The sequence below is a fragment of the Paracoccaceae bacterium genome (assembly GCA_019454225.1).
GTDB lineage: Bacteria > Pseudomonadota > Alphaproteobacteria > Rhodobacterales > Rhodobacteraceae.
In genome coordinates this window covers 3,704,148-3,817,077 of sequence record CP075370.1, presented here as the reverse complement: position 1 = coordinate 3,817,077, position 112,930 = coordinate 3,704,148, and the positions used below count along the sequence as shown (strand labels likewise).

The window sequence follows — 112,930 nt, the reverse complement described above, 5'->3', positions numbered from 1 at the left end:
GCGGCGCTGACCGTCCTGGCGCCGCAGGAGGCGCCGATGGACTGGGCCGCAACGCAGAACAACCTCGGTCTTGCCCTGCGGGGGCTGGGTGCACTGACGAACGACCACGGCGCCCTGTCGGACGCCGCGCAGGCCTATAGCGCCAGCCTTGCCCAAGGCACCCGCGACGCTACCCCCTTTCTCTGGGCGCGGACGCAATGGAACCTGGCCAATCTTGCTCTGGCCCGCCACGCGCTTGGCGCCGGCCCGGCCGATCTGTCGGCCGCCCGTGACCATCTGGCGGCGGCGCGGGCGGTCTTTGCCGCGGAACCGGGGTCGCACGCGCTTGCCGAATGCGACCGGCTGGCGGCCGCGCTTGACCGCGCGGGGGGGGAAGGGGCGGCGGGCTAGGCGGGTGCCCCCCGATTCGCCGTTGCAGGTTAACAGGGCGGTGCGCGCGCCCTGTCGGGACGGATGCCATACGCGCGCGGGACGGATGCAGGACGGATGCGGGATGGCCGCTGCCCGCCATGCCCCCCGATTAATCCAGCGTGCGCAAGGGCTTGCAAGCCCCGCCACCGCCCCGCCTTGCACCTGCGCCCCGGCAGGCTAGACAGTCGGTCACCGGCCCCGCAACGGGGCGGGTCACGGACGGGCGCGACCGGCGCCGCAGGGGGGGCGGGCATGCAGGACAAGGGCAGCGGCACGGCCGCCCCGCAGGGCCGCTTCACCGAAGGCAATCTTTTCAGGCACATAGCGGTGATGTCGCTGACATCGTCGGTGGGGCTGATGGCGATCTTCGCGGTCGATTTCGTGGACATGGTCTTCATCTCCTGGCTCGGCCAGGCCGAGCTTGCCGCGGCCGTGGGCTATGCCGGGGCGATCCTGTTCTTCACCACCTCGGTCGGCATCGGCATGTCGATCGCCGCCGGCGCCCTCGTCTCCCGCGCCGCCGGCGCCCGCGACCCCGCCCTCGCCCGCCACCGCGCCAGCACCGCCCTGTTCCACGGTCTCTGGTTCGGCGCCATCTTCGCCGCTGCCGTGTGGCTGGGGTTGGGGCCGCTGGTGCGGTTGCTGGGGGCTACGGGCGCGACCGAGGCCCATGCAATCCACTACCTGTCGATCATCGTGCCCTCTCAGCCGCTACTGATGGTGGGCATGATCGGCGGGGCGATCCTGCGCGCGCATGGCGATGCCCGCCGCGCGATGCTGGCCACGATCCTTGGCGGGCTGGTCAACGCGGTGCTCGACCCGATCCTGATCTTCGGGCTGGGGCTGGACCTGACCGGCGCCGCCCTCGCCTCGGTCGCGGCGCGGGTGACCATCGCCGCCACCGCCCTCCGCCCCATCCTGCGCCACCACGGCGGGTTTGACCGGCCGACGGCGGCGGGCCTTGCCGCCGACCTGCGGCCGGTCTTTGCCATCGCCGGCCCGGCCATCCTGACCCAGGTCGCAACCCCCTTCGGCCAGGCCTGGGTGACCCGCGCGATGGCCGCCTTCGGCGAGGCGGCGGTGGCGGGCATGGCGATTGCCGGGCGTCTGACCCCGCTGGCCTTCGGCGTGATCTTTGCCCTGTCCGGTGCGGTCGGCCCGGTGATCGGCCAGAACATCGGCGCCGGGCGCATGGACCGGGTGCGCGAGGCCTTTGCCGCCGCGCTGTGGTTCACCGCCCTCGTGGTGGCCGTCGCCGCAGCCGTGCTGTTCGCCCTGCGGGCCCCGATCGCAGACCTGTTCCGGGCCGAGGGACTGACCCGGGACCTTGTCTACCTGTTCTGCGGCCCCCTGGCGCTTCTGTTCTTCTTCAACGGGGCGATCTTCGTGGCCAATGCCGCCTGCAACAACCTTGGCCGCCCGTTCCAGTCGACACTGGTGAACTGGGGGCGGCATACCATCGGCACCGTGCCGCTGGTCATCGCGGGCGGGATGTGGCTGGGCGCCTCCGGCGTGCTGATCGGGCAGGGCGTCGGCGGCGTGATCTTTGCCGCGATCGCGGTCTGGCAGGCCCGCCGCGCGATGCGCTAGCCGATGATCCGCGCGGCCGTTCCCGCCAGGCCCTCGTCCACCGCCGCGCGTTCCTGCGCCGTCAGCACGCGGGCGCGGCGATAGCGCGGCTCGGCCCGGTCGTTCAGCACCTGCGCGTCCCAGCCGTCGGTTTCCGCGAAGAACCGCGCAACCCCCTCGGCCCCGAACGCCTGCATGTATCCCTGCACGATGCAATCGACATAGCTGAGCAGGATCGGATGCGCCGCCGCGGGCGCGGATACCCCCGCTTCGGGCACGACATAGAGATGGCAGGCCACCGGCCCGGCCGCGGTGTCCGCCGTGACCGTCACGCGGTCATAGGCCAGTTGCCGCAGGTCGAGCGCGGCCCAGTCGCCATCCGGCACCTCGGCGAGCAGCCCCAGCGTCACGCCCTCGGCCGGCCGCATCGTCAGATAGGCCACGCGCCGCGCCACCGTATGCACCCAGACCCGGCGCCAGCCGATCAGTTGCGCCGGTTCCATCCGGGTCATGCCATGCGTCGTGCGGTTCACCAGCGAGGCGAAGCAGAACAGCCGTTCCGTCATGCGGTTTTCCCTTGGCGGTGCCGCGTGCCATTGTCCCCCCTTGCCAGCCGCCACGCGCAGCGGCTAGACCTTGGGCGTCAGGATCGGGAGAATCCGGCGCGCGCGCAAGCCGTTGCGTGTCTGCCGGTGCCGAAGGAGCAACCGCCCCGGTAAACTCTCAGGCACAAGGGACCGGACCGGACACAGAAACTCTGGAGAGACCCCGGACAGTCCGGGGCGCCGAAGGGATAACGATCTCAGGCGCCGCATCCGCGGCAGGGACAGAGGGGGCATCAGACGGGCGGGCGCGGGCCTGCCGTGAAGGATGCTGCCGGACGACCGGCCGGGGGAATGATGGACGAACTGCTGCACACGCCGCTTCACGACCTGCACGTCGCGCAGGGGGCCAGGATGGTGCCCTTCGCGGGTCATGCGATGCCGGTGCAATACGCGCCCGGCGTGCTGCGGGAACACCTGCACACCCGGACGGCGGCCGGGCTTTTCGACGTGAGCCACATGGGCCAGGTGATCCTGCGGCCGCGGGCCGGAATGGCCGCACTCTGCGCCGCGTTCGAGGCGATGATGCCGGTCGATGTGGCGGGCCTTGCCGTGGGTCGGCAGCGCTATGGCCTGTTCACCGATGCGACCGGCGGCATCCTGGACGACCTGATGTTTGCCAACCGGGGCGATCACCTGTTCGTGGTGGTCAACGCGGCCTGCAAGGCGGCCGACATCGCCCACATGCAGGCGCATCTGTCCGACGCGGCCGAGGTCGTGCCGGTGACCGACCGTGCCCTGATCGCGGTGCAGGGCCCGGCCGCCGAGGCCGCGATGGCCCGCCATGTGCCCGGTGTGGGGGGCATGCGTTTCATGGATGTGGCGGTCCTTGCATCGGCCTTCGGCGACCTGTGGATCTCGCGGTCGGGCTATACCGGCGAGGACGGGTTCGAGGTGTCGGTGCCTGTGGCCCATGCCGTTGCCCTGGCCGAGGCGCTGCTGGCCGAACCCGAGGTCGCGCCCATCGGGTTGGGCGCACGCGACAGCCTGCGGCTGGAGGCCGGGATGTGCCTCTATGGCCATGACATCGACACCACCACCTCGCCCGTCGAGGCGGGGCTGGCCTGGGCGATCCAGAAGGTCCGCCGGGCGGGCGGCGCGCGGGCGGGCGGGTTCCCCGGGGCCGCGCGCATCCTGCATGAACTGGCCGAGGGTCCCGAGCGGCTGCGCGTCGGGCTGGCCCCCGAGGGCCGCGCGCCGATGCGCGAGGGCACGGCGATCTTTGCCACGGACGGCACGCCGGTCGGCGCCGTCACCTCGGGCGGGTTCTCGCCGTCGCTCGACCGGCCCGTTGCCATGGGCTATGTCGCCGCCGCCTATGCCGCCACCGGAACGCCGCTGACCGGCGAGGTGCGGGGCAGGCGGCTGCCGCTGGCCGTCACCGATCTTCCCTTCCGACCCTCCACCTACAAGCGCTGAGGACGCGACATGAAGTATACCAAGGAACATGAATGGCTGCGGGTCGAGGGCGACCTTGTGGTGGTGGGCATCACCGAACATGCCGCGACGCAACTGGGTGACGTGGTTTTCGTGGAACTGCCCGAAGTCGAGACGATGGTGGCCGAGGGCGACGAGGTCTGCGTGATCGAAAGCGTCAAGGCGGCGTCGGACATCCTGGCCCCGGTCGATGGCGAGATCGTCGAGGTGAACGCCAAGCTGGTGGACAACCCGGGCCTGGTGAACGCCGATCCGACGGGCGCGGCCTGGTTCTTCAAGATGGCGGTCGAGGACCTGTCGGTGCTCGACGACCTGATGGACGAGGACGAGTACGCCGACTATGTCGCCTGACCGACCAGCGGCCCGGGGGCGCACCGATGTTGCGGAACGCCTGATCCCGGCGCCGCGGGACCGGCTGTTCTCGTGCTGGACCGATCCCGCGATGCTGGTCCACTGGCTGCCGCCGCGGGGCATGTCGGGGCGGGTCGAACTGTTCGATCCGCGCCCGGGCCGGCCCTTCCGCATCGTGCTGACGCATGACGACCCGGCCGTGCGCGGCAAGTCTGGCGGTGCCAGCGATGTGGTGGCCGGGCAGTTCGTGACGGTCGATCCGCCCGCGCACCTTGCCTTTGTCAGCCGTTTCCGAAGCGATGATCCGCAGTTCCAGGGCGAGATGCGGATGGACTGGCAATTCGAGCCCCGGCCCGGCGGCACGCTGGTGCGCATCGTCGCCACGGGCGTGCCGCCCGGCATCTCCGCCCAGGATCATGCGGCGGGCATGGGATCGTCCCTTGCCCAACTGGCCGCGCTTGTCGAATGACCGCGAAGGAGCCGACGCGATGACCTTCACCCCCACCGACTACAACCCCTACGATTTTGCAAACCGCCGCCACATCGGCCCTTCGCCGGCCGAGATGGAGACGATGCTGGATGCCGTGGGCGTGCCCGACCTCGATGCGCTGATCGACGAGACGGTGCCCGCCTCGATCCGGCAATCCACGCCGCTGTCCTGGGCGCCGCTGGCCGAGCACGAGCTTCTGGCGCGGATGCGCGCGGTGGCGGCGCGGAACCGGGTGATGACCAGCCTGATCGGGCAGGGCTACCACGGCACCGTCACCCCGCCTGCCATCCAGCGGAACATCCTGGAGAATCCGGCCTGGTACACGGCCTATACCCCGTATCAGCCCGAGATCGCGCAGGGGCGGCTCGAGGCGCTTCTGAACTATCAGACGATGGTTGCCGATCTGACCGGCCTGCCGGTCGCCAATGCCTCGCTCCTGGACGAGGCGACGGCGGCGGCCGAGGCGATGACCATGGCCGAGCGCAGCGCGAAATCGAAGGCGCGCGCCTTCTTCGTCGACCGGTTCTGCCATCCCCAGACTATCGAGGTCATCCGCACCCGCGCGCTGCCCCTGGGCATCGAGATCATCGAGGACATGGTCGGAAACCTTGATCCGTCAAAGGTCTTCGGCGCGATCTTCCAGTATCCGGGCAGCTATGGCCATGTCACCGACTTCACCGCCCTGATCGCCAAGGTCCATGCCGCCAAGGGTATCGCCATCGTCGCGACCGACCTTCTGGCGCTGTGCCTGATCAAGGAACCCGGGGCGATGGGCGCCGACATCGCCATCGGATCGTCGCAGCGCTTCGGCGTGCCGATGGGGTATGGCGGGCCGCATGCCGCCTTCATGGCCTGCCGCGACGACCTCAAGCGCGCCATGCCGGGGCGGATCGTCGGGGTGTCGATCGACGCGCGCGGCAACAAGGCCTACCGGCTGTCGCTGCAGACCCGCGAACAGCACATCCGGCGCGAGAAGGCCACGTCGAATGTCTGCACCGCGCAGGCGTTGCTGGCGGTAATGGCCAGTTTCTACGCGGTTTTTCACGGTCCGAAGGGCCTGCGCGCGATCGCCGAGCGGGTGCATTTCCTGACCAACCGGCTGGCCCGGGCGCTGAAGGCGGCGGGGGCCAAGGTATCGCCCAAGGCGTTCTTCGACACGATCACGGTCGAGGTGGGGGTGGGGCAGGCGGGCATCCTGGCCGCCGCCCGGCAGGAGGGCCTGAACTTCCGCAAGATCGGTACGGATCGCGTGGGGATCAGCCTGGACGAGACGACCGACGAGGCGGTTCTGGTGCGGGTGCTGCGCGCCTTCGGCATCGAGGGCGTGCCGCCGCACCGCGCAACCCTCGGATTTCCCGAGTCAATGTTGCGCGAGACCAGCTATCTGACGCATCCGGTCTTTCACATGAACCGGGCGGAATCCGAGATGATGCGCTACATGCGGCGCCTGTCGGACCGTGACCTTGCCCTGGACCGGGCGATGATCCCGCTGGGGTCCTGCACGATGAAGCTGAACGCGGCGGCGGAAATGATGCCGATCACCTGGCCCGAGTTCGGGTCGCTGCATCCCTTCGTTCCGGCCGACCAGGCGGCGGGATACCACGAAGCGATTGATGATCTTGCAAAAAAGCTGTGCGAGATCACCGGCTACGATGCCTTTTCGATGCAGCCGAACTCGGGTGCGCAGGGGGAATATGCGGGCCTTCTGACGATTGCCGCCTATCACCGGGGGCGGGGCGAGGGGCACCGCGACGTCTGCCTGATCCCGACCTCGGCCCATGGCACCAACCCCGCCTCGGCGCAGATGGCGGGGATGAAGGTGGTCGTGGTCAAGACGGCGCCCAACGGCGATGTGGATGTCGAGGATTTCCGCGCCAAGGCCGCGGCTGCCGGGGGCAACCTGGCGGCCTGCATGATCACCTATCCGTCCACCCATGGTGTGTTCGAGGAGACGGTCCGCGAGATATGCCGCATCACCCATGATCACGGCGGGCAGGTCTATCTGGACGGGGCGAACATGAACGCCCTGGTCGGGTTGGTGAAGCCGGGCGAGATCGGGTCGGATGTGAGCCACCTGAACCTGCACAAGACCTTTGCCATTCCGCATGGCGGGGGCGGGCCGGGGATGGGGCCGATCGGGGTGAAGGCGCATCTGGCGCCCTTCCTGCCCGGTCATCCGCAGACCGGAGGCCAGGGAACGGTCAGTGCCGCGCCCTTCGGATCGGCCTCTATCCTGCTGATTTCATGGGCCTACTGCCTGATGATGGGGGGGCCGGGGCTGGCGCAGGCGACGCGTGTCGCGATCCTGAACGCGAATTACATCGCGGCGCGACTGCGCGGGGCCTATCCGATCCTGTTCATGGGCAACAAGGGCCGGGTGGCGCATGAGTGCATCCTGGACACGCGGCCCTTTGCCGAGGCGGGCGTGACCGTCGACGACATTGCCAAGCGCCTGATCGACAACGGATTCCATGCGCCGACGATGAGCTGGCCGGTGGCCGGGACGCTGATGGTGGAACCCACCGAGAGCGAGACCAAGGCCGAGATCGACCGGTTCGTCACCGCGCTGCTGGCAATCCGCGAGGAGATCGCGGCCGTCGAACGGGGCGAGATCGCCGCCGACCGCAGCCCCTTGCGGCATGCGCCCCACACGGTCGAAGATCTGGTGGCGGACTGGACGCGCGACTATCCGCGCGAACAGGGCTGCTTCCCGCCCGGGGCCTTCCGCGTCGACAAGTACTGGCCCCCGGTGGGGCGGGTGGACAATGTGTATGGCGACCGGAATCTGGTCTGTATCTGCCCGCCGGTCGAAAGTTACGCGGAAGCCGCTGAATAGGCTTGGCTTTCCAGGGTTAACGCAAGGTTGACGGTCTGGCGCGCGTCTGGCGCGCGTCTGGCCTGCGTCTGGCCGCCGCGGCCTTGAACCCGGCCCTGCCGCACATCACATTCGCGACGGGGAATGTGATGGAGGGCGAGATGACCGGGACGGTGCGGCTGACCTGCGCGGCCTGCGGGCAGGGCAACCGGGTGGCGCTGGCGCGGCTGGAGGGCGGGCCGAAATGCGGCGCCTGCGGGGCGGGGCTGGCCGACGGGCAGGTGCGCCCGCTGGATGCGGCCACGCATGACCGCGTGGTGGCGGGCGACGGTCTGCCGGTGCTGGTGGACTATTGGGCGCCCTGGTGCGGCCCCTGCCGCATGATGGCGCCCGAGTTCGCCAGGGCTGCCGCCGCGCTGGCGCCCGGTGTCCGGCTGATGAAGCTGAACACCGAGGATCATCCCGAGGTTGGCGCCCGGGCGGGCATCCGGGGCATCCCGGCGCTGATCCTTTATGACGGCGGGCGCGAGGTGGCGCGGCTGGCCGGGGCACGGCCCGCGGCCGAGATCGTGGCCTTCGCCCGCAGCCGCACGGCGGCCCCGGCGCGGGGGTGACGGCCCGGGTGCGAAGGCGGGCATCCGGCGGGCGGGTTCCCGCGCGGGACCGCTTGACTTCGCCCCGCGCCGATGCCAAACCCCGCCGCCAGTGGGGCAGTAGCTCAGTTGGGAGAGCGCGTCGTTCGCAATGACGAGGTCAGGGGTTCGATCCCCCTCTGCTCCACCAGACCCTCCCGGACAAGCTGAGATGATGCGGAACCCCGCGTGACACTGCCGTTCGATCTGTCCTGGCCCGCCGCGCTGTGGCTGCTGGCGGTGTGCGGGGGGGCGGGGTTCGTTCGGGGGTATTCGGGGTTCGGCTTTGCGGCGCTGGTGGTGACCGGCGGCGCGCTTGTGACCGACCCGCTGCATCTGGTGCCGGTGGTGATCCTGGCCGATCTGGCGCTGACGGTGCAGCAGGCGCGGGGCATCCGGGCGGATGTGGACTGGCGCCGCGTCGGGTGGCTGTTCGCGGGCTGCCTGCTGGGCGTTCCGGTATCGGTCTGGGCCCTGGCGCAGGTGGGGACCGACGCGGCGCGGGCGGCGATTTCGGTCTATGTGCTGGCGATGTGCGGGCTGCTGGCGCTGGGCTGGCGGGTGCGGCCCGGCGGCATGGGGCCGCATGTCGCGGTGGGGCTGGTGTCGGGGCTGGCCAACGGGGCCGCGGTGGGGGGGCTGCCGGTCGCGGCCTGGTTCGCCGCGCAGGGCGTGCCGGCGGCGACCTTCCGCGCGACGCTGATCGCCTATTTCACGGCGCTCGACCTCTGGTCGCTGCCGGTCATGGCACAGGCCGGGATGGTGGGCGTGGGCACGGCCTGGGCGGTGCTGCTGCTGTTTCCGGCGATGAGCCTGGGGGTTTGGGCCGGGGGGCGGCGGTTCCTGTCGACCCCGCCCGCCGAGTTCCGGCGGTTCGCCATCCTGCTGCTTGCGGTGCTGGCGGTGGCGGGGCTGGCGCGGTCGGCGATCTGACGGCGGGGCGGTTCCGCCCTCTGGTCAGTCGGCGCGCGGCGGGGCAGAGTGGCCGCGACCGGGCGTTGCGGGAGGACGTGGTGACAGGCCAGCCATCGGAGGTGCGCAAGACCACCTGCTACATGTGCGCCTGCCGCTGCGGGATCGACGTGCATCTGTCGGGCGGCCGCGTCACCCATATCGAGGGCAACCGCGACCATCCGGTGAACCGGGGCGTGCTGTGCGCCAAGGGTGCGGCGGGGTTGATGCAGGTGACATCGCCCGCGCGGCTGCGCGCGCCGCTGCGGCGGGTGGGGCCGCGCGGATCGGGGCAGTTCGAGGAGATCGGCTGGGACGAGGCGCTGGAGCTTGCGGCGGGCTGGCTGCGGCCGCTGCGCGAGACGGCGCCCGAGCGCTTCGCCTTTTTCACCGGCCGCGACCAGAGCCAGAGCTTCACCGGATGGTGGGCGCAGCAATACGGGACGCCCAACTGGGCGGCGCATGGCGGGTTCTGTTCGGTCAACATGGCGGTGGCCGGGATCATGACCGTGGGTTCGGCGTTTTGGGAGTTCGGGGCGCCCGACTGGGACCGGGCCGAGATCTTCCTGCTGTTCGGGGTGGCCGAGGACCACGATTCGAACCCGATCAAGATCGGCATCGGGAAGCTGAAGGCGCGCGGGGTGCGGGTGGTGGGGGTGAACCCGATCCGCACCGGATACAATGCCGTCGCCGACGACTGGTATCCGATCACGCCGGGCACCGACGGGCTTTTCGTGCTGGCCCTGGTGCATTGCCTGCTGGAGGCGGGCAAGGTGGACCTGGAGTTTCTGGCGCGGTTCACCAATGCGCCGCATCTGGTGGGGCCGGACGGGCTGATCCTGAAGAACGCGGAAAGCCAGCCCTTCGTGATCGACCGGCGCAGCGGCGCGCCCGCCCCCTGGGACGGGCCGGGGGTGGAGCCCGATCTGGGCGCGGTCTGGGACGGGTGCCGGACGGTGTTCGCCCATCTGGCCGAACGCTACCTGACGCCCGACCACGCGCCCGAGGCCGTGGCGGCGCGCTGCGGGATCCCGGCGGCGCGTATCCGGGCCCTGGCGGCGGAACTGGCGCGCGTGGCCTTTGACATGCCGGTGGTGATCGAGACGCCGTGGCAGGACTTCCGGGGCGATGCCCATCCGCGGATGGTGGGGCGTCCGGTGGCGATCCACGCGATGCGGGGCATCTCGGCGCATGCCAACGGGTTCCAGACGGCGCGGGCGATCCACCTGCTGCAGGCGCTGCTGGGCGCGGTCGAGACGCCGGGTTCCTGGCGGATGGAGCCGCCCTATCCCAAGCCGCTGGAGGCGCATCCGACGCCGCATGCCGTGGCGGTGCCGGGCCGTCCGCTGGCGGGGCCGCACCTGGGTTTTCCGCGTGGACCGGACCAGCTGGCCGTCGATGCCGCGGGCCGGCCGCTGCGGATCGACAAGGCGTTTTCCTGGGAGAACCCGTTTTCCGCCCATGGCCTGATGCACATGGTGATTTCCAACGCGCATGCGGGCGATCCCTACCCGATCGACACGCTGATGCTCTACATGGCCAACATGGCGTGGAATTCGTCGATGAACACCGCGCAGGTCATGGCGATGCTGACCGACCGGGGTGACGACGGCGAATACCGCATCCCGCGGATCATCGTGGCGGATGCCTATGCCTCGGAGATGGTGGCCTATGCCGATCTGGTGCTGCCCGACACGACCTATCTGGAACGGCACGACTGCATCAGCATGCTGGACCGCCCGATCTCGGAACCTGATGCGGCGGCGGATGCGATCCGCTGGCCGGTGCTGGAGCCCGAGCGGCCGGGGCCGCACGGGGTGCGGGCGTTCCAGTCGGTGCTGCTGGATCTGGGGGTGCGGCTGGGCCTGCCGGGGATGACCGACGTGCAGGGCGGCGCGGTGTGGCGCGACTATGCGGACTACATGCAGCGCCATGAACGGCGGCCCGGTGTCGGCCCGCTGATCGGGTTCCGGGGCGCGGATGGCAGCGCCACCGGACGCGGGGCGCCGAACCCCGGGCAGATCGCCGCCTATGTCGAGAATGGCGGATTCTTCCAGGCGCATGTGCCGGAAGGGGCGCGTTTCTTCAAGCCGTGGAACATGGCCTATCAGGACTGGGCTGTGGAGATGTCGATTTTCGACAGCCCGCAACCCTGCCTGATCACCCTCTGGTCCGATCCGCTGCGGCGGTTCCAGATGGCCGCCGAGGGGACGGGATGGCACCAGCCGCCCGACCACCTGCGCCCGCAGCTGAAGCGCGCGATGGACCCGCTGCCCCTGTGGTATCCGGCGGGCGGAGAGGATGCCGCCTATCCGCTGCATGCGCTGACGCAGCGGCCGATGGCGATGTATCATTCCTGGGGGTCGCAGAACGCCTGGCTGCGCCAGATCCACGGTCACAACGTGCTGTATCTGCCGACGAGGGTCTGGCAGGCGCAGGGATTTGCCGAGGGTGACATGGCGCGCGTCACATCTGCCACGGGCGAGATCGTGGTGCCGGTCGCGCACATGGCCGCGCTGAACGAGAACACGGTCTGGACCTGGAACGCCATCGGCAAGCGGGCGGGCGCCTGGGCGCTTTCGCCCGGTGCGCCGGAGGCGACACGGGGATTCCTGCTGAACCACCTGATCCACGAACTGCTGCCGGCCCGGGGCGACGGGCTGCGATGGGCGAACTCCGACCCGGTGACCGGGCAGGCGGCCTGGTTCGACCTGCGCGTAAGGGTCGAGCGGGTGGCGCCCGGCACGCCGCGGGCGCCGGACATTCCGGCGCAGCGGGCGGTGCCGGTTGCGGGTGGCGGTCGGCAGGACAGCCCGGCCGCGATCGCGGCGGCACGGGCCGGAGGTGGCGCATGACCTGTCTGCCCGCAGACACCCCGCGCAAGCTGGGCCTGGTGATCGACCTTGACACCTGCGTGGGCTGCCACGCCTGCGTGACCGCCTGCAAGGGCTGGAACGACCGGGTGCCGGATGGCGGCGGCGGTCTTTCGGATCAGGACCCCTATGGCGCGGACCCGTCGGGCACCTTCCTGAACCGGGTGCATTCCTATCAGATCACCCCGCCCGAGGGACCCGCGCAGATCGTGAACATGCCCCGGTCCTGCCTGCATTGCGAGGATGCGCCCTGCGTCACGGTCTGCCCGACCGGGGCCAGCTACAAGCGGGCCGACGACGGGATCGTGCTGGTGAACGAGGATGCCTGCATCGGCTGCGGGCTTTGCGCCTGGGCCTGCCCCTATGGCGCGCGCGAACTGGACGCGGGCCATGGCGTGATGAAGAAATGCACGCTCTGCGCCGACCGCATCCATGACGAGACCCTGCCCGAGGCCGACCGCATCCCGGCCTGCGTGCGCACCTGCCCGACCGGCGCGCGGCATTTCGGCGATCTGGCGGACCCCGGCAGCGCGGTGTCGCGGCTGGTGGCCGAACGCGGCGGATTCGGCCTGATGCCCGACCTCGGCACGCGGCCGGTCAACCGCTACCTGCCGCCGCGCCCCAAGGACCGGCCGATGCAGGCGCCGCCGCTGGCGCCGCTGCCGGATGTGCAGGCGACGGGAATCGCGGGCTGGCTCGACCGGTTGCTGGGGCGTCTCTGACATGCACCCCGCACCATCGGTCATCGTGTTCACCGTGCTGTCGGGGCTGGGCTTCGGCTTTCTGGCGCTGCTGGGGCTGGGTGTGCCGCGCGTCGCGGGCGCGACCGCCTTTGTGGCCTGGGGGCTGGGCTACGGGCTGGCGGTGGCCGGGCTTGTCGCCTCGACCTTCCATCTGGGCCAGCCGCGCCGGGCGTTGCTGGCGTTTACCCAGTGGCGCAGTTCCTGGCTGTCGCGCGAGGCCTGGGCCAGCCTGTCCGCGCTGGCCTGGCTGGCGCCGGTGGCGCTGTCCGACTGGCTGGGCTTTGGCTGGCCGGGCTGGTGGGCCTGGATCGGCGCGGCGCTGTGCGTGCTGGCGGTGGTGGCGACGGGGATGATCTATGCCCAGATCCGGGCGGTGCCGCGCTGGCACCATCCGGTGACGCCGGCGCTGTTCCTGGGGTTCGCGGCCACGGGCGGGTCGATCCTGGCGGGCCTGCCCTCGGCGCCGGCGCTTTGCGCCGCGCTGGCGGCGCTGCTGGTTCTTGCCTTCCGCGAGGGTGATGCGGCCTTTGGCCGGGCGGGGCAGACCATGGGCACGGCAACCGGGCTGGGCGGCATCGGCCGGGTCGACGTGTTCGAGCAGCCGCATACCGGCGGCAACTATCTGATGCGCGAGATGATCCATGTCGTCGGGCGACGCCATGCCGCGCGGCTGCGGGTGATCGCTGTGGGCGGGGCGGCGGTGGCGCCCGCCGTCGTGCTGCTGGTGGTGCCGGGATGGCCGGGGCAGGCGGTGGCGATCGTGCTGCATGTCGCGGGGGCGTTTGCCGCGCGCTGGCTGTTCTTTGCCGAGGCCGAGCATGTGGTGGGCCTGTACTACGGGCGGCGCTAGGCTGGCTTGATCCGTGTCAATGCGGGCCGGGCCGGGTTGCGGCAGGGTCGGGCGGGCAATGACGGAGGAACGGCATGACCCGCCTGTTGATGGTGATCTATTCGATGGCCTCGGTGACGCTGGCCGGTTCGCTGGTGGTGGTGGCGCTGGCCACCGGGCATGACACGCTGCAACCCATCCTGGTGGCGGCGATCCTGGGCTTCGTGGTGGCGCTGCCGGTGTCCTGGCTGGTCGCGCGGCGTCTGGGCTGAAGGTTCAGGACAGGAACACGCGCAGCGTTTCCTCGAATTCCCGGGGCTTGTCGGCATGCAGCCAGTGGCCCGCGCCGGGAATCCTGGCAAAGCGCGCGGCGGGAAACAGGGCACGGATCGCCGGGCGGTCATCGGGGCGGACGTAGCTGCTTTCGGCGCCGGACAGGAACAGCACCGGGCCGTCGAAACGGCCGTCGACGGCATCGGGCCAGCCGACGATCCGGGGCATCTCTGCCGCCAGCACGTCGAGGTTCAGCCGCCAGCGGGGCGGGTCGGACTTGAGATCCAGCGATTGCAGGAAGAAGGCGCGCAGGGCCGCGTCGGGCGTGGTCAGCGCGAGGCGCCGGTCGGCCTCGGCCCGCGATGACAGGCCGCCCAGGTCAAGGCTGCGCATCGCGTCGATGTGGCGCGTCTGGTCATGGGTATAGGCGACCGGCGCGATATCTGCCACGACCATCCGCCGCACCAGATCGGGGCGGGTCAGCGCCAGCATCATCGCGGCCTTGCCGCCCATGGAATGCCCGACCACATCCACCGGCCCGCCCTGCGCGGCGATCACCTCGGCCAGATCGGCGGCCATCTCGGGGTAGCCCTGTGTCGGCAGCCAGGGGCTTTCGCCGTGGTTGCGCTGATCCACGGTGATCACGCTGCGGTCCTGCCCCAGGCGGCGCGCGATGGCCCCCCAGTTGCGGGCCGAGCCGAAAAGCCCGTGGACGATCAGGATCGGCGGCGACGCGGGCGCGGGGTCGGGGCCGAAGCGGTGTGTGGTCAGCATGCCACCCCTTTACCGCGCGCATCGCGCTGCGGCCAGAGCCGTTGCGGCCACCGGCGGCGGGGCCTAGGGTGCGTGCCGGATGCAAGGGGTTCGGGCCGGATGGGCGCGATTGCGATACAGCAGATGGCGGACCGCGTGGCCGCCTTGATGGATGAGCGCATGGGGCTGGGCGGGCAGGGCCTTGCCGCCAAGCTGAAGCGGGGCGGGCGCCGCCTGCCCCGCCGGGTGCGCGATGCCGTGGCACGGCTGGCCGAGGCGGCCGAGATGGCGCAGAACCCCAAGCTGCTGCTGCAGATCGACGAGGAGCGCGTGGCGCAGGACTATGACCTGGCGCTGAAGCACCTGATGGGGATCAGCGCCTGGGACCGCCGCATCGGGTTCCTGGGGCGGCTGGTGGTGGCGGTGCTGGTCGCGGTGATCGCGTCAGGCGCGCTGCTGGTGGCCGTCATGTCCTGGCGCGGTCTGCTGTAGGGCGCTGCCCGCCGGGCAGGGCCTGCGGGAACAGCGCCGACCGGCTGACCAGGGTCACGGTGGCGAAGGCCACATAAAGCAGCAGGTACCACGACCCGAACTTGGCCGCGCTGACCCACTGGCCCGGCATCTGCCCGGAATAAAGCCATGTGCCCGTGGCCGTGCCCACGTTCTCGGCCACCCACAGCGCCGCGGCCGACAGGCAGGCCGCAACCGGCAGCGGCATCCAGCGATCCGTCACCGAGATCCGGAACCAGATCCGGGTGCGGGCGTAGAGGATCACCGTCGCCGCGAACAGCGCCAGCCGGATGTCCGGCAGGAAGTGGTGGGCGAAGAAATTGACATAGATCGCCACCGCAAGGGCAAGCGTCAGCGGCAGCGGCGGGAACGGGGCAAAGCGCATGTCGAAGATGCGGATCACCCGCACCATGTAGCTGCCGACGGCCGCATACATGAACCCCGAGAACAGCGGAACGCCCATCAGCTTGAACAGGCCGGGTTCGGGATAGGCCCAGGATCCGGCGGACACCTTGAACCATTCCATCGCGGTGCCGGTCAGGTGGAACAGCAGGATCACCCGCGCCTCTTCCCAGGTCTCCAGCCGCAGGCGCAGGAACAGGGCCTGTGTGGCCAGTGCGATCAGGAACAGCGCGTCATAGCGGTGCAGCGCCCAGCCCGGATGCCAGACCAGTTTCGTGGCGATGATGGCCGCCAGAAGCACGCCGCCGAACAGGCAGGCCCAGCCCTGTTTCAGCACGAACATCGCAAGGTCGGCCGCCCAGGCCGGCAGCGCGCGGCGTGCCCGGTCGCCCATCCGCCGTTCAAGGCTGCGGGTGTCGCGCGGAAGGGTCATCGGCGGGGGTCTGGCGCGCGCATGCGACAGTGCTAGCGCCGATGGCCGGGGGCTGGCAACGGCCATGCGGTGCCATCCGCAGGGTGCCGCCGGACCGGGCATCCCGCCCGCCGCCCGGGCAGGGGCCGGGGCCCGGCCAGGGCCCGCCGCCCGGCACACGCGGCTGTGAAGCGCGGCCCGGCTGACGGCGGGCCCGGGCGTGCTAGCCTTCCTGCCGACAAGGGGAGGGTTCCATGATCCGTGCTGTCCTGACTGCCGCCGCCCTTGCCCTGCTGCCCGCAGGCCCCGCCGCGGCGCAGGACCGCATCCCGTCGCACTGCATCGCCCTCGCCCAGGGGCCGGAAACCCGGGTGCCCGCGGCCTTTGGCGCGCCGCTTGAGGCCGATACGGTGCGGCTGCGGTATCTGGACCATGCCAGTTTCCTGATCGAGACAGCGGGCGGGCTGACGGCGGTGACCGACTATACCGGCTATGTCGGCCGCAACCCGCTGGTGCCCGACATCGTGACCATGAACAACGCCCACAGCACGCATTGGACGCCCTATCCCGACCCCGGAATCCGCCATGTGCTGCGTGGCTGGGGCGATGGCGAGGGGCCGGCCGAGCACCGGCTGGACCTGGGCGAGATGCTGGTGCGCAACGTGCCGACGGACGTGCGCGGCTGGGGCGAGGGCATGGTGCGCGCCGATGGCAACTCGATCTTCATCTTCGAGGTTGCGGGCCTGTGCATCGGGCATCTGGGGCACCTGCACCACATTCCCGACGATGCGCAGTTCGCCGCCGTGGGGCGGCTGGACGTGGTGATGGTACCGGTCGACGGCGGCTATACGCTGGACCTGCCGTCGATGGTGCAGGTGGTCCAGCGGTTCCGGTCGTCGGTGGTGGTGCCGATGCACTGGTTCTCGGAGGCGTCGCTGGAGCGGTTCCTGCAGCGGATGGAGGCCGAGTTCGACGTGGTGCGGCTTGACCAGCCGGACATCGAGCTTGGCCTGCGCAAGCTGCCGTCGCGCCCCACGATCCTGGCGCTGCAACCGGCCTGGCTGGACGACTGACCCTTGGCCCCGGCCCGTGTTCGGGGCCATATGGCATCCCGATGCAACGAGGATGCCCATGGCCGCCCCCGCCAGCCCCGAATTCCTGTCTGCCCTGGCCGCGCGCCTGCCGCCCGGGACGCTGCGTTCGCCCGAACCCCGCCATCTGTCCGAGCCGCGCGGGCGCTGGCAGGGGCAGGGCGCCGCGGTGGCCTGCCCCGCCGGCGTCGCCGAGGTGGCGGCGATCCTGGCGGCGGCGCATGCCGTCGGGGTGGGGGTGGTGCCCTGGGGCGGGGGCACCGGCCTGGTGGGCGGGCAGGTGGCCCCGGACGGTCCGGTGCCGCTGATCCTGTCGACCGAGCGGATGGCGGCAATCCGGGCGGTCCATCCGGCGGAGAACGTGATCCTTGCCGAGGCGGGCGCGACGCTGGCCGCCGTGCAGGCGGCGGCCGAGGCCGCGGGCCGGATCTATCCGCTGTCGCTGGCCTCCGAGGGGACGGCGACGGTGGGCGGAACGCTGGCGACCAATGCCGGCGGCACCGGCGTGCTGCGCTATGGCAATGCGCGCGACCTGTGCCTGGGGATCGAGGCGGTGATGGCGGATGGCACGGTGTGGCACGGGTTGCGGCGCCTGCGGAAGGACAACACCGGCTATGACCTGCGGAACCTGCTGATCGGTTCCGAGGGGACGCTGGCGGTGATCACCGCGGCAAGCCTGCGGATGTTCCCGCCCCCGGCGGGGCGGGCGGTGGCGATGATCGCGGTTCCCTCGCCCGCCGCCGCGCTGCGCCTGCTGCATCTGGCGGGGGAGCGGCTGCCGGGGCTGGTGTCGGCTTTCGAGCTGATCGCGCGGGCGGGGTTCGACTTTCTGGCCGAGACCATGCCGGGCCTGCGCGCGCCGTTCGACGTGGCGCCGGAATGGACGGTGCTGCTGGAACTGGGCCTGCCCGCCGGGATGGACCCGGTCGAGACGATGGGGATGCTGCACGCCGATGCCGAGGAGCAGGGGCTGGCGGGCGCGGCGGTGATGGCGATGTCCGAGGCGCAGGCCGACCACCTGTGGCAGCTGCGCGAGTCGATCCCCGAGGCGAACCGCCGCATCGGCGCGGTGTCGAGCCACGACATCGCGCTGCCGCTGTCCGAGGTGCCGGGCTTCATCGAGTCGGCGGGGGCGGCCCTTGCCGCGATCGCGCCCTTCAGGATCAACTGTTTCGGCCACCTGGGCGACGGCAACCTGCATTACAACATCTTCCCCCCCGGCGGCGGCGCGCGGGCCGCTCATGACGGGCAGCGGGGACGGGTGGCGCGGCTGGTGCATGACATGGTGCATGCGCGCGGCGGGTCGGTCAGCGCGGAGCACGGCATCGGGCGGATGAAGGTGGACGACCTTGAACGCTATGGCGATCCGGTCAAGCTGGCGGCGATGCGGGCGGTCAAGGCGGCGCTTGACCCGCGCGGGATCCTGAACCCCGGCGCGGTCCTGAAGGGCTGAGCGTCAGGCGCGGCGCAGCCGGGGCGGGGTGGTGGCCTGCGCGAAATCACCCAGCACCCGCCCCGCGCCATGGATCTCGGCCAGGCGCAGCAGGCCGAAGCGGACATGGGCGAGATCGCGGTAGGACCGCAGGAACGCGGTGTTCAGCGCCGCCCCGGTCACCGCTCCCAGAACCGGCACCGCCTGTGCGGCCAGCTTCCGTGTCAGCACGGCGGCCAGCCCGGGGGCCAGGGTGGCGATCAGCTTGTGCATCGCGGGGCCGGTCAGCGTCAGGCGGGCACCGATCAGGGCGGTGTTGATCCCGTCATCGCTGGCCAGCGGGCTGCCCTGAGCCATGACGCGCAGCGCCTCGGCACGGATGCCGGGATCGTCGGGGTCGAATCCCAGGGCCGCGGCCTCGCGCAGAATGGCGTGCAGGATCAAGGTGATGGTCAGCGGCAGCTCGGCAATCGCGGTGGCGATGCCGCCGGCGCCGCCGGCCGCCCCGGTCAGCGCCGCCAGGACCGGGGCGCCCGCAGGGCCGGTGCGGGGGGCGTGGCGGCCGAGTTGCGCGACCATGACGGCGCGGGACAGCGCGGCCAGCGTCGCGGTCTCGATACGGTCGCGCCAGACCGGCGGCAGGTTGGACAGCTGATCCTCGACCTGTCCGCCCAGCCGGTTCATCAGTGCCATCACCGGGCCGTTCGCGCGCCGGTAGCGCGCGGCAAGGCGCGCGATCTCGGGGGCGGGATCGGGGCGCGCGGCGGGCAGGGCAGTGGCGGCGGGCGTGTCCATGTCAAGGATATGGGGGCGCCGCGCCGTGGTGCAAGCGGGTCAGGCGCGGGCCTTTTCCACCGGTCCGCGCACCCCGTTCCAGGCGCCGGGGCGCAGCGCAAGGCCCAGCACGCGGTCGGGGTTGGTGGGCGGCGGCATCACAACATCTGGCAGTTTGACAAAGCCGAACCGCCCGTAATAGGGGGCGTCGCCCACCAGCATCACCCGTTCCCAGCCCAGCCTGCGCGCCTCGGCCAGGCTTTCAAGGATCAGCAGCCCCCCCAGACCCTCGCCCTGCCGGGTGGGGTGGACGGCCACCGGCCCGAGCAGCAGGACATCCTGCCCGCCGACCTCGGCCGGCCAGTAGCGGATGGCGGCGGCGAGGGTGCCGGTGTCGTCGCGCAGGGTCAGGCAGAGGGGGGCCACGGTGGCCACGCCGTCGCGCAGCCGGTAGGACGACAGCGCGGTGCGGCCGGGGGCGAAGCAGAGGTCGTAGAGCGCCTCGACCTCCCACCAGTCGTCCTCGGTTTCCTCTTCCAGCTGGTACACTTGGCGGGCCTGCGGCGTTGCGGAGGGGTGTCGGGGGCGCGGGTAGCACGGGGCGGGGGCGGGGGCAAACGGGCTGCGCGAACTGCCGCGCAAGGGATTGCGGGCGCTGGATTAATTCCGCCGGATGCGGGCTGGAGCCGGTATGGCGGGCGTCCCGCCGGCGTCTGGCTTGCGTATGGCATCCGTCCCGACAGGGCGCGCGCAGCGGGCCGTCAACCTGCAACGCGAATCGGGGCAGGCTGCGCCGGAACCGCCCCGCCCCGGCGTTCCGCCGCGGGGTCGGCGAGGGATGCGGCCGCGTTCCGGAGGGTCAGGGCGATGCCGGGGCCGACCCGGGCCGGAACCCCGCGAGGGTCGTGCCGGATGCGTGCCGGGTTGCCACGCCTGCGGGCACGGACGCCGCGCCGGGGACAGGGCGGCGGGTCGGCCCGACACGCCGACCCGGCCCACGCGGGGCCGGGCGGTCCCTGCGGGGGCAGGGGCCGGGCAGGCGGCGGGTTTTGGCGCAGCCGGACAGACCGCGCTGGGGAACCGCCGCAGGCCTGTTACGCTGGCGCCGTAGCAGCATGACATCCGCCGAGTCGCGCCGGGCGCGGCAGGCCCCCAGCCCGCAGGAGATGCCGATGACCCTTGCCCTGACCCGCCGCCGCCTTCTGACCTCGGCCGCCGCCGCCGGGGGCCTTGTGATGCTGCATCCCTTCGCGGCGCGCGCTGCCGCCGGGCAGTCACATCTGCGCATCCTGGCCACAACCGACCTGCATTGCCACGTGCATCCCTATGACTATTACGCCGACAAGCCCAACGACACGATGGGCCTGGCGCGCACCGCCGACCTGATCGCGCAGATCCGGGCCGAGGCGGGCAACGTGATCACCGTGGACAACGGCGACTATCTGCAGGGCAACCCGATGGGCGACTACATCGCCTACAAGCGCGGCATGGCCGAAGGCGACCTGCATCCGGTGATCGCGGGCATGAACGCGGTGGGATATGACGCGGGGACGCTGGGGAACCACGAGTTCAACTATGGCGTCGATTTCCTGGACCGGGTGAACGCGCGGGCCGAGTTTCCGGTGGTCTGCGCGAATTTCGCGCGGGCGCTGGGCGCCACCCCGCGCGAGGACCGGCTGTACCTGCCGCCCTATGTCATCCTGGAGCGCGAGCTGACGGATGGCGCGGGGGCGCGGCATCCGGTGCGGATCGGGGTGATCGGCTTCGTGCCGCCGCAGGTCATGCTGTGGGACCGTTCGCATCTGGAAGGCCGGTTCGCGGTGCGCGGCATCCTGGAGGCGGCACGCGCCTGGGTGCCGCAGATGCGCGAGGACGGCGCGGATGTGGTGGTGGCGCTGTCGCATTCGGGGATCGATGCGGGCCCGGCCGAGGAGATGATGGAGAACGCCGCGCTGCACCTTGCCGGGGTCGAGAGGATCGACGCGGTGGTGACGGGGCACCACCACCGGGTCTGGCCGTCGAAGGACTTCGCGGGCGAGGGCATCGACATGGAAAAGGGCACGCTGATGGGCAAGCCCGCGACGATGCCGGGGTTCTGGGGATCGCATATGGGGCTGATCGACCTGATGCTGGAGAAGGACGGCGCGGGCTGGCGGATCACCGCCGCCGAAAGCAGCGCGCGCCCGATCTTCCAGAGGCAGGAGGACCGGTCGATCAAGGCGCTGGCCACGGATTTCGCCCCGGCCATCGCCGCCACCGCCGCCGTGCATGACGAGACGCTGGCCTATGTGCGGGCCGAGGTGGGGCAGACCTCGGCCCCGCTCTACAGCTATTTCGCGCTGGTGGCCGATGACCCGTCGGTGCAGATCGTCAGCCTTGCGCAGGTCTGGTACACCGCCGCGCTGCTGAAGGGGACCCCGCACGAGGGGCTGCCCATCCTGTCGGCGGCGGCGCCGTTCAAGGCGGGCGGGCGCGGCGGGCCGGATTATTACACCGACGTGCCGGCGGGACCGATTGCCATCAAGAACGTGGCGGACCTGTATCTTTACCCCAACACGCTGCAGGCGGTGCGGATCAGCGGGGCGCAGCTGAAGGACTGGCTGGAGCGGTCGGCGGGCATCTTCAACCGGATCGAGCCGGGGGTGGCGGACCAGATCCTGCTGAACCCGGCGTTCCCGTCCTACAATTTCGACGTGATCGACGGCGTGACCTATCGGATCGACGTGACGCAGCCGTCGAAATACGACGCCGAGGGCGGGCTGGCGGATGCGGCGGCGAGCCGCATCGTGGACCTGACCTGGAACGGTGCGCCGGTCGATCCGGCGGCCGAGTTCGTGGTGGCGTCGAACAACTACCGGGCGGGCGGTGGCGGAAGGTTCCCGGGCGCGGACGGATCGACCGTGATCCTGCGCGCGCCCGATACCAACCGCGATGCGCTGGTGCGCTATATCGTCGATCAGGGCACGATCGCGCCGGCCGCCGATGCCAACTGGGGCTTTGCGCCGGCGGGCGGGGCGACGGTGCTGTTCGACACCGGGCCCAAGGCGGCGGCCTGGCTGCCCGAAGTGCAGGCACGCGGGCTGAAGATCGAGGCGGCAGGCGAGGGCGAGGGCGGGTTCGCGCGGTTCCGCATCACCCTGTAACGCGCGCGGCTGTTGAAGCGCGGGCCGGGGCCGCCTAATCTGCCCCGGCTGCGCAACCGGAGGGCCGCGATGCAGACCATGATCGGGGTGATCGGCGGCTCGGGTCTTTACGACATCGCGGGGCTGGAAGGCGCGTCCTGGGTAGAGGTGGACACGCCCTGGGGCAAACCCTCGGACGAGGTGCTGGTGGGCCGGATCGCGGGGGTGCCGATGGCGTTCCTGCCGCGCCACGGGCGGGGCCATGTGCATGCGCCGACCTCGGTGCCCTATCGGGCCAATATCGACGCGCTGAAGCGGATGGGCTGCACCGACGTGCTGTCGGTCTCGGCCGTGGGCAGCCTGCGCGAGGACTATGCGCCGGGCGATTTCGTGCTGGTCGACCAGTACATCGACCGGACCTTCGCACGCGAGAAATCGTTCTTCGGGCCGGGCTGCGTGGCGCATGTGAGCGTGGCGCATCCGACCTGCCCGCGCCTGTCCGACGCCTGCGCGGCAGCGGCCCCGGCGGGGGTGCGGCTGCACCGGGGGGCAACCTATCTGGCGATGGAGGGGCCGCAGTTTTCGACGCTGGCCGAAAGCCGCCTGTACCGGCAGTGGGGGGCCGACGTGATCGGCATGACCGGAATGCCCGAGGCAAAGCTCGCCCGCGAGGCCGAGCTTTGCTATGCCTGCGTGGCGATGGTGACCGACTATGACTGCTGGCACGACAGCCACGGCGCGGTGGATGTGGCGCAGGTGATCGCGGTGCTGGGGGCCAATGCCGCCGCGGCGCGGGGGCTGGTCGCGGCCCTGCCCGGGGTGCTGGGGGCCGACCGGGTGCCCTGCCCGCATGGCTGCGACCGCGCGCTGGACCATGCGGTGATGACCGCGCCCGCGGCGCGCGATCCGGCGGTTCTGGCGCGGCTGGATGCGGTGGCGGGGCGCGTGCTGTGAGGGCGCGCGGGTTTGTGGCGCTGATGCTTGCGCTGGTGCTGGGGGCGGTGCCGCCGGCATGGGCCGAGACGCTGGTGCGACTGGACCAGCAGGTTTCGGACACCGATTTCCACCGTGCGGTGGCCTGCGCGGCATCGCCGGGGGGCAAGTGCCGCGACCCGTGGGTGGCCTGGGGGCGGCGCACGCGGATGGACCTGCGGGTGGCCCTGATGCCGCCCGATCCGGGCTATCCCGCGGCCATCGGCCGTATCGTCGAGACGTCGGTGGACGCCGCGATTGCCGAGATCAACGGCACTGGGGCGGGGCTGCGGCTGCGGCGGGTCGCGCCGGGCGAGCGGCCGCATATCCGCATCATGCGCAGCCGGTTGCGCGAGGGCGAGCGCACGCGCGATGTGCCGGGCTTCCCCGACGGGATCGCCATCGGGGTGGGGCAGTTCCAGATCTGGTGGAACGGCGACCGGGTGCTGGAGCGCGCGGCGATCCTGATCTCGTCCGACATCCGGGCGGGAGAGGTCCGGTCGGTGGTGCTGGAGGAGATCGTGCAGAGCCTGGGCCTGTGGCATGACGTGGAGGGCGCCGGATATTCGGAGCTGTCCATCTTCGACGACAATTCGAATGGCGTGACCTGGCTTCGGGGGCAGGACCGCGCGATCCTGCGGCTGCACTATCCGCCGCGCTGACCCTGCAAGGAACCCAAGGCCGTGACCAGGACCGTCAAGGACTATATCCGCACCATCGTGGATTTCCCGCATGAGGGAATCCTGTTCCGCGATGTCACGACGCTGTTCGCCGACCCGCGCGGGTTCCGGATGGCGGTGGATCAGCTGCTGGCCCCCTATGCCGGGCGGCGCATCGACAAGGTGGCGGGGCTGGAGGCGCGCGGATTCATCCTGGGCGGGGCGGTCGCGCACCAGCTGAGCTGCGGTTTCGTGCCGATCCGCAAGAAGGGGAAGCTGCCGGGTGCCACGATCTCGCAGGGCTATACGCTGGAATATGGCGAGGCGGTGATGGAGGTGCATGCCGATGCGATGGCGCCGGGCGAGACGGTGCTGCTGGTCGATGACCTGCTGGCCACCGGCGGCACGGCCGAGGCGGGCATCAACCTGATCGAGCGGCTGGGCGCGCAGGTGACGGGATGCGCCTTTGTCGTGGACCTGCCCGACCTGGGCGGGCGCAAGCGGCTGGCCGGGCTGGGCATGGAGGTGCATGCGCTGTGCGCCTTCGAGGGGCTCTAGGCGAAAAGGGTTAAGCGGTGTTCACCAGTTGGTAAGGGAATCACCCTAAGCCTGAGCGGGCCGGGCAACCGGCGTGCTGCTTGCAAAAGCACGTGACCCACCCAACCCCAGCCCCGCCGGTTCACCCCGGCGGGGTTTCTGCCGGGCGGAGGTCAGGCCCCCACGTCCGGACCGGCGCAGATCAGCGGCCCATCGCTTTCGGCCACCACCGACAGTTCGGCGCCCTGCGGATCGCCGGTGAAGCGCGCGGTCAGCCCGCCTGCCCGCTGGTGGAACAGCCAGCATTGCGGCGTCGGATCATAGGTGTAGACGAAGCAGATCTCGGGGCCCTGGGGATACCATGTGCCCTCGCGGCATTCGTCGCCGCGGAATGCCCAGAGCACGCGGCGCCCCGGGCGGTATTCCTCGATCCCGTAGATCTCGCCGCCCAGGGCATAGGTCAGGGTGCGGCCGGTGGTCAGCGCCTCGAACTGCTCGGCGGTCAGGGGGGCGTCGGCGGCGCCCGATGCCGCCGGGGCGAGTGTCAGGGCAAGGGCGAGGGCCGTCAGGCTGCGGCGCATGGAGGTCTCCGTCGCGGGTCGGTCAGGGGTGTCGCCACCCTGCCAAGACCGGGGCGGGTGCGCCAGTCACGCCTTTGTCAGCCCCGCCAGCGCGCCACATGCGGCGCCATCATCCGCCGCCAGACCGGCGGGACAAGCGCCACGACGCAGCAGACCGGCAGGGCATGGGGCAGGCGCGGCGCATCGTCCGGCCCGGGCAGGCGCAGCGCGGGGAAGGGGCGGGCGGGATGGGCGTGGTGATCGGAATGGCGGGGCGCGTTCAGCATCATTGCCCCGGTGAACCAGTGCGGCGCGTTCCAGGAATGCCGGTCGCCGACCGGTTCGAGGCGCCCGTCCGGGCCTGCCCGGCGCTGCAATCCGTAGTGCTGGACATAGTCGGACAGCAGAAGCTGGCTTTGCGCATGCAGGGCAAGGCCGGCCCAGGCGGCCAGCCCCCAGCCCCCCGCCAGCAGGACCGCGAGCCCCGCCGCCGCCGCCGTGCCCGCAAGATACCAGGCGTAGGGGTGCAGGCCGCGCGGGCGCGCGGCCTCGGCCCGGCGACCCTCGCGGAACGATCCGGCCCAGGCGCGCAGGAAGAACCGGTAATAGCCCTCGCCGGGGCGCGCGGTGTTCGGGTCGGCCCGGCTGGCGGCGTGGCGATGGTGGACCAGGCGATGCGCGCTGGCATGGTGGCCGAAGCCGAGGCTGGCATAGACCGCGGCGCCGAGCCGGAACAGCCGCCGGTCGCCCCGGTGGATCAACTCATGCGCCGCCGGATTCGCGACCTGGCCGAACCACAGGCCGAAGGCCGCGAACAGCGTCGCGCGTTCCCATCCGGCCAGCCCGCTGGCGCCCGCCACGGCATGAACCGCCAGCGGAAGTGCCAGCAGGTGAAGCAGGCCGATGGCGACAAGCAGCGGGTCCGCGGCGGGAAACTCGGACCCCTCGGGGGCGTCGGGCAGCACCCAGGGAACGAACCGGTCCATCGCCGCCGCGAACAGGGTGATCCATGCCAGACCGGCCACGGCCCAGGCCCCGCCCGCCATGGCGCCCATCGCCATCAGGCCAAGCGGCAGCAGCGCGGCGGCGGCGAAAAGCGCCATGGCGGGGACCGGGAAGGGGGGGCGCGGGGCGGGCGTGTCGGACATGCGGGGGGTATAGCACGGCGGCGGGGCATGGGGCAGGGCGCAGGCGCGCGACAATCGCGCGCTGCCGGTGCCGGGCGGGAACCGGCGGGCCGACCGGTGGCCGGACGCGGTTTCCAGCGGCGTGGCGATGGCATAGCCTGCCGCCTGCCGCCCGACCGGAGCCGCCGATGCCCCTTGCCGCCCTTGCCGCCGCCGTCCTTGCCGCCCTCTACCAGATCCGCTTTGCCGGGTCGGAGGCGAGCGGGGCGCTGCGGTCGGTCGTCAAGACGCTGGCCGTGGCGCTGCTGGCGCTGGCCGCCTGGTGGGGCGGGGCGGTCTGGACGGTGACGCTGGGCCTTGCGCTGGGGGCGCTGGGGGATCTGGCGCTGTCGCGGCCCGGTGAGCGGTGGTTCCTGGCGGGCATGGCGGCCTTTACGGCGGGGCATCTGGCCTATGTCGTGGCCTTTGCCGGGGTGGCGGCGGGTGGCGGCCTGCCGCTGCCGCCGGTCCCGCCCGCGCTTGCGCTGGTCATCCTGGCGCTGTCCACCGAGGTCTGGCTGGCGCCGCGCGCCGGGGCGCTGCGCTGGCCGGTGCGCGGCTATGTGGTGGTGATCGTGCTGATGGGCCTGGCGGCCATGGTGCTGCCGGAGGTGCCGGGCAGGGGCTGGCTGATGGCCGGGGCTGCGTCCTTCATCCTGTCGGACGTGATCCTTTCGCTGCAGATCTTCGTGCTGACCGGTGCTGCGGCGCGGCGGGCGGCGGGGCTGGCGCTGTGGCCGCCCTACTGGGGCGGGCAGGCGATGATCCTTGCCGGGGCGCTGGCGGCGGGTGGCGCGGGCGCATTCATCGGGCGCTGAACCCTTCCCCTTGCGCCGCCCAGGAGTTAGGTGAAGGGGGAACCGGCCCCGGGGGCAAGCATGTCGTTCTTCAAGAAACTCCGCGACCGGATGTTCCGGTCTTCCGACAAGATCGCGGGCGGGCTGGATGCGCTGGTGGCGGAAGCCCCGGCGCCGCAGGCCGGGGCGACGAAACCGGCGGCGCCGAAGGCGGGGCTGATCGACCGCCTGATCGGACGGGCCGAGGCGGACGAGCCGCGCCGCCTGCTGGACGATGCGATGCTGGAAAGCCTGGAAGAGCTGCTGATCGAGGCGGACATGGGCGTGGACACCGCATTGCGCGTGACGGCGAACATCGCGCAGGGCCGGATGGGGCGGCGCGTCACCGCGGGCGAGTTGCGCCAGGCCCTGGCCGATGAGATCGCGCGGATCATGGAACCGGTGGCGCGGCCGCTGCCGATCTATCCCCGGCGTCCGCAGGTGGTGCTGGTGGTGGGGGTGAACGGGTCGGGCAAGACCACGACCATCGGCAAGCTGGCCAGCCAGTTCCGGGCCGCCGGGAAATCGGTGGTGATCGCGGCGGGCGACACGTTCCGCGCGGCGGCGGTGGAGCAGCTGCAGGTCTGGGGACAGCGGGCCGGCGTTCCGGTGCTGACCGCGCCCGAGGGGTCGGACCCGGCCAGCCTGGCCTTCGATGCCATGACCCGGGCCGAGGCGACGGGTGCCGACCTTCTGCTGATCGACACGGCGGGGCGGTTGCAGAACCGCGCCGACCTGATGGAGGAACTGGCCAAGATCGTGCGTGTCATCCGCAAGAAGGACCCCGACGCGCCGCACAACACCCTTCTGGTGCTGGATGCGACGACCGGCCAGAACGCGCTGAGCCAGGTGGAGATCTTCCGCAAGCTGGCGGATGTGTCGGGGCTGGTGATGACCAAGCTGGACGGCACCGCCAAGGGCGGCGTGCTGGTGGCGCTGGCCGACCGGTTCGGCCTGCCGATCCACGCGATCGGGGTGGGCGAGCAGATCGACGACCTTGCCCCCTTCGATCCGGCCGATTTCGCCCGGGCGCTGGTGGGGCTGGACGGGTGATGCGCGGCAGCCGCCATGGCAGCGGCGCGGCGCGGCCGGGGCCTGCGGCGTGACCGACTGGCTGATCTCGATCGAGGGGACGCCCGAGGGCGCGCGGCTTGCGCTGGCGCTGGCGCTGATGTCGGCCTGCGCGCATGCGGTGTTCGGAGCGTTGCAGAAGGGGCGGCATGACCCCTGGATCACCCGGGGGTCGATCGACATCTGGATCGCGGTCTACGCCGCGCCGGTGGCGCTGTTCCTGGTGCCCTGGCCGCAGGGGTTCGAATGGCTGGTGCTGGCAGGCTGCCTGGCGATCCACTTTGCCTACAAGCTGACCATGGCGCTGGCCTATGAGCGCGCGGCCTTCACCGTGGTCTATCCGGTGGTGCGCGGGACCGGACCGCTGGCCACGCTGGCCTTTGCGGCGGTGTTCCTGTCGGAGCGCTATGGCGCGCTGCAATGGGCGGGGGTGGCGGTGCTGTCGGCGTCGATCCTGGCGCTGGCGGCGGTGAACCTGCGCGGCGTCACGGTGGGCCGCGGGCCGATCCGCGCGGGGCTGGCCTGGGCGCTGGCGGGCGGCCTGCTGGTGGCGCTGTACACGACCTACGATGCCTGGGGCATCCGGCTGACACCCGATCCGTTCACCTTCCTTGCGTGGTTCTTCCTGATCACGGCGCTGGACTTTCCGATCCTCTGTGCCTGGCGCCTGTGGCGGGGGATCGGGCCCGCGCTGCCCGCGCCCGGCCCGCTTCTGATGCGGGGGGCGATCGGGGGGCTGGTGGCCTTTGTGTCCTTCGGGGGGGTGATGCTGGCGACGCGGCTGGGCAAGGTGGGCGAGGTTGCGGCGCTGCGCGAAACCTCTACCTTGTTCGCGGCGCTGATCGGCTGGGTGGTTCTGGGCGAGAAGGTGGGCCCGGTGCGGGCGATGCTGATGGCCGGCGTGGCAGCGGGCGCGGTGATGGTGCAGGCGGGATAGGCGACGATGGAAAAGAAAATCAGCCCGGGTCTGAAGATGGCGCTGGAACTGGGGCCGATTGCCGCGTTCTTCGCGGGCTACCTGATGCTGCGCGACACCACGTTCACCGTGGCGGGCACCGACTATGACGGGTTCATCGCGGTCACGGCCGCGTTCATCCCGCTGATGGTGCTGACCACCGGCATCCTGTGGCGGCTGACCGGCAAGCTGTCGAAGATGCAGGTGGCGACGGTGGTGCTGGTCGTGCTGTTCGGCGGGCTGTCGGTCTGGCTGAATGACGACCGGTTCTTCAAGATGAAGCCCACGATGATCTATCTGCTGTTCGCGGGCATCCTGGGCTTCGGGCTGCTGCGCGGGCAGTCCTATCTGCGGCTGGTGATGGAAGAGGCGCTGCCGATGCAGCCCGAGGGCTGGATGATCCTGACGCGGCGCCTTGCCGCCTTTTTTGCCGGGCTGGCCCTGGCGAACGAGGCGGTCTGGCGGCTGATGTCGACCGATGCATGGGTGAACTTCAAGACCTTCGGGCTGACCGCCGCGCTGTTCCTGTTCTTCATCGCGCAGGGCGGCCTGTTCAAGCGCTACGGGATCGAGACGGACGAGCCGAAGGGCTGACGGCGCCCCCCTTGTGCCCCGGCGGCGGCCCGCATAAAGACACGCCCGACTTCGGGGACGTGCGGGGGGAACCATGCCGCTTCTGGTGATGAAATTCGGCGGCACCTCGGTGGCCGACCTGTCCCGCATCCGGAACGCCGCCCAGAAGGTGAAGCGCGAGGTCGAGCGCGGCTATGACGTGATCGTCATCGTCAGCGCCATGTCGGGCAAGACGAACGAACTGGTCGGCTGGGTGGAACAGACGTCGCCGCTGTTCGACGCGCGGGAATACGATGCGGTCGTGTCCTCGGGCGAGAACGTGACGGCCGGTCTGATGGCCCTGACGCTGCAGGAAATGGACGTGCCCGCGCGGTCGTGGCAGGGCTGGCAGGTGCCGATCCTGACCACCTCGGCGCATTCCGCCGCGCGGTTCATCGACATCCCGCGCGCCAACATCGACGCGAAATTCGCCGAGGGGTTCAAGGTGGCGGTGGTCGCCGGGTTCCAGGGCGTCAGCCCGGAGGGCCGCATCACCACGCTGGGCCGTGGCGGCAGCGATACCACGGCGGTGGCCTTTGCCGCCGCCTTCGCGGCGGAACGCTGCGACATCTATACCGATGTCGATGGCGTCTATACCACCGACCCGCGCATCAGCCCCAAGGCGCGCAAGCTGGAGAAGATCGCCTTCGAGGAAATGCTGGAACTGGCCTCGCTGGGGGCCAAGGTGCTGCAGACCCGGTCGGTCGAACTGGCGATGCGCTACAAGGTGCGGCTGCGCGTGCTGTCGTCGTTCGAGGACACCGACGACAACTCCGGAACCCTGGTCTGCGACGAGGAGGACATCATGGAATCGAAGGTCGTATCGGGCGTGGCCTATAGCCGCGACGAGGCGAAGATGACCCTGGTCACGGTCGAGGACCGGCCGGGCGTGGCGGCGGCGATCTTCGGGCCGCTGGCCGATGCGGGTGTGAACGTGGACATGATCGTCCAGAACATCAGCGAAAAGAACTATGGCACCCATACCGGCGCGGTGACCGACATGACCTTCTCGGTCCCGGTCAACCAGGTGGCGCGGGCGCAGAAGGCGATGGAGGAGGCGCGCGCCGCCGGGCGCATCGCCTATGACGATCTGGTGGTCGATACCGATGTGGCCAAGGTGTCGGTGGTGGGTATCGGCATGCGCAGCCAGGTGGGCGTGGCGGCGCGGATGTTTTCGGCCCTCGCGGCCGAGAACGTGAACATCAAGGTCATCGCCACGTCCGAGATCAAGATTTCGGTGCTGATCGACCGGAAATACATGGAACTGGCGGTGCAGGCGCTGCACGACGCGTTCGACCTGGACAAGGCCTAGGGGCCGGGCTCCGCCTGGTCCTCGCGCCGCCCGCCCCCCTCGCGGTCGCGCACATACTGGCGGGCGCCGGGCACGGGCGGCAGCCATGACTCGCGCCGGATGGTCCACAGTTCATAGGTCGGCCGGAACGCATCGGGCGCGTCGAAGGCCCCGAGGTTCACGCCGATCTCGTCGTCGAAATGCGCATAGACGGGCGATCCGCAACGCGGGCAGAAGTGCCGCCCGGAGTAGTCGGCCGTCTGGCCCGTGACCGTCACGGCCTCTTGCGGGAAGATGGCCGAGGCATGGAACAGCGCGCCGTGGTTCTTGCGGCAGTCGAGGCAATGGCAAAGCCCGACGCGATAGGGGCGGCCGCGGGTGACAAGGCGGACCGCGCCGCAAAGACAGCCGCCGGTGGTTTCGTCCATGCCCCCGCCCCCTCCCGATGCCCCTTCCCGATCGCATGCGGCAGCCTATCGACCCGCGCGCCCTGCGTCCATGGCGCGGGTGCGGGCCCCGCCCGCCGGTCGCCCGAACCTGCCGGCCGGTCGTGGCGCCATCCGCGCCGCGCCGCCGGGTGCTGCCCCGATTTTCGGCAGACTGCCCCCATTGGCCTGCCCGCGCGCGCGTCGCCCCTCGCCAAGAACCCGCCGCTTTCCTATAGAGGTGCAAACGAGGGAGCGGCGGACCGCGATGCCGGAACGGACCGAAAGCGAAAGCCGCAAGCTGTTGCGCCGTCTGCGCGACAGTCTGGCGCTGCCCGGCAAGGGGCAGGACCGGCTGGACCGCATCGTCCGGCTGATCGCGGATTCGATGGGCACCGAGGTGTGTTCGATCTACCTGTTCCGCGACCCCGAGACGCTGGAACTGTGCGCGACGCAGGGCTTGAAGAAGGAAGCCGTCCACCAGACCCGGATGCGGCTGGGCGAGGGGCTGGTGGGCCGGGTCGCCCGCAGCGCGGCACCGGTGAACACTGCCGACGCACCCGCCGAAAAGGGCTTCCGCTTCATGCCCGAGACGGGCGAGGAAATCTATTCCAGCTTTCTGGGTGTGCCGATCCAGCGGGTCGGAGAGCGGCTGGGGGTTCTGGTCGTCCAGTCGAAGGAGGCGCGCACCTATTCGGACGACGAGGTCTATGCCATCGAGGTCGTGGCGATGGTGCTGGCCGAGATGACCGAGCTTGGCGCCTTTGCGGGCGACGAGGGCGGCATGAAGGCGCTGCACCGCCAGCCGGTGATGTTCCGCGGCACCGTCGGGCAGGAGGGCAGCGCCGAAGGCCGCGTGTGGCTGCACGAACCGCGCGTGGTGGTCACGAACCCCGTGGCCGACGACCCGCTGACCGAGATCGAGCGCATCCGCGAGGCGGTCGGGCAGCTGCGCGTGTCGGTCGATGACCTTCTGTCGGTCGAGAGCCTGGACAAGGACCAGAAGCAGGTCCTGGAAGCCTATCGCATGTTCGCCAATTCGCGCGGATGGCTGCGCCGGATGGAAGAGGACATCGCGCTTGGCCTGTCGGCCGAGGCGGCGGTGGAAAAGGAACAGTCGGCCACCCGCGCGCGGCTGGAACAGGTGCCCGATGCCTATCTGCGCGACCGCCTTCACGATCTGGACGACCTGTCGAACCGCCTGCTGCGGATCCTGACCGGGCAGGGCCAGAACACCGGGGCCGAGATGCCCGACGATCCGGTGCTGGTGGCACGCAACATCGGGCCCGCGGAACTGCTGGAATACGGACGCAAGCTGCGCGGCGTGGTGCTGCAGGAAGGATCGGTCGGCAGCCATGCGGCGATCGTGGCGCGGGCCCTGGCGATTCCGCTGGTGATCCACGCCGACCGCATCACGCAGGAGGCGCTGAACGGCGACGCGATCCTGGTGGACGGCGACCAGGGGATCGTGCACCTGCGCCCCGAGGATACGGTGGCCAATGCCTTCCGCGACAAGATGGCGATGCAGGCCGAGGCGCAGAAGCGCTATGCGGGCCTGCGCGACCTGCCCGCCACCGCACGCTGCGGCACCACGGTGGCGCTGCACATGAACGCGGGGCTGATGGCCGACCTGCCCAGTCTGGAGGGGTCGGGCGCCGAGGGCGTCGGGCTGTTCCGCACCGAGTTGCAGTTCCTGGTGCGCAGCCAGATGCCGAAGCGCGACGAGCTTGCCCGGCTCTATGCCCGGGTGATGGATGCGGCGCGCGGGCGCCGGGTGGCGTTCCGAACGCTGGACATCGGGTCGGACAAGGTGCTGCCCTACATGAAGCCGCAGGATGAACCCAACCCCGCGATGGGCTGGCGCGCGATCCGTGTGGGTCTGGACAAGCCCGGTGTCCTGCGGATGCAGGCGCAGGCGCTGATCCGCGCGGCGGCCGGGCGGCCCCTGGCCATCATGTTCCCCTTCGTCACCGAACAGGCCGAGTTCACGGCGGCGCGGGGGCATGTGATGGCCCAGCTTGACCGCGAGGTGCGCATGGGCACGCCGGCGCCCGCCCGGCTGGACATCGGCGCGATGCTGGAGACCCCGAGCCTCGCCTATGCCCCGCGCGCCTTCTTCCAGATGGCCGATTTCGTGTCGGTGGGCGGCAACGACCTGAAGCAGTTCTTCTTTGCCGCCGACCGCGAGAACGAGCGCGTGCGCCGCCGCTATGACGTGCTGAACGCGTCGTTCCTGACGTTCCTTGAAACCGTCGTCGCCCGCTGCGCCGAGGCGGGCACGCCGCTGTCGTTCTGCGGCGAGGATGCGGGGCGGCCGGTCGAGGCCGCGTGCTTCGCCGCCATCGGGTTCCGCACGCTGTCGATGCGGCCCGCCTCGATCGGGCCGGTCAAGGCGCTGCTGCGCCGGATCAGCCTGGCCGACCTGCGCAGCGCCATCGTCGAGGCCCGCGCGGCGGGCGCAGAAAGCGTCCGCAGCGCGGTGATGGACTATCTGTCGGGCGTGCCGGGCTGACGCCCGGAGGGGTCACGCGCGATCGCCCGGAGGGGTCACGCGCGATTGAGCGCACCGCGCAGCGCCGCGATGTCATCCTGCGTGATGCCGTGGCCGGCGCCATGGTGGACGCGGGTTTCCACCCGGGCGCCCATCGCCGACAGGGTGGCCGCGCTGTCCTGCACGCGTTTCAGGGGGATGTGCGGATCGCGTTCGTGCACCGACATCCAGACCCGCGCGCCATCGCGTCTGCCGGGATAGGCCAGCACCTTGTCGGCATGGTCATGGAGCGCGGGCAGCGGCGGGCCGGTGTCGGCGGTGCCGACCAGCCCGCCGGAAAGTCCGAACACCCCCGCCAGTCCCTGACCCGACCGCGCGAAGCTTTCCAGTGCCAGGCAGGCCCCCTGCGAGAACCCCAGAAGCCACAGCCGGTCGCGGGCGATCCCCTCGGCCTCCAGCCGGTCGAGGGCCGTGGCGACGGCCGCGATCCCCCGCGCCAGGAACGGCTCCATCTGCGCGGCGGGCGCGAGGAACGAACTGGGCCACCAGCTGTTGCCCTGCGCCTCGGGGGCGATGGCGGCGATGTCGGGCAGGCCCGCGTGGTCCAGCAGCGACAGGATATCGGCGCCCGACCCGCCGCGGCCGTGCAACATCACGACCCCAGCGGTGGCGCGGGCGGCCGGGGCGCCCGCGCGGATCATGCGGGCACCCGCAGGTCGGGCAGGACGCGCTCGATCCGGGCGCGGGCCGCCTCGTATTTCGGGGGCAGCATCAAGCCCTTTCCCAGCCTGTCCACAGGTTCGTCCACGGCGAATCCCGGCGGGTCCGTGGCAATTTCGAACAGAACGCCCCCCGGCTCGCGGAAGTAGATCGCGTTGAAGTACTGCCGGTCGATGACCGGTGTGGTGGGGTGTCCGGCCGTGGCTAGGCGGTCCTGCCAGCCGTGCTGCTCGTCCTGCGTGCGGGCGCGGAAGGCGATGTGGTGGATCGTTCCGGCGCCCGGACGCCCGGCCGCGGCGGCATCGCGGCGGATCACGTCGATCACCCGCGCCTCGGCGTCGCCGGGGGCCGCCAGACGGATGCGTTCGGTGCCGTCGCGGGTTTCGCTGCCCGCGACCTGATAGCCCATCACATCGGTCAGAAGGCGGATCGTCGGGTCGGGGTTGCGTTCCCACAGCGTCACGGAATGGAAGCCGTGGGTGTCGGGGGCACCGGCCGTCTCGACCAGTTCCACAGGCAGGCCGTCAGGCGCGGTCAGCGTGATCACGCGGTCCCCGAACCGTTCCGACGGACCTGCGAAATCGACCGCGCGCAGCGCGAGATCCTCCATCAGCGCATCGAACCCGTCCTTCGGCACCGCATAGGCCACGGCCGAGGCCATGCCCGGCCCCGCCCGCCCCGGCCCCGCGTCGGCGAAGGGAAAGAACGTCAGGATCGTGCCGGGGCGGCCGGTGCGGTCGCCGTAGTACAGGTGATAGGTGTCGGGCGCGTCGAAGTTCACGGTCTTCTTCACCAGGCGCTGACGCAGCGTGCCGGTGTAGAAATCGACGTTGTCCTGCGCGCTGCCGGATATGGCGGTGACGTGGTGCAGGCCGGGAATGGCGGTCATGGCATGTCTCCCTTCAGGGTGGGCGCGATCGCCCGTTGCGATGCAAGATGGGGAACGGATGACGCCGTGTCACCCCGCACAGCCGCGCCATCTTGGTGCGCCAGTGAACAGCGGGCGGAATGTGGCGCAGGGGCGAACCTGTCAGTGGCGGCGGCCGGCCGCGCCGTCCCGGCAGCGCCGGCCGGTGTCGGGCTTGACTTCGGCGGGGCCGCGCGGTGTATCGGCGCGGTTACGCCCAACGCGCCCCGCGCCCCGGAAAGGTCCGCCCATGCACGCCTATCGCAGCCACACCTGCGCCGCCCTGAACACATCGCATGTGGGGCAGGAGGTCAGGCTGTCCGGCTGGGTTCACCGCGTGCGCGATCACGGCGGGGTGCTGTTCATCGACCTGCGCGACCACTACGGCATCACCCAGGTGCTGGCCGACAGCGACAGCCCGGCCTTTGCCGCGCTGGAAACGGTGCGGGCCGAATGGGTGATCCGGGTCGATGGCCGGGTCAAGGCGCGTGACGCGGCGCTGGTGAACCCGAAGATTCCGACCGGCGAGATCGAGGTCTATGTCACCGGGATGGCGGTGCTGGGGGCCGCCGACGAGCTGCCGATGCCGGTGTTCGGCGAGGTCGACTATCCCGAGGAGACGCGGCTGACCTATCGCTTCCTCGACCTGCGCCGCGAAAAGCTGCATGCCAACATGATGCTGCGGTCGAACGTGGTGCGGTCGATCCGCAACCGCATGTGGGACCAGGGCTTTACCGAATTCCAGACGCCGATCATCACCGCGTCCTCGCCCGAGGGCGCGCGCGACTTCCTTGTCCCCTCGCGCCTGCATCCGGGCAAGTTCTATGCCCTGCCGCAGGCCCCGCAGCAGTTCAAGCAATTGATCATGGTCGCGGGGTTCGACCGCTATTTCCAGATCGCGCCCTGTTTCCGCGATGAGGACCCCCGCGCCGACCGCAGCCCCACCGATTTCTACCAGCTTGACGTCGAGATGTCCTTTGTCGAGCAGGAGGATGTCTTTGCCGCCGTGCAGCCGGTGATCCAGGGCCTGTTCGAGGAGTTCGGCGGCGGCCGCACCGTGCATTCTGACTGGCCGCGCATCGCCTATCGCGACGCGCTGAAATGGTATGGGTCGGACAAGCCCGACCTGCGCAACCCGATCCGGATGCAGGACGTGTCGGACCACTTCCGCGGCTCGGGCTTTGCGATCTTCGCGAAACTGCTGGAGCAGGAAGGCAACGAGGTCCGCGCCATCCCCGCCCCCACCGGCGGCAGCCGCAAGTTCGCCGACCGGATGAACGCCTTTGCCCAGAAGGAAGGGCTGCCGGGGATGGGCTATATCTTCTGGCGCCAGGCCGAGGACGGGTCGGGCACCGAGGCCGCTGGCCCCATCGCAAAAGCCCTCGGTCCCGAACGCACTGAAGCAATCCGCCAGCAACTCGGCCTCGGCCTCGGGGACGCGGCCTTTTTCCTCGGCGGCAAGCCCGAGGTGTTCGAGCCCGTGGCGGGCCGGGCGCGCAACGAGATCGGCCGCGAACTGGGGCTGTCGGAAACCGATACCTTCCGCTTTGCCTGGATCGTCGATTTCCCGATGTATGAAAAGACCGACGAGGGAGGGATCGACTTTTCGCACAACCCCTTCTCGATGCCGCAGGGCGGGCTTGACGCGCTGATGGGCGACCCGCTGAAGGTGCATGCCTACCAGTATGACCTTGCCTGCAACGGATACGAGTTGATCAGTGGCGGCATCCGCAACCACAAGCCCGAGATCATGTTCAAGGCGTTCGAACTTGCCGGATACCCGGCGTCCGAGGTCGAGAAGCGGTTCGGCGGCATGGTCAAGGCCTTCCGCTACGGCGCGCCCCCGCACGGCGGCTGCGCCATGGGGATCGACCGCGCCGTGATGCTGCTGGCCGATGAGGCGAACATCCGCGAGGTCATCATGTTCCCGATGAACCAGCGGGCCGAGGACCTGCTGATGGGCGCGCCCAGCGAGCCCACCAACGAACAGCTGCGTGACCTGCGGCTGCGGGTTGTGCCCAAGGACGCCTGAGCGGGCGTCTGCCCACCGGGCGACGGAAACCCGCGCATTGCGCGTAAAGGTGAGGTGCGGGGGGCGGCGGGCACATGCTAGCCTGCCCCCGCCGCAACCCTTGGAACCCGGACGCCGCCATGCTGACACGCCGCGACATCGCCGCCCTGCGCTTCGGAACCGGATTGCCGCTGCCGCCGGATGCGGCCGACGATCCGGGGGCCATGCTGGCACTGCTGGCCGGCCCCGATGCCACCGCCACCGCCATACCTGCCCCCCGGGGCCCCGAGGTCTTTCCGGCCATCGTCGCCACCTTCGCGGCGCGCCGCGCCCGGCGCGACGCGATCCGGGCCGGAACGCCCGAGGGTGACGAACTGCGCGAAACGGCCGCCGTGGTGCGCGGCCTGGCGATCCGGGCGGCGCGGGCGCGGATGGCGCGCGCGCTCGACGCGACCGACGGTTTCCGCGAACGGCTGGTCCGGTTCTGGGCGGACCACTTTACCGTGCGCCCGCGCGTCGGCCCCGACCAGCCGCTGCCCGGCGTGCTGATCGAGGATGCGATCCGCCCCAACCTGACCGGACGCTTCGCCGACCTTCTGACGGCGGTGACCATGCATCCCGCGATGCTCAGCTACCTCGACCAGGTGGGGTCGATGGGGCCGAACTCGCCCATGGGCAAGCAGCGCAAGCGCGGCCTGAACGAGAACCTGGCGCGCGAACTGATCGAACTGCACACGCTGGGCGTGGGTGCGGCCTACACGCAGGCCGACATCCGCCAACTGGCCGAGCTGCTGACCGGGCTGGGGGTCGACAGCGAAACGGGCACCGTGTTCCGCCGCAACTGGGCCGAACCCGGACCCGAGACGGTGCTGGGCAAGACCTATGGCGACAACGGGATCGAGCCGATCCGCGACGTCCTGAACGATCTGGCCCTGCACCCCGAGACGGCGGCGCATATCGGCCGCAAGCTGGCCGTGCATTTCGTGTCGGACACGCCCGACCCGGGGATCGCCGCGACGATCGGGCGGGCCTTTGCCGATACCGGCGGTGATCTGATGGCGGTCTATGGCGCGCTTCTGGATCATCCGGCGGCCTGGGCCCCGGAACTGGGCAAGACGCGCCAGCCCTACGACCTGGTTCTGGCCAGCCTGCGCGTGCTGGGCGTCACCGGCGCCCAGGTTCTGGAGATGCCGGAAAAGACCTTCCGCCACCACCTTCTGTCGCCGATGTCGGCGATGGGCCAGCCGTGGCAGAGGCCGCGCGGCCCCGATGGCTGGCCCGAGGAGGCCGAAGCCTGGATCACCCCGCAGCTTCTGGCGGCCCGTATCGCCTTTGCCATGGAAACCCCGCGAAAGCTGGTGCCCGACCTGCCCGAACCGGTGGTGCTGGCGCGGACGGCGCTGGGGCCGCTGGCGGACGGCCGGTTGCTCTGGGCGGTGGAGCGGGCCGAGACACGACCCGAAGCGGTGGGGCTGGTGCTGGCCTCGCCGATGTTCAACCGGCGTTAAGGGGCAAGGACGATGGCAATGGATCGGCGAGCTTTCCTGCGGGGCCTGGGTGCGATGGGCTGTTCGGCGGCGGCGTTTCCGCTGCTGAACACGATGACGCTGGCGGCGGGGCGGGGCCTTCCCGGCGACCACCGGCTGGTGGTGGTGATCCTGCGCGGTGCGATGGACGGGCTCGATCTGCTGCAGCCGCTGGGCGATGCGGACTTTGCCCGGCTGCGGCCCAACCTGGGCACCGGCGAGGGGGCGATCCCGCTGACCAACCGGTTCGCCCTGCACCGCAGCATGGACGGGCTGATGCCGCTGTGGCAGGCGGGCCAGCTTGGCTTTGTGCATGCCACATCCACCCCCTATCGCGACAAGCGCAGCCATTTCGACGGGCAGGACCTGCTTGAGGCGGGGCTTGACCCGAACCTGCCGGGCGCCGGACTGGCCGAAGCCACGGCAGCCGGGCTGCGGCGCGAGGGGTGGCTGAACCGCATGCTTCAGGCGGTGCCCGGCCTGCAGGGCGAAACCGCGATCGCCGTGGGTCGCGAGGCGCTGCCGCTGCTGGCCGGTCGCGCGCCGACGCTCAGCTGGATGCCCGACCAGAAGCTGCCGCTCAGCGCGCAGGGCAAGCTGCTGCTGGAACACCTCTATCATGACGATCCGCTGTTCCGCGACGCGGCGGCCGATGCCGTGATGCTGGTGGATGAAACCGCGCTTGCCGCCGCCGACGAGGACGACGACACCGGCATGATCGGCGGCATGATGGCCCCGCCGGTCGAGGCCCCTGCGGTGCGTCTGGCCGATATCGACGCGCTGGTCGATTTCGCCGCGCAGCGCCTGCGGGCCGACACGCGCATCGCCGCGCTGTCGCTGGGCGGCTGGGATACGCACCGCGCGCAGGCGGGTGCGGTGCAGGCCCCGATGCTGCGGCTTCAGCGCATCGTGCTGCGGCTGCGCGAAAGGCTGGGCGATCCGGTCTGGGGGCGCACGCTGTTCGTCGCGATGACCGAGTTCGGGCGCACCGTGGCCGAGAATGGCTCGCGCGGGACCGACCACGGGACCGGCGGCGCGATGGTGCTGGCGGGCGGCGCATTGCGCGGCGGGCAGGTGTTCGGCCGCTGGCCGGGCCTGGCCGAGGCCGATCTCTATGACCGGCGCGACCTGATGCCGACCTCGGACGTCCGGGCCTGGGCCGCCTGGGCGATGCGCGGCATGTTCGGCTTTGACCGTGCGCTGCTGGAAGGAACGGTGTTCCCCGGTCTCGACATGGGATCGTCCGATCCGGGGCTTCTGCTCTGATCGGAACGCTTGCCGCCGACCCGGCTTCGTGGCACCGCTGACCCGTCGGGAACGGAGGGTGCGGGATGGCGGGCGATCTGTCGGGGTGGCGGCCACCGCCGGGGCCGGGGCGTCCGGTGCTCGCGGGGCGGCATGTGCGGCTGGAACCGCTGGATCCGTCCCGGCATGGCGCCGATCTCATCGCCGCGATGGCGGCTGCGCCCGAGGTGTTCGGCTATCTGCCCTATGGCCCCTTTCCCGACGCGGCCGCGCATCGCGCCTGGCTGGAGCAGGCGGCGCAGCGTGACGACGTGGTGTTCCTGTCGCTCGTTCCGACGGGCGGCGGGGCGGCGGGCCTTGCCTCCTACCTGCGGATCGACCCGGCGGCGGGCTCGATCGAGGTCGGTCACATCTGCCTGACCCCCGCCTTGCAGCGCAGCCCGGCGGCGACCGAGGCGATGGTGCTGATGATGGGGCATGCCTTCGCGCTCGGCTACCGCCGCTACGAATGGAAATGCGACGCGGCCAACCTGCCGTCGCGGCGTGCCGCGCAGCGTCTGGGGTTCTCGTTCGAGGGCGTGTTCCGGCAGGCGGCCGTGGTCAAGGGGCGCAACCGCGACACCGCCTGGTACGCGGTGATCGACGGCGAGTGGCCAGCCCTTCGCGTGGCCTTCGACCGGTGGCTGGATGCCGACAACTTCGATTCCGCCGGACGGCAGCGTCAGGCCCTGTCGGACCTGACGCGCCCCTTGCTGGCGGCGCGCGATCCGGTCCTGCCGGGCTGACCGCCCCGGATCAGCCCAGCGTCAGCGGCCCCCCGGTGCCGTGCCGCAACCGGGCCGTCACTGCGTGCTGCAGGTCGCCCAGGGCACCGTGCCCGGCCTGGGCCGCACGCTGCGCCAGGGCGGCCAGCGCCGCATCGCCCGCCGACCGCGCCACGCCCGCCACGAACCCGGCAAGGTATCGCCGCTCGCCCTCAGCCGGACCCTGCGACAGCCGCCGCGCGGCGGCGCGCAGGTCGTCACGCAGCGCCAGCGGGTCGGGCATCGGCCGGTCGTCGCGCGCGGGGGCGCCCAGCGTCGCCAGCGGCAGCAGCCAGGCGCGGTCGGGCAGGCAGCCGCAGACCGCGCGCAGGAAGGCCGCCATCCCCGCGACCGGCTTGGGCAGGCAGGCCGCCGCCCCCGCCGCCATGGCCGCGTCCTCGATCCCCGCCGCGCCGCCCGACACGATCACCGGCGGCGCGCGGCGGTCCGCCGCGATCTCGGCCGCCAGCACCAGCCCGTCCCCGTCGGGCAGGCCGGGGTCGATGATCACCACATCGGGCCGATAGACCCGCAGGTGGCGCCGGGCGTCGGCGATGGTCTCGGCCCGGCGCAGCCGCCCGCCCGCCCGCTGCGCCATCAGCCGCAGCGCATCGCAGGCATAGCGGCTGTCCTCGACCGCCAGCAGGGTCAGGCCCGCCAGCGGCAGGCTGGACGACGGTCGGGCGATGGCGTCGCGCGGGGCAGGGCAGGGCGATTCGGGCATCTGTAACCCCTGTGCTGTCGGATCAGGCCGACAGTGGGCCCGCGAATCCCTGATATTGCGTTAACGCCGCGTCCCTGCGGCGGTGCGCCCTCTTGCGGCGGCGGCGTTCCCGCGCCATCTGGCGCCATGACCGGACGGAGGATCGCGATGATCGGACGACTGAACCACGTGGCCATCGCCGTGCCCGACCTTGCGGCCGCCACCGCGCAGTACCGCGACACGCTGGGGGCCCGCGTCGGCGCGCCGCAGGACGAACCCGACCATGGCGTGACCGTGGTGTTCATCGAACTGCCCAACACCAAGATCGAACTGCTGCACCCGCTGGGCGATGACTCGCCCATCGCGTCCTTCCTGCAGAAGAATCCGTCGGGCGGCATCCACCACATCTGCTATGAGGTCGATGACATCCTGGCGGCCCGCGACCGGCTGAAGGCGCAGGGCGCGCGGGTGCTGGGGTCGGGCGAGCCGAAGATCGGCGCCCATGGCAAGCCGGTGCTGTTCCTGCACCCCAAGGATTTCAACGGCTGCCTGGTGGAGCTTGAACAGGCATGACGATCACCGCCGCGCTCGTGCTCTTTGCCGTCACCTGGTTCATGGTGTTCTTCGTTGTCCTGCCGCTGCGCCTGACGACGCAGGGCGATCTGGGAAAGGTCGTTCCCGGCACCCCCCCGGCCGCGCCCGCGGGGTTCGTGGTGAAACGCAAGGCCTGGCTGACGACCCTTGTCGCGCTGGCGATCTGGGTCGTGCTCTGCGGCATCATCATGTCGGGCGTGATCACCGTGCGCGACATCGACTTTTTCGGCCGCATGGGCTGACCGCGCGGCATCCGCTCAGCGCGGTGCCGCGTTCAGCCGGTGGAACAGATGCGTGAACGTCGCGGCGCCCAGGACCGGGATCGCCAGGTTGACCAGCGGAATTGACAGCGGCGCGGCCATCAGCGTTCCGGCCAGCCAGATCGTCAGCGGATGGCGCGCGCGCAGCTCTCTTGCACCTGCCCGCCCCAGGCGCCGCATCGCCACCATGGTGAAATACTCGCGCCCCAGCAGGAACCCGTTCAGCGCCCAGAACGCCACCGGGATCAGCGGGCCCGCAAAGACATAGGCCAGCACCGCCACCGCGTTCACGGCGACAAGCAGCGCGAAGAAATTCGCGCTGTCCACCAGAACGTCACCCCATGGCAGGCGCGGCACCGGCGGCAGGTGCGGGTAGTGCCGCGCCTCGACCGCCTCGACCACATCGTCGAGGAACAGGCCGGTAAAGGCCGATGCGACCGGAACCATCAGGAAGACGGACAACCCGATCATGAACAGGAACGATCCCAGCGTCAGCAGGGTGTCGATCCCGCCGACCGGTCCGACCAGCGGAATGTCCACCGTCTCGCCCACCAGCGACTCCAGCAGCCACAGGAACGCGGCGTAGACACCCGTCAGCAGCGCAAGCGCCAGAAGCACGCCCAGCAACAGCACGCGGCGGAACCGGCGGTCGCCGATCTGACCGAGTGCGCGCAGGAAGTCGACCAGGATGCCCATCCGCTCAGCCGCCCGCCTCGTCGTCGGCCCAGGTCACGACCCGCGCCAGATCGGGGCGCGGACGGTCGGGCGGCGTCAGCGTGATCGTGCCCATGTGCACGAAACCCGCGACCCATTCCCGGGGACCGGCGCCAAGCGCCCCCTCGACGAACCCCCGGTCATAGGCCGGCCAGCCGGTGATCCAGGCCGCGCCGAAACCGGCCGCATGGGCCGCGTTCACCAGCCCAAGGCACAGCGCGCCCGCCGACAGCGTCTGTTCGATCCCGGGGATCTTCGGCGAGTCCACCGGGCTGGACAGCACCGCCACGCAGGCGGCCGACCGCGCGAACTGTCCGCGCCCCTTGTCGATATCCTCGGGCGACAGGCCGCGCGCCGCGCCCCGGTCGGCCGCCGCCGCCGCCCAGGCATCCAGCGTCGGCCGCCCCGCCACGACCAGCCGCCAGGGTTCCAGCTTGCCATGGTCGGGCACCCGCAGCGCCGCCGTCAGGATTGCCCGCATGGCTGCCCGGTCGGGCCCCGGCGCGGCCAGCGTCTTGGCCGGATGCGACATGCGGGCGGAAAGGAAGGCAAGGGCTGCGGGATCCTCGGGCATCGGACGGTCCTTTTCTGGGGGCGCGGTGCAGGGATGGCGGCGGCAGGCCACGGGGTCAAGTGCCCCGTTCATGCGCCATCCGCCCGCAGGGGCAGCGGCGCCGCCAGTACCATGGCCAGCGCGGGGGGCGGCAGGTCGGCCGCCAGCGACACCTCGGCCACCCGGTCCTGGCCCCGTACCAGCCCCCGGGCGCGGCGCGCATCCGGAAAGCGCGCGGCCTCGGTCGCCGGTATCCACAGCCAGTCGCCGCGTGGCGCGGGCCGTCGCGCGGCGTTGCCGCTGTTGATCGGCGACAGGAACAGGCGCGGACCGTGCAGCCGGAACAGCCGCTCCACCGACAGCCGCAGGGTCGCGGTCGGCTGGCCGTGGCTGGCCCGGAACGCATCGCCCCGGCCCGGCGGCCAGAAGAACAGCCGCCGGTCCAGCCGGTCGGCCCAGTCGGCCAGCGTCAGGCCGGGGTCCAGGAAGGTCTGCGCCGCCCCCGCCAGCAGCGGCGCCTGCGTGGTCAGCCGCACCCGCATCCCGGGACCAAGGCGCAGGTCCATCGCGCCCGCCCGCAAGCGGATGGTGGCAGGGTCGGTATCGGCGATCCCGGCCAGCGTGACCGGCCGCAGCAACCCGTGCGCCCGGATCGCGGGCAGGTTCACCGCCGGGGTGACATGCGTCACCTCGGGCCCCGTCAATGCCAGCAGGTCGGCCAGGCTCATCCCCCGCCCCCCGCCGACAGCAGCATCCCGACCCCCGCCCCGATCAGGACCAGGCCGGCCACCATGCGCGCGGTCAGGTGCTGCCCCATCGCCGCCCGCCCCCAGATCGCCGCCAGCGCCACCTCGACCAGCGCCAGCGTCCGCACCTCGGCCGCCGTGGCCAGCGCGAAGGCCGAGAACCAGGCAAAGGATGCCCCGGCGCCCAGCGCGCCCGCGGCCAGCGATCCGCGCCAGACCCGCAGCGACCCGCCCAGTGCGGCAGGCCGGAACACCGCCAGCCACAGGCCCAGCGCGACCGACTGGAACGCCAGCGCCAGCACCAGCACCACCGAGGCCCGCACGAAGAATGCGCCCGAGGGCAGCGCCAGCACCGCCTCGCGAAAGCCGATGGCGGCCAGCCCGAACAGCGCCGCCGCCCCGATCGCCGCCGCCATCGCCGGGGCCGATCCCGCCCGTGCGGGCAGCGCCGCGCCAAGGCTCGCCACGGCCACCCCGGCCCAGGCAAGCGGCGACAGGGTCTGACCCAGCCCGGCACCCGCCAGCGCGACCAGAGCCGGTTCGGTCTTGATCCAGCCGGTTGCCTGCGCAAAGCCGCGCAGCCGCATGGCGGCCAGCATCAGCGCGGTCGCCCCGATCTGTGCCATCCCGCCCAGCATCGCCCAGGCCAGCGCGGCCTGTCCCGGCCGGGGCAGCGGATGCCCCAGCGCGATCACGCCCAGCGCCAGCACCGCGAATGGCAGGCCATAGAGGAACCGGACCTGCGTGGCCCCCAGCGTGCCCAGCGTCGCGGTCAGCCCGGCCTGAGTCGCGTTCCGCGCCGTCTGGAGCATGGCCGCGATCAGCGTGGCCAGTACCCAGACCATCGTGTCAGGCCCCCCGGACCACCGCGATCATGCGCGCGACATTGTCGGGGTCGGCGTCGGGCGTGATCCCGTGGCCGAGGTTGAAGATATGCGGCCCGCCCGAGAACGCCCGCACCACGCGGCGCGTCTCGCGGTCCAGCGCCTCGCCGCCCTCGACCATGTGCCCGGGGGCCAGGTTGCCCTGCACGCAGCCGTCCGGCTGCACATGTTCCGCCGCCCATTCCGGCGTGACCGAATTGTCCAGCGCCACGCAATCGGCGCCGGTGGCGCGGGCAAAGCCCACATATCCCTGACCCGCCTCGCGCGGGAAGGCGATGATCGGCAGGCCGGGGTGGCGCGCCTTCAGCGCGGCGATGATCCGGCGGGCGGGTTCCAGCGCGAAGTCGGTGAAATCCTGTCCTTTCAGGCTTCCGGCCCAGCTGTCGAACAGCTTCACCACCTCGGCCCCCGCCTGCACCTGCGCCGACAGGTATTCCACCGTCGCCGCCTCGATCCGGTCCAGCACCGCCACGAAGGTCGCGCGATCCTCGGCCTTCAGCCTGTGCGCCGCTGCCTGGTCGGGCGATCCGCGCCCCCCGATCATGTAGGTGGCCACCGTCCACGGCATGCCCGCGAACCCGATCAGGGTGGTCTCGCGCGGCAAGGCGCGCGCCAGGATGCGCACGGTTTCATAGACCGGCGCCAGCGTGTCGTGAATGGCATCGGCGGGCCGCAACGCCGCGACCTCGGCGGGGGTCGTCGTGGTCTGCATCCGGGGGCCTTCACCCTCGGCGAACCACAGTTTCGGACCCAGCGCCTGTCCGATCAGCAGGATGTCGGCAAACAGGATCGCCGCATCGAACCCGTAGCGTCGGATCGGTTGCAGCGTGACCTCGGCCGCCAGTTCGGAATTGTAGCACAGCGACAGGAAGTCCCCCGCCTGCGCCCGCGTTGCCCGGTACTCGGGCAGGTAGCGCCCCGCCTGCCGCATCATCCAGATGGGCGGTGTCGGCAGGCGCTCGCCCCTCAGGGCGCGCAGGATCGTCTTGTCGGTCATGTGGCCCCCCGCCTGTGCTGCCCCCGGTTCGTCCCTTCCCGGTGGCGCCTTGTCAAGGCTTGCGGCGCCGCAGCCGTTCAGCGGTCGGTGGAATAGGCAAAGGAATCCTGCTGCTGTTGCCAAAGTCTGCGCAGCACCTTCGCCTCGTCGGCAAAACCCGCGTCGAGGTAGGCGCAATCGTGGATGCGGTCGGTGCGGAAATGCCGGAACCCAGCGCGCAGCTCGCACCAGGCCGCAAGCATCACGCACTCCAGATGATAGACCAGCGCCACCGGCCGCACGGTCCGCATCGTCTCGGCCTCGTCCGACGCCACATAGCGCAGGCGCAGCTTCTGCGCCGCCCGGATCGCGCCGCGCAGCTGCGCGATGGATACACAGCCCTTCGCCGGATCGTCGCGCGGCGCGCCCCACGGCGCCACATGCAGCCAGTCGGACGGGCCGTGCAGTGCCTCGATCTTGTCGCGCACCCGCTGCGCGGCATGTTGCAGCGAACTGTCGCCGGTGCGCGCCAGCATCGCCAGGCCGACCCGCAGCGCCTCGATTTCCTCGCCATCGAAATTCAGCGGCGGCAGGTCATAGCCGCGCCGCATCAGGTATCCCAGCCCCGCCTCGCCCTCGATCGGCACCTTGCGCGCCTGCAGCATGGCAATGTCGCGATAGATCGTCCGGCCGGACACCTCCAGTTGCGCGGCAAGCGCCTGCGCGGTCACCGGGCGCGACGCGGCGCGCAGGATCTGGATCAGTTCGAACAACCGGCCTGAACGGTCCATGGCGTCTGTCCCCGCACGTAATGCTGACACCCTAGCCTGTCCTGCTGACACCGCCCTGTCAGCAGCCTTGTGGTCTGACCGGCCTTCCGCAACGGGGGAACAGCGATGACCTGGTGGGACCATGCCGTGATGATGCGCCTTCGCCTCGGGCCCTGGGCCGGGCCGGTGGCCCTGCGGCACCACGAGCAGGAGGCGGCCGACATCGCCGCCGCGCGGGCGGCGGATGACGCGGCTGCCGCCGCTGCCCGCATGTCCCGGACCGCAAGGCCCGATGACGGCTGCGGCGCCTGACGCCGCCGCGTGCCGTCCGCGGCCCGGTCGGCAGACAGTTGTCAGCCCCGCCTGACACCGCTAATCCTGCGGGTCATGACGCATCCGCTTCCCTCTCCCGCCGCCCCCCTGCGCATCGGAACCCGTGGCTCGCCGCTTGCCCTGTGGCAGGCGCATGAGGTGCGGCGCTGCCTGATGGCCGCCCACGACCTGCCCGAAGACGCCTTTGCCATCGTCGTGATCAAGGTCACCGGCGACGCCATCCAGGACCGCGCGCTCAAGGACATCGGCGGCAAGGGCCTGTTCACCCGGGAAATCGAGGACGCGCTGCTCGACGGCGGCATCGACATCGCCGTGCATTCGATGAAGGACATGCCGACGGCCCAGCCATCCGGCCTGCTGCTCGACTGCTACCTGCCGCGCGCCGATGTGCGCGACGGTTTCGTGTCGCCGGTCGCGGGCGGCATCGCGGATCTGCCGCAGGGCGCCACGGTGGGGTCGTCCAGCCTGCGCCGGCGGGCGCAGCTTCGCCTGCGTCGCCCCGACCTTCGGCTTGTCGAGTTTCGCGGCAACGTGCAGACCCGGCTCAGGAAACTCGACGAGGGCGTGGCGGCGGCCACCTTCCTTGCCATGGCGGGCCTGACCCGGCTGGGCATGGCACATGTCGCCCGTTCCGCCATCGCGCCCGAGGACATGCTGCCCGCCGTCGCGCAGGGTGCCATCGGCGTCGAACGGCGGCAGGCCGATACCCGCACCGCCGCCCTGCTGGAGCCCATCCACGACCGTGACACCGGGCTGCGGCTGGCCGCCGAGCGGGCGTTCCTCGCGCGGCTGGACGGGTCCTGCGAAACCCCCATCGCCGGGCTCGCGGTGCTGGAGGACGGCGCGCTCTGGCTGCGGGGCGAGGTGCTGCGCCCCGACGGCTCGGCCTCGGTCGCGGGCGCCGCACGCGCCCCTGCCGCCGATGGCGCGGCAGCGGGCGACGATCTCGCGCGACGACTGCTGGCCGAGGCGGGCCCGGGCTTCTTCGATCCGCGCTGATCCGCCGATCTTCCGTCCGTGATTTGCGGAACCGTCGCAATTCCGTCATGTTCCTGTCATGTCGGATTTCGTTTCCCCGCACGGCAAGGGGGCGTCCGCGTCGCATGCTGCGGGCATTCCGCCCGATACGCTCGATGCCGTCCTGTCGACCCTGCCCGACCTCCGCGTGCAGCGGATCGACCTGCCGGGGCTCGGGCGGTTCTGGCTCAAGCGTGCGGAAACGCTGTCGCTGCGGCTGCGGCTGCAGAAGGGCAACCCGCATCGCGCGCTCGAGGCCGAGCGTCGCGGCCTCCACATCCTCGGTGATCTTGGCCTGCCGGTCCCCGAACTGGCCGCCGAGGGCGATGACTTCCTGCTGATCCCCGATTGCGGCCCCAACCTGCTGCACGTCCTGCACGACAACCGCCTGTCCGACGATGATCGCGTGGCGGCCTTCGCGGCGGCGGGCAGGGCGCTGGGCAGGCTGCATCGCGCGGGCTTCGCGCATGGCCGCCCGGCGCTGCGCGACATCTGCTGGGATGGCCGGACCGCGCGGCTGATCGACCTCGAACGCTTCCGCAGGCGGCGCCGGGTGCCGCGCCTTGCGATGGCGGCGGATGTGGTGATGTTCGTCCAGAGCTGGTTCACCGCCGTGCCCGGGCTGCGCGCCGAACCGCGCGCGTTCCTGTCGGCCTATGCCCGCGTTTCCGGCGCCGACGCACTGGAGCGGGCGCGGCGGCTGGCCCGCGCCCTCGGCCGGGTTGCGCCGCTGGCGCGATGGCTGCACCGGCGGCGCCCGCGGTCGCGCGAACTTGCCGCCGCCGTGCTGACCCTCGGATGGCTGGGCGGCGACGTGCCCCTGCCCTGACCCTCGGCACCCCGCCCGTCAGGGCAGCACCTTGCCCGGGTTCATCCGCCCCTGCGGGTCAAGCGCCGCCTTGACCGCCCGCATCACCTCGATGGCCACGGGGTTCTTGCGCCGCGCCATCGACGGCTTCTTCGACAGCCCGACGCCATGTTCGGCCGAGAACGATCCGCCGCGTGCCGCCACCTCGTCCTCGACCGCCGCCACCACCGCGTCATGCAGCGCGGCATCCGCCCGCGCCGGGAAGACGGTATAGTGGATGTTGCCGTCCCCCAGATGGGCGATCGCCAGATCCTCGGCCCCCGGATCCAGCGCCGCGATCCGCGCGGGCATCGCCGCAAGGAAATCCGCCACCGCCTCCAGCGGCAGGGCGATGTCGGTGTCGATGGCGGGCTTGCGGGCAAAGGTCACCTCGGCGGCCAGTTCCCGCACCTGCCACATCGCGCGCCGCTGCGCCTCGGACCGTGCCACAACGGCATCGGCGATCAGCCCTTCCTCGGCCATCTGGCCCAGCACGGTCTCCATCAGCGTGGCCAGCGGCATTCCGCCATCCGGGCCCGCCACCGCGTCCCCGGCCACGGTCGATGCGATCTCGGCCAGGATGGTGACCGGCGGCATCGGGGCAAAGGGCAGGCGGATGTCGGGGCGGGCCGCCGCGAACCGCCGGGCATAGGCGGCCGACATGTATTCGAACGCCTCGATCCGGCCCCCTGTCGCGGCCTGCAGCCGGTTCAGCAGCGTCAGCGCATCGGCCAGCCGGTCCATCGCCACCATCGCCGTGGCATGGGCGCAGGGCGCGGGCACCAGCCGCATCGCGGCGGCGGTGATCACGCCCAGCGTCCCCTCGGCCCCGATGAACAGGTCGCGCAGGTCATAGCCCGCGTTGTCCTTGTGCAGTTCCGCCATCAGGTCCAGCACCCGCCCGTCCGCAAGCACCACCTCCAGCCCGAGGCACAGCGCCCGTGTCGACCCGTAGCGCAGCACGTTCGATCCGCCCGCGTTGGTCGACAGCGCGCCCCCCAGCGTGGCCGACCCCCGCGCCCCGAACCACAAGGGAAAATACAGGCCCTCCGCCGACGTCGCGTCGTGCAGTGTCGACAGGATCGTGCCCGCCTCGGCCACCACGACGCGCGCCGCGGGCTTCAGCGCCCGGATGCGGTTCATCCGGTCGAGCGACAGCATCAGCCCGCCCCGCGTCATGCAGCCGCCGACCAGCCCGGTGCGTCCGCCCGCGGGCACCACCGGCACCCCGTGCCGTGCCGCGATGCGCAGCGTCTCGGACACCTCGGCCGTCGATGCGGGCCGCGCCACCGCCACGGGTTCGGCCGTGTATTTGCCCGTCCAGTCGCCGCCATATGCGGCCATGTCGGCGCCCGTGCGCAGACCCTGCGGACCAAGGGCAGCCATCAGATCATCGGCCAGCGACATGCGGGGTGCTCCTCTGCGTTCGGCATCGCATCTGATGCCAGAGGCGCGGCGGGGGCAAGCCGTCAGCCGGGCGCCGCCCGCGCCAGCAGGTCAAGCACCCGCGGGCCGAACGCCGCGACGATCCGCGCAACCCCCTCGGCATTCGGATGGATGCCGTCGCCCTGCATGAACCCCGCCGCCGCCGCGGGGTCGCCGCCGCCCTCCATCAGCGGTTCGAAGAAGCTGCCGATCAGGTCTGCGCCATGCTCTGCCGCCAGATCGGGATAGATCGAGTCAAAGGCTGTCTTGTAGTCCTGCCCATAGTTCCCCGGCGCCTGCATCCCGACCAGCAGCACCGGCAGCCCGCGCGCCGCCGCCCCGTCCATGATCGCGGCAAGGTTCGCGCGGCTGGCCGCCGGGTCAATGCCCCGCAGCAGGTCGTTGCCCCCCAGCGCCACGATCATCGCATCCACCTCGGGCGTCAGCGTCCAGTCCAGCCGCGCCCGCCCGCCCGCCGTGGTGTCGCCCGACACGCCCGCGTTCACCACCACCACATCGGCGCCCTGCGCGGCCAGCCAGCGCTGCAACTGCGGCACGAACCCGTCATCGGGCGGCAGGCCATAGCCCTGCGTCAGGCTGTCGCCCAGCGCCACCAGCGTAAGCGTCTCTGCCCCCGCATCGCCCGGAACCGCAGAAAACGCCGCAAGCGCGAAACTGAACGACACAGTGCAGTTGCGCATCCCGCGCAATGCCCCATATCCGGGAAAACCCCAGCGACAGGCGGACATGATGGCGGACCCGATCCTTTCCCTGAACGACGCGCGCCTGACGCTGATGGGCAATGCCGGGCCGGTGGACATCCTGCGCGGCATCACGCTGGATGTGGCGCGCGGCGAAACGCTGGGGCTGGTGGGGCCTTCGGGTTCGGGCAAATCCTCGCTCCTGATGCTGATGGGCGGTCTGGAACGCGCCACGGGTGGGGCGGTCACCGCGCTGGGCCACGACCTGACCGCTTTGGACGAGGACGGGCTGGCACGGTTCCGCCGGGCGAATATGGGGGTGGTGTTCCAGTCTTTCCACCTGATCCCGACGATGACGGCACTGGAAAACGTCGCGGTGCCGCTGGAACTGGCGGGCGCCCGCGACGCCTTCGACCGGGCCGAGGCGGAACTGCGCGCGGTGGGCCTCGGCGCCCGGCTCGATCACTATCCCGGGCAGATGTCGGGCGGCGAACAGCAGCGCGTGGCCCTGGCCCGCGCCGCGGCCCCCCGGCCCGCCATCCTGCTGGCCGACGAACCCACGGGCAATCTCGACGGCGCGAACGGACAGGCGATCATGGACCTGCTCTTCGGCCTGCGCGACCGGCACGGCGCCACGCTGGTCCTGGTGACCCATGCCCCCGAGCTTGCCGCGCGCTGCGACCGCGTCGTGCGGCTGGCCGATGGCCGCATCGTGGGACAGGATCGCAAGGCGCGCGCGACCGAGGCGGCGGAATGACCGTCGCGGTCGCCTGGCGCATCGCCCGCCGCGAACTGCGCGGCGGCCTGCGGGGGTTCCGCGTGTTCCTGGCCTGCCTCGCGCTTGGTGTGGCCGCCATTGCCGCCGTGGGCATGGTCCGCGCCGCCATCGAGGCCGGCCTGCGCGACCAGGGCGCGGTGATCCTCGGCGGCGATGCGCAGATGGAATTCACCTACCGCTATGCCGACGCCGACGAACGTGCCTGGATGGACGCGAACTTCGCCGCGGTCTCCGAGATCGTCGATTTCCGCTCGATGGCCGTCTCGGGCCCCGACGGCGCCGAAGAGCGGGGCCTGACGCAGGTCAAGGCGGTCGATGACGGCTGGCCCCTGCTGGGCGAGGCCAGGATGGACCCGCCGATGACCGTGGCACAGGCCCTCGCCCCGCAGGATGGCCTGCCCGGCGCCGCAATGGACCGCGTGCTGGCCGACCGCATGGGCCTCGCCCCGGGCGACCGCTTCCGCCTCGGCCTCGGCACCTTCCGCCTGTCCGCGATCCTCGTCGGCGAACCCGACAGCGCCGCGGGCGGCTTCGGCCTTGGCCCCCGCACGCTGGTGCGCGCCGCCGATCTGGAAGGTTCGGGCCTGATCGGCCCCGGTTCGCTCTATGAAACGAAGTATCGCCTGCTGCTGCGTCCCGGCGACGATCTTGACCGCCTGCGCGAACAGGCCCGCGCAGCCTTCGACGGCAAGGGGATGCGCTGGTCCGACAGCCGCCGCGCCGCCCCCGGCGTCGAACGCTTCGTCGACCGGATGGGCGCCTTCCTGGTTCTCGTGGGCCTTGCCGGTCTTGCCGTGGGCGGGGTGGGCGTCTCTGCCGCCGTGCGCGCCTATCTCGAAGGCAAGATCGCCACCATCGCCACGCTCAAGACACTGGGCGCCGAGGGCCGCACGATCTTTGCCGTCTACCTGATGCAGGTGGGCGTGCTGACCTGTCTCGGCGTGGCCGCCGGGCTGGTGCTGGGGGCGGGCGTGCCGATGCTGCTGGCGCCGGTGCTCACCGCCGTGCTGCCGCTGCCCGTCGTCTTTGCCGTCTACCCCGCACCGCTGGCCGAGGCGGCGTTCTACGGCGTGCTGACCGCCCTCATCTTCACCCTCTGGCCGCTTGCCCGCAGCGAGAAGGTGCGCGCCGCGGCCCTGTACCGGGGCGGCGACAGCGGGCAGGGGCGGCCCCGTGCGGTGCATCTGGCGGTGCTGGCCGGTCTGGTCGCGGTCCTGGTCGGCGGCGCCGCCATCCTGTCCGGCGTGCCCGACCTGGCGCTCTGGTCGGCGGCGGGCATCATGGGCGCCCTGGGCATCCTGATGCTGGCCGCGCTTCTGCTGCGCCGCCTCGCGCGCCGCGCCGCGCGGTCCCGTGCGGTGCGCGGGCGCACCGGCCTGCGGCTTGCGCTGTCGGCGATCGGCGGCCCGCGGGACGAGGCGGCCTCGGTCATCCTGTCGCTCGGTCTCGGCCTGTCGGTGCTGGCGGCCGTCGGCCAGATCGACGCGAACCTGCGCGCCGCCATCGACCGCGACCTGCCGGAACGCGCCCCCTCGTATTTCTTCGTCGACATCCAGCCCGACCAGATCGACGGCTTCCGTGACCGGCTGGCGCGCGATCCCGCCGTGTCGAACGTCGAAAGCGCGCCGATGCTGCGCGGCATCATCACCCGGATCAACGGGCAGGATGCGCGCAGCGTGGCCGGCGACCACTGGGTGCTGCGCGGCGACCGGGGCGTGACCTATGCCGACCGGCCGCCGCCCAACACCACGGTCACCGCCGGGGCCTGGTGGCCCGAAGGCCATGACGGCCCGCCGCAGGTCAGCTTTGCCGCCGAGGAAGCGGCCGAGATCGGGCTCAGGCTGGGCGACCGGATCACCGTCAACATCCTCGGACGCGACATCGAGGCCCAGGTCACGTCCTTCCGCGTCGTCGATTTCTCGACCGCCGGGATCGGCTTCGTCATGGCGATGAACCCGAACGCGCTGGCGGGGGCGCCGCATACCCACATCGCCACCGTCTATGCCGAGGAACAGGCCGAGGCGGCGATCCTGCGCGATCTTGCGCGCGCCTATCCCAACATCACCGCCGTCCGGGTCCGCGATGCCATCGACCAGGTCACCGATGCCCTGACCACGCTGGCCAACGCCACCGCCTGGGCCGCCGCCGCGACGCTGGTGACGGGCTTCGTGGTGCTGATCGGCGCGGCGGCGGCGGGCGAACGGGGCCGGGTGTTCGAATCCGCCGTGCTCAAGACGCTGGGCGCGACGCGGGCACGCATCCTTGGCAGTTTCGCGATGCGGGCGGCGCTGACCGGCGCGGCGGCAGGTATCGTGGCGATCGGCGCGGGCGCGCTCGCGGGCTGGGCCGTCATGACCTTCGTGATGGAGGCGCGCTATGCCTTCGAACCCGTCTCGGCCGTCGCCATCGTGGCGGGTGGCGTGATCGCCACGCTCGCCGCCGGGCTTGCCTTTGCGCTGCGCCCGCTTGCCGCCCGCCCCGCGCAGGTGCTGCGCGCCGTGGAATAGGGCCGGCGAAAAAGGCCGGCCTGCCGGTCGCTGCGGGCCCGCTCCGCCCGGCGCCCCGGGCGGTTCAGGGGTTAACGATTCGTGAACATGCGCAGGTCAATGCATTGATTTCATTGGATGCAGAAAATGTCCCACCGTGGGACGCTGCCGCGCCGCCCTATCGCCGCGCGTCCTCCAGGATCATCTGTGCCCCCCGCCATCCCACCATGATCGCGGGCGCGTTCGTGTTCCCCGCGATCAGGTTGGGAAAGGCCGATGCGTCGATCACCCGCAGTCCCGCCACCCCCCGCAGCCGCAGCCTGTGGTCCAGCGGCCCCGCCGCCCCCATCCCGACGGTCCCGCTGGCATGATAGACGGTGGCCGACCGCGCCCGGAAATCGGCCACCAGATCCGCGTCGGACACGCAGTCCGGCCCCGGCCGAAGCTCTGCCTCGATCACCGCCGCCAGCGACGGCGCCGCCGCCAGCCGCCGCAGGAACTTCACCGCCTCCAGCATCTCCTGCACGTCCGCGTCGGTCGACAGGGCGTTGACCGTGATCGCGGGCGCGGCCATCGGGTCGGGCCCGCGCAGCCGGACATGCCCGCGCGACGTGGGCCGGCAGTTCGACAGGCCCAGCGACATCCCGGGGAACGGGTCGGGCGACAGGATCGGCCGCTCGCCCTCGCGCGGGATCAGGGTCGAGAACGCCTGCATGTAAAGCTGCATGTTGGGCCGCTCGCGCCCCGGCGCGCTGCGAAAGAACCCGCCCCCTTGGTTGATCGAGGATGACAGCGGCCCGCGCCCCAGGAACATCCATTCCATCCCGGCGCGCAGCTTGCCCCACCAGGGCCGCAGCACCTGGTTAAGCGTCGGAACCTTCATGCGCCAGGTATAGTTCAGGCCCTGGTGGTCCATCAGGTTCTCGCCCACCCCGGGCGCGTCCAGCCGCACCGGAACCCCCGCCGCCGCCAGATGCGCCCCCGGCCCGACACCCGACAGCATCAGCAGATGCGGCGATCCCACGGCGCCCGCCGCAAGGATCACCTCGGCCCGCGCGCGCAGCGTCCGCGTGCCGCCCGGCCCCCGGATCTCGACCCCGGTGGCCCGGCCATCCTCGATCACCACGCGGGTCGCGTGGCAGCGGGTCAGCACCCGCAGGTTGGACCTGCGCATCGCGGGCCGCAGGAAGGCCCGCGCCGCCGAGTTGCGCCGCCCGCCCTTCACCGTCAGCTGGTAGATGCCCGCACCCTCCTGCGTGGCGCCGTTCATGTCGGGCGTCCAGGGCAGCCCCACCTCGCCGCAGGCCGCACGGTATTCGGCCACCAGCGGATGCAGCGCATGCGTGTTGGCCGACACGTGCAGCGGCCCGTCCGCGCCGCGGAACGCGTCCGCGCCCCCCGCCCAGTCCTCGATCGCCCGGTAGGCGGGCAGGACATCGGCCCAGCCCCATCCGGCCGCCCCCGCCGCCGCCCAGTCGTCGTAGTCCGCCGGAAAGCCGCGGCACCAGACCATCGCGTTGATCGATGACGACCCGCCCAGGATCTTGCCGCGCGGCCAGTGGTCGGCCTGACCGGCAAGGCCCGGATCGGGCTCGGCCCGGAACATCCAGTTCACCGCCGGGTCGAAGAACAGCTTGCCGTAGCCCAGCGGCATCTGCACGAACAGCCGCCGGTCGCTGCCCCCGGCCTCGACCACGGTCACGCGGTGCCGGCCGTCCGCCGTCAGCCGGTCGGCCAGCACGCAGCCCGCGCTTCCCGCCCCGATGATGATGTAGTCGCTGTCGTCCATCGCACCCCCCACGCGCGGCACCCTAGAGCCGGGCATGGCGGCGGCGCGGCGGAATGCGACATCCGGTGTCGCGGGAAGGCGCGGCGGTGTCAGCCGCCCAGCAGTCCGGCGGTGTGCCGGCAGCGCGCCCCACCGTAGAACCGCGCAAGGACCGCGGCGAACGCCGGATCGGCCCCCGGCAGGGGCGCGAACAGGGTCATCGAGGACCGCAGCTTCAGCGCGTCGACATCCCCGAGGATGGCTTCGGGCGGCCTGTCGCCATGCGGCAGCAGCGCCCCGGCGCATTCCGCCAGGCGCTGCCCCAGCGACGGATGCGCCAGATACCGCGCCGCCTCTGCCGCATCCGCGATGCCGTAGCGGATCGCAAGGTCCGAACGGCCCAGCCCGCGCAACTGCGGGAACACGAACCACATCCAGTGCGTCGTCTTGCGGCCGCGCCGCAACTCGTCCAGCGGCGCGGGCCAGACCCGGGCCTGCGCCGCGACAAAGCGGTCAAGCCCCGGCGCGGCGGTCATCGACCCTTCCAGACCGGATCGCGCTTTTCGGCGAAGGCGCGGGCGCCTTCGATCTGGTCCTCGCTGGAATAGAGCCGGTCGACGGTGGCGAACTGCCGCTTGGTGATGCGGTTCAGGGCATCCTGGAACCGCAGATCCTCGGCCTCGCGAACGACTTCCTTGATCGCCGCATAGACCAGCGGCGGGCCCGAGGCCAGCAGGCGGGCCAGATCCCAGGCCTTGTCCAGCAGGTCGCCGGGTTCGGTGATCTCGCGCAGCAATCCCCAGCGCAATGCCTCTTCAGCATCGAACCAGCGGCCGGTCATCAGCAGGTCCATCGCCACGTGATAGGGGATGCGCTTTGGCAGCTTGATCGAGGCGGCGTCGGCCACCGTGCCGGACCGGATTTCCGGCAGCGCAAAGGTTGCGTTGCGGGATGCCAGGATCAGGTCGCAGGACAATGCCAGTTCCAGCCCGCCGCCGCAGCAGATGCCGTTGACGGCGGCGATTACCGGCTTGTTCAGGTTCGGCAGTTCCTGAAGGCCGCCGAACCCGCCGACCCCATAGTCGCCATCGACGGCATCGCCCGCCGCTGCCGCCTTCAGATCCCATCCGGGGCAGAAGAACCTGTCACCCCCGGCCCGCAGGATCGCCACCCGCAGGCTGTCGTCGTCGCGGAAGTCGCGGAAGGTCAGGCCCATGATCCGGCTGGTGGCAAGGTCGATCGCATTGGCCTTGGGCCGATCGAGCGTCACCTCAAGCACCGCGCCGTCGCGCCGCGTGCGGATCGGCCCTGTCTCGCGCATTTCCATCATGGCTCATCCTCCCAGATCACTGCGTCCACGGCCACCGCCCCGGCGCCAGCGGCGCGCAGGATCAGCGGGTTCACCTCGATCTCCTGCAGGTGCGGGTCGGTGGCCAGCATGTCCTGCATGGCCGCCGCCGCCGCGACCGCCGCCGCCACATCGGCCAGCGGCCGCCCCCGGTATCCGTCCAGCAGGGGCCACAGCCGCAGCCGCCGCAGCGCCGCAGCGATCTCTTCCGTCGTGGCGGGGCAGACCAGCGTGACGGTATCGGCCAGAACCTCGGCCGCGACACCGCCCATGCCCAGCGTGAGCGTCGCGCCATAGACCGGGTCGCGCCGGGCGCCGACCAGCATCTCGGCCACGCCCCCCAGCGCCATTTCCTCGGCCAGATAGCCGGTGGCGCCCGGCATCGGCGCCTGCCCGGCCAGCGTGGCGAGGTTCAGCCGCACCGCCCCCGCCTCGGTCTTGTGGGCAAAGCCCAGCCCCTTCAGCGCCAGCGGCGCCGTCAGCCCCGTCGGGTCCAGCGCCGCAAGCGTGGGCGCGGCGGCGCCGCGCGGCACGGCAACGCCGGCCGCCGCCAGCCGCGTCTTGGCCGACACCTCGTCCAGCATCCGGCGGCCCCTTGGCGGCCGCACCGGCCAGGGGCGCCAGCCTGCCCGCCCCGGTGCGGCCTGCGCGGCGCGCAGCGCCCCTAGCGCGGTTTCCAGCCCCATCAGCGGCACGCAACCGCGCGCCAGCATCGCCTCGGCGCGCGCTTCGTCAAAGTTCTCGGGCAGCGAGGCGACGGCGAAGGCGGGTCTTCCGGTCGCCGCCTGCGCCGCCTCGATCGCATCGAGCGCGGGCTGGAACGACGCGGGGTCGCAGCGGTCGGGGCGCGGCGGGTCGATGATGAAGATGCCCGCGTCATAGCCCGCCAGCATCGCGGTGAAGACCTCGGTCGTCCTGGGGCCGTCGCCCCAGATGAAGGTGTGGTAGTCCAGCGGGTTTGCAATCGCGACGATCGGCCCCAGGGTGGCAGACAGCCGCGCGGCCTGGTCGGGGCTGGGCGGATCGAACACGATACCGCGCGGCGTCGCCAGATCGGCCACCAGCCCGGCCTCGCCGCCCGAGCAGGACAGCGAACACAGGCGCGGCCCCAGCCGGGGGCCGTGGACATGGACGATCTTCAGTGTTTCGAGCAGTTCGGGCAGGGTGGCCACCTCGGCGACGCCGCATTGCGCCAGGAAGGCGGCCGAGGCCGCGCCGCCGCCCGCCAGCGACGCCGTATGCGACGCGGCCGCCGAACGGCTCGCCTCGGTCTTGCCCGACTTGACGGCGACGATCCCCTTGCCCGCCGCCCGCGCCGACAGCGCGAGCTCGGCAAAGGCCGGGGCATCGTCGATCCCCTCGACATAAAGGCCAAGCGCCGTGACCCGGTCGTCGGCCAGCAGCGCCCCGCAGAGTTCCGCCAGCCCCACCTGCGCGGCATTGCCCAGGCAGGCGACATAGGCCACCGGCAGCGCGCGCGCCTGCATTGTCAGGTTGATCACGATGTTCGACGACTGGCTGACCAGGGCGACCCCGCGCGCCACCCGCCTGCCCCCGTGCTGGTCCGGCCACAGCAGCGCGCCGTCAAGGTAGTTGATCACCCCATAGCAGTTCGGCCCGAGAATCGGCATGTCGCCCGCCGCCGCCACAAGATCGGCCTGCAGGCCGGCCTCGCCCGCCTCGGTCCAGCCGCTGGCAAAGCAGATCGCGCCGCCCGCGCCCATCGCGGCCAGTTCGGCGACCACCCCCACCGTGGCGTGGCGATTCACCCCGACGAAGGTCGCATCCGGTGCCGCCGGCAGGTCCGCCAGGCTGCGGAACGCGGGAACGCCCGCGATCGTGTCGCGCGACGGGTGCACCGGCCAGACCGTCCCGCCGAACTCCATCTTGCGGCATTGCTCGACCACGTTCGCGGCCCAGCCCGATCCGAGCACGGCCACCGAGCGTGGCCGCAGCAGGCGCGACAGGTCCTTCATCGCCATGCCCCGCAGGACGACGCGGGGCGCTGCCCGGGGGCCCGGCACGACGGGTTGCGCGCCGCCACGGTCATCGGTCGCCCCGGCCGAGGTATGTCTCCAGTCTGACGGTTCGCGGCTGACATTTCATGGGTTCTTCCGTCCGGAGATAGGTTCCGGCAGCAGGGCAGGGCGCCTCAGCCGCCGACCGCGCGCAGAAGCTCGCGGCTGATGATGTGACGCTGGATCTCGCTCGTTCCTTCCCAGATGCGTTCCACCCGGGCGTCGCGCCAGATCCGTTCCAGCGGCAGGTCGTCCATCAGGCCCATGCCGCCGTGGATCTGGATCGCCTCGTCCGCCACCATGGCCAGCACCTCGGTGGCCTTCAGCTTGGCCATCGCCATGTCGGCCTCGGTCACCCGGCCCGCGTCATAGGCCCAGCCCGCCGCCCAGGTCAGCAGTTCGGCGGCGCGCAGTTCCGTGGCCATGTCGGCCAGCTTGAACGACACGCCCTGGAACTTGCCGATCTGCTGGCCGAACTGGCGGCGCTCGGCGGCATAGGCGATGGCATGGCCCAGCGCCCGGTCGGCGCGGCCGAGGCAGGTGGCGGCCACCTGCAGACGGGTGGCGCCCAGCCACTTTCCCGCCACCTCGAACCCCCGGTGCGGTTCGCCCAGCACATTGGCCGCAGGCACGCGGCAGTTGTCGAATTCGAGGACGGCATTGGTGTAGCCGCGATGGCTGACATTGCGATACCCGTCGCGGACGGTGAAGCCCGGGGTGCCCTTGTCGACGAAGAAGGCGGTGATCCGCTTTTTCGGACCGCGCGGCGTCTGTTCCTCGCCCGATGCCATGAAGGCAATGGTGAAGCCCGCGATATCGGCGTGGCTGATGAAATGCTTGGTGCCGTTCAGCACCCAGTCGCCGCCGTCCTGCCGGGCGCTTGCGGTCATGCCGCGCAGGTCCGACCCGGCACCGGGCTCGGTCATCGCCAGGCAATCCCAGGTCTCGCCCCGGATGCAGGGCATCAGGTATCGCTCACGCTGTTCGGGGGTGCCCGCCAGCAGGATGTTCGAGGGCCGCGCCACGCAGGTCCAGTGCAGCGCATAGTTCGCCCGGCCCAGTTCCCGCTCGTACATCAGCCAGGACAGCGTATCGAGCCCGGCACCGCCCACCTCCTCCGGCATGTTGGCGGCATAGAGCCCTGCCGCCATGGCCTTTTTCTGGATGTCGCGCACCAGATCGGGGTCGAGGCGGCCGGTCCGTTCCACCTCGGCCTCATGCGGATAGAGTTCGGCCTCGACGAAGCTGCGCGTCGTCTCGGCGATCATCCGCTGTTCGTCGGTCGGGGCGAACTGCATCACGCCTTCCCCTGCCCGACGAAGCGGCCCACCGCCCCCGGGCGGGGCAGGCCGGCATGCGCGGCGGCGATGGGGTGCAGGCGTGCCAGGACAGCGGGCGCCGCCGGGCAGGTCTTGCCCGCCGCCATGTCGACATGCAGCAGCATCTGTTCCAGCGTCGCGACAGGCTGGCCGTCGCGTGTCAGGGTGACGAAGACATGCAGGCGCTTGTCGTCGGCGGCCAGCACCTGCACCGAACCGGTGAGCTTGTCGCCGGCCTTCGCCTCGCCCCGGTGCAGGATATGGGTTTCCGCCGTGTAATAGCTGTGCCCGCCCTTCACATAGTCCAGATCGGCGCCGATGTGGCGCAGGAAGGCATCGGTGGTTTCCGAACAGGCGAACAGGTAGCGGCTTTCGGTCATGTGGCCGTTGTAGTCGATCCACGACGGCAGAACCGTCATCCGCGCAATCTCCAGCGGGTCACCCGACACGTCGGCGGCGGCCCGGCGCGCGGCCTCATGCGCGCGCAGCACCCGGCCCGCGCCCCAGTCGCGATCCTTCAGCGCGCGCAAGAAGCCCACCAGGTTGCTGTCGCGGATGCGTTCCAGTTCGCGGATGCCATATATCCCCGACTGCGCGTCGGACTGGCTGGATACCAGGTCGACCAGTTCCTCGTTGAACTCCGGCACGTCCATCAGCTTTGTCCAGGGCCATTTCAGCGCCGGGCCGAACTGCGCCATGAAGTGCCGCATGCCCGCCTCGCCCCCGGCGATGCGGTAGGTTTCGAACAGGCCCATCTGGCCCCAGCGCAGGCCGAACCCCATGCGGATCGCCTCGTCGATCTCCTCGGTGGTGGCGACCCCGTCGGTGAGCATCCACAGCGCCTCGCGCCAGACCGCCTCCAGGAACCGGTTGCCGATGAAGGCGTCGATCTCCTTTCGCAGGACCAGGGGGAACATGCCGATGTCGCGCATCACCTGTGCGGTGCGTTCCACCACCTCGGGCGGGTTGGCCGGGCTGCCCGACACCTCGGACAGCGGCAACAGGTAGACCGGGTTGAACGGATGGGCCACGATGATGTTGTGCGGCGCGGGGCTGCCCTGCTGCAGGTCGGACGCCTTGAAGCCGCTGGTCGAGGACCCGATCAGCACGCCGGGGTTCGCCTGCTGGATCTGCGCATAGACCCGATGCTTCAGGTCGATCCGTTCGGACACCGATTCCTGGACGTAGTCCGCGCCCTCGACCGCCTCGGCCATGGTCGCGGCGAACTGCAGCCGACCTTCCGGCGGCATCGGGCCGTCATAGAGCTGCGGCAGGGCGGCACGGGCATTCGCCAGCACCTCGCCGATCTTGCGCTCGGCCTGCGGGTCGGGGTCGAACACCGCCACGTCATGCCCGTTCAGCAGGAACCGCGCGGCCCAGCCGCCCCCGATCACCCCGCCACCGATGATTGCCGCCTTCATGATTACCTCTGCAATGTCCGTTCCAGGGCCGCCGCGTCATATCCGTTGCGCCGGAACACCTCGCGCGCGGCGTCGTAGACCGCCGGGTCGCGCACCGTGCGGTCGCGCGACAGCACCCAGCCCGCGATGCGGCTGGGCGTGCCCACGATCACCACGCGGCCGCCGCGCAACGTGCCCAGCACCCAGTAGTCGCCCGCCAGCGGCACCCCCTGCAGCCGGACCTTCAGTTGCCCGGGGCCCGACGGGGTGGCCACGCCGTCGATGCCGGTCACCACGCCGTCGCGGCGGCAGCGGTTCGCGACCGTCAGCGTGCCGTCGGCCTGCGGGCGGTAGGTGGCCGTCACATGGGTGCAGTCACGCTGGAACGGCGCGGGATAGGCCGCGATCTGGTACCAGGTGCCCGACAGCCGCGCCGGTTCCACCGCGACCGTCGCCATCGGCGCGGTCAGGTAGCGGGGCGACGGCACATGCGGCGTGCAGGCGGCAACAAGCAGTGTCAGCGCAATCCAGCGGATCATGTCGGCGCCCTCTTTTCCAGCTTCAGCCTCGCCCGCACCTCTGCGGGGGTGATCACCCGGGCGCCCATGTTCGAGATGATGGTGACCGCCCGGTCCACCAGTTGCGCGTTGGTCGCCAGAACGCCCCGGTCGAGCCACAGGTTGTCTTCCAGCCCCACCCGCACGTTGCCGCCCGCCAGGACCGCCGCCGCCACATAGGCCATCTGGTTACGCCCCAGGCCGAAGGCCGACCAGTGCCAGCCCTGCGGAACGTTGTTGACCATGGCCATGAAGGTGTTCAGGTCGTCGGGCGCGCCCCATGGCACGCCCATGCACAGCTGCACCAGCACCGGATCGGGAATGATGCCCTCGGCAACCAGTTGCCTCGCAAACCACAGATGCCCGGTATCGAAGGCCTCGATCTCGATGCGGGTTCCGGCGGCGACCATGCGCGCCGCCATGTCGCGCAGCATGCCGGGCGTGTTGACCATCACATAGTCGGCCTCGGCAAAGTTCATCGTGCCGCAGTCGAGCGTGCAGATCTCGGGCCGGCAATCGACGACATGGGCCACCCGTTCGGCCGCGCCCGCCATGTCGGACCGTTGCGACATCCGGTTCATCGATTCGGTGCCGTCGAACAGCAGGTCGCCCCCCATCCCGGCGGTCAGGTTCAGCACCACATCCGTGCCGCTGTCGCGCACCCGCTCCGTCACCTCGCGATACAGCGCCGGATCGCGCGCGGGCCTGCCGGTTTCCGGGTCGCGCACATGGCAATGCACGACCGCCGCCCCCGCCTTGGCCGCGTCGATGGCGCTGGCCGCGATCTGGGCCGGGCTGCGCGGCACATGCGGGCTGCGATCCTGCGTGCCGCCCGATCCGGTCACGGCACAGGTGATGAAAACCTCGCGGTTCATTGTCAGCGGCATGTCGGTCTCCCTTGTCGTCCACGACACTAGCGGGATTGCCAGGCCGCGTTTGGCGAATTACGAAATCCGCATGGCGGAAAACGTCGATATCTTTGCCGCGTCCGACGCGACGCTGACGCTGGCCGTGCTGGTCCTGCCGCAGGCCTCCATCCTCGAGGTGGCCAGTGTCCTCGATCCCATGCGTGCCGCCAACCGCCATCTGGGGCGCGAGGGGTTCCGCTGGCGCGTGGTGTCGCCCGGCGGCGGCGCGGTGCCGCTGACCTGCGGGATCGAACTGCCCGCCCACGGCCCGCTGACCGCCGCCGAGGGGGCGGACGGGCTGGTGGTGGTGGCGGGCTTCCGCCAGGCCGAGGTCGCCACCGCGACGCTGATCCGCGACCTGCGGCGGATCGCGGCGCGGATGGCCCTGGTCGCGGGCATCGACGCGGGTCCCTGGGTGATGGCGCGGGCCGGCCTGCTGGACGGCCATCGCGCGACCGTCCACTGGGAGGATATCGAGGCCTTCGCCGCCGCCCATCCGTCGGTCGATGTCGTGCCCGACCGCTTTGTCATCGACCGGGGGCGGGCGACGGCGGGCGGGGCCGCACCGGCGCAGGACATGCTGCTGCACCTGATCGCGCGGCGCCACGGCGCGCCGCTGGCCCGCCAGGTCGCGGCCAGCTTCCTGACCACCGCGCGCCCGGGGTCGGAACCCCAGGTCGCGGCGGCCGATGCCACGCTGGATCCGCGCGTCGCCGCCGCCCTGGCCCGGATGGAAGCCAATGTCGAGACACCCGAACCGGTCGCGGCCACGGCCGCCGCCGTGGGCCTGTCGGCGCGGCGGCTCGAGGGGCTTTTCCGTGCCGCGCTGGGCACCACGCCCGGCGCCTACGCGCTGTCGCTGCGGCTGGCGGCGGCGCGCAGGCTGGTGACCGATACGCGCCACCCGCTCGCCGAGGTCGCGCTGCGCTGCGGGTTCTCGTCGCATGCGGCCTTCGGGCGGGCGTTCCGCGCGGCCTTCGGCACGGCGCCGGGATCCCTACGCCGCGCCGCCCGCTGACCGGCGTCAGCCGCGCTGGCGCAGCCGCGTCTCCAGCCGGCGCAGCGCCACCGACAGGCCGATCGTCATGGTCAGATAGATCAGCGCCACCACGTTGTAGGTCTCGAAATACCGGAAGTTCCCCGCCGCCGCCACCTTGCCCAGTTGCGTGACATCCGTGACCCCCAGCACCGAGACGAGCGAGCTGTCCTTCACCATCGCCACGAAGTCATTGCCGAGGGGCGGCAGGACGGTGCGGAACGCCTGGGGAAAGACAATGTGCCGGAACCGCTGCCAGCCCGACAGGCCCAGCGCCTGCGCCGCCTCGATCTGGCCCCGGTCCACCGATTGCAGCCCGGCGCGGAACACCTCGGCCAGAAAGGCGGAATAGGCGATGGTCAGCGCCATGACCGCCCGCCACAGCAGCGGAAAGTCCCGGGTGCGCCATTCCGGCCAGCCCAGCGGGGCCGCGATCCAGTTCCACAGCGCCACCAGCGCGGGCGCCGCCACGAAGGCCACATAGAGCAGCAGCACGATGATCGGCACGCCGCGCACCACTTCGATGTAAAGCCGCGCCGCCTGCCGCAGCACGATCCAGCGCGACAGGCAGGCCACCGCCAGCCCCAGCCCCAGCAGGCAGGCCGAGGAAAACCCGACCAGCGTCACCAGAACGGTCACGGCGATGCCCTTGCGCAGGGTGCCCAGCACCTGCGCATAGACATCGTCCGACAGCACCTCCCAGAACAGCCAGGCCCCGGTGGCGGCCACGATCACCAGCCACCAGGGAAAATCCTCGCGCGGGGCGTGGCGCATCCGGCCGTCAGCCGCCGACCTTGAAGTCGAGGAACCACTTCTTATCCAGCGCGTCGATCGTGCCGTCGGCCTTCATCGCCGCGATGGCCGCGTTCATCGGCCCGACCAGATCCGACCCCTTGGGGAAGATGAACCCGAAATCCTCGGTGCCCAGCTTCTCGCCCACGATCTTCAGGCCGCCGTTCGATGCCGCGACATAGCCGTTGCCCGCCGTGCCGTCGGTCAGGACCAGGTCCACGTCACCCGCGCGCAGCGCCTCGACGCCCGCACCGAAGGTCTCGAACAGCTTGATCCGGGGGTTCGCCTCGTTGCCGTCCAGCACCTCGTAGACACCCACATAGAACGGCGTGGTGCCGGGCTGGGCGGCCATCAGCAGGTCGGCATCGGCGGCAAAGCTCGCGGCGTCGGTGAACCGCGCCTCATCCCCGCGCACCATCATCACCATTTCCGACCGCATGTAGGGCTCCGAGAAATCGACCTTCTCCTTGCGGTCGTCACGGATGGTGATGCCGGTCATCCCCATGTCGAACTGGCCCTCGCTGACCGCCGCGATCATCGCGTCCCAGCTGATGTTCTCATACTTCACGGTGATGTTCAGCCGCCGGGCGATCTCGGCCATCGCGTCATACTCCCAGCCGACGGCCTGCCCGTCGCGGATGAACTGCAACGGCGGATAGGCGTTCTCGGTCACCACGACGACCTCGCGCCCGGCAAGGTCGGGCACCTGGGCGGTGGCGGCGGTGGCGGCAAGCGACAGGGCAAGGCCCGACAGCAGGGCTGCGATCTTCATGGCGGAAACTCCCCGGGGTTCTGGTGTTGCGCGTCAGACTATGGCGCGGGCGCGGGCGCTGTCCAGCCAGCCCGCGCGGCATCGCCGCAGCAGGCGCAATCCGCCCGGCGTTTCACCGCGATGACGCGGGTTTCCGCATGCAGCGCATCATGGATCATCAGCTGGCCTGCCAGCGTGTCGCCCGCCCCGGCCAGGTGCTTCAGCGCCTCGGTCGCCATGATCGCGCCGATCACCCCGGGCAGCGACGCGATCACCCCCGCCTCGGCGCAGGTCGGCACCATGCCGGGCGCCGGGCGCACCGGAAACACGCATTCATAGCAGGGCGCGCCGCGCGCCGGATCATAGACCGACACCTGCCCCTCCCACTGCGTGATCGCGCCGGCGACCAGCGGCACCCCCGCCTGCGCACAGGCGCGGTTCACCAGATAGCGTGTGTCGAAATTGTCCGATCCGTCCAGCACCAGGTCGAAATCGCCGATCAGCCCCGGCGCGATCTCGGCCGTCAGGCGCCGCCGGAACGGCCGGACCTCGACAAACGGGTTCAGCGCCCGCATCGCCGCCTCGGCCGAAAACACCTTGGGCATTCCGATCCGGTCATCGGCATGCACGATCTGGCGTTGCAGGTTCGTGCCATCCACGGTGTCGTCGTCGATCACGCCGATGGTGCCGACGCCCGCCGCCGCCAGATACAGCAGGGCGGGCGAACCCAGGCCCCCCGCCCCCACCACCAGCACGCGCGCGGCCTTGAGCCGCCGCTGCCCGGTGCCGCCCACCTCGCGCAGCATGATGTGGCGGGCATAGCGGTTCAGCTCGGCCTCGCGAAACCCGCTGCGGGGCAGGGCGGCGGCGGCCACCGGCGCGGCGCGGGCCCGCAGACGGGCCAGCGCCATGCGATAGGCCGCAACCGCCGCCACCACCACACCCAGCGCCAGCCAGGGCCGCGCATCGCCCCCCGTCGCCAGCCGCAGCGGATGCCCCGCAGCCAGCACCAGATGCAGCAGCACAACCCCCGCCCACAGCGCCGCCAGCATGATCAGCCGGATGCGGACCGGCGTGCGCAGCGCCATGCCGACGCCCCACAGCACCGCTGCCATGGCGAGGATCATCGCCATTCAGCCGCGCCCCGTCGAACCGAACCCCCCCGCGCCCCGCGCGGTCGGATCAAGCGCTGCCACCTCGTCGAACACCGCGCGCAGGACCGGCGCCAGGATCATCTGTGCGATCCGGTCGCCGTGCCCCAGCCTGAAGGGCTGGGTCCCCAGGTTCACCAGCAGGATGCCCAGCGGTCCGCGATAGTCGCTGTCGATGGTGGCAGGCGTGTTGGGCAGGGTGATGCCATGATCCCGCGCCAGCCCGGACCGGGGCCGTATCTGCACCTCGTAGCCCTCGGGTATCGCCATGCGCAGCCCGGTCGGCACCACCAGCCGCGCCATCGGGGCAATCGTCAGGCCGGTCGCGCGGTCCTCCGCGGGCAGGTTCGCGCGGATGTCCGCACCGGCGGCCCCCGGCGTGGCATAGGCGGGCAGCGGCACCGCCGCATCGGCCCAGGGTTCTCGCAGGATGCGGATCGGCGGGGTCATCCGGTCGCGCCGTCGCGGTCCGCCAGCGCCGCCGCGATCCGGTCGGCCAGGCGGCGGGCCACCTCATCCTTCGGCAGGCGCGGCCATGCCTCGGCCCCCGCCTCCGAGATCAGCGTCACCGCATTCTCCGGCCCGCCCATGATCCCGGTCCCGGGCGACACGTCATTGGCGACGATCCAGTCGCAGCCCTTGCGCAGCCGCTTGGCCGTGGCATGGGCGATCACGTCATCCGTCTCGGCCGCAAAGCCGACGACCAGGCCGGGCCGCCCTGCGCCACGCGACAGGCTGGCCAGGATGTCGGGGTTCTCCACCAGCGACAGGGCAGGGGGCTGCCCCGTGCCGTCCTTCTTCATCTTTCCTGACGCTGCCCCGGCCACCCGCCAGTCGGCCACCGCCGCCGCCATCACCGCCGCATCGGCCGGCAGCGCCGCCATCACCGCCGCCAGCATCTGCATGGCCGTTTCCACCGCCGCCACGGTCACGCCGGGGGGCGGCGGCACGGTCGCCGGGCCGGTCACGAAGGTGACGCGCGCGCCCAGGTCGCGCAGCGCCGCCGCGATGGCCGTGCCCTGCGCGCCCGAGGACCGGTTGGCGATGTACCGGACGGGATCGATGGGTTCGTGCGTCGGCCCCGAGGTCACGATCACATGGCGTCCCGCCAGCGGCCCCGCGCCCAGTGCCGCCCGGATCGCGTCCAGGATCGCCGGGGGTTCCGCCATCCGTCCCGGCCCGTATTCGCCGCAGGCCATGTCGCCCTCGTCCGGGCCCACGGTCAGGATGCCATCGCCGCGCAGCAGCGCCAGATTGCGCCGCGTCGCCGGGTGCTGCCACATCCGCACGTTCATCGCCGGCGCGATCAGCACGCGCTTGTCGGTGGCCAGCAGCAGGGTCGAGGCCAGGTCATCCGCGCGACCGCCCGCCATCCGGGCCATCAGGTCGGCCGTCGCCGGGGCCACGACCACCAGATCGGCCGACCGCGACAGCTGGATGTGGCCCATCTCGGCCTCGTCCGTCAGGTCGAACAGTTCCTGATGGACCTTGTGCTCGCACAGCGCCGACAGGCTCAGCGGCGTCACGAACTGGGTGCCCGCCCGCGTCAGCACCGGCGTCACCGCCGCGCCTGCCTTGCGCAGCAGCCGCACAAGCTCCAGCGCCTTGTAGGCGGCAATGCCGCCGCCGACGATCAGAAGGATGCGCTTACCCGCCAGCATCTCGGCCCTCCGGCTGCCCGCCCAAGCTGTAGGCGGGCGGGGCGGCGAACTCAACCGCCCTGCGCGGGCGGGGTCGCGAATGCGGCGCAGGGATCGTCGCGCGGGGCGGGGTCGGTCACGATCCACAGGTCGAACGGCGCGTCGGGCCCGGGGTCCGATTCCACCTGTCCCACCGACAGCACCCGCACATCCGGCGCGGCGCCGGCCATCGCGGCGGGAATGCCCTCGTCGCGCCGCGCATGCCCGGTGCCCGCGATCACCACCACCGGCGCGCCGTGTTCGGCCAGCGCCGCGAGCGCCGTGCGCGCCAGCACCGCGTCGCGCAGCCGCTGCGCCGCGACAAAGCCCGGCAGCATCTCGGCGGGCAGGGCGTTGCAATGCGCCTCCTGCTGCGCCGCCTCGCGGGCCGCCTGATCATCGGGCGGCAGCGGTTCGGCCAGCCCGTAGGCCGCAGCCCCCGCGCCGAACACCGCATCGGCCCCCTCGGTCATCGCGCGCCGCACCTCGGCCCGGGGCAGGGCGCCGCCAATGATGGCCGCCGCGGGCGCCGCCGCCAGGATCGGGTGGTAAAGCGCAAAGTCCGGCCAGCCCGAACCCGTCCAGCCAAGCGCGGCATCCAGCGCCTCGCGGTCGGAACGGTCCACGCCCGCGGCCGCCGCGGCCTGTTCGGGTGTCAGCATCTCGAACACCAGCGCCGCGGGGCCGATCGCGGCAACCGCCCGCGCCTGATGGTCGTGGTGCGCGGCATTGTCGTGAACCTCGCCCAGGATCACCACATCGGCAGAGGGCAGCCGCAGCAGGTCGTCCGGCAGCACCGGCCCGGCCCCGGCCGCCAGCGGCCAGAGCAGGAGGGCCAGACAGGTTCTCATGCGAGGAAGTTATGGACTTCCCGCGACTGCGCCTCAAGGCACTTCCGCATCTTGGCAAAGGCTGCGGCCTCAAGCTGGCGCACCCGTTCCTTGGAAAGGCCAAGCTCCTCGCCCAGGCTTTCCAGCGTGCGCGGCTCGTCGCGCAGCTTCCGCTCGGTCACGATGAACCGCTCGCGGCTGTTCAGCGCCCGCATCGCATTGACCAGCCAGCCGCGCAGCCGCGCGGTGTCGTGGCTGGCCTCCACCAGCGTCTCGGCCTGCGCGCCGTCATCCTCCAGCGCGTCGATCCATTCGCGCCCGTCCTCGTCCGACGACTGCGTGGCGTTCAGCGAAAAGTCCGACCCGGACAGCCGGCCCTCCATCATCTCCACATCGGCCAGCGGCACGCCGACCTCATGCGCCACCTTCTCGCGCAACTGATGCGCGTCCAGCCGCTCGCCCGCCTGCGCTGCCTCGCGCTCCAGCTTGGCCTGCACCCGGCGCAGGTTGAAGAACAGCGCCTTCTGGCTGGACGTCGACCCGGTGCGCACCATCGACCAGTTGCGCATCACATAGTCCTGGATGCTCGCCTTGATCCACCACACCGCATAGGTCGAGAACCGCACGCCCCGGTCGGGGTCGAACTTGTCGGCCGCCTTCATCAGGCCCAGGCTGGCCTCCTGGATCAGGTCGTTCATCGGGGCGCCATAGCGGCGGAACTTGGCGGCCATGCTGATGGCCAGCCGCATGTAGGCCGTGATCAGGCGGTGCAGCGCCTGTTCGTCCCGCCGGTCGCGCCAGGCATAGGCCAGTCGCAGCTCGGTCTCGGCATCCAGAAGTTCGGCTTTCATCGCTTGGCGTGACACGGACTGATCGGTATAGCCGTCGAAAGCCATGACGTATCCCCTGTGTCGTTTTGTTGCTTTCGAAAGGGGATACGGAGAGCTGGACGGAGCGGATCAATGACGTTGACGAAATTTTCACTCCCGCCGCTGTCGCTCGTGATCGGGGGGGCGCGGTCCGGAAAATCCGCGCTCGCCGAACGGCTTGTGACAGGCACCGGCCGGGCGCCGGTCTACATGGCCACCGCCGAGGCGCGCGATGACGAGATGCGCATCCGCATCGCCATCCATCGCGCCCGCAGGCCCGGCTGGCGCACGGTCGAGGCGCCGCGCAACCTGGCCGCACCCCTGTCGGCCGTGCAGCCCGGCGCCGTCGTCCTGCTGGACTGCGCGACGATGTGGCTGACCAACGTGATGCTGGCCGGGGGCGACCTCGCGGCCGAGGAGGACGGACTGATGGCCGCGCTGGCCGCCTGCGCCGCGCCCGTCGTCGTCGTCACGAACGAGGTGGGGCTGTCGATCGTGCCGGAAAACGCGCTGGCCCGCGCATTTCGTGACGCCCAGGGGCGCCTGAACCAGCGGCTTGCGGCCGCGTCCGGTCTGGCGGTGGCGGTCTGGGCGGGCCTGCCGCTGGTGCTGAAGGGCACGATGCCCGGCGACGGCGCATGACGCGGTTCTGGTGGGTGCGCCACGGCCCCACCCACGCGCGCGCCATGACCGGCTGGACCGACCTGCCCGCCGACCTGTCGGACACCGCCGCGCTGTCGCGCCTTTCGGCCGCCCTGCCCGCCACGGCTGTGGTCGTGTCCTCCGACCTGCGGCGCGCGGTCGCCACCGCCGATGCCATCCAGGGCCCGCGCCGCCGCCTGCCGCATGACCCGCGCCTGCGCGAAATCCACTTCGGCGCCTGGGAGGGGCTGACCGCCGACCAGGCCGCCGCCCGCGACCCCGGCCTGACGCGCGCCTTCTGGAACGGCGACCCCGTCGCGCCGCCGGGGGGCGAAAGCTGGGCCGACCTGTCGCGCCGCCTGTCCGGCGCGCTGTCCGACCTGACGCTTGGCGGCGATGTCGTCGTGGTCGCGCATTTCGGCGCCATCCTCGCCGCCCTCCAGATCGCCACCGGCGCCGCCCCCGGCGCGGTCCTGTCGCAGCGAATCGAAACCCTGTCGCTGACCCGCATCGCCACCACCCCCTCGGGCTGGCAGGTGGCACAGATCAATCACGTTCCGTGATGCCAAGGACCACGCAACGGCATTTGTGCGCGGGGCGATGCGGCGCTAGGCAGGGTCGACCGGCGCCGATCCGGCCCGCACCCCGCCGAAAGGACATCCCATGGACGGCTACACCCTCGCCATCGGCGACCGCGCCTATTCCAGCTGGTCCTTGCGCGGCTGGCTGCTGTTCGACGCCTTCGGCATTCCCGTGTCGATCCGCCGGGCGCGGCTCTATACCGACGAATTGCCCGCCCTGCTCGCCGAATTCGCCCCCGCCCGCACCGTGCCCGCGCTGCGGATGCCCGAGGGCACGGTGGTCATGGAAAGCGCGGCCATCGCCGAGGAACTGGCCAGCCGTCATCCGCGCGCAGGCTTTTGGCCCGAGGAACCGGCGGCCCGCGCCGTGGCACGGTCGCTCGCGTCGGAAATGCACGCGGGCTTCACCGCGCTGCGCAGCCACTGCCCGATGAACCTCCGCGTCAGCTACGAAGGCTGCGACCCGCCCCCTGCGGTGCTGGCCGATCTCGACCGGTTGCAGGCGATCTGGGCCTGGGCGCGCGAACAGACCGGGGCGACCGGGCCCTGGCTGTGCGGCGCCTACTCTGTGGCCGACGTGTTCTTCGCCCCCGTGGCGACCCGCATCGCCACCTACAACCTGCCCGTGCCAGAGGCGGCCATGGCCTATGTGCGGGCGCATCTGGCGCACCCGTCGTTCCGCCGCTGGCGCGCCATGGGCCTCGTCGACGGCCCCGACCAGGATTTCTACCGCCGTGCCTATCCGCGCCGCCCCTGGCCCGGCCCCGCGCCCCTGCCCGCCCGCGCGGTCGGCGGCACCGAGGCCGAGAACGCGGCCTGTCCCTATTCCGGCGGGCCGGTGACCGACGTGCTGGAACTGGATGGCCGCCGCTTCGGCTTCTGCAATGCCTTCTGCCGCGACAAGACCGCAGCCGACCCCGAGGCATGGCCCGCCTTCATGGCCCTTTACCGATCGTAAACCATTCCCGCCTACCCGTTAACGAAGATGAACGGGCGGGGCGGCAATGGTTGCGCGGGCCTATACGGTGGCCTTCGAGGGGGTCGAGGCGCGGATGGTCGAGGTGCAATGCGCCGTCGCCCCCGGCATGCCCTCCTTCGGGGTCGTCGGCCTGCCCGACAAGGCGGTCAGCGAGGCGAAGGAGCGTGTGCGCGCCGCGCTTTCTGCCATGGCCATCGCCCTGCCGTCCAAGCGGATCACGGTGAACCTCGCGCCCGCCGACCTTCCCAAGGAAGGCTCGCACTTCGACCTGCCCATCGCCCTCTCGCTGCTGGCGGCGCTGGGCATCATCCCCGCGGATGAGGTGGCGGGCGCCGTGGCGCTGGGCGAGCTGTCGCTCGATGGCCGGGTCCTGCCGGTGGCCGGGGCGCTGCCCGCCGCCATGGCCGCGGCAGAAGGCGACCGCGCGCTGATCTGCCCGCGCGCCTGCGGTGCCGAGGCCGCCTGGGTCGGTGGCTGCGAGGTGCTGGGCGTCGCCTCGCTGGACGAGGTGATCCGCCACTACACCGGCCAGTCCCCCATCGCGGCGGCCGAGGCGGGCGAGGTGATCGCGCCGCCTTTCGCGCGCGACCTCGCGGATGTGAAGGGGCAGGAACGCGCCAAGCGCGCGCTGGAAATCGCCGCCGCCGGACGCCATCACATGCTGATGGTCGGCCCGCCGGGTTCGGGCAAGTCCATGCTGGCGGCCCGCCTGCCCGGCATCCTGCCGCCGCTCTCGGCGGTCGAGGCGCTGGAAACCTCGATGGTGCAGTCGCTTGCCGGGTTGATGGGCGAGGGCGGCATCAGCCGCACGCGGCCGTTCTGCGAACCCCACCACACCGCCTCGATGGCCGCCATCGTTGGCGGCGGCAAGGGCGCCAAGCCCGGCCAGATCAGCCTGGCCCACAACGGCGTCCTGTTCATGGACGAGTTTCCCGAATTTCCGCGCGCCGTCCTCGAAACCCTGCGCCAGCCCATCGAGACGGGCGAGGTGGTGGTCGCCCGCGCCAACGCCCATGTGCGCTATCCCTGCCGGTTCCTTCTGGTGGCGGCGGCCAACCCCTGCCGCTGCGGCTTCATGACCGATCCGGCCCGGGCCTGCGCCCGCGTGCCCGCCTGCGGCCAGGACTATCTCGGCCGCATCTCGGGCCCGCTGATGGACCGCTTCGATCTCAGGGTCGAGGTGCCGCCGGTGGCCTGGCGCGACCTCGACCTGCCCTCCGACGGCGAAAGCTCGGCCAGCGTCGCCGCCCGGGTCGCGGCCGCCCGCGACCGCCAGAGCCGCCGCTACGCCGATGCCCCGGGCGTCCGGGTGAATGCCGAGGCCGAGGGGCGGCTTCTCGAACAGGTGGCCACGCCCGACGCCGAAGGGCGCGATCTCCTGGCCCGCGCCGCCGACCGCTTCGGACTGACCGCGCGCGGGTTCCACCGCGTCCTGCGGGTGGCCCGCACCATCGCCGACCTCGCGGGCTCCGACACCGTCCGCCGCCCCCACGTGGCCGAGGCCGTGGGCTATCGCCTCAGCTTCGCCGCCACCGGATAGCGCCGGGTCAATCCTTAACAAGCGGTGAATTCTGTCAGGCAAGCCATTGAAAACGCTTGGCTGGCCTGGCGTCCCATCGTGGGACGCCGCGGAACGGCCCGGCCGGGTCAGGCGGCGCGCCGGGCCTCGATCGCTTCCCAGATGCGGGCCGCCGCACTGGTGCCGTCGAACCGCTCCAGCTCCTGGATGCCGGTGGGCGAGGTCACGTTGATCTCGGTCAGCCAGTCGCCGATCACATCGATGCCCACGAACACCTGCCCCTTCTCGCGCAGCATCGGCCCGATAGCCGCGCAGATCTCGCGGTCGCGGGCGGTCAGCCCGACCGGCTCCGCCCTGCCGCCGACATGCAGGTTCGACCGCGTCTCGCCCGCCTGCGGAACCCGGTTGATCGCCCCGACCGCCTCGCCATCCACCAGGATGATCCGCTTGTCGCCCTTCACCACGTCGGGCACGTATTTCTGCACGATCAGCGGCTCGCGGCTGATGCCGGTGAACAGCTCGTGCAGCGAGGCGAGGTTGCGGTCGTTCGGGTCCAGCCGGAACACCCCGGCCCCCCCGTTGCCGTAGAGCGGCTTCAGGATCACGTCGCCATGCTGCGCGCGGAACGCGCGGATCGTCGCCAGGTCGCGCGCCACCAGCGTCGGCGGCGTCAGACCCGGAAACCGCAGCACCAGCAGCTTTTCCGGCGAATTGCGCACCCAGAACGGATCGTTCACCACCAGCGTCTTCGGATGCACCAGTTCCAGCAGATGCGTCGTCGTGATGTAGCCCATGTCGAAAGGCGGATCCTGGCGCAGCCAGACCACGTCGAAATCCGCCAGGTCGACCTCGGCCGCCTCGCCAAAGCGCACGTGGTCGCCCTTCACCCGCCGCAACTCGACCGGCCAGCCCCGCGCCAGCACGCGACCCTCGCGAAAGTTCAGCATGTCGGGCGTGTAGAAGAACAGGCTGTGCCCGCGCGCCTGGGCTTCCAGCCCGATCCGGAACGTGCTGTCGGCTTCGATGTTCACCGATCCGATCGGGTCCATCTGCAACGCAACCTTCATCGCCATGCCCGCCTTCCGCCGTTTCCGCAACCGTGGATGCCCGAAGCCCGGGGCGGTTGCAAGCCGCGCTCAGGCCGCGAAGGCGTTCTCGACGATCGCGATCCGCCCCAGCGCGTCCACCAGCGCCACATCGAACCGCATGGGCGTCAGCGATCCGGCCGGTTCGCCCGCGAGATAGAGCGCGGCCGAGGCGCAGATGCGGTCCATCTGCCGCCGCCCGAGGTGTTCGGCCGCCGCCGCATGCGTTTCCGCCTGCTTCACCTCGATGAAGACGATCTCCGCACCCTCGCGCGCGACAAGGTCGATCTCGCCCGCGGTGCTGCGCCAGCGCCGCGCCGCGATCGGCCGCCCGCTGCGCCCGTAGTGCCGCGCCACGGCGTCCTCTGCCGCAAGACCCGCAAGATAGGACCGTTTTCCCGTCATCCGTTCACCCGCTTCCCGCCCATCCGTTCCCGGTTTCCGCCGGGCCCGACGTTCGCTGCCCGCCCGCCGGCCGCCGACACCGAACCATCCGCCGTTCACGCCCGCCCGGCCTTGGTCACGCCCGCCCCGCGGGATGGCCGTCGATCCGGCCGCGCCGCGGCGGGCCCGGCTGCCCGTTCAATCGTCCTCGCCGTCCGGCGTTCCCGACATCCGCAGCGCCATCTGATAGACGTCGCGCCGCGGCAGGCCCAGGTCCCGCGCCACCAGGGCCGCTGCGTCGCGCAGCGATCGCCCGGGCAGCGCCGCCGCCAGCGCGGCCCGGGCGTCGGCGGCGCTGGCCACCGCGGCCTCGCCCCGGTCCAGCACCACCACGATCTCGCCCCGCGGGTCGGTATCGCCCATCCGGCGCATCACCTCGTCCAGCCGTCCGCGCAGGATCTCCTCATGTCGTTTCGTCAGTTCGCGGCAGACCGCCACCTGGCGCCCTTCTCCGCATGTTGTGCGCAGATCATCTAACAATCGGTGAATCCGTCTCGGCGATTCGAACAGCACCAGCGTCGCCGGAACCGCCGTGACCTCGCGCAGGAAGGCCAGCCGCGCGGCGGCCGCTGCGGGGGGAAACCCGGCGAACAGGAACCGGTCCGTCGGCAGGCCCGCCACGGTCAGCGCGGCAAGCACCGCCGATGCCCCGGGGGCCGCCAGGACGGGATGTCCCGCCGCCGCCGCCGCCCGCGCCAGCTGGAACCCCGGATCGGCGACCAGCGGCGTGCCGGCCTCGGAGGCATAGGCCACCGACCGGCCCTCGCCCAGCAGGGCCAGGAGGCGGGGACGGGCGGCCGGGCCGTTGTGGTCGTGGTAGGGCACCAGCGGGCGCCCGGCCACCGGAATGCCGTGGATTTCCATCAGATGGCGCAGCGTCCGCGTGTCCTCGGCCGCCAGCACATCGGCCGAGGCCAGGATGTCGAGCGCGCGCAGCGTGATGTCGCGCGCCGCCCCGATCGGGGTGGCGACGACGTACAGCCCCGGGTCCAGCCGGACACGGCGCGCCGCGCCGCCGGCCGCCGCATCGGCGGGAACCGGCGCGGCAGCCCCGGCGGTCGGCAGGTCTCTGTCGCTCATCGGCCCGTCCCCGCTTCCGGCGAAGTTTACATCGCGCAGGCTTCGCCCTAGTGTCCCCGCAACGCAAGTCCGCTTGGTCACGAGGTTGTCGCATGGTGTCTTGGCTTTCCCGCGCCCGCAAGGCGCTCCGGCGCGTCGGTGCCGTCCTGTCCTTCGGCATGCTGGCGGCCTGCACCGTGACCTCGCCGGGCGGCGGCCCGCTGATCGACACCTCGGCGCCGGTGCCGGTGGCGCTGCTCGTGCCCGGCGGATCGGGGCAGGCGTCCGACGAGTTGCTGGCGCGCAGCCTGCAGAACGCGGCACGGCTGGCGATTTCCGACCTCGGCTCGGCCGCGCGCATCGACCTGCGGGTCTACCAGACCGGCGGCCAGCCGGCGCAGGCCCAGGCGATGGCGATCCGCGCCGCGGACGAGGGGGCGCGCATCATCCTCGGCCCGGTCTTCGCGCAGGAGGCCAATGCCGCGGGCGTCGCGATGGCGGCGCGCGGGATCAACGTGCTGTCCTTCTCGAACAATCCCGACATCGCGGGCGGCAACGTCTTCGTGCTGGGCCCGACATTCCGCAACACCGCCGAGCGGCTGTCGGCCTATGCCAGCCGCCAGGGCAAGCGGCGCATCATGGTGGTGCATGACCGCACGGCGGCGGGCGAGCTGGGTCGCGCCGCGATCCAGCAGGGCGTGGCGCGCTCGGGCGGGGCGGTTGTCGCGACCCAAGGCTATGAATTCAGCCAGAACGGCATCGCCCAGGCGGTGCCCGGCATCGCCGCCTCGGCCCGGGCCGCGGGGGCCGACGCGCTGTTCCTGACGGCCGACACGGCCGGGGCGCTGCCGCTTGTCACCCAGCTCCTGCGCGATGCGGGGCTGACCGGCCAGCAGTTCATCGGCCTGACGCGATGGGATATCCCGCAGGCCACGCTCGGCCTGCCCTCGGTGCAGGGCGGCTGGTTCGCGCTGCCCGATCCCGCGCTCTACCAGCAGTACCAGTCGCGCTACCAGGCCGCCTTCGGCGAGCCGCCGCATCCGATCTCGGGCCTCGCCTATGACGGGATCGCGGCCATCGGCGCGCTGGTGCGCAACGGCCAGTCCAACGCGCTGACCGGGGGGGCGCTGACCCAGAACTCGGGTTTCGTGGGGGTGAACGGCATCTTCCGGCTGCGCGCCGACGGCACGAACGAACGCGGGCTGGCGGTGGCCACGATCCGCAACAACCAGGTGTTGGTGATTGACCCGGCCCCACGCAGCTTTGCCGGCGCCGGGTTCTGAGCCGGGCGACCGGCCGCAGGACCCCGCCATGGCGACCGCCGTGGCGGGCAGCGTCCCCACACCCCCGTTCCTCGACACGATGCCTGATGCCGGGGACCTTGTGCAGGCCATCGCGGACGAGGCGCGCGGGGCGACCGGCGGGCTGCGCGCCATCGCGGTGCGCCACCTTGCCGCCGCCCGGGCCGACACCCAGGCCCGTCTTGCCGCGGCCTTCGCCGACCGCCCGCTCGATGCCCGCGCGCTGATCCGCGCGCAGGCGCGGCTGACCGACGACCTCGTGACCGCGACGCTGGGCGTCGCCACGACCATCGCGCATCCGCTGCCCAATCCGACCGGGGCCGAACGGCTGGCGGTGCTGGCCGTGGGGGGCTATGGCCGGGCCGAGATGGCGCCGCATTCCGATGTCGACCTGCTGTTCCTGACCCCGTGGAAGATCACGCCCTGGGCGGAAAGCGTGATCGAGACGATGCTCTACATCCTCTGGGACCTGAAGCTGAAGGTCGGCCATGCCAGCCGCACGGTGAAGGACTGCATCCGCCTCGGCCGCGATGACATCACCATCCGCACGGCGCTGCTGGAACATCGCTTCCTGAGCGGGTACCGCCCGCTGGCCGACGAACTGGATGACCGGCTGTGGTCCGACCTGTTCCGCAACACCGGCCCGCAGTTCATCGAGGCCAAGCTCGCCGAACGCGCCGACCGGCACAAGCGGCAGGGTGGCCAGCGCTACATGCTCGAACCCAATGTCAAGGAGGGCAAGGGCGGCCTGCGCGACCTGCAGACGCTCTACTGGATCGGCAAGTACCTGCACCGCGTGCCCTTTGCCGCCGGTCTGGTCGATGCGGGCCTGTTCGCCCGCGATGAATACGAGACCTTCCGCCGGGCCGAGGATTTCCTCTGGGCGGTGCGCTGCCACCTGCATTACATCGCCGGCCGCGCCATGGATCAGCTCACCTTCGACGCCCAGGTCGAGGTTGCGGCGCGCATGGGATACCGCGACACCGGCGGACGGCGGGCGGTCGAGCATTTCATGCAGGACTACTTCCGCCACGCGACCAGGGTCGGCGAGCTGACGCGCATCTTCCTGACCGGGCTCGAGGCGCGGCACGTCAAGCCCGAGGCGCGGCTGGAAAGCGCGATCGCGGGCCTTCTGCGCAGGCCCCGGAAGGTGGCGGCGGGCTACCGCCTGCTGCATGGCCGCATCGACGTGGCCGACCCGGGCGCCTTCCTGTCGGACAAGCTGAACCTGCTGCGCCTGTTCGACGAAGGCCTGCGCACCGGCTATCTGATCCATCCCAACGCGATGCGGCTGGTTGCGGCGAACCTGCACCTGATCGACGACGCGATGCGCGCCGACCCCGCCGCCGCCGACATCTTCCTCGGCCTGATGCTGAAGCACGGCAATCCCGAACGCGCGCTGCGCCGGATGAACGAACTGGGCGTCCTGTCGGCCTTCCTGCCGGAATTCGAGCCGGTGGTGGCGATGATGCAGTTCAACGTCTACCACCACTACACGGTGGACGAGCACATCATCCAGACGATCAGCGTGCTGGACCAGATCGAGCGCGGCGAACTGGTGGAAGAACTGCCCGTGGCCAGCGGCATCCTCAAGGCGGGGGTGAACCGGCGGGTGCTCTATGTCGCGCTCCTGCTGCACGATATCGGCAAGGGCCGACCCGAGGACCATTCGATCCTGGGCGCCCAGCTCGCGCGCCGCATCTGCCCCCGGCTGGGCCTCGACCCCGAGGAAAGCGAAACCGTCGAATGGCTGGTGCGCCATCACCTGCTGATGTCCGACATGGCGCAGAAGCGCGACCTGTCCGACCCCCGCACGCTGCGCGACTTCGCCAAGGCGGTGAAGACCCGCAGGCGGCTGGACCTGCTGACCGTGCTGACGGTCTGCGACATCCGCGGTGTCGGGCCGACCACCTGGAACAACTGGAAGGCCATGCTGCTGCGCAAGCTCTACCGCGACACCGCGGCGGCGCTGGAGGGCGGGCTCGAGGCCGTCAACCGCGTGAACCGCGAGGACGAGGCCAAGGGCCTGCTGCGGCCCCGCCTGTCCGGCTGGTCCCCCGCCGAGATCGAGGCGGAACTGGCACGGCACTACGCGCCCTACTGGCAGGGCCTGCCGACCGAAACGCAGGAGGTGTTCGCCCGCCTGCTGCGCGGCATCGGCGATGCCGAAATCCGCATCGACCTGCATCCCGACCCCGACCGCGACGCCACCCGCGCGGCCTTCGCACTGGCCGACCACCCCGGCATCTTCTCGCGCCTTGCCGGGGCGCTGACGCTGGCCGGGGCGAACGTGGTGGATGCGCGCACCTATACCTCGAAGGACGGCTACGCGACGGCGGTGTTCTGGGTGCAGGATGCCGACGGCCACCCCTACGAGGACAGCCGCCTGCCCCGTCTCCGGACCGTCATCGCGCGCACCCTCAAGGGCGAGGTCGTCCCCCGCGAGGCGTTCCGCGACAAGGACCGCATGAAGAAGCGCGAGCGCGAGTTCCGCTTTCCCACCCACATCATCTTCGACAACGACGGGTCCGACATCTACACGATCATCGAGGTCGACACCCGCGACCGCCCCGGACTGTTGTATGACCTGACGCGAACCCTGGCGAACAACAACATCTACATCGCCAGCGCGGTCATCGCGACCTATGGCGCCCAGGTGGTCGACACCTTCTACGTCAAGGACATGTTCGGCCTCAAGCTGCACGCCCGGTCGAAGCAGGAGGCGCTGGAACGCAAGCTGCGCCAGGCCATCGCCGAGGGTGCGGAGCGCGCGAAGGGATGAAGCCCGTCCGCCTGATCCGCGGCTTCGTCACCGTCGGCGGCTGGACGCTGCTGTCGCGCGGCGCGGGCTTCGTGCGCGACGTGATGATGGCGGCCTATCTCGGCGCCGGACCGGTGGCCGAGGCCTTTCTCGTGGCCTTCAGCCTGCCCAACATGTTCCGCCGCTTCTTTGCCGAGGGCGCGTTCAACCAGGCCTTCGTGCCGCTCTTCTCCAAGAAGCTCGAAAGCGGCGGCGACGCCCGCGCCTTCGCCCGCGATGCCTTCAACGGGCTGGGCGGCATCCTGCTGCTGTTCGCGGTGGCGGGCACGCTGCTGATGCCCTGGCTGGTCTGGGCGATGGCCGCGGGCTTTTCCGGCGACGAACGGTTCGACCTCGCCGTGCTCTTCGGCCGCATCTCGTTCTGCTACATCCTATTCATCTCGCTGGTGGCGCTGATCTCGGGCGTGCTGAACGCGCATGGCCGCTTCACCGAGGCCTCCTTCGTCCCGGTGCTGATGAACCTGATGTTCATCGCCGCCATGCTGGTCGCCGACCGCGCGGGCTGGGACATGGGGCTGACGCTGGCCTGGACGGTGCCGGTGACGGGCATCGCGCAGCTGGCGTTCACCTGGTTTGCCGCCCGCAGGCTGGGCTTCTCGTTCTCGCCCGGCTGGCCGCGCCTCACCCCCGACCTGCGGCGCCTTCTGGTGATCGCCGCGCCCGCCGTGCTGGCCGGTGGCGTGGTGCAGGTCAACCTGCTGGTCGGCCGCCAGGTCGCCAGCTTCACCGAGGGCGCGGTGGCCTGGCTGTCCTACGCCGACCGCCTGTACCAGTTGCCGCTGGGGGTTGTGGGCATCGCCATCGGCACCGTGCTGCTGCCCGATCTCAGCCGCCGCCTGCAGGCGGGCGATGCCCAGGGCGGCCGCGACAGCTTCAACCGTGGCAGCGAATTCGCCCTGGCGCTGACGCTGCCCGCGGCGGTGGCGCTGGTCGTCATCGCCATGCCGCTCTGCGCGGTGCTGTTCGAACGCGGCGCCTTCACCGCCGACGACACGGCGGCCACCGCGCTGGCCCTCGCCGCCTACGGGCTGGGCCTGCCCGCCTTCGTGCTGCACAAGGTGTTCCAGCCGCTCTACTACGCGCGCGAGGATACGCGCCGCCCGTTCCGCTATGCCGTCGTCTCGATGCTGGTCAACGCCGCCCTTGCCGTGTCGCTGATGCCGGTGATCGGCTTCATGGCGGCGGCGCTGGCGACCACCGTCGCGGGCTGGACGATGGTCTGGCAGCTCTGGCGCGGCACCCGCGGGATGGGCGAGGCGGCCGCCTTCGACGACCGGTTCCGCCATCGCCTGCCGCGCATCGCGCTGGCCTCGGTGGTGATGGGGGGCGCGCTCTGGGGCGTGGCGCTGCTGCTCGGGCCGATGCTGGGGCTGCCCGGCCTGCGCTATCTGGCGCTTGCGCTGCTGGTGGCCGCCGGGATCGCGGTGTACTTCGCCGCCGGCGCGGCGCTTGGCGCGTTCCGCCTGGCCGAACTGGCCGCCGCTTTCCGCCGCAAGCCCTGATCCGCTGCCGCCGGGGGTTTCCGAAAGCGCCGAACCGGCGTAGCCTTCCCCTGCGGCAGGCGAGGAGAGGCGCGATGCACACCCCCAGGACACTCATGGTCGGAACGACCAAAGGACTGTTTCTGCTGGAAGATTCCGGCGACCGTCAGGATTGGCGCCTGTCCGGCCCGTTCTGCGGTGGCTGGCCGATCAACCACGCCACCGGCGACCCGGCGACCGGCACGATCTGGGCAGGCGGCGGGGGCGACTGGTTCGGCGCGGGGGTCTGGCGCAGCGACGACGGCGGAACCGGCTGGACCTTGTCAAAGCTGACGAAGGGTCAGATGGACGAATGGGCCGCGAACGATGCCGATTTCGCGGCAATGATCGGCTGGCAGCCCGGAGATCCGCCCTTTGCCGATGAATTCGCCCAGATCTGGTCGCTGGCCCACGCCCATGGCCGGCTCTATGCCGGTGCCAAGCCCGCGACGCTGGTGGCCAGCGACGACGGCGGCCGGACCTGGCAGAAACTGCGCGGCCTGACCGATCACCCCTCGTCCGACAGCTGGCAACCCGGTGCGGCCGGGCTGACGCTGCACACCATCGTCGCCGATCCGGCCGACCCGGCAAAGCTGTGGGTCGCCATCTCGGCCGCCGGTGTCTTCGCCTCCGAGGATGGCGGCGCCACATGGGAACGCCGCAACCGGCTGTCGAATGCCGAGGCCTGCCATCACGACCATCCGGCGGCACCGAAGGACGGCGACACCGGCCATTGCGTGCACAACATGATGCGGGCGCCCGGGGGCAAGGGCGACGTGCTCTACCAGCAGAACCATCATGGCGTGTTCCGCAGCAACGACGGCGGGCGCAGCTGGGATGACATCACGGCGGGCCTGCCCTCGACCTTCGGCTTCCCGATCCGTGTGCATCCGCGCGACCCGCAGACGGTCTGGACGCTGCCGCTCAACGGCGACATGGCAGGGCGCTATCCGCCCGATGCGGCGGCGGCGGTCTGGCGGTCGCGCGACGGCGGCGCCACCTGGGCCGCGATGCGCGACGGGCTGCCACAGCGCGGCTGCTTCTTCACCGTCCTGCGGCAGGCCATGGCGGGCGATACGGCGGAACCTGCCGGCGTCTATTTCGGCACCAACTCGGGGTCGGTCTTTGCCAGCACCGACGAAGGCGACAGCTGGCAGGAAATCGCCCGCCACCTGCCGACCGTGCTCTGTGTCGAGGTTCTGGAACGCGCCTGACCGGCAGGCACCCGTGACCCGGGCCGAAGGGGGCCCGGGGCGAGTGTTAAAAAGTGGTTAAGACGAACACCCCAACCCATTGGAATCGTTGACATTAAAAAATGTCCCATCGTGGGACGCCCCACGCTATCGGTCCCGCAGCTTCGCCACCACCCGCGCCCAGCCCCCCGGGCTGACCACGAAGGACAGCAGGAACCCGGCCGCGAAGCCCGCGATGTCGGCCACCCATTCCGGCCCGCCCCCGAACAGCAGCCCGAACACGAACTGCACCGCCAGCAGCATCCCGATCAGCGTGAAGGCCCGCGCCCGGTTCGCCCCCCGCTGGCCGAGGTTCGTCCACAGGATGAAGGTGAAGGCCCCGATCAGCCCGTAGACCGGCGGATAGCCCCCGATCATCGGCATCTCGATCCAGGGCACCACGGCATAGCTCACCGACCCGGCGACGGTCGCACCCAGCACCACCGCCAGCACCGCCCACCCCCGGAACACCTCGCCCACGAACTTGCCCAGGGCCAGCAGGAACACCACCACGAACAGCGTGTGCGTCAGGTTCACATGCACCAGCGGATAGCTGACGAACCGCATCATCCCCGCCGCGGGCCAGGTGTCGTTCGCCCACATCCAGCGCGCCAGCTCGGGCGAGAAGGCGAACCGCTGCACCGCATCCAGCCGCCACCCGACCGCCCCCGGGCCGCCCACCAGCCCCGATGCGCCAAGGCCCACGACCACCTCCATCGCGATCACCGGCAGGGCCAGCAGCCAGACCACCGGCGGCAGCGGGTTCAGCGGGGGGGCGTTGCGGTCGTCCATCGCGGGGTCTCCAGGGGCCGTGATTGACGCCCCGTGCCGCCAGCGATAAGCCGTCGCGGCACCCATTACCAGACGGAGCATCCCATGGCCGAGCCGGTCCAAACGCCTCAGGCTTTCCCGACGCGCATCTTCTCGGGCATCCAGCCCTCGGGGGGGCTGACGCTCGGCAACTATCTCGGCGCGCTGAAGCGCTTCGTGGAAAAGCAGGACGAGGGGATCGAGACGGTCTATTGCCTCGTCGACATGCACGCGATCACCGTCTGGCAGGATCCCGAGAAGCTGCGCAGGCAGACGCGCGAGGCGGCGGCGGGCTTCATCGCGGCAGGCATCGACCCGGCGCGGTCGATCCTGTTCAACCAGAGCCAGGTTTCCGCCCATGCCGAGCTTGCCTGGATCTTCAACTGCGTGGCGCGCATCGGCTGGATGCACCGGATGACCCAGTTCAAGGACAAGGCCGGCAAGAACGCCGAGAATTCCTCGCTGGGGCTGCTGGCCTATCCCTCGCTGATGGCCGCCGACATCCTGGCCTACAAGGCCACCCATGTGCCGGTGGGCGAGGACCAGAAGCAGCACCTGGAACTGACCCGCGACATCGCCATGAAGTTCAACCACGACTACGGCGTGAACTTCTTCCCGATCACCGAGCCGGTGATCGAGGGCGCCGCCACCCGCGTGATGTCGCTGCGCGACGGGACCAGCAAGATGTCGAAGTCCGACCCCTCGGACCAGAGCCGCATCAACCTGACCGATGACGCCGACACCATCGCCAGGAAGATCCGCAAGGCCAAGACCGATCCCGCGCCGCTGCCCGAAACGCTGGACGGGCTGAAGGACCGCCCCGAGGCGCGCAACCTGGTCAACATCTATGCCGCGCTTGGCGGCATCAGTGCGGAACAGGTGATCGCCCAGTACGCCGGGGCCGCCTTCGGCACCTTCAAGCCCGCACTGGCCGATCTGGCTGTGGCGAAGCTGGAACCGATCACGACGCGCATGGTCGACCTGATGCAGGACCCCGCCGAGATCGACCGTATCCTTGGCGAGGGGGCCGACAGGGCCGAGGCCATCGCGCGGCCGGTGCTGGATCAGGTCCATGACATCGTGGGGATGATCCGGTCTCGCCGCCGGTGAGACGGGCGGCGCGCGCCGTCCTGTTCCTTGTCGCGCTCGGCGCGGCGGCGATGACGTGGCAGGCGGCGGCGCTGGTCGCCGCCGACCCGATGCTCGCGCCGCTGCGTGCCGCCACTGCGGCCGAGATCGTGGCCGCGACCGACCGCGCCATGGCCCGCGCCGCCACACCCGACCGGATTTCGGCCCTGATCGCCGCCCGGCTGGCCGAAGACCCGCGCAACTGGGTTGCGCTCGACGCGCTGGCCGCCGTCGCTGCCGAGCGTGCCGTTCCTCTTCCCGAGACCTTTGCCGATCTGCGCGCGGCCGACTTCGGCATGCTGGCAATGGCCGACGACTGCCTTGCCTGCGCCTGGGACATCCGGGCCTGCACCCTGTCGAACGTGCTGGTCTGCAAGGGGCCGATCCTGCTGACACCGGTCGAGGATGTGCGCGGCCTCGTCAAGGCGGGGACGGACTGGATGCTTGGCGACGAGATCGACGAGGTGGATCTGGCATTGTCGGTCGTCGGGCTGGGGGCGACGGCCCTTGTGCTGGCCTCGGGCGGCAGTTCGGCGACGCTCAAGGCGGGGGCGGCGCTGGCCCGGGCGGCGCGCGGCATGCGGGTGCTTTCGCCCGCGCTGGAAGCCTCGGTGATCGCCGGTGTCCGGGCCGGGGCCGACCTGCCTGCGCTGGCCCGGGCACGCAGCCTGGACGACGTGGCGCGGGCGTTCCGCCCCGATGCGCTGGCACCGCTGGCCCGGCTTGCCGAGGATGCGGGGCGGATGCGCGCCGCCCTGGGCACCGAGGGGGCGCTGCACCTGATGCGGCTGGCCGACAGCGGTGCCGAGGCGACGCGGGTCGCGGATGCCGCCGTGGCGCTGGGCCCGCGCGCTGTCGGGCGGGCCGAGGTCCTGGGCAAGACACGGTTCCTGCGGGCGACGGTGCGGCTGGTCGATACCGGCTGGGCGCTGGTTGCGGGGATCGCGGGGCTTGTCTGGTCGGTCGGAACAATGCTGGCCGGGCTGGCGGGGCAGGGGGCCGTCAGGGTGCTGCGCCGTCTGGCGCGACCAGCCCCGAGGTAAGGCGCGACAGGTGCCCGATCACCCGTGCCAGCGCGGCCAGATCGGAGGGCAGGCGCGGTGCGCTGGCGGTCAGGGCGGCGGACAGCCGGGCATAGGCGCGGGCGCGATCGGCGGGAATCGCCGCCTCGGCCGGGGTGGCGCCAGGGCGCAGCACATGCCAGTCGGCCGCAAGATCGCGTCCGGCCACCCGGCCCAGGACGCCATCGCCGGGCAGGCCCAGGCCCTGCGCCAGATCGGCCAGACTGCCTGCCAGCAGCGCCGCGGCCCCCGGCGGCCAGTCGCGCGGCAGGTGGCGGCGGATCGCCCGCGCGCGCGCCTGCGCCAGAAGGAAGTCACCGATGGTCCGTGCCGCTGCGCCTTCGCCATCGGCGCCCTGCGCGGCATAGATCGCCATCAGCGCGCGATCGCAGGGCACATCGCCCAGCGAGACCTGTTCGACCCGCCCGCCATCGCCGGGGTGCACCACCGCAAAGCCGGGCGGCCATGCCACCAGCGACGGCACCGCCACGTCCCGGAGCCCGCCGCCCCGGCTTTCGCCCCGCACGTGCATGTGGCCGCCAAGGTGCAGCGTGACGCCCGCATCGGCCAGAACCTGTGCCACCGCAGGGTCCGGGGCCCGGCGCGACAGCGTGGCATGGCCCAGATGCCCCAGCCCCGTGCCTGCAGCCCCGAACGGATCGCGCAGGGGGTAGTGCGACAGCGCCAGCAGCGTCTTGCCGCCAGCCCGCGCCCGCGCCGCAACCCCGGCAACCCAGTCGATCAGGCGGGGACGCTGCGCCACCACGGCCGTCCAGCCCGCATCGGACGGGTCGAGGAAGGCACGCTTGCGGCGCGGGTCGGCGATGCCCGGGCGCGGTTCCCAGACATTGGCATCCAGCATCAGCAGCCACAGGCCCGCCGCCGGTTCCACCAGATAGGATGCGTCGAGCACGCGGTGCGAAACGCTGCCGTCGCGCGCCTGCATGACGTGCTGGCGGGCGTCTGGCCGGTCGTCCGCGCCGAAGGGGCTTTCCCAGTGCAGATCGCCGGGGCGGCGCATGTAGCCGAAGCCCGCCATCGCCCGCAGCGCATCGGCCTGCCCGGCGATGCGCATCCCGGGGGACAGGATCCTGCCGGGCCCGGCGCCCGGCAGGTCCGGGTCGCTGCTGACACTGACGCTGCCGCCGTCGGCGCGCAGCACGCGGGCGGCGCTGTGCTTGCCTGCGACGCCCCACATGTCGTGGTTGCCGGGCAGGGCGTGGAACACCAGTCCCGCCCGGTCGCGCCACAGGGCCAGCCGTGCCGCCAGCGCGGCCGTCGCGCCGGTCTGTCCCGCATCGGTGTAGTCGCCCAGCAGGACGACATGCCGGATGCCGCGCGCCTGCACCCGCTCGATCGCGGCGTCGAACAGCGCGGGGCTTTCGTTCACCGCGCGTGACGCCGTCACCACGTCGTCCCAGGGCCGAAGCCAGACCTGCCGGCCGTTCAGCACCACGCCGTCGGCGCCCGGGTCGGCCGCGATCTCGGCGCGGTGCGCGTCGGCGATGACGGCGACGGGCGGCAGCGTCACGCCTTGACCACCCGGTCCATCGGCAGCCCGCGCCGCGCGATGGCATTGCGCGTGTCGATCACCAGTGCGGCGTGTCCTGCGATCAGCGCATAGTCGAGCGCATCGTGGTCGGTGGCGATCAGCACGGCGTCGAAGCCCTCGATCGTCGCGGCGTCCAGCGGCACCGATGCGCGCCCCATCAGCGCGCCATAGGCCCGCGTGCGCGGAATGGCGGGCACGAAGGGGTCGTGATAGGCGGCACTGGCCCCGCGTTCCTCCAGCAGTTCGATCAGCCGCAGGGCCGGGCTTTCGCGGATGTCGGGCACGTTCTTCTTGTAGGCCAGTCCCAGCACCAGAACCCGGCTGCGGCTGAGCGCGCGGCCCAGCCGCCGGTCAAGCGCCTCGGCCAGTCGAGCGACCACATGCGCGGGCATTCCGGCGTTGATCTCGCCCGCGAGTTCGATGAAGCGGGTGGTCATGTCGTACTCGCGCGACTTCCAGGTCAGGTAGAACGGGTCGATCGGGATGCAGTGGCCACCCAGCCCGGGGCCGGGGTAGAAGGGCATGAAGCCGAAGGGCTTGGTCTTGGCCGCCTCGATCACTTCCCAGACGTCGATCCCCATCGCGTCGTAGATCAGCTTCAACTCGTTCACGAGCGCGATGTTCACCGCGCGGAACACGTTCTCGGTGATCTTCACCGCCTCGGCCGTGGCGGTCGTGGACACCGGCACCACGCGGTCGACGCAGGCGCCGTAGAAGGCGGCGACCAGTGCGCCCGCCTCGGCCCCGTCACCTGCCACGACCTTGGGGATCGTCGCGGTATCGAAGGCGCGGTTTCCGGGGTCCTCGCGCTCGGGCGAGAAGCCGAGGAAGAAATCGCTGCCGGACCGCAGGCCGGTCTCTTCGAGGATTGCGCGCACCGGGCCGTCGGTCGTGCCCGGGTAGGTGGTGGATTCCAGCACGATCAACTGCCCCGGGCGCAGGCAGGCGGAGATCGACCGGCAGGTCGACGTGACGAAGGACAGGTCGGGTTCGCGGTGGCGGGTCAGCGGCGTCGGGACGCAGATCACCACCACGTCGCAGGCGCCAAGCGCCGCGAAATCGGTTGTCGCGGCGAACCTGCCGGCGAAGACCGCTTCGCGCAGCGCGATGTCGGGCACCGCCTCGATGTAGCTCTGCCCCGCCGCCACCGCCTCGATCTTGGCGGGGTCGATGTCGAAGCCGGTCACGGGGAACCCGGCACGCGCGACCGCGATCGCCAGCGGCAGGCCGACATAGCCCAGCCCGATCACCCCCACCCGCGCCTGGCGCGATGCGATCGCGGCCATCAGCCTGTCGTAAGGCGCATCCGGCATCGGACCCTCCCATATCGGTGAAAGCCCTGCGGTGGTCGGGTCATTCCCCCGTGAAGTCAAGGCGCCCGGGATCACTTAGCTGTCGCCATGCCGCGATGTCGCGGCTAGGTTCGTCGCCGGAGCGGCAGCGGAGGATCGGATGCGCGGAACGGTGACTGCGGGGATTGCCCTGGCGATGACGGCGGCGGCGGCGCTGGCCGACCCGACGGCAATGGTTCTGCGCGATGGGTTCGAGGGTGCCGATTTTGCCGCCGATGGCGGGCTTTACTACCGCGAGAACGCCGAACAGGCGGCGGGCACCGTGACCTTCCAGCCCGAAGTGGTGCGGAACGGTCAGGGCGCGCTGAAGCTGTCGGTCGTGTCGCTGTGCAAACCGACCGACGACGGCTGTTCGGAACGCGCCGAGATCTGGGAACGCACGGCGCTGCGCGTGCCCTATGACCGGGGCGTGTGGTACGGGTTTTCGGTGCGCTTCGGCGACCCGATCCCGCAGGACGACCATCGCTACCTGATCGCGCAGTGGAAGCGCGAGATCGGACCCGAGGCCGAGGGCGATTTCAGCCCCTACCTTGCCTTCCGGATGACGCGCGGCAAGCTGTTCATCACGGTCGAGACGAACCACGCCCCGCCCTCGGTCCCGCCGGGAACCGGGATTGCCGCGTGTCCCGAGGGCCAGACGCCCGCCTGGCTGCGCCCCGAGACGAACCAGATGCGCCTTCTGGTTGCCGCCGCGCCGGGATTTTCCGAGGCCGATGATCCGCGCTTCACGGCCTGCACCGACAGGACCTTGCATGTCACCTACGGCAATCCGCTGCCCGCGCCGGGCGATGGCTGGATCGACTTTGCGATCTGGTCGCTTCCGGGGCCGGACGGGACCGGCCATCTGGAGGTCTTTGCCAACGGCAAGCGCATCGTGACGGTGAAGGGCAATGTCGGGCACAACGACAAGGGTCTGGGCCAGAACCAGTATTTCAAGTTCGGCCCCTACCGCGACGGCGCGCCCGATCCCTGGACGCTGTTCTATGACGATTTCGTGCGCTCGCCGGATTGCATGGATGTGCTGGCCGATGCGGCGCTGTGCGCGGCCGTGGCGGGGCAGGGCTAGGGGGCGGATGCGCGTCGCGTTCTACGCGCCGCTGAAGGCGCCCGACCATCCGGTGCCGTCGGGCGACCGCCTGATGGCGCGGCTGATCCTGCGCGCGCTGGCGGTGGCCGGTCACCAGGCGGGCGTCGTGTCGGACCTGCGCGCCTTCCTGCGCGATCCGGCCGACCGGGCCGGACATGACCGGATTGCCGCGACCGCCGCGGCGGAACGCGACCGCATCGCCGCCGACTGGGCCGCCGAGGGGCCGCCCGATGCCTTCCTCTGCTATCACCCCTACTACAAGGCGCCCGACCTGATCGGCCCCGCGCTTGGGGCGCGGTTCGGCCTGCCCTATCTGACGGTCGAGACATCGCTGTCGGCGCGGCGCGACATCGGGCTGTGGGCCGCGATGCAGGCGCGCGTGCGCGAGGGGGCCGCGCAGGCGGCGCTGAACATCTGCCTGACCGCGCGGGACGAGGCCGGGCTGCATCAGGCGCTGCCCGGGGTCCGCACGCTGCGGCTGGCGCCTTTCGTCGACACCACGCCTCTGCCCCCCATGCCCGAGCCTGGCCATCTAGTGACCGTTGCCATGATGCGCCCCGGCGACAAGATGGAAAGCTATCGCCACCTTGCCGCCGCGCTGGCGCGGGTTTCCGGCGACTGGCGGCTGACGGTGGCGGGCGATGGCGAGATGCGCGCCGAGGTCGCCGCCCTGTTCGCGCCGTTCGGTGACCGGGTGCGCCTTGCCGGGCAACTGGCCCCGGACGACGTCCTGCGCCTGATGTCGCAGGGGTCGGTCTATGCCTGGCCGGGCTGCGGCGAGGCCTATGGCCTGGCCTATCTCGAGGCGCAGGCGGCGGGCCTGCCGGTTGTCGCGTTCCGGACCGCGGGCGTGCCCGAGGTCGTCTGCGACGGCGAGACGGGGATTCTGGCCGGGTCCGGCGACGTGGCGGCGCTGGCTGCGGGTCTGTCGCGCCTTGTGGCCGATGACGGGCTGCGGGCGCGCATGGCGGGCGCGGCACAGGCGCGGGTTGCCGCGCGGCATTCGCTGGCCTCGGCCGCGCGCGGGTTCGACCGGGCCCTGCGGCAGGCGGCCGCCGCATGACGGCCGACATGCTGCGCCGGGTGCTGGACGGAGCGGCCGAACGCGGCCTGACCGCCGATCTGTGGCTGCGCGACGACGATGCGGTGGTGCCGACCGACGCGCTCGACCGTCTGCTCGCGCTCGGCGTGCCGGTGACGGTGGCGGCGATCCCCGCGCCATCCGGAGCCGATCTGGCCCGACGGCTGGCGGCCCAGCCCGGGGTCGCGGTGGCGGTTCATGGCTGGCGGCACACAAATCACGCGGCGGCGGGCGAGAAGGCGCAGGAACTGGGCGCGCATCGCCCCGCCGCGACGGTCGCCGGGGACCTGGCGGCGGGATTCTCGCACCTGTCGTCCCTGCACGGCCCGCGTTTCGTGCCGATGCTGGTCCCGCCCTGGAACCGCATCTCGCCGGATGTGGTCGCGACGCTGCCGCGCCTCGGGTTCCGGGCGCTGTCGGTCTTTGGCCCGAACCGGCCCGGGGTCCTGCCGCAGGTCAACACGCAGGTGGACATCATCGACTGGCGGGGCACCCGGGGCGGGCGGCCTGCCGATGCGCTGATGGCCGAGACGGCGCGCGCGGTGCAGGCTGGGGGGCCGGTGGGAATTCTGTCGCACCATCTGGTGCATGACGGCGCCGCCTGGGCGTTTCTCGATGCCCTGGTCGCGGCGACGCGCGACCATCCCGGCTGCCGCTGGCTGACGGGGCACGACCTGGTCTAGCCCTCTGCCGCGTCCCACGGCTTCCACGGAATCAGCATCCCGCCGTCGCGTGCCTGCACCTCGGCCGCGCGCGCCATCGCCATGGCCAGCGTGGTGCCGGGGGGCAGGCCGGGTTCCACCATCCCGGGCGCGGGCACTGTCACCGGCCCCTGCCGCGCGACCAGCGTGAACACCAGCGGGCCGGTTGCCCACCATGCCGGGGCGCCCGGCATGGCGGCAGCGGCCAGCGGCAGGATCTCGACCAGCCGCCGGATTGCCGGATGGTCCGGCGCCGCCGCGATCAGGGAATTGGCCAGCAGCAGCGACCCGCGCCCGGTCAGGCGCGGCACGTCCTCGGCCAGGGCGGCAAGACCCGCCATGGGAATCGCGTGATCGAGGCCGATGTCGTCGCGTGCCGGATACCAGTCGGCATCCAGATAGACCCCGCCCTCGGCCAGCAGGATGGCATAGCGCGCCGCGTCGACCGCACCGGGATAGTCCCCCGCCGCCAGCCGTTCGGCAAAGACCGGACCGGCGTCATGCCCCGCCGCCGCCAGATCCGCCGCGCGCCAGAGCCGGTGGCGCCACCCCTGCCGTTCCGCATGGGCGGCCCAGGCCGGAATTGTCGGGGGCAGGGGACGCGGGCCGATCCAGACCTGATGGATCACCCGGGGGATCGGCCGCGCCGCTGCCTGCACCATGGCCTGACGCAGCGCGCCGCCGGCGGCGGTGATCCCGTCCAGCACCTCGGGCGGGGGCACCAGATGCGCCTGAAACCCCACCCGCGCCACCGGGTCGCCATCGGCCTTGGCCTGCCGCAGCAGCGCCGCATGCAGCCGCCGGTTCAGCCCGAGCGCGGTCACCGGCGGCAGATGCGCCAGATGGCCCGCCGCCACGGCGGCCAGAACGGCCCGGGCCCGGGATGCGTCGCCCGAACGCCGGGCCGCCTGCGCCTCGGCGATCGCCGCATCCAGTTCCTGTTTCGGTGCCATTTCGCGCGTCCCGCCTGTTCCGGTGCATGAAGTTAAGCCGTCCGCCTCTGCCCGGTGCAAGCCGATAGACAGCGCGCCTGCCCTGCAATACCGTCGCAACCGGCAAGGCGGGGACATCCCGCAGGGGCGGGCGCGATGCGTGCAGACAAGGGGCGTTCGGTATGACCCACGGGCGTGACCTTTTGCGCGTCGAGGATCTGCGCGTGTCCTTCCGGCTGCCGCATGCGCGGATCGAGGCGCTGCGCGGCGCCGCGCTTCGGGTTCTGCCGGGCCGGGTGACCGCGCTGGTGGGCGAAAGCGGGTCGGGCAAGTCGGTGCTCAGCCAGTGCGTGATGGGCCTGCAGCCGCGCGCGGCCGAGGTGTCGGGCCGCATCCTCTTTGACGATCCGCTGGGCTCCGGCGCGCCGGTCGACCTGCTGTCGCTGCCGCAGGACGGGCGGCGGATGCGTGCAATCCGGGGCCGCCGCATCGGCATGATCTTTCAGGAACCGATGACCAGCTTCTCGGCGCTGCACACCATCGGCAACCAGATATCCGAAGTGCTGCGCATCCACGCCCCGGACAGCGCTCGCGCCATCCGCACCCGCTGCGAGGAAATGCTGGCGCTTGTGGGGTTCTCGCGCCCCGCCCGGGTGTTCGACATGTATCCGTTCGAACTGTCGGGCGGCATGCGGCAGCGCGCGATGATCGCCATGGCGCTGATCTGCGACCCCGCGCTGCTGATCGCGGACGAACCGACCACGGCGCTTGACGTCACGATCCAGGCGCAGATCCTGAAACTGCTGCGCGATCTTCAGGAACGGCTGGGCATGGCGATCCTGCTGATCACCCATGACCTCGGCGTGGTGGCGAACATCGCCGACGAGGTGGTGGTGATCTACCACGGCGAGATCATGGAGGCCGGTCCGGTCTCGCCGCTGTTCCGCAGCCCGCGCCACGCCTATCTGCGCGGCCTGATGGGTGCCATCCCGCATTTCGGGATGAAGCCGGGCGACCGGCTGCGCCCGCTGCGCGACATCCGCCCCGACCGCGAAGCCTTCAGGGCGGCCCGCCCGGCTGCGCAGGCTGCCCCGCCGCGCGACCTGCCCGCCGACCATGCGATCCTGCGCGTCGAGGGGCTGACGAAATCCTTCCGCATCCGCAAGGAGGGCTGGTTCGGCAAGGGCGCATCGACGGTGGCCAAGGCGGTCGACGGCGTCGGCTTCACCGTGCGGCGCGGCGAATGCCTGGGTCTCGTGGGCGAAAGCGGGTCGGGCAAGACCACGGTCAGCAAGATCATCATGCGCGCGGTCACGCCGGATGCGGGATCGGTGATCTTCGATGACGGAAGCGGCCCGGTCGATGTGCTGCGGGCGGAGGGCCCGGCGCTGCACGACCTGCGCACCCGCATCCAGATGGTGTTCCAGGACCCGGTCGCCTCGTTGTCGCCCCGGATGACGGTGGGCGGCATCATCGCGGAGCCGATGGAAATCCACCGCCGCCTTGACGGGTCGGGGCGCAAGGCCGCGGTGTCCGGCCTGCTGCGCGCCGTCGGCCTTGAACCCTCGGCGGCGGCCCGTTTCCCGCACAGCTTCTCGGGCGGTCAGCGCCAGCGCATCGGGATCGCCCGCGCACTGGCGCTGTCGCCGTCGCTGCTGGTCTGCGACGAACCGGTCAGCGCGCTGGACGTCTCGGTGCAGGCGCAGGTGCTGAACCTGCTCAAGGACCTGCAGAAGGATCTCGGGCTGACCACGCTGTTCATCTCGCACAACCTTGCGGTGGTCGACTACATGGCCGACCGGGTGGCGGTGATGTGGGCGGGCCGGATTGTCGAGATCGCCCCGCGCGAGGTCATCATGTCGGCCCCGGTCCATCCCTACACCCGTGCGCTGCTGGCGGCCGTGCCCTTCCCCGATCTCGACCGGCCGCTCGATTTCGCCTGCGCGGGCGTCGCCTCGGCCACGGCGAGCGCGTCCTGGCCGGCCGCGTTCCGCGACGAGGGCGGCGATCTGGCGCCTGCCGATCTGGGGGGCGGGCATCAGGTGCTGGCCCGCCGCAGCGCCGATCTGCGGGAGCTTGTGGCATGATCACCCGCCGCGCCACCCTTGCCCTTCTGGCGGCCGCCGCGCTGCCCCGCGCCGCCACCGCCCTTGCCGAACCCGAGGTGCTGCGTGCCGAGGTCGAGGCCGGGCGCCTGCCGCCGATGGCCGCCCGCCTGCCGAAGAACCCGCGCGTGATGCCCCTTGCCGCCATGGGACGCCAGACCGGGCAGCCCGGCGGCACCATCCGCATGCTGGTCGGCGGGCAGCGCGACGTGCGGCTGATGCCGTTCTATGGCTATGCACGGCTCGTGGGCTATGACGACCGGCTGAACCTCGTGCCCGACATCCTTCAGGCGGTCGAGGTCGAGGATGGCCGCGCCTTCACCTTCCGCCTGCGCGAAGGGCACCGCTGGTCCGACGGCGAACCGATGACCGCCAGCGACTTCCAGTATGTCTGGGAGGACATGATCACCAACCGCGACCTCTATCGCGGCGGGCCGCCCACCGAGCTGATGCAGGGCGACACCCCCCCGCGGTTCGAGGTGCGGGATGCCCTGACGGTGCGCTATTCCTGGCCCGCGCCGATGCCCGACTTCCTGTCGAAACTCGCCTCGCCCGCGCCGGTGATCCTGGTCGCGCCGGCGCATTACCTGCGCCAGTTCCACGCCCGCTACAATGACGAGGCATCGCTGGCGGACCTGATCAAGAAGAACCGCGTCGACGACTGGCAGGGCCTGCACACCAAGATGGGCCGCCAGAACCGCCCCGAGAACCCCGAGCTTCCCACGCTGGAGCCCTGGCGCCCGCGCACCGCGCCGCCCGCCGAACGGTTCGTCTTCGAACGGAACCCCTATTTCCACCGGGTGGACGAGACCGGCCAGCAGCTTCCCTATGTCGACCGCGTCGAACTGAACGTCGCCTCGTCCGAGGTGATGGTGGCCAAGACCGCCACGGGCGAGACCGACCTTCAGGGCGCCTGGCTGACCTTTGCCGACTACACCCACCTCAAGCACGCCGAAGACCGCTATCCGCTGAAGGTGTCGCTGTGGCGGCACAGCAAGGGATCGGCGGTCGCGCTCTACCCGAACCTGACCTGCGGCGATGCGGGCTGGCGGCCGCTGTTCCGCGACATCCGCGTGCGCCGCGCGATGTCGGTCGCCATCGACCGCGAGGAGATCAACAAGGTGCTGTTCTACGGCCTGGGCCGGGAAAGCGCCGATACGGTTCTGCCCGAAAGCCCCCTCTACCGCGAGGAATATGCCCGCGCCTGGTCGCAGCACGATCCGGCGCTGGCCAACGCGCTGCTGGACGAGGCCGGGCTGGACGCGCGCGGCCCCGGCGGCATCCGCAAGCTGGCCGACGGGCGGCAGGCGGGCATCGTGGTGGAAACCGCCGGCGAAAGCGCGCTGGAAACCGATGTGCTGGAACTGGTGCGCGATCATTTCCGTGAGATCGGCATCGCGATCTACATCCGCACCTCGCAGCGCGACATCTTCCGCAGCCGCGCGCTTGCGGGCCAGGTAGTGATGTCGGTCTGGCAGGGCATAGAGAACGCCGTTCCCACCGCCGACATGTCGCCGGACTCGCTCGCGCCCACGAATGGCGAACAGTATCAGTGGCCGATCTGGGGCCAGCACTATTTCTCGGCCTCGACCTCGGGCACGAAGCCCGACATGGACGCGCCGCTGACCCTGCTGGGCGATCTGGCCGAATGGCGCCGCTCCACCGACGCCGCGGCGCGCGAGGCGATCTGGCACCGCATGCTGCGCCTGCGCGCCGAACAGGTATTCACCATCGGCACCGTCAACGGCGCCCTGCAACCCGTGGTGCATTCGGCCCGGCTGCGCAACGTGCCCGACAAGGCGCTCTGGGGGTTCGAACCGACCAGCTACTTCGGCGCCTATTCACCGGACACCTTCTTCTACGGCGACGGGGCCTGAACCGATGCTGGGTTACATCCTCTGGCGCTGCCTCGTCATGGTGCCGACGCTCGTGCTCATCTCGATGCTGGTGTTCTGCATCATCGAACTGCCGCCCGGCGATTTCTTCGAAAGCCACATCGCCGAACTCCGCGCCCTGGGCGAGGCCGCCGACCTGGCCGAGATCGAGATGCTGCGCGAACGCTACGGCTTCGACCAGCCGATGTGGTGGCGCTACCTGACATGGGTCAGCGGCTTCCTTGTGGGCGACTTCGGCTATTCCTTCGAGTATCGCCTGCCGGTCAGCGAGGTCGTGGGCGACCGGCTGTGGCTGACCATCCTGCTGTCCACCTTCACGATCATCTTCACCTGGGCGCTGGCCTTCCCGATCGGCATCTATTCCGCCACCCACCAGTATTCCTGGGGTGACTACGGGCTGACCTTCCTCGGCCTGCTGGGCATCGCCATCCCCAATTTCATCCTGGCCCTGGTGATGATGTTCTTCGCGAACATCTGGTTCGGGGTGTCGATCGGCGGCCTGATGGACCGCGAATTCGTCGACCAGTCGATGAGCTGGGAAAAGACCAGGTCGATCCTGTCGCACATCTGGATTCCGGTGGTCATCATCGGCACGGCGGGGACCGCCGGCATGGTGCGCCGGCTGCGCGCGAACCTGCTGGACGAACTGCAGAAGCAATATGTGGTGACCGCCCGCGCCAAGGGCCTGCACCCGCGCAAGGTGCTGCTGAAGTACCCCCTGCGCATGGCGCTGAACTTCTTCATCGCGGACATCGGCTCGATCCTGCCCGCGATCATCTCGGGGGCCGAGGTGACGGCGATCGTTCTGTCGCTCGAAACCACCGGGCCGATGCTGATCCGCGCCCTGCAAAGCCAGGACATGTATCTGGCCGGGTCGTTCCTGATGTTCCTCGCGGTCCTGACGGTGATCGGGGTGCTGGTGTCCGATATCGCGCTGGCGATCCTCGACCCGCGCATCCGCCTCGGCGCGGCGGCCGCGAAATGACCGCGATGCCGCCCGAAACCCCCGGCCCGCTGCCCGAACCCGGTGCGCCGATGGCGCATTACGTCTCGGCCGCGCCCTTCGATCCGCATTCCGCCGAGAAAGCGGGCGAAAAGGCCGGGCAGGCGTCGCAGATGCGGCTGATGTGGCTGCGGTTCCGGCGGCACCGGCTTGCCGTCGCCTCGGGCGTGTTCCTGATCGTCGTCTACCTGTCGATCCTGATCTGCGAGTTCCTGGCGCCCTACCACCTGCACACCCGCAACGTCGATGCGATCTACGCGCCGCCGCAGCAGGTGCGCGTCTGGCGCGACGGCGCGCTCGTGGCGCCCTATGTCTACGGCCGGACCATGACGCTCGACATGGAAAGCCTGCTGCGGGTCTATGCCGACGACCCCGCCGACGTGCAGCCGCTGAGGTTCTTCTGCAAGGGCGATCCCTACCTGTTCTGGGGCATGATCCCGGGCGACCGCCACCTTGTCTGTCCGGCCGAAGGCGGGCAGCTTTACCTGCTCGGCACCGACAGACTGGGCCGCGACAACCTTTCGCGCATCATCTATGGCGCGCGCATCTCGCTGACCATCGGCATCGTGGGCGTCGCCTTCAGCTTCGTCCTGGGCATCATCATCGGCGGGCTGGCGGGCTATCACGGCGGGCGGCTCGACATGATCGTGCAGCGCATCACCGAGGTGCTGCAATCGTTGCCCTCGATCCCGCTCTGGATGGCCCTTGCCGCCATCATCCCGGTAACCTGGAGCCCGCTTCTGGTCTATCTCGGCATCACCGTGATCCTTGCGATGCTGGACTGGACGGGCCTTGCCCGCGCCGTCCGGTCCAAGCTGCTCAGCCTGCGCGAAGAAGACTACGTGACCGCCGCCCGGCTGATGGGCGCGGGCCCGCGCCGGATCATCGGGCGCCATCTGGTGCCCGGCTTCATGTCGCATCTCATCGCCTCGGCCACACTGGCGATCCCCGGCATGATCCTTGGCGAGACCGCGCTGTCCTTCCTGGGAATCGGCCTTCGTGCGCCCGTCACAAGCTGGGGCATCCTGCTGACCGAGGCGCGCGGCGTAAGCGTCATCGCGCTCTATCCCTGGCTGCTGTTGCCTGTCGTTCCCGTGATCCTTGTGGTTCTTGCGTTCAATTTCCTCGGCGACGGCTTGCGTGACGCAGCCGATCCGCACAAATGACCACGTCCAGGACCGGGCTGCCCGGCCATCGCACCGCATAGGCCCCCCATGCCCGACCGGCTCGCCCAAGCGCGCATCCTGATGTACAGCCACGACACGTTCGGCCTCGGCCACCTGCGCCGCTGCCGCACCATCGCCCATGCCCTGGTCGAGGCGTTTCGCGGCCTTCAGGTCCTGATCATCTCGGGCAGCCAGATCGCGGGTGCCTTCGACTATCGCGCCCGGGTCGATTTCGTGAAGATTCCCAGCGTGATCAAGCTGCGCAACGGCGAATATTCCTCGATGTCGGCGCATATGGATGTCCGCGATACCATCGCCATGCGCCGCTCGATCATCCGCCACACGGCCGAGACGTTCCAGCCTGACATCTTCATCGTCGACAAGGAACCGATGGGCCTGCGCGGCGAGGTCGAGGAAACGCTGGTCTACCTGAAATCCATCGGCACGACGCTGGTTCTCGGCCTGCGCGAGGTGATGGATGCGCCGCATCTTCTGGCGGCCGAATGGGCGGCACAGGACACGCTGGCCCGCATCGACCGGCTTTACGATGAAATCTGGGTCTATGGCCCCCCCGAATTCCACGATCCGCTGACCGGTCTTGACGTCCCGCCCGGCGTCCGCGCCCGGATGTCCTATGTGGGCTATCTGCAGCGCCATGCCCATCAGACGGCCGGCGACACCTCGCACGGGCGCGGCGACTACATCCTTGTCACCACCGGGGGCGGGGGCGACGGCACCGATCTGGTGCGCGACGTGATGAACGCCTATCGCCACGACCCCGGCATCCCGCATCGCGCGCTGATCGTGCTCGGCCCCTACATGCCGGGCGAGGCGCGGGCGGATTTCCTGCGCGAGGGGGCTGCGATCCCGCAGATCGAGGTGATCGAGTTCAACAACCGGATGGAAGACCTGATCGCCGATGCCCGCGCGGTCGTCGCGATGGGCGGCTACAACACCTACTGCGAAATCCTGTCCTTCGACAAACCTGCCCTCGTGGTGCCCCGCACCACCCCGCGCGAGGAACAGCTTCTGCGCAGCCGCCGCGCCGCCGACCTCGGCCTGATCGACATGCTGCTTCCCGAACAGTCCGCCGAACCGGGGCGCATGGCCGCAGCCCTGCGCACCTTGCCCGACCGGCCCCCGCCCTCGGCCGCCGGGGGGGCGCTGCGGCTCGAAGGGCTGCCGAACATTGCCCGCATCGTGCGCCGCAACCTCCGCGCCCGCCGCAAATGGGGGCAGGAGATCAGGGCCGCACAGTGACAGCAGCACCCCGACGCCGGGTCGCCGTGGTGGTCAAGGGCTGGCCGCGACTGTCGGAAACCTTCATCGCCCAGGAACTGCGCGGTCTGGAACTGGCCGGCATCCCGCTGACCATCGTGTCGCTGCGGGCCCCCACCGACACCAAGCGCCACGCCGTCCATGCCGAGGTGCAGGCCCCGGTCCTGTATCTGCCCGAATACCTCTACCGCGAACCCCTGCGCGTGCTGCGGGGGCTCTGGCGCGCGCGCCGCAGCCCCGGTTTCGGCGCCGCGCTGCGCCAGTTCTGGCGCGACCTGCGGCGCGATCCCACCCCCAACCGGGTCCGGCGGCTGGGTCAGGCGATGGTTCTGGTGGCGGAATGGCCCGACGGCGCCGAATGGCTGCACGCCCATTTCATCCACACCCCGGCCTCGGTCGCCGACTACGCCGCCACCATGACCGGCACGCGCTGCACCATCTCGGCCCATGCCAAGGACATCTGGACCTCGCCGGACTGGCAGCTTGCCGAAAAACTCGCCCGCGCCCGCTGGACAGTCACCTGCACCGCCACCGGGCACCGCCATCTGGCCGCCCTCGCGCCCGATCCCGCCCGCGTCCATCTCAGCTATCACGGCCTGAACCTCGACCGGTTTCCCGTATTCGATACCCCGCGCCCGCCGCGCGACGGTTCGGTGCCGGGCGACCCCCTCACGATCCTCAGCGTCGGCCGCGCGGTGCCGAAAAAAGGCTATGACACGCTGCTGCACGCCCTGTCGCGCCTACCCGCCGACCTGCACTGGCGCTTCCTGCATCTGGGCGGCGGCGACGGGCGCAAGGCGCTTCAGGCCCTGGCCGCAGGGCTTGGCATCGCCGACCGCTGCGACTGGCGCGGTTCGGTCTCGCAGGATCAGGTGCTGGCCGCGCTGCGCCATGCCGATGTCTTCGCGCTGGCCTGCCGGGTGGCAGAGGATGGCGACCGCGACGGCCTGCCGAACGTCCTGGTCGAGGCCGCAAGCCAGGCCCTGCCGCTGGTATCGACCACCGTCTCGGCCATCCCCGAGGTCTTTGCCGACGGCGCCACCGCGCTCCTGGTGCCGCCCGATGACCCCGCCGCGCTGGCGGCGGCGCTGGAACGCGCGTTCCGCGACCCCGCCCTGCGCGCCCGGTTGGGGCAGGCGGCGGCGGACCGCGTGCGTGGCCACCTCGATTATCGCCAGAGCATCCGCGATCTCGTTTCCCTGTTCGAACGCGAATGGGCCACGCCATGAACCTTCGCGTCATGTTCTACGTTCAGCACCTTCTGGGCGTCGGGCACCTTGCCCGCGCCAGCCGCATCGCCCGCGCGATGCAGGCCGCAGGCCTGCAGGTGACGCTGGTCACCGGCGGGCACCCCGTGCCGGGCTTCCCGGGCGACGGCGTCGCGCAGCGGGCGCTGCCGCCCGTCGCCGTGGGGGACGGTGCCTTTGCCGGGCTGGTCGATGCCACCGGGGCCCCCGCCGATGCCGCCTTTCTGGATCGCCGCCGCGACCTTCTGCTGGCCGCGCTGCGCGACCTTGCCCCCGACGTGGTGATGACCGAGGCGTTCCCTTTCGGCCGCCGCCAGATGCGGTTCGAACTGCTTCCCCTGCTCGACGCCATCGCCGCCATGACGCCCCGCCCGCGGCTGGTGGCCTCGGTCCGCGACATCCTTCAGGCCCGCGCCAAGCCCGGCCGCGACGCCGAGACCGTGGCCACCATCCGCGCCCACTATGACCGCGTGCTGGTGCATGGCGACCCCGGTTTCGTGCGGCTGGAGGATACCTTTCCCCTGGCCCACCAGATCGCCGACCGCGTGGCCTATACCGGCCTCGTCTGCGGCCCGCCGCCCGACCCGTCGCCGGACCGTTTCGATGTGGTCGTCTCGGCGGGCGGCGGGGCGGTGGGGCAGGGCGTCTCCTCTGCCGCCATCGCGGCCGCGGCCCGCCTGCCCGCGGCCCTGCGCTGGCTGGTGATCACCGGCCCGAACCTGCCCGAGGCCGATGCGGCGCGGCTGGCTGCCCTTGCCCCGCCGCAGGTGACGCTGGCCCGGTTCCGCCCCGATTTCCCGCAGGTCCTGGCGGCGGCCCGGCTGTCGGTGTCGCAGGCGGGCTACAACACGGTGGGCGACATCCTGCAGGCCGGCTGCCGCGCCGTCCTCGTGCCCTATGCCGCGATGGGCGAGACGGAACAGGGCGAACGCGCCGCCCGCCTGGCGGCGCTCGGCCGCGCCACCGTGCTGGCCGAGGATGCGCTGACCGGCGACACCCTTGCCGCCGCGATCCGCGACGCCCTCGACAGCCCGCCGCCCGCCCGCATCGCCCTGCGGACGGACGGCGCCGCCGAAACCGCCCGGTGCATCGCCGCACTGGCCGGGGACCCGCCTTCCCGCACAAGGGGTTGACACCCGCAGCCCCCTGCCCGAACCATCGCCCGCATCCTGTGGCAGAGGGCGGAAACGTGGACGGCAGCATAACCCCGGTCATCCTCTGCGGCGGCTCCGGCACCCGCCTCTGGCCGCTCTCGCGCAAGAGCTATCCCAAGCAGTTCGCCGCGCTGACCGACGGCGACACGCTGTTCCAGGCCTCGGTGACGCGCAACTGCGGTCCGGGCTTTTCCGCACCCCTGATCGTCACCAACGACGATTTCCGATTCATCGTGCGCGAGCAGATGGCCGCCGCCGGGCACGAACCGGCGGGTATCCTGATCGAACCGGCCGGCCGCAACACCGCCGCCGCCGTCCTGGCCGGGGCGCTGTGGCTGCATGCCCGCGACGGCGACGACGCGGCGGTTCTGGTCGCGCCCTCGGACCACCTGATCCCGGATGCCGCCGCCTTCCGCGCCACCGTGGCGGCCGCGCTGCCCGCCGCGCGGGCGGGGCGCATCGTGACCTTCGGCATCCGCCCCGACCGGCCCGAAACCGGCTATGGCTATCTCGAACTCGGCCCGTCCCCGGCACCCGGCAGCACCGGCCCTCAGCCCCTCGCCGCCTTTGTCGAGAAACCCGATGCGGCCCGGGCCGCCGCGATGCTGGCCGACGGGCGCCACCTGTGGAACGCCGGCATCTTCCTGTTCACGGCGGGCACGCTGGTCGCGGCCTTCCGCGACCACGCGCCCGACATCCTGGCCGGCGTGACCGCCGCGCTCCGCGATGCCCGGCCCGATCTCGGGTTCACCCGCCTTGCCCCGGCACCCTGGGCCGCGCTGCCCGACATCTCCATCGACTATGCGGTGATGGAAAAGGCGCCGAACCTCTCGGTCCAGCCCTATGACGGCACATGGTCCGACCTCGGCGGATGGGATGCCGTCTGGCGCGAAAGCGGGCCCGACGCGCAGGGCGTCGCCACGCGCGGCGCCGTCACCGCCATCGAATGCACCGACAGCCTGCTGCGGTCCGAATCCGAGGGCGTCGAACTCGTCGGCATCGGCCTGTCGGGGATCGTCGCCGTGGCCATGCCCGACGCCGTGCTGGTGGCATCAAAGGACCGCGCGCAGGACGTCCGGCTGGCGGTCTCGGCGCTCAAGACGCGCCAGGCGCGGCAGGCCGAGACCTTCCCGCGCGACCATCGGCCATGGGGCTGGTTCGAAAGTCTGGCCATCGGTGACCGGTTCCAGGTCAAGCGGATCGTGGTCCACCCCGGGGCGGCGCTCAGCCTGCAATCGCATTTCCACCGGGCCGAGCACTGGATCGTGGTGCGCGGCACCGCCCGCGTGACGATCGGCGAGACGGTTCAGCTCGTGTCGGAAAACCAGTCGGTCTACATCCCGCTCGGCGCGACGCATCGCATGGAAAACCCCGGCAAGGTCGACATGGTGCTGATCGAGGTGCAGACCGGCAGCTACCTCGGCGAGGATGACATCGTGCGATACGATGACGTCTACGCCCGAAAGTGACACCCCGGCGCGCGTTGCGTTAACCCCGCCCCCGGGGCGCGGCCTGTCGGGACGGATGCCATACGCGGAACCGACGCGGGCGGGACGGGAAACCGACGCGGGTTTCCATGACCGTTCAGCGCGTTAACCCCGATTCGCCCCGCCGCGCCGTTGCAGGTCGATCACCTGCCCGTCACGCCCCATGAACGCCCGGGGAAAGGCGGTGCGCGCCTGCCGCCCGATCCGGTCCAGATCGGCGGGCATCCGCCATTCCGCATGATGGATCAGCCCCAGCCGCCGCACCCCCGCCGCCCGGGCCAGCCGCACCCCCTCCTGCCAGGTCGAATGGCCGAAACCGCAAAGCCGGGTAAACTCGGCATCGTCATAGGCCGCGTCATACAGCATCAGGTCGGCCCCCTCGGCCAGCGACAGGACCACCGGATCGGGGTTGCCGGGGTCATGCTCGGTATCGGTGATCACCGCCACCGCCCGCCCGGCCCATTCGACCCTGAACCCCACCGCGCCCCCGGGATGGTTCAGCGCTGCGCTGCGCACCCGCAGCCCGGGATGCGGCTCGATCACCTCGCCCGGCCGGAAGTCGCGCATCCCGACCCTTGCCCGGAACATGCTGGGACCAATGGGAAAATACGGCTCGCGCATGAACCCTTCGACGATCCCCGCGGTGGTCATCCGCCCGGCCAGATGCCCCGACCAGATGTCCAGCGAAACGCGGTCGTCCCACAGCGGCTTGAAGAACGGCAGGCCAAGCATGTGATCGTAATGCGCATGGCTCAGGAACAGCGTGGCCTGCCGCCGCCCGGCGGCGGCAAAGTCCGCCCCCGCCGCAGGCAGCCCCGTGCCTGCGTCGAAGAACAGGCAATGCGGCCCCAGCCGCATCTCGATGCAGATCGTGTTGCCGCCATAGCGGCCGGCCCGGGCGCCGGCCACCGGCAGGCTGCCGCGCACCCCCCAAAGGACGATGCGAAACCCCGCCTCGTCCAGCATCTCCGCCGGGGTGGCCGCGCCGGTCAGTGCATGCCTTTCTCGAGGCGGCTTTTCGCCTGCGCAAGTTCCTGGGTCGTCCGGCTCAGCCGGTCGGCCAGAACGCGGACCACCTCGATCGCCATTTCGGGGAAATCATGCATGAGTTTCAGGAAGTTCTCCTTCCCGATCCGCAGCGCCTCGACCTGGGTCACCGCCTTTACGGTCGCGGTGCGGGCGACGTCGCACAGGATCGCGATCTCGCCCACCACGGCGTTTTCGGACAGTTCCGCCACCCGGTTCGGCCCTTTCGGCCCGTCCACCAGAACCTCGGCCAGACCCGACAGGATCACAAAGGCCGCATCCCCCGCCTCGCCCTGCAGGCACAGGATTTCCCCGGGGCGATAGGTCACGCGCTCCGAGCTGAAGGCAATCAGCTTGAGCCGCGGCGGCGAAACGCCCGCGAACAGCGGCACCTGCCGCAGCATCGTCACTTCTTCGTTCAGCGCCACTCCGGACCTACCCTTCCGACGCGAAGCGTGCCCCGCTTCGATTATGCCGACATCATCCCGGCGAAGAAACCGTTCTTTTCGGTCAATTCCGTGACCGATCCCTCTTCCACGATACGCCCCTTGTCCAGAACTGCCACCCGGTCGAACTGCGCGGCCAGCAGGGGCGTGGCAAGCGCCCAGGCGATGCCCGGGGAGCGCCCGCCGCGGCGCAGATGTGCCAGCGTGGCCCGCAGGAGCTGGTCCTGCGTCCGCGGGTCGAGCGCCGAGAGAGGCCGGTTGAAGACGTAGTAGTCCGACTGCCGCAGCAGGGCCCGCGCCAAGGCCAGCTTCTGCCGCTGCGCTGCCGTCAACCGCTTGCCCCCGCTGCCCATGTGGAATTCGAGCCCGATGTTCAGAACCGCGTCATGCAGCCCCAGCGGCTGCAGCAGCCCCGTCACCACGCCGTAGATCCGTTCGGTTCCGTCGCGGTATTTCTGGCTGATCCGACCGAACAGCATGTTGTCCAGCAGGGTCGAGGACCCGATGAACCGCCCGGGATCGTAGGGTTCGAACCCGTCGCGCAGCGACTGCGGCATCGCCTCGCGGAAGGCTGCGCGGAAGGCCACGATCTCGGCCATCAGCGCAGGGGTCATCAGACCGAAGCGGTGGCGCGGCTCGACATAGGCGAAACTCAGGCGGATCATGCGCGTCCGGTCGGCGGCCGTGGCCTGCACGCCCGGCGCGTCAAGCCGCGCGAGGATCGCGCTGAAATCCGGCAGGTCGTCCGCCGTCACCAGCGTCTGCTGCTGCAGCAAGGGATGATCGGGCGGCAGGTCGCCGAACAGCTCGACCGCCGTGCGCGCAATCTCGCGCCCCATGTCGTAGAGCCGGTTGTCGAGCCCGGATTGCGCGAGGATGGTGCGGAAATAGCTGTTCTGGCCAATGTCGGACGGCCCGAGTTCGGGTGCCCGCGCGTGGCCAAACAGCAGGTTCTCCAGCACCGGCGCCTCGGCATTGTAGGCGCCCGGCTCGAACGGAACGATCAGGTCGTCCAGCGACTGCGCGCGCAGTGCCGTCCGCAGGTCGGCCCGCATCGCCACGATCCGTTCGGCCAGATGCGGGTGAGCGGCAGGGTCGATGCTCGACCGCAGCGCGAAATCCAGGACATCGCGGGTCAGCGCCACGGTTTCCAGTGCCGCAAACACCTGTGTCCAAAGCAATTTCGGGTCGGCGCAACCGGCGTGGGCATAGTCGATCCAGTCGCCGTCAACGTCATGTTCGGGGTTGCCGGCCCGCCGGGCCTCGGCTCTGGCCCAGTCGCGGTGCGCGCGCGCGGCGCTGTCCAGATCGGCTTCGCGCAGCGGCGCGTGGCGCAGGCCATAGACCAGGTTGTCGCGGACCGTGCCGAAAAAGAAGAACGGATCCGGACCGGCATAGGTCACGGCCCTGCCGGTCACCCACTCGGGCAGGTCGCGCAGGTCGGTTTCGCCTGCCGTGACCCGGCCCGCAGTGGGCCAGACCACCCGCGCCAACGCCTCGGCCAGCGTGTCCGTCCCCGATCCCGTGGGGCCGACAAGGGCCACCGTCTCGCCGGGACGCAGCGCAAAGGTCACGCCGTCAAGCGCCACCGCCCCGCTGTCATCGGCCACGATCAGACCCTGCGCGGCCAGCGGCGCACCAAGTCGCCCTGACGCCGCCTCGACCGACACGGCCTGAAGCGACGGGTCCATCACCCCCTCGACGGCGAACTGGCTGACGACCGTCTGGTACTTCACCTGCACGTCCTGCCGGTTCTGGTCCCAGTCGATCAGCTCCTTCAGCGGACCCGGCAGATCCTTGTAGGCGGCGATCACGGCGACAAGCTGTCCGATGTCGAGGCGCCCATTCAGCGCCAGCCATCCGCCCACGATGTAGAACAGGAATGGCGTGACCTGCGCCAGGAAGTTGTTGATGAACTTCACCATGAACTTCCACTGGTAGATGTCGAACCGGATCTTGAAGATCCGGCCCAGCCGCGCCCCGACGTCGGCGCGTTCCCAGTTCGAGGTATCATAGGCATGCACCGTCTGGATGCCCTCGACGATCTCGCTGACCCGTCCGGCCAGTTCGCGCGCGGTCAACTGCCGCTGACGCCCCAGCACCAGCAGCCGCCGCCGGAGCCGCGGGATCAGCAGCGCCTGCACGGCAACGATGGCCGCCGTCATCAGGCCCAGCGGAACGCTTTGCACGAAGATGAACAGCAGTGCCGTCGCAGCCTGCCCGCCCAGCAGCGCAGGCGTCACAAAGGCCTCGCCCGCGAACCCGCCCATCGGCTCGACCTCGTCCTTCACCATGCCCGCGACTTCGGCCGGCTTGAGGCGTTTGAAGGTTGCGGGCGGGAAGCGCAGGATATGGTCGATCAGGTTGAACCGCAGCCGCCGCAGCAGCCGTTCACCCAGCCGGCCCTTGTAGGTGTTGATGTAGAACTTGAAGAGTCCGTTGACCACGACCAGCCCGAGGAACACGAAGCTGAGCGCGAACAGCATCCCCATCCGGTCCAGATCCCACCCGGGCAGGATGGTAACCTGGCCGATGACCGGCAGGTCCGGCGCGAAGCGCAGGAAGGTCTGCGTTGCGCCCGGCTCCTCGAACCCCGCGCCCTGGATCGGACCGTTCACGATGTCCTTGGGCAGGTTGAAGGACATGTAGTAGGGGATCATCGAGATCACCACGATGGACAGCACCCAGGCCTGCTGGGTCCGGGTATGGGTCCAGATGTAGCGGGTGATGTTCGGCTCGATCATGGTCGCGCGACGGTTCCGGTATGCGGCAGGTCACTCAAGCCCAAGCGGCCGGGCCGATCAAGCTGCATCTGCGGCGGCCTTCATGGCGCGCGCCGCCTCGGCATAGCCGCCGCCCGCGCCATCGACGAAGTGGATGTGGTCGCGCTGTGTGACCGATGGCACGATGCAGGTGATCAGCGCCGCGTCCTGCCGGTGCAGCCCGTGACGGGCCACGCCGTCGGCGCGCGCCCGGTCCAGCCGCGCCACGATGCGCGCCAGCCCGGTGTCCCCGATGTCGAGCGTCATCTTCAGCCCGTCGTCGAACTTGCGAAAATCGCTGTTCGCCGTGACTTCGCGCGCGTAGGCCCGGGCGTCGAATCCGGCAAGCCGCCAGCCGGTACGGTGCAGGATCACGGTCAACACGATCTGCGCGGCGATCGCGATCCGGGCGCGCAGGCGACGCCCCGGCGGTGCCTGCGCCCGCGCCTCGGCCGCGACGCCGCCGAAATGCACCTCTGGCGCGGGCCCCTCGGCGGGCAGGGGGTGGCCACCGCCCGCCGTCTCGGCCGCGATCGCGGTCAGATCGGCGACGAGGGCGCGGAACGACGCCGGATCGGCGCCCGGTTCCGGCGCGACGATCAGCGACACGATGTTGCCGCGCCGTGCCGCCAGCGGGTTCCACCGGCAGGACAGGCCCGCCAGGTCGGGCCGGGTTCCCGGCGCTGCCGGGGCAACGGCAAACCGTCCGGCCTTCATCTCGGCCTCGGCCCAGGCCGAACCGCCGCCCGCGAACAGTGCGAAGGCGACGTCGTCGCTGGCGCGCATCCGCGCCACGCGCATGTCGCGCCCTGCGGCGCGGATCGCCGCCACCGGCACCATGGCCACCCGCATGGTCAGCGCCATCTCCTCGGCGATCCATGTCGCGGCAGCGGCAAGGGCCGCCCGGGCGGCGCCTTCGGCCCCGGGTGGCACCGCGATGGCCGCGCCGTCACCGCCGAACACGAAGGGCAGATCGCGCAGCCCGCTGCCGTTCAGCACGGCCGTGATCACCGCCGCCGCCGCCATGTTCACCGCCTTGTAGCGGCCCGCCGCAATCGCCTGGCCAGAGGCCACGACATCCGACATCGCAAGCGACCAGCCATCCGGCAGCGGGGCATAGCGGATCTCGTCCGCGACATCGGCAAAGCTGCCGAACACCGGCAGCCCTGCCAGCCAATCCACCGCAGCGGGGTCGCCCGTCATCGCGGCATCACCTCTCCCCCGCCCGGGGATCGGGCAGATCGGTCGCGATCCGCGCCGCCCAGACATCGACCGTGGTGCTCTTGCCCCGCACCGACAGACCGTGCCGCACAAGGCCCTGCCCGGGCGTCAGGCCCGACACCGCCATGCAGGCCGCCGAAACGATGGCCTGCACGCCAAGCTCCTTGGTTGCCGCCTCCAGCCGGGAGGCCACGTTGACGGTCTCGCCCAGGGCGGTCAGCTGCGCCGCCGCCTCGCTGCGTTCGGCCGCGCCGATCCGGCCGAGGATCGCCGGTCCCGCGTGCAGCCCGATGCCCATGGACAGCGGACTTGGCAGATCCTCGCGCAGCGACTGGTTCAGCGATCCCAGGACGCCGCCCATGGCCCTTGCGCCGTCAATCGCCTGCGCCGCACCCAGGGCCATGGGACGGTCCATGCCGTAGATCGCCATGATCCCGTCACCCATGAACTTGTCGACATGGCCGCCCGTGTCCTCGATCGCGCCGGCCATCTGGCCGAGGAACTGGTTCAGCAGGAACACCACATCGAAGGGCAGCTTGCCCTCGGACATCCTGGTGAAGCCGCGCAGGTCGGCGAACAGGATCGTCACTTCCTGCTCCACCCCCCAGTGATAGCGGTCGAGCCGCACCCGCCGCAGGCTGTCGCGCCGTCCGGGCAACAGCGGCGACACGGTCAGGTCTGCCTCGGGGCGCAACTGGCAGGCCAGCCGCACGTTGCCGGGGGCCCCGACCCGCGCCAGCACCTGCGCCTCGACCGCCCCGACCGGCGGCAGCTCTGCCGCAGTTTCAAGCACGCGCACCCGGCAGGTCGAGCACCGTGCCCGCCCGCCGCAGACCGAGGCATGGGGGATGCGGTTCTGCCGACTTGTGTCCAGCACGGTTTGCCCCGGCGGCGCCAGGACGCGTGTGCCGCCTGCATAGCTGACGGCGATGCGCGGGCGCAGCCGGTCGCGCGCAATCGACATCGCCCAGATGCCCGCCAGCCCTGCCAGCACCAGCACATAGACGGTTTCCGACCAGGCGATGCGATCCAGCAGGATGTCCCACTCGCCAGGCTTGAACGGATTGCGATAGACGCCGGTCGCCTTGAACGCCCGCGCCGCCGTCACGAATCCGGCGTAGGACAGCGCGGGCAGCAGAACCGCAAGCCCGTACCACAGCCACACCGTCCGCCGGTATCCTTCGTTCCGGTTCAGCCAGTGATGCAGGCCGACGCAGCCATGCCCCCATACCGCCAGCATCAGAAGCGCCTGGTTCAACCCCTCGTTCGGCCACATCCCCCAGAGCGCATAGGCATAGCTGTCGTCGATTCCGAACAGCTCGGACACCCCGCGCGTGTCCCAGACATGGCGGATCAGGAACACAGGAATCGCCAGACCAAACCCCAGCTGGACAAGGTTGCGCATGCCCATCTGCCACGATCGCATCCGCAGCACCGAGGCCACGCCAAGCGCGAAATGCACCAGGATGGCGGTGAACAGCACGCCGGTCCCCAGCGGGTTGCGGGTGATCGACAGCCGCAGGTCCTGGCCGGCCTGCATCGCCTCGAACGACCACAGGCCGAGCGCGTGGTTGATCATGTGCGTCGTGGCATAGGCGAACAGGACCAGCCCGGTTCCGATCCGCAGATCGGTCGCCCGCAGTTGCCAGCGGGGTGCCTCGGCCGGCGCGATCATGCCAGCACCGCCAGATCGACCGGCGCCGCGACCCCGGGCACGCGAACGCCGGTCCGCTGCACCACGCCGCCGGCATCGAAGCCCTGCGCCTGCGCGGCCGCCAGCG

Annotated in this window: 105 protein-coding genes, 1 tRNA gene and 1 riboswitch (2 of these 107 only partly in view); of the genes, 59 read left to right on the top strand and 47 right to left on the bottom strand. The window is 71.1% G+C overall.

Annotated features, from left to right (window positions below):
• Both KF887_18120 and KF887_18115 read left to right on the top strand, forming a co-directional pair.
• On the top strand, positions 1-390 hold the final stretch of the coding sequence (locus KF887_18120; protein QYK41260.1) for a helix-turn-helix transcriptional regulator. Its footprint begins 1,611 nt before the window's first position; only the last 390 of its 2,001 coding nucleotides appear in the window; its start codon lies off the left edge, out of view; the stop codon is at positions 388-390.
• Positions 391-741: 351 nt separating this feature from the next.
• Positions 742-2,001, top strand: coding sequence for an MATE family efflux transporter (locus tag KF887_18115; GenBank protein ID QYK43646.1), 1,260 nt, complete (start codon positions 742-744; stop codon positions 1,999-2,001).
• On the opposite strand, the gene KF887_18110 is transcribed toward KF887_18115, so the two are convergent.
• The gene (locus tag KF887_18110; protein ID QYK41259.1) at positions 1,998-2,546 is read right to left on the bottom strand and encodes a gamma-glutamylcyclotransferase; all 549 of its coding nucleotides are present in this window, start codon (positions 2,544-2,546) and stop codon (positions 1,998-2,000) included. The genes KF887_18115 and KF887_18110 overlap by 4 nt on opposite strands.
• Positions 2,547-2,620: 74 nt before the next feature.
• Positions 2,621-2,730: riboswitch (glycine riboswitch) on the top strand.
• 149 nt (positions 2,731-2,879) lie between these two features.
• Here KF887_18110 and gcvT point away from each other — a divergent pair.
• The 11 genes from gcvT to KF887_18055 all read left to right on the top strand — a co-directional run bounded on the left by gcvT (position 2,880) and on the right by KF887_18055 (position 13,975).
• Positions 2,880-4,001: a glycine cleavage system aminomethyltransferase GcvT gene (gcvT, locus tag KF887_18105; GenBank protein ID QYK43645.1), complete on the top strand. Its 1,122-nt coding sequence runs from the start codon at positions 2,880-2,882 to the stop codon at positions 3,999-4,001.
• A gap of 9 nt (positions 4,002-4,010) precedes the next feature.
• Positions 4,011-4,370 carry a glycine cleavage system protein GcvH gene (gcvH, locus tag KF887_18100; GenBank protein ID QYK41258.1) on the top strand — a complete coding sequence of 120 codons (360 nt, stop codon included), beginning with the start codon at positions 4,011-4,013 and terminating at the stop codon, positions 4,368-4,370.
• Positions 4,360-4,839, top strand: a complete 480-nt coding sequence (locus tag KF887_18095) for an SRPBCC domain-containing protein (protein ID QYK41257.1) — start codon at positions 4,360-4,362, stop codon at positions 4,837-4,839. The genes gcvH and KF887_18095 overlap by 11 nt, the downstream gene beginning before the upstream one ends.
• 19 nt (positions 4,840-4,858) lie before the next feature.
• Complete coding sequence (gene gcvP / locus KF887_18090; GenBank protein QYK41256.1) at positions 4,859-7,696, top strand: aminomethyl-transferring glycine dehydrogenase; 2,838 nt, start codon at positions 4,859-4,861, stop codon at positions 7,694-7,696.
• 140 nt (positions 7,697-7,836) lie between these two features.
• Positions 7,837-8,289 (top strand): thioredoxin fold domain-containing protein, encoded by a 453-nt coding sequence (locus tag KF887_18085; GenBank protein QYK41255.1) that lies wholly within the window; start codon positions 7,837-7,839, stop codon positions 8,287-8,289.
• Between the two features lie 93 nt (positions 8,290-8,382).
• Positions 8,383-8,458 (top strand) — tRNA-Ala (locus KF887_18080).
• Positions 8,459-8,496: 38 nt separating this feature from the next.
• Positions 8,497-9,240, top strand: coding sequence for a sulfite exporter TauE/SafE family protein (locus KF887_18075; protein QYK41254.1), 744 nt, complete (start codon positions 8,497-8,499; stop codon positions 9,238-9,240).
• 122 nt (positions 9,241-9,362) lie between these two features.
• Positions 9,363-12,113, top strand: coding sequence for a molybdopterin oxidoreductase family protein (locus tag KF887_18070; protein ID QYK43644.1), 2,751 nt, complete (start codon positions 9,363-9,365; stop codon positions 12,111-12,113).
• Positions 12,110-12,853 carry a 4Fe-4S dicluster domain-containing protein gene (locus KF887_18065; protein ID QYK41253.1) on the top strand — a complete coding sequence of 248 codons (744 nt, stop codon included), beginning with the start codon at positions 12,110-12,112 and terminating at the stop codon, positions 12,851-12,853. Before KF887_18070 ends, KF887_18065 begins: the two co-directional genes overlap by 4 nt.
• Position 12,854: 1 nt before the next feature.
• Positions 12,855-13,724, top strand: a complete 870-nt coding sequence (locus KF887_18060; protein ID QYK41252.1) for a dimethyl sulfoxide reductase anchor subunit — start codon at positions 12,855-12,857, stop codon at positions 13,722-13,724.
• Positions 13,725-13,798: 74 nt separating this feature from the next.
• Positions 13,799-13,975, top strand: coding sequence for a CTP synthetase (locus tag KF887_18055; protein QYK41251.1), 177 nt, complete (start codon positions 13,799-13,801; stop codon positions 13,973-13,975).
• A gap of 4 nt (positions 13,976-13,979) precedes the next feature.
• Here KF887_18055 and KF887_18050 read toward each other — a convergent pair whose 3' ends face one another.
• Positions 13,980-14,750 carry an alpha/beta fold hydrolase gene (locus tag KF887_18050; GenBank protein QYK41250.1) on the bottom strand — a complete coding sequence of 257 codons (771 nt, stop codon included), beginning with the start codon at positions 14,748-14,750 and terminating at the stop codon, positions 13,980-13,982.
• A gap of 99 nt (positions 14,751-14,849) precedes the next feature.
• Between KF887_18050 and KF887_18045 the strand changes: the two genes are divergently transcribed.
• Entirely contained in the window at positions 14,850-15,221 is a 372-nt protein-coding gene (locus KF887_18045) for a hypothetical protein (protein QYK41249.1), read from the top strand.
• Here KF887_18045 and KF887_18040 read toward each other — a convergent pair.
• Positions 15,196-16,035: a DUF817 domain-containing protein gene (locus KF887_18040; protein ID QYK43643.1), complete on the bottom strand. Its 840-nt coding sequence runs from the start codon at positions 16,033-16,035 to the stop codon at positions 15,196-15,198. The two genes, KF887_18045 and KF887_18040, sit on opposite strands and share 26 nt — an antisense overlap.
• A 272-nt stretch (positions 16,036-16,307) precedes the next feature.
• On the opposite strand from KF887_18040, the gene KF887_18035 reads away from it, so the two are divergent.
• Both KF887_18035 and KF887_18030 read left to right on the top strand, forming a co-directional pair.
• Positions 16,308-17,126 (top strand): MBL fold metallo-hydrolase, encoded by an 819-nt coding sequence (locus KF887_18035; GenBank protein ID QYK41248.1) that lies wholly within the window; start codon positions 16,308-16,310, stop codon positions 17,124-17,126.
• Between the two features lie 58 nt (positions 17,127-17,184).
• Complete coding sequence (locus KF887_18030) at positions 17,185-18,597, top strand: FAD-binding oxidoreductase (protein ID QYK41247.1); 1,413 nt, start codon at positions 17,185-17,187, stop codon at positions 18,595-18,597.
• Between the two features lie 3 nt (positions 18,598-18,600).
• Here KF887_18030 and KF887_18025 read toward each other — a convergent pair whose 3' ends face one another.
• Together KF887_18025 and KF887_18020 are read right to left on the bottom strand one after the other, a co-directional pair.
• Complete coding sequence (locus KF887_18025; GenBank protein ID QYK41246.1) at positions 18,601-19,371, bottom strand: EcsC family protein; 771 nt, start codon at positions 19,369-19,371, stop codon at positions 18,601-18,603.
• Between the two features lie 39 nt (positions 19,372-19,410).
• Complete coding sequence (locus KF887_18020) at positions 19,411-19,899, bottom strand: N-acetyltransferase (GenBank protein QYK41245.1); 489 nt, start codon at positions 19,897-19,899, stop codon at positions 19,411-19,413.
• Positions 19,900-20,522: 623 nt separating this feature from the next.
• Here KF887_18020 and KF887_18015 point away from each other — a divergent pair.
• The 4 genes from KF887_18015 (at position 20,523) to KF887_18000 (ending at position 24,661) form a co-directional block, all read left to right on the top strand.
• Complete coding sequence (locus tag KF887_18015; GenBank protein ID QYK41244.1) at positions 20,523-22,493, top strand: bifunctional 2',3'-cyclic-nucleotide 2'-phosphodiesterase/3'-nucleotidase; 1,971 nt, start codon at positions 20,523-20,525, stop codon at positions 22,491-22,493.
• A 69-nt stretch (positions 22,494-22,562) separates the two neighbouring features.
• Positions 22,563-23,426 carry an S-methyl-5'-thioadenosine phosphorylase gene (locus tag KF887_18010; protein QYK41243.1) on the top strand — a complete coding sequence of 288 codons (864 nt, stop codon included), beginning with the start codon at positions 22,563-22,565 and terminating at the stop codon, positions 23,424-23,426.
• Positions 23,423-24,106 (top strand): DUF2927 domain-containing protein, encoded by a 684-nt coding sequence (locus KF887_18005; GenBank protein ID QYK41242.1) that lies wholly within the window; start codon positions 23,423-23,425, stop codon positions 24,104-24,106. Before KF887_18010 ends, KF887_18005 begins: the two co-directional genes overlap by 4 nt.
• A gap of 21 nt (positions 24,107-24,127) precedes the next feature.
• The gene (locus KF887_18000) at positions 24,128-24,661 is read left to right on the top strand and encodes an adenine phosphoribosyltransferase (GenBank protein ID QYK41241.1); all 534 of its coding nucleotides are present in this window, start codon (positions 24,128-24,130) and stop codon (positions 24,659-24,661) included.
• Positions 24,662-24,813: 152 nt separating this feature from the next.
• Here KF887_18000 and KF887_17995 read toward each other — a convergent pair whose 3' ends face one another.
• Positions 24,814-25,221 (bottom strand): hypothetical protein, encoded by a 408-nt coding sequence (locus KF887_17995; GenBank protein ID QYK41240.1) that lies wholly within the window; start codon positions 25,219-25,221, stop codon positions 24,814-24,816.
• Positions 25,222-25,298: 77 nt separating this feature from the next.
• A complete protein-coding gene (locus KF887_17990) occupies positions 25,299-26,303 on the bottom strand; it encodes an alkane 1-monooxygenase (GenBank protein QYK43642.1) in 1,005 nt (334 codons plus the stop codon).
• Positions 26,304-26,515: 212 nt separating this feature from the next.
• On the opposite strand from KF887_17990, the gene KF887_17985 reads away from it, so the two are divergent.
• The 5 genes from KF887_17985 (at position 26,516) to KF887_17965 (ending at position 31,152) form a co-directional block, all read left to right on the top strand.
• Entirely contained in the window at positions 26,516-27,184 is a 669-nt protein-coding gene (locus KF887_17985) for a lysoplasmalogenase (protein ID QYK41239.1), read from the top strand.
• Positions 27,185-27,244: 60 nt separating this feature from the next.
• Positions 27,245-28,255, top strand: coding sequence for a signal recognition particle-docking protein FtsY (ftsY, locus tag KF887_17980; GenBank protein QYK41238.1), 1,011 nt, complete (start codon positions 27,245-27,247; stop codon positions 28,253-28,255).
• A 49-nt stretch (positions 28,256-28,304) separates the two neighbouring features.
• Positions 28,305-29,210, top strand: coding sequence for an EamA family transporter (locus KF887_17975; protein ID QYK41237.1), 906 nt, complete (start codon positions 28,305-28,307; stop codon positions 29,208-29,210).
• A 6-nt stretch (positions 29,211-29,216) separates the two neighbouring features.
• A complete protein-coding gene (locus KF887_17970; protein QYK41236.1) occupies positions 29,217-29,822 on the top strand; it encodes a septation protein IspZ in 606 nt (201 codons plus the stop codon).
• Between the two features lie 73 nt (positions 29,823-29,895).
• A complete protein-coding gene (locus tag KF887_17965) occupies positions 29,896-31,152 on the top strand; it encodes an aspartate kinase (protein QYK41235.1) in 1,257 nt (418 codons plus the stop codon).
• Here KF887_17965 and KF887_17960 read toward each other — a convergent pair.
• Entirely contained in the window at positions 31,149-31,559 is a 411-nt protein-coding gene (locus KF887_17960; protein QYK41234.1) for a GFA family protein, read from the bottom strand. The genes KF887_17965 and KF887_17960 overlap by 4 nt on opposite strands.
• Before the next feature lie 265 nt (positions 31,560-31,824).
• On the opposite strand from KF887_17960, the gene ptsP reads away from it, so the two are divergent.
• Positions 31,825-34,068, top strand: a complete 2,244-nt coding sequence (ptsP, locus tag KF887_17955; GenBank protein ID QYK41233.1) for a phosphoenolpyruvate--protein phosphotransferase — start codon at positions 31,825-31,827, stop codon at positions 34,066-34,068.
• Positions 34,069-34,103: 35 nt separating this feature from the next.
• On the opposite strand, the gene KF887_17950 is transcribed toward ptsP, so the two are convergent.
• Complete coding sequence (locus tag KF887_17950; protein QYK41232.1) at positions 34,104-34,748, bottom strand: phospholipase; 645 nt, start codon at positions 34,746-34,748, stop codon at positions 34,104-34,106.
• Complete coding sequence (locus KF887_17945; protein QYK41231.1) at positions 34,745-35,656, bottom strand: ring-cleaving dioxygenase; 912 nt, start codon at positions 35,654-35,656, stop codon at positions 34,745-34,747. The genes KF887_17950 and KF887_17945 overlap by 4 nt, the downstream gene beginning before the upstream one ends.
• 268 nt (positions 35,657-35,924) lie before the next feature.
• On the opposite strand from KF887_17945, the gene aspS reads away from it, so the two are divergent.
• From aspS to KF887_17925, 4 genes are all read left to right on the top strand, one after another.
• Positions 35,925-37,706, top strand: a complete 1,782-nt coding sequence (gene aspS, locus KF887_17940; protein QYK41230.1) for an aspartate--tRNA ligase — start codon at positions 35,925-35,927, stop codon at positions 37,704-37,706.
• 203 nt (positions 37,707-37,909) lie between these two features.
• On the top strand, positions 37,910-39,193 hold the full coding sequence (locus tag KF887_17935; protein ID QYK43641.1) for a DUF1800 domain-containing protein: 1,284 nt from the start codon (positions 37,910-37,912) through the stop codon (positions 39,191-39,193).
• Positions 39,194-39,211: 18 nt separating this feature from the next.
• Complete coding sequence (locus tag KF887_17930) at positions 39,212-40,477, top strand: DUF1501 domain-containing protein (GenBank protein ID QYK41229.1); 1,266 nt, start codon at positions 39,212-39,214, stop codon at positions 40,475-40,477.
• Positions 40,478-40,542: 65 nt separating this feature from the next.
• Positions 40,543-41,241, top strand: coding sequence for a GNAT family N-acetyltransferase (locus tag KF887_17925; protein QYK41228.1), 699 nt, complete (start codon positions 40,543-40,545; stop codon positions 41,239-41,241).
• A gap of 10 nt (positions 41,242-41,251) precedes the next feature.
• Here KF887_17925 and KF887_17920 read toward each other — a convergent pair whose 3' ends face one another.
• Positions 41,252-41,983 (bottom strand): response regulator, encoded by a 732-nt coding sequence (locus tag KF887_17920; protein QYK41227.1) that lies wholly within the window; start codon positions 41,981-41,983, stop codon positions 41,252-41,254.
• Positions 41,984-42,130: 147 nt separating this feature from the next.
• On the opposite strand from KF887_17920, the gene mce reads away from it, so the two are divergent.
• Entirely contained in the window at positions 42,131-42,535 is a 405-nt protein-coding gene (mce, locus tag KF887_17915) for a methylmalonyl-CoA epimerase (GenBank protein QYK41226.1), read from the top strand.
• A complete protein-coding gene (locus KF887_17910; GenBank protein ID QYK41225.1) occupies positions 42,532-42,798 on the top strand; it encodes a DUF1467 family protein in 267 nt (88 codons plus the stop codon). Before mce ends, KF887_17910 begins: the two co-directional genes overlap by 4 nt.
• Before the next feature lie 15 nt (positions 42,799-42,813).
• On the opposite strand, the gene KF887_17905 is transcribed toward KF887_17910, so the two are convergent.
• From KF887_17905 to KF887_17880, 6 genes are all read right to left on the bottom strand, one after another.
• Positions 42,814-43,506 (bottom strand): EI24 domain-containing protein, encoded by a 693-nt coding sequence (locus tag KF887_17905; protein ID QYK43640.1) that lies wholly within the window; start codon positions 43,504-43,506, stop codon positions 42,814-42,816.
• Between the two features lie 10 nt (positions 43,507-43,516).
• Positions 43,517-44,104 carry a nitroreductase family protein gene (locus tag KF887_17900; protein QYK41224.1) on the bottom strand — a complete coding sequence of 196 codons (588 nt, stop codon included), beginning with the start codon at positions 44,102-44,104 and terminating at the stop codon, positions 43,517-43,519.
• Positions 44,105-44,172: 68 nt separating this feature from the next.
• Positions 44,173-44,811, bottom strand: coding sequence for a hypothetical protein (locus tag KF887_17895; protein QYK41223.1), 639 nt, complete (start codon positions 44,809-44,811; stop codon positions 44,173-44,175).
• A complete protein-coding gene (locus KF887_17890) occupies positions 44,808-45,674 on the bottom strand; it encodes an EamA/RhaT family transporter (GenBank protein ID QYK41222.1) in 867 nt (288 codons plus the stop codon). Before KF887_17890 ends, KF887_17895 begins: the two co-directional genes overlap by 4 nt.
• Before the next feature lie 4 nt (positions 45,675-45,678).
• Positions 45,679-46,710 carry a uroporphyrinogen decarboxylase gene (gene hemE, locus KF887_17885; protein QYK41221.1) on the bottom strand — a complete coding sequence of 344 codons (1,032 nt, stop codon included), beginning with the start codon at positions 46,708-46,710 and terminating at the stop codon, positions 45,679-45,681.
• A 77-nt stretch (positions 46,711-46,787) separates the two neighbouring features.
• On the bottom strand, positions 46,788-47,480 hold the full coding sequence (locus KF887_17880; GenBank protein ID QYK41220.1) for a YafY family transcriptional regulator: 693 nt from the start codon (positions 47,478-47,480) through the stop codon (positions 46,788-46,790).
• 105 nt (positions 47,481-47,585) lie between these two features.
• Between KF887_17880 and KF887_17875 the strand changes: the two genes are divergently transcribed.
• The 3 genes from KF887_17875 to KF887_17865 all read left to right on the top strand — a co-directional run bounded on the left by KF887_17875 (position 47,586) and on the right by KF887_17865 (position 49,638).
• Positions 47,586-47,771: a hypothetical protein gene (locus KF887_17875; GenBank protein ID QYK41219.1), complete on the top strand. Its 186-nt coding sequence runs from the start codon at positions 47,586-47,588 to the stop codon at positions 47,769-47,771.
• Positions 47,772-47,846: 75 nt separating this feature from the next.
• Positions 47,847-48,791 (top strand): hydroxymethylbilane synthase, encoded by a 945-nt coding sequence (hemC, locus tag KF887_17870; GenBank protein QYK41218.1) that lies wholly within the window; start codon positions 47,847-47,849, stop codon positions 48,789-48,791.
• Positions 48,792-48,849: 58 nt separating this feature from the next.
• Positions 48,850-49,638: a phosphotransferase gene (locus KF887_17865; protein QYK41217.1), complete on the top strand. Its 789-nt coding sequence runs from the start codon at positions 48,850-48,852 to the stop codon at positions 49,636-49,638.
• Positions 49,639-49,656: 18 nt separating this feature from the next.
• On the opposite strand, the gene KF887_17860 is transcribed toward KF887_17865, so the two are convergent.
• Both KF887_17860 and KF887_17855 read right to left on the bottom strand, forming a co-directional pair.
• A complete protein-coding gene (locus tag KF887_17860; protein ID QYK41216.1) occupies positions 49,657-51,063 on the bottom strand; it encodes an FAD-binding oxidoreductase in 1,407 nt (468 codons plus the stop codon).
• Between the two features lie 62 nt (positions 51,064-51,125).
• On the bottom strand, positions 51,126-51,782 hold the full coding sequence (locus tag KF887_17855) for an arylesterase (GenBank protein QYK41215.1): 657 nt from the start codon (positions 51,780-51,782) through the stop codon (positions 51,126-51,128).
• Between the two features lie 49 nt (positions 51,783-51,831).
• Here KF887_17855 and KF887_17850 point away from each other — a divergent pair, with 49 nt between their 5' ends.
• Together KF887_17850 and KF887_17845 are read left to right on the top strand one after the other, a co-directional pair.
• Complete coding sequence (locus tag KF887_17850) at positions 51,832-52,539, top strand: ATP-binding cassette domain-containing protein (protein ID QYK41214.1); 708 nt, start codon at positions 51,832-51,834, stop codon at positions 52,537-52,539.
• Positions 52,536-55,067 (top strand): FtsX-like permease family protein, encoded by a 2,532-nt coding sequence (locus tag KF887_17845; GenBank protein QYK41213.1) that lies wholly within the window; start codon positions 52,536-52,538, stop codon positions 55,065-55,067. Before KF887_17850 ends, KF887_17845 begins: the two co-directional genes overlap by 4 nt.
• A 157-nt stretch (positions 55,068-55,224) precedes the next feature.
• Here KF887_17845 and KF887_17840 read toward each other — a convergent pair whose 3' ends face one another.
• From KF887_17840 to KF887_17805, 8 genes are all read right to left on the bottom strand, one after another.
• Entirely contained in the window at positions 55,225-56,835 is a 1,611-nt protein-coding gene (locus tag KF887_17840) for a GMC family oxidoreductase N-terminal domain-containing protein (GenBank protein ID QYK43639.1), read from the bottom strand.
• An 89-nt stretch (positions 56,836-56,924) separates the two neighbouring features.
• The gene (locus KF887_17835; protein QYK41212.1) at positions 56,925-57,350 is read right to left on the bottom strand and encodes a DUF1810 domain-containing protein; all 426 of its coding nucleotides are present in this window, start codon (positions 57,348-57,350) and stop codon (positions 56,925-56,927) included.
• Complete coding sequence (caiD, locus tag KF887_17830) at positions 57,347-58,144, bottom strand: crotonobetainyl-CoA hydratase (protein QYK41211.1); 798 nt, start codon at positions 58,142-58,144, stop codon at positions 57,347-57,349. Before caiD ends, KF887_17835 begins: the two co-directional genes overlap by 4 nt.
• Entirely contained in the window at positions 58,141-60,138 is a 1,998-nt protein-coding gene (locus KF887_17825; GenBank protein ID QYK43638.1) for an acetate--CoA ligase family protein, read from the bottom strand. The genes caiD and KF887_17825 overlap by 4 nt, the downstream gene beginning before the upstream one ends.
• 176 nt (positions 60,139-60,314) lie before the next feature.
• Positions 60,315-61,478, bottom strand: a complete 1,164-nt coding sequence (locus KF887_17820; protein ID QYK41210.1) for an acyl-CoA dehydrogenase family protein — start codon at positions 61,476-61,478, stop codon at positions 60,315-60,317.
• Positions 61,478-62,920, bottom strand: coding sequence for a carnitine 3-dehydrogenase (locus KF887_17815; GenBank protein QYK41209.1), 1,443 nt, complete (start codon positions 62,918-62,920; stop codon positions 61,478-61,480). The genes KF887_17820 and KF887_17815 overlap by 1 nt, the downstream gene beginning before the upstream one ends.
• 2 nt (positions 62,921-62,922) lie before the next feature.
• Entirely contained in the window at positions 62,923-63,435 is a 513-nt protein-coding gene (locus KF887_17810) for a lipocalin family protein (protein ID QYK43637.1), read from the bottom strand.
• The gene (locus tag KF887_17805) at positions 63,435-64,343 is read right to left on the bottom strand and encodes a 3-keto-5-aminohexanoate cleavage protein (protein ID QYK41208.1); all 909 of its coding nucleotides are present in this window, start codon (positions 64,341-64,343) and stop codon (positions 63,435-63,437) included. The genes KF887_17810 and KF887_17805 overlap by 1 nt, the downstream gene beginning before the upstream one ends.
• A gap of 70 nt (positions 64,344-64,413) precedes the next feature.
• Here KF887_17805 and KF887_17800 point away from each other — a divergent pair, with 70 nt between their 5' ends.
• Positions 64,414-65,382 (top strand): helix-turn-helix domain-containing protein, encoded by a 969-nt coding sequence (locus tag KF887_17800; GenBank protein ID QYK41207.1) that lies wholly within the window; start codon positions 64,414-64,416, stop codon positions 65,380-65,382.
• 6 nt (positions 65,383-65,388) lie between these two features.
• On the opposite strand, the gene KF887_17795 is transcribed toward KF887_17800, so the two are convergent.
• From KF887_17795 to KF887_17765, 7 genes are read right to left on the bottom strand one after another with little or no spacing between them, the layout of a single operon-like run.
• A complete protein-coding gene (locus tag KF887_17795) occupies positions 65,389-66,174 on the bottom strand; it encodes an amino acid ABC transporter permease (GenBank protein QYK41206.1) in 786 nt (261 codons plus the stop codon).
• Between the two features lie 7 nt (positions 66,175-66,181).
• Positions 66,182-66,964: a transporter substrate-binding domain-containing protein gene (locus KF887_17790; protein QYK41205.1), complete on the bottom strand. Its 783-nt coding sequence runs from the start codon at positions 66,962-66,964 to the stop codon at positions 66,182-66,184.
• 38 nt (positions 66,965-67,002) lie between these two features.
• A complete protein-coding gene (locus tag KF887_17785; GenBank protein ID QYK41204.1) occupies positions 67,003-68,076 on the bottom strand; it encodes a HesA/MoeB/ThiF family protein in 1,074 nt (357 codons plus the stop codon).
• Positions 68,077-68,544, bottom strand: a complete 468-nt coding sequence (dut, locus tag KF887_17780; protein QYK41203.1) for a dUTP diphosphatase — start codon at positions 68,542-68,544, stop codon at positions 68,077-68,079.
• Positions 68,541-69,755 carry a bifunctional phosphopantothenoylcysteine decarboxylase/phosphopantothenate--cysteine ligase CoaBC gene (coaBC, locus tag KF887_17775; GenBank protein QYK41202.1) on the bottom strand — a complete coding sequence of 405 codons (1,215 nt, stop codon included), beginning with the start codon at positions 69,753-69,755 and terminating at the stop codon, positions 68,541-68,543. The genes dut and coaBC overlap by 4 nt, the downstream gene beginning before the upstream one ends.
• A 50-nt stretch (positions 69,756-69,805) precedes the next feature.
• Positions 69,806-70,624: a ChaN family lipoprotein gene (locus KF887_17770; protein ID QYK41201.1), complete on the bottom strand. Its 819-nt coding sequence runs from the start codon at positions 70,622-70,624 to the stop codon at positions 69,806-69,808.
• On the bottom strand, positions 70,621-71,499 hold the full coding sequence (locus KF887_17765) for an RNA polymerase factor sigma-32 (GenBank protein ID QYK41200.1): 879 nt from the start codon (positions 71,497-71,499) through the stop codon (positions 70,621-70,623). The genes KF887_17770 and KF887_17765 overlap by 4 nt, the downstream gene beginning before the upstream one ends.
• A gap of 66 nt (positions 71,500-71,565) precedes the next feature.
• Here KF887_17765 and cobU point away from each other — a divergent pair, with 66 nt between their 5' ends.
• From cobU to KF887_17745, 4 genes are all read left to right on the top strand, one after another.
• Positions 71,566-72,114 (top strand): bifunctional adenosylcobinamide kinase/adenosylcobinamide-phosphate guanylyltransferase, encoded by a 549-nt coding sequence (gene cobU, locus KF887_17760; GenBank protein QYK41199.1) that lies wholly within the window; start codon positions 71,566-71,568, stop codon positions 72,112-72,114.
• Positions 72,111-72,677, top strand: a complete 567-nt coding sequence (locus KF887_17755; GenBank protein QYK41198.1) for a histidine phosphatase family protein — start codon at positions 72,111-72,113, stop codon at positions 72,675-72,677. Before cobU ends, KF887_17755 begins: the two co-directional genes overlap by 4 nt.
• Positions 72,678-72,777: 100 nt before the next feature.
• The gene (locus KF887_17750; GenBank protein ID QYK41197.1) at positions 72,778-73,653 is read left to right on the top strand and encodes a glutathione S-transferase; all 876 of its coding nucleotides are present in this window, start codon (positions 72,778-72,780) and stop codon (positions 73,651-73,653) included.
• Positions 73,654-73,699: 46 nt separating this feature from the next.
• Positions 73,700-75,214, top strand: a complete 1,515-nt coding sequence (locus KF887_17745; protein ID QYK41196.1) for a YifB family Mg chelatase-like AAA ATPase — start codon at positions 73,700-73,702, stop codon at positions 75,212-75,214.
• Between the two features lie 107 nt (positions 75,215-75,321).
• Here the strand turns inward: KF887_17745 and gshB are convergent, their stop codons facing one another.
• The 3 genes from gshB to rsmI all read right to left on the bottom strand — a co-directional run bounded on the left by gshB (position 75,322) and on the right by rsmI (position 77,802).
• Positions 75,322-76,266, bottom strand: coding sequence for a glutathione synthase (gene gshB, locus KF887_17740; protein ID QYK41195.1), 945 nt, complete (start codon positions 76,264-76,266; stop codon positions 75,322-75,324).
• Between the two features lie 63 nt (positions 76,267-76,329).
• Positions 76,330-76,683 (bottom strand): YraN family protein, encoded by a 354-nt coding sequence (locus KF887_17735; protein QYK41194.1) that lies wholly within the window; start codon positions 76,681-76,683, stop codon positions 76,330-76,332.
• A gap of 177 nt (positions 76,684-76,860) precedes the next feature.
• Positions 76,861-77,802, bottom strand: coding sequence for a 16S rRNA (cytidine(1402)-2'-O)-methyltransferase (gene rsmI, locus KF887_17730; protein QYK41193.1), 942 nt, complete (start codon positions 77,800-77,802; stop codon positions 76,861-76,863).
• A gap of 92 nt (positions 77,803-77,894) precedes the next feature.
• Between rsmI and KF887_17725 the strand changes: the two genes are divergently transcribed.
• The 4 genes from KF887_17725 to KF887_17710 all read left to right on the top strand — a co-directional run bounded on the left by KF887_17725 (position 77,895) and on the right by KF887_17710 (position 84,637).
• Positions 77,895-79,064: a penicillin-binding protein activator gene (locus KF887_17725; GenBank protein ID QYK41192.1), complete on the top strand. Its 1,170-nt coding sequence runs from the start codon at positions 77,895-77,897 to the stop codon at positions 79,062-79,064.
• Positions 79,065-79,092: 28 nt separating this feature from the next.
• Positions 79,093-81,864, top strand: a complete 2,772-nt coding sequence (locus tag KF887_17720) for a [protein-PII] uridylyltransferase (protein QYK41191.1) — start codon at positions 79,093-79,095, stop codon at positions 81,862-81,864.
• Positions 81,861-83,405 (top strand): murein biosynthesis integral membrane protein MurJ, encoded by a 1,545-nt coding sequence (murJ, locus tag KF887_17715; GenBank protein QYK41190.1) that lies wholly within the window; start codon positions 81,861-81,863, stop codon positions 83,403-83,405. Before KF887_17720 ends, murJ begins: the two co-directional genes overlap by 4 nt.
• 74 nt (positions 83,406-83,479) lie before the next feature.
• The gene (locus tag KF887_17710; GenBank protein ID QYK41189.1) at positions 83,480-84,637 is read left to right on the top strand and encodes an exo-alpha-sialidase; all 1,158 of its coding nucleotides are present in this window, start codon (positions 83,480-83,482) and stop codon (positions 84,635-84,637) included.
• Between the two features lie 126 nt (positions 84,638-84,763).
• Here the strand turns inward: KF887_17710 and KF887_17705 are convergent, their stop codons facing one another.
• The gene (locus KF887_17705; protein QYK41188.1) at positions 84,764-85,447 is read right to left on the bottom strand and encodes a rhomboid family intramembrane serine protease; all 684 of its coding nucleotides are present in this window, start codon (positions 85,445-85,447) and stop codon (positions 84,764-84,766) included.
• An 84-nt stretch (positions 85,448-85,531) separates the two neighbouring features.
• Between KF887_17705 and trpS the strand changes: the two genes are divergently transcribed.
• Both trpS and KF887_17695 read left to right on the top strand, forming a co-directional pair.
• A complete protein-coding gene (gene trpS, locus KF887_17700) occupies positions 85,532-86,575 on the top strand; it encodes a tryptophan--tRNA ligase (GenBank protein ID QYK41187.1) in 1,044 nt (347 codons plus the stop codon).
• Between the two features lie 50 nt (positions 86,576-86,625).
• Positions 86,626-87,636 carry a hypothetical protein gene (locus tag KF887_17695; protein ID QYK43636.1) on the top strand — a complete coding sequence of 337 codons (1,011 nt, stop codon included), beginning with the start codon at positions 86,626-86,628 and terminating at the stop codon, positions 87,634-87,636.
• Here KF887_17695 and KF887_17690 read toward each other — a convergent pair.
• Positions 87,596-89,185 carry a metallophosphoesterase gene (locus tag KF887_17690; protein QYK41186.1) on the bottom strand — a complete coding sequence of 530 codons (1,590 nt, stop codon included), beginning with the start codon at positions 89,183-89,185 and terminating at the stop codon, positions 87,596-87,598. The genes KF887_17695 and KF887_17690 overlap by 41 nt on opposite strands.
• Complete coding sequence (locus KF887_17685) at positions 89,182-90,492, bottom strand: nucleotide sugar dehydrogenase (protein ID QYK43635.1); 1,311 nt, start codon at positions 90,490-90,492, stop codon at positions 89,182-89,184. The genes KF887_17690 and KF887_17685 overlap by 4 nt, the downstream gene beginning before the upstream one ends.
• A gap of 166 nt (positions 90,493-90,658) precedes the next feature.
• Here KF887_17685 and KF887_17680 point away from each other — a divergent pair, with 166 nt between their 5' ends.
• The 3 genes from KF887_17680 to KF887_17670 are packed head-to-tail and all read left to right on the top strand — an operon-like array spanning position 90,659 to position 93,409.
• The gene (locus KF887_17680) at positions 90,659-91,624 is read left to right on the top strand and encodes a polysaccharide lyase (GenBank protein ID QYK41185.1); all 966 of its coding nucleotides are present in this window, start codon (positions 90,659-90,661) and stop codon (positions 91,622-91,624) included.
• Positions 91,625-91,631: 7 nt separating this feature from the next.
• A complete protein-coding gene (locus KF887_17675) occupies positions 91,632-92,708 on the top strand; it encodes a glycosyltransferase family 4 protein (GenBank protein QYK41184.1) in 1,077 nt (358 codons plus the stop codon).
• Positions 92,705-93,409, top strand: coding sequence for a polysaccharide deacetylase family protein (locus KF887_17670; protein ID QYK41183.1), 705 nt, complete (start codon positions 92,705-92,707; stop codon positions 93,407-93,409). Before KF887_17675 ends, KF887_17670 begins: the two co-directional genes overlap by 4 nt.
• On the opposite strand, the gene KF887_17665 is transcribed toward KF887_17670, so the two are convergent.
• Positions 93,406-94,380: a hypothetical protein gene (locus KF887_17665; protein ID QYK41182.1), complete on the bottom strand. Its 975-nt coding sequence runs from the start codon at positions 94,378-94,380 to the stop codon at positions 93,406-93,408. The two genes, KF887_17670 and KF887_17665, sit on opposite strands and share 4 nt — an antisense overlap.
• Positions 94,381-94,541: 161 nt before the next feature.
• On the opposite strand from KF887_17665, the gene KF887_17660 reads away from it, so the two are divergent.
• From KF887_17660 to KF887_17625, 8 genes are read left to right on the top strand one after another with little or no spacing between them, the layout of a single operon-like run.
• Complete coding sequence (locus tag KF887_17660) at positions 94,542-96,446, top strand: ABC transporter ATP-binding protein (GenBank protein QYK41181.1); 1,905 nt, start codon at positions 94,542-94,544, stop codon at positions 96,444-96,446.
• The gene (locus KF887_17655; protein ID QYK41180.1) at positions 96,443-98,341 is read left to right on the top strand and encodes an ABC transporter substrate-binding protein; all 1,899 of its coding nucleotides are present in this window, start codon (positions 96,443-96,445) and stop codon (positions 98,339-98,341) included. Before KF887_17660 ends, KF887_17655 begins: the two co-directional genes overlap by 4 nt.
• Before the next feature lie 4 nt (positions 98,342-98,345).
• Complete coding sequence (locus KF887_17650) at positions 98,346-99,344, top strand: ABC transporter permease (protein ID QYK41179.1); 999 nt, start codon at positions 98,346-98,348, stop codon at positions 99,342-99,344.
• Positions 99,345-99,394: 50 nt separating this feature from the next.
• Positions 99,395-100,528, top strand: coding sequence for an ABC transporter permease (locus KF887_17645; GenBank protein ID QYK43634.1), 1,134 nt, complete (start codon positions 99,395-99,397; stop codon positions 100,526-100,528).
• Positions 100,529-100,576: 48 nt separating this feature from the next.
• Entirely contained in the window at positions 100,577-101,788 is a 1,212-nt protein-coding gene (locus KF887_17640) for a glycosyltransferase family protein (GenBank protein QYK41178.1), read from the top strand.
• The gene (locus KF887_17635; GenBank protein QYK41177.1) at positions 101,785-103,035 is read left to right on the top strand and encodes a glycosyltransferase family 4 protein; all 1,251 of its coding nucleotides are present in this window, start codon (positions 101,785-101,787) and stop codon (positions 103,033-103,035) included. The genes KF887_17640 and KF887_17635 overlap by 4 nt, the downstream gene beginning before the upstream one ends.
• A complete protein-coding gene (locus tag KF887_17630) occupies positions 103,032-104,186 on the top strand; it encodes a glycosyltransferase (GenBank protein ID QYK41176.1) in 1,155 nt (384 codons plus the stop codon). Before KF887_17635 ends, KF887_17630 begins: the two co-directional genes overlap by 4 nt.
• 56 nt (positions 104,187-104,242) lie before the next feature.
• Positions 104,243-105,676, top strand: a complete 1,434-nt coding sequence (locus tag KF887_17625) for a mannose-1-phosphate guanylyltransferase/mannose-6-phosphate isomerase (GenBank protein QYK41175.1) — start codon at positions 104,243-104,245, stop codon at positions 105,674-105,676.
• A gap of 123 nt (positions 105,677-105,799) precedes the next feature.
• Here KF887_17625 and KF887_17620 read toward each other — a convergent pair whose 3' ends face one another.
• The 6 genes in view from KF887_17620 to KF887_17595 are tightly spaced (at most 57 nt apart) and all read right to left on the bottom strand, a layout consistent with a single transcriptional unit that may run on beyond the window.
• The gene (locus KF887_17620; GenBank protein ID QYK41174.1) at positions 105,800-106,660 is read right to left on the bottom strand and encodes an MBL fold metallo-hydrolase; all 861 of its coding nucleotides are present in this window, start codon (positions 106,658-106,660) and stop codon (positions 105,800-105,802) included.
• A gap of 23 nt (positions 106,661-106,683) precedes the next feature.
• Positions 106,684-107,148: a cyclic nucleotide-binding domain-containing protein gene (locus KF887_17615; GenBank protein ID QYK41173.1), complete on the bottom strand. Its 465-nt coding sequence runs from the start codon at positions 107,146-107,148 to the stop codon at positions 106,684-106,686.
• A gap of 41 nt (positions 107,149-107,189) precedes the next feature.
• Positions 107,190-109,910 (bottom strand): ATP-binding cassette domain-containing protein, encoded by a 2,721-nt coding sequence (locus tag KF887_17610; GenBank protein ID QYK41172.1) that lies wholly within the window; start codon positions 109,908-109,910, stop codon positions 107,190-107,192.
• A 57-nt stretch (positions 109,911-109,967) separates the two neighbouring features.
• Positions 109,968-111,131, bottom strand: coding sequence for a DUF3095 domain-containing protein (locus KF887_17605; GenBank protein QYK41171.1), 1,164 nt, complete (start codon positions 111,129-111,131; stop codon positions 109,968-109,970).
• 7 nt (positions 111,132-111,138) lie between these two features.
• Positions 111,139-112,824 (bottom strand): adenylate/guanylate cyclase domain-containing protein, encoded by a 1,686-nt coding sequence (locus tag KF887_17600; GenBank protein QYK41170.1) that lies wholly within the window; start codon positions 112,822-112,824, stop codon positions 111,139-111,141.
• Positions 112,821-112,930 carry the final stretch of an adenylate/guanylate cyclase domain-containing protein gene (locus tag KF887_17595; GenBank protein ID QYK41169.1) on the bottom strand. It continues 1,273 nt past the right edge of the window, so the window shows 110 of its 1,383 coding nt (coding positions 1,274-1,383); its start codon lies beyond the right edge, outside the window; it ends in the stop codon at positions 112,821-112,823. The genes KF887_17600 and KF887_17595 overlap by 4 nt, the downstream gene beginning before the upstream one ends.

Excerpts from the sequence above, each read along its gene's own strand:
- KF887_18115 (QYK43646.1), top strand. The coding sequence starts at position 742 with ATGTCGCTGACATCGTCGGTGGGGCTGATGGCGATCTTCGCGGTCGAT.
- KF887_18110 (QYK41259.1), bottom strand. The coding sequence starts at position 2,546 with ATGACGGAACGGCTGTTCTGCTTCGCCTCGCTGGTGAACCGCACGACG.
- gcvT (QYK43645.1), top strand. The coding sequence starts at position 2,880 with ATGGACGAACTGCTGCACACGCCGCTTCACGACCTGCACGTCGCGCAG.
- gcvH (QYK41258.1), top strand. The coding sequence starts at position 4,011 with ATGAAGTATACCAAGGAACATGAATGGCTGCGGGTCGAGGGCGACCTT.
- KF887_18095 (QYK41257.1), top strand. The coding sequence starts at position 4,360 with ATGTCGCCTGACCGACCAGCGGCCCGGGGGCGCACCGATGTTGCGGAA.
- gcvP (QYK41256.1), top strand. The coding sequence starts at position 4,859 with ATGACCTTCACCCCCACCGACTACAACCCCTACGATTTTGCAAACCGC.
- KF887_18085 (QYK41255.1), top strand. The coding sequence starts at position 7,837 with ATGACCGGGACGGTGCGGCTGACCTGCGCGGCCTGCGGGCAGGGCAAC.
- KF887_18070 (QYK43644.1), top strand. The coding sequence starts at position 9,363 with ATGTGCGCCTGCCGCTGCGGGATCGACGTGCATCTGTCGGGCGGCCGC.
- KF887_18065 (QYK41253.1), top strand. The coding sequence starts at position 12,110 with ATGACCTGTCTGCCCGCAGACACCCCGCGCAAGCTGGGCCTGGTGATC.
- KF887_18060 (QYK41252.1), top strand. The coding sequence starts at position 12,855 with ATGCACCCCGCACCATCGGTCATCGTGTTCACCGTGCTGTCGGGGCTG.
- KF887_18055 (QYK41251.1), top strand. The coding sequence starts at position 13,799 with ATGACCCGCCTGTTGATGGTGATCTATTCGATGGCCTCGGTGACGCTG.
- KF887_18050 (QYK41250.1), bottom strand. The coding sequence starts at position 14,750 with ATGCTGACCACACACCGCTTCGGCCCCGACCCCGCGCCCGCGTCGCCG.
- KF887_18045 (QYK41249.1), top strand. The coding sequence starts at position 14,850 with ATGGGCGCGATTGCGATACAGCAGATGGCGGACCGCGTGGCCGCCTTG.
- KF887_18040 (QYK43643.1), bottom strand. The coding sequence starts at position 16,035 with ATGGGCGACCGGGCACGCCGCGCGCTGCCGGCCTGGGCGGCCGACCTT.
- KF887_18035 (QYK41248.1), top strand. The coding sequence starts at position 16,308 with ATGATCCGTGCTGTCCTGACTGCCGCCGCCCTTGCCCTGCTGCCCGCA.
- KF887_18030 (QYK41247.1), top strand. The coding sequence starts at position 17,185 with ATGGCCGCCCCCGCCAGCCCCGAATTCCTGTCTGCCCTGGCCGCGCGC.
- KF887_18025 (QYK41246.1), bottom strand. The coding sequence starts at position 19,371 with ATGGACACGCCCGCCGCCACTGCCCTGCCCGCCGCGCGCCCCGATCCC.
- KF887_18015 (QYK41244.1), top strand. The coding sequence starts at position 20,523 with ATGACCCTTGCCCTGACCCGCCGCCGCCTTCTGACCTCGGCCGCCGCC.
- KF887_18010 (QYK41243.1), top strand. The coding sequence starts at position 22,563 with ATGCAGACCATGATCGGGGTGATCGGCGGCTCGGGTCTTTACGACATC.
- KF887_17995 (QYK41240.1), bottom strand. The coding sequence starts at position 25,221 with ATGCGCCGCAGCCTGACGGCCCTCGCCCTTGCCCTGACACTCGCCCCG.
- KF887_17990 (QYK43642.1), bottom strand. The coding sequence starts at position 26,303 with ATGGCGCTTTTCGCCGCCGCCGCGCTGCTGCCGCTTGGCCTGATGGCG.
- KF887_17985 (QYK41239.1), top strand. The coding sequence starts at position 26,516 with ATGCCCCTTGCCGCCCTTGCCGCCGCCGTCCTTGCCGCCCTCTACCAG.
- ftsY (QYK41238.1), top strand. The coding sequence starts at position 27,245 with ATGTCGTTCTTCAAGAAACTCCGCGACCGGATGTTCCGGTCTTCCGAC.
- KF887_17970 (QYK41236.1), top strand. The coding sequence starts at position 29,217 with ATGGAAAAGAAAATCAGCCCGGGTCTGAAGATGGCGCTGGAACTGGGG.
- KF887_17965 (QYK41235.1), top strand. The coding sequence starts at position 29,896 with ATGCCGCTTCTGGTGATGAAATTCGGCGGCACCTCGGTGGCCGACCTG.
- KF887_17960 (QYK41234.1), bottom strand. The coding sequence starts at position 31,559 with ATGGACGAAACCACCGGCGGCTGTCTTTGCGGCGCGGTCCGCCTTGTC.
- ptsP (QYK41233.1), top strand. The coding sequence starts at position 31,825 with ATGCCGGAACGGACCGAAAGCGAAAGCCGCAAGCTGTTGCGCCGTCTG.
- KF887_17950 (QYK41232.1), bottom strand. The coding sequence starts at position 34,748 with ATGATCCGCGCGGGCGCCCCGGCCGCCCGCGCCACCGCTGGGGTCGTG.
- KF887_17945 (QYK41231.1), bottom strand. The coding sequence starts at position 35,656 with ATGACCGCCATTCCCGGCCTGCACCACGTCACCGCCATATCCGGCAGC.
- aspS (QYK41230.1), top strand. The coding sequence starts at position 35,925 with ATGCACGCCTATCGCAGCCACACCTGCGCCGCCCTGAACACATCGCAT.
- KF887_17935 (QYK43641.1), top strand. The coding sequence starts at position 37,910 with ATGCTGGCACTGCTGGCCGGCCCCGATGCCACCGCCACCGCCATACCT.
- KF887_17930 (QYK41229.1), top strand. The coding sequence starts at position 39,212 with ATGGATCGGCGAGCTTTCCTGCGGGGCCTGGGTGCGATGGGCTGTTCG.
- KF887_17925 (QYK41228.1), top strand. The coding sequence starts at position 40,543 with ATGGCGGGCGATCTGTCGGGGTGGCGGCCACCGCCGGGGCCGGGGCGT.
- KF887_17920 (QYK41227.1), bottom strand. The coding sequence starts at position 41,983 with ATGCCCGAATCGCCCTGCCCTGCCCCGCGCGACGCCATCGCCCGACCG.
- mce (QYK41226.1), top strand. The coding sequence starts at position 42,131 with ATGATCGGACGACTGAACCACGTGGCCATCGCCGTGCCCGACCTTGCG.
- KF887_17910 (QYK41225.1), top strand. The coding sequence starts at position 42,532 with ATGACGATCACCGCCGCGCTCGTGCTCTTTGCCGTCACCTGGTTCATG.
- KF887_17900 (QYK41224.1), bottom strand. The coding sequence starts at position 44,104 with ATGCCCGAGGATCCCGCAGCCCTTGCCTTCCTTTCCGCCCGCATGTCG.
- KF887_17895 (QYK41223.1), bottom strand. The coding sequence starts at position 44,811 with ATGAGCCTGGCCGACCTGCTGGCATTGACGGGGCCCGAGGTGACGCAT.
- KF887_17890 (QYK41222.1), bottom strand. The coding sequence starts at position 45,674 with ATGGTCTGGGTACTGGCCACGCTGATCGCGGCCATGCTCCAGACGGCG.
- hemE (QYK41221.1), bottom strand. The coding sequence starts at position 46,710 with ATGACCGACAAGACGATCCTGCGCGCCCTGAGGGGCGAGCGCCTGCCG.
- KF887_17880 (QYK41220.1), bottom strand. The coding sequence starts at position 47,480 with ATGGACCGTTCAGGCCGGTTGTTCGAACTGATCCAGATCCTGCGCGCC.
- KF887_17875 (QYK41219.1), top strand. The coding sequence starts at position 47,586 with ATGACCTGGTGGGACCATGCCGTGATGATGCGCCTTCGCCTCGGGCCC.
- hemC (QYK41218.1), top strand. The coding sequence starts at position 47,847 with ATGACGCATCCGCTTCCCTCTCCCGCCGCCCCCCTGCGCATCGGAACC.
- KF887_17865 (QYK41217.1), top strand. The coding sequence starts at position 48,850 with ATGTCGGATTTCGTTTCCCCGCACGGCAAGGGGGCGTCCGCGTCGCAT.
- KF887_17860 (QYK41216.1), bottom strand. The coding sequence starts at position 51,063 with ATGTCGCTGGCCGATGATCTGATGGCTGCCCTTGGTCCGCAGGGTCTG.
- KF887_17855 (QYK41215.1), bottom strand. The coding sequence starts at position 51,782 with ATGCGCAACTGCACTGTGTCGTTCAGTTTCGCGCTTGCGGCGTTTTCT.
- KF887_17850 (QYK41214.1), top strand. The coding sequence starts at position 51,832 with ATGGCGGACCCGATCCTTTCCCTGAACGACGCGCGCCTGACGCTGATG.
- KF887_17845 (QYK41213.1), top strand. The coding sequence starts at position 52,536 with ATGACCGTCGCGGTCGCCTGGCGCATCGCCCGCCGCGAACTGCGCGGC.
- KF887_17840 (QYK43639.1), bottom strand. The coding sequence starts at position 56,835 with ATGGACGACAGCGACTACATCATCATCGGGGCGGGAAGCGCGGGCTGC.
- KF887_17835 (QYK41212.1), bottom strand. The coding sequence starts at position 57,350 with ATGACCGCCGCGCCGGGGCTTGACCGCTTTGTCGCGGCGCAGGCCCGG.
- caiD (QYK41211.1), bottom strand. The coding sequence starts at position 58,144 with ATGATGGAAATGCGCGAGACAGGGCCGATCCGCACGCGGCGCGACGGC.
- KF887_17825 (QYK43638.1), bottom strand. The coding sequence starts at position 60,138 with ATGAAGGACCTGTCGCGCCTGCTGCGGCCACGCTCGGTGGCCGTGCTC.
- KF887_17820 (QYK41210.1), bottom strand. The coding sequence starts at position 61,478 with ATGCAGTTCGCCCCGACCGACGAACAGCGGATGATCGCCGAGACGACG.
- KF887_17815 (QYK41209.1), bottom strand. The coding sequence starts at position 62,920 with ATGAAGGCGGCAATCATCGGTGGCGGGGTGATCGGGGGCGGCTGGGCC.
- KF887_17805 (QYK41208.1), bottom strand. The coding sequence starts at position 64,343 with ATGCCGCTGACAATGAACCGCGAGGTTTTCATCACCTGTGCCGTGACC.
- KF887_17800 (QYK41207.1), top strand. The coding sequence starts at position 64,414 with ATGGCGGAAAACGTCGATATCTTTGCCGCGTCCGACGCGACGCTGACG.
- KF887_17795 (QYK41206.1), bottom strand. The coding sequence starts at position 66,174 with ATGCGCCACGCCCCGCGCGAGGATTTTCCCTGGTGGCTGGTGATCGTG.
- KF887_17790 (QYK41205.1), bottom strand. The coding sequence starts at position 66,964 with ATGAAGATCGCAGCCCTGCTGTCGGGCCTTGCCCTGTCGCTTGCCGCC.
- KF887_17785 (QYK41204.1), bottom strand. The coding sequence starts at position 68,076 with ATGGCGATGATCCTCGCCATGGCAGCGGTGCTGTGGGGCGTCGGCATG.
- dut (QYK41203.1), bottom strand. The coding sequence starts at position 68,544 with ATGACCCCGCCGATCCGCATCCTGCGAGAACCCTGGGCCGATGCGGCG.
- coaBC (QYK41202.1), bottom strand. The coding sequence starts at position 69,755 with ATGCTGGCGGGTAAGCGCATCCTTCTGATCGTCGGCGGCGGCATTGCC.
- KF887_17770 (QYK41201.1), bottom strand. The coding sequence starts at position 70,624 with ATGAGAACCTGTCTGGCCCTCCTGCTCTGGCCGCTGGCGGCCGGGGCC.
- KF887_17765 (QYK41200.1), bottom strand. The coding sequence starts at position 71,499 with ATGGCTTTCGACGGCTATACCGATCAGTCCGTGTCACGCCAAGCGATG.
- cobU (QYK41199.1), top strand. The coding sequence starts at position 71,566 with ATGACGTTGACGAAATTTTCACTCCCGCCGCTGTCGCTCGTGATCGGG.
- KF887_17755 (QYK41198.1), top strand. The coding sequence starts at position 72,111 with ATGACGCGGTTCTGGTGGGTGCGCCACGGCCCCACCCACGCGCGCGCC.
- KF887_17750 (QYK41197.1), top strand. The coding sequence starts at position 72,778 with ATGGACGGCTACACCCTCGCCATCGGCGACCGCGCCTATTCCAGCTGG.
- KF887_17745 (QYK41196.1), top strand. The coding sequence starts at position 73,700 with ATGGTTGCGCGGGCCTATACGGTGGCCTTCGAGGGGGTCGAGGCGCGG.
- gshB (QYK41195.1), bottom strand. The coding sequence starts at position 76,266 with ATGGCGATGAAGGTTGCGTTGCAGATGGACCCGATCGGATCGGTGAAC.
- KF887_17735 (QYK41194.1), bottom strand. The coding sequence starts at position 76,683 with ATGACGGGAAAACGGTCCTATCTTGCGGGTCTTGCGGCAGAGGACGCC.
- rsmI (QYK41193.1), bottom strand. The coding sequence starts at position 77,802 with ATGAGCGACAGAGACCTGCCGACCGCCGGGGCTGCCGCGCCGGTTCCC.
- KF887_17725 (QYK41192.1), top strand. The coding sequence starts at position 77,895 with ATGGTGTCTTGGCTTTCCCGCGCCCGCAAGGCGCTCCGGCGCGTCGGT.
- KF887_17720 (QYK41191.1), top strand. The coding sequence starts at position 79,093 with ATGGCGACCGCCGTGGCGGGCAGCGTCCCCACACCCCCGTTCCTCGAC.
- murJ (QYK41190.1), top strand. The coding sequence starts at position 81,861 with ATGAAGCCCGTCCGCCTGATCCGCGGCTTCGTCACCGTCGGCGGCTGG.
- KF887_17710 (QYK41189.1), top strand. The coding sequence starts at position 83,480 with ATGCACACCCCCAGGACACTCATGGTCGGAACGACCAAAGGACTGTTT.
- KF887_17705 (QYK41188.1), bottom strand. The coding sequence starts at position 85,447 with ATGGACGACCGCAACGCCCCCCCGCTGAACCCGCTGCCGCCGGTGGTC.
- trpS (QYK41187.1), top strand. The coding sequence starts at position 85,532 with ATGGCCGAGCCGGTCCAAACGCCTCAGGCTTTCCCGACGCGCATCTTC.
- KF887_17695 (QYK43636.1), top strand. The coding sequence starts at position 86,626 with ATGACGTGGCAGGCGGCGGCGCTGGTCGCCGCCGACCCGATGCTCGCG.
- KF887_17685 (QYK43635.1), bottom strand. The coding sequence starts at position 90,492 with ATGGCCGCGATCGCATCGCGCCAGGCGCGGGTGGGGGTGATCGGGCTG.
- KF887_17680 (QYK41185.1), top strand. The coding sequence starts at position 90,659 with ATGCGCGGAACGGTGACTGCGGGGATTGCCCTGGCGATGACGGCGGCG.
- KF887_17675 (QYK41184.1), top strand. The coding sequence starts at position 91,632 with ATGCGCGTCGCGTTCTACGCGCCGCTGAAGGCGCCCGACCATCCGGTG.
- KF887_17670 (QYK41183.1), top strand. The coding sequence starts at position 92,705 with ATGACGGCCGACATGCTGCGCCGGGTGCTGGACGGAGCGGCCGAACGC.
- KF887_17665 (QYK41182.1), bottom strand. The coding sequence starts at position 94,380 with ATGGCACCGAAACAGGAACTGGATGCGGCGATCGCCGAGGCGCAGGCG.
- KF887_17660 (QYK41181.1), top strand. The coding sequence starts at position 94,542 with ATGACCCACGGGCGTGACCTTTTGCGCGTCGAGGATCTGCGCGTGTCC.
- KF887_17655 (QYK41180.1), top strand. The coding sequence starts at position 96,443 with ATGATCACCCGCCGCGCCACCCTTGCCCTTCTGGCGGCCGCCGCGCTG.
- KF887_17650 (QYK41179.1), top strand. The coding sequence starts at position 98,346 with ATGCTGGGTTACATCCTCTGGCGCTGCCTCGTCATGGTGCCGACGCTC.
- KF887_17645 (QYK43634.1), top strand. The coding sequence starts at position 99,395 with ATGGCGCATTACGTCTCGGCCGCGCCCTTCGATCCGCATTCCGCCGAG.
- KF887_17640 (QYK41178.1), top strand. The coding sequence starts at position 100,577 with ATGCCCGACCGGCTCGCCCAAGCGCGCATCCTGATGTACAGCCACGAC.
- KF887_17630 (QYK41176.1), top strand. The coding sequence starts at position 103,032 with ATGAACCTTCGCGTCATGTTCTACGTTCAGCACCTTCTGGGCGTCGGG.
- KF887_17620 (QYK41174.1), bottom strand. The coding sequence starts at position 106,660 with ATGCTGGACGAGGCGGGGTTTCGCATCGTCCTTTGGGGGGTGCGCGGC.
- KF887_17610 (QYK41172.1), bottom strand. The coding sequence starts at position 109,910 with ATGATCGAGCCGAACATCACCCGCTACATCTGGACCCATACCCGGACC.
- KF887_17605 (QYK41171.1), bottom strand. The coding sequence starts at position 111,131 with ATGACGGGCGACCCCGCTGCGGTGGATTGGCTGGCAGGGCTGCCGGTG.
- KF887_17600 (QYK41170.1), bottom strand. The coding sequence starts at position 112,824 with ATGATCGCGCCGGCCGAGGCACCCCGCTGGCAACTGCGGGCGACCGAT.